Source organism: Streptomyces sp. NPDC051020 (assembly GCF_040683105.1).
In the GTDB taxonomy this organism is placed as follows: Bacteria; Actinomycetota; Actinomycetes; order Streptomycetales; family Streptomycetaceae; genus Streptomyces.
The window spans coordinates 1-108,945 of sequence record NZ_JBFBCG010000016.1 but is presented as its reverse complement, the minus strand read 5'-3'; the positions used below and the strand labels follow the sequence as shown (position 1 = coordinate 108,945).

Annotated in this window: 77 protein-coding genes, 10 tRNA genes, 1 other RNA gene, 2 pseudogenes and 2 riboswitches; of the genes and pseudogenes, 35 read left to right on the top strand and 55 right to left on the bottom strand. The window is 70.5% G+C overall.

The annotated features are described in order from the left end of the window. Nucleotides 1–398: 398 nt before the first annotated feature. Nucleotides 399–956, bottom strand: a complete 558-nt coding sequence (locus AB0N06_RS11880) for a MarR family transcriptional regulator (RefSeq protein WP_366134521.1) — start codon at nt 954–956, stop codon at nt 399–401. Nucleotides 957–1,095: 139 nt separating this feature from the next. Here AB0N06_RS11880 and AB0N06_RS11875 point away from each other — a divergent pair, with 139 nt between their 5' ends. Continuing rightward, nucleotides 1,096–2,439, top strand: coding sequence for an MFS transporter (locus AB0N06_RS11875; RefSeq protein ID WP_366134529.1), 1,344 nt, complete (start codon nt 1,096–1,098; stop codon nt 2,437–2,439). On the opposite strand, the gene AB0N06_RS11870 is transcribed toward AB0N06_RS11875, so the two are convergent. Continuing rightward, nucleotides 2,433–4,142, bottom strand: coding sequence for a SpoIIE family protein phosphatase (locus AB0N06_RS11870; RefSeq protein ID WP_366134520.1), 1,710 nt, complete (start codon nt 4,140–4,142; stop codon nt 2,433–2,435). The two genes, AB0N06_RS11875 and AB0N06_RS11870, sit on opposite strands and share 7 nt — an antisense overlap. A gap of 238 nt (nt 4,143–4,380) precedes the next feature. After that, complete coding sequence (locus AB0N06_RS11865; protein ID WP_366134519.1) at nt 4,381–5,787, bottom strand: NAD(P)/FAD-dependent oxidoreductase; 1,407 nt, start codon at nt 5,785–5,787, stop codon at nt 4,381–4,383. A gap of 338 nt (nt 5,788–6,125) precedes the next feature. Between AB0N06_RS11865 and AB0N06_RS11860 the strand changes: the two genes are divergently transcribed. Together AB0N06_RS11860 and AB0N06_RS11855 are read left to right on the top strand one after the other, a co-directional pair. Then, nucleotides 6,126–7,001 carry a helix-turn-helix domain-containing protein gene (locus AB0N06_RS11860; RefSeq protein ID WP_366134518.1) on the top strand — a complete coding sequence of 292 codons (876 nt, stop codon included), beginning with the start codon at nt 6,126–6,128 and terminating at the stop codon, nt 6,999–7,001. A 260-nt stretch (nt 7,002–7,261) separates the two neighbouring features. Further along, the gene (locus AB0N06_RS11855; RefSeq protein ID WP_366134517.1) at nt 7,262–9,256 is read left to right on the top strand and encodes a sigma-70 family RNA polymerase sigma factor; all 1,995 of its coding nucleotides are present in this window, start codon (nt 7,262–7,264) and stop codon (nt 9,254–9,256) included. Here the strand turns inward: AB0N06_RS11855 and AB0N06_RS11850 are convergent. Both AB0N06_RS11850 and AB0N06_RS11845 read right to left on the bottom strand, forming a co-directional pair. Next, entirely contained in the window at nt 9,243–12,632 is a 3,390-nt protein-coding gene (locus AB0N06_RS11850; RefSeq protein WP_366134516.1) for a BTAD domain-containing putative transcriptional regulator, read from the bottom strand. The genes AB0N06_RS11855 and AB0N06_RS11850 overlap by 14 nt on opposite strands. Nucleotides 12,633–12,712: 80 nt before the next feature. Continuing rightward, nucleotides 12,713–14,824: an asparagine synthase-related protein gene (locus AB0N06_RS11845; RefSeq protein ID WP_366134515.1), complete on the bottom strand. Its 2,112-nt coding sequence runs from the start codon at nt 14,822–14,824 to the stop codon at nt 12,713–12,715. A gap of 1,056 nt (nt 14,825–15,880) precedes the next feature. Here AB0N06_RS11845 and AB0N06_RS11840 point away from each other — a divergent pair. Both AB0N06_RS11840 and AB0N06_RS11835 read left to right on the top strand, forming a co-directional pair. Further along, nucleotides 15,881–17,407 (top strand): sporulation protein, encoded by a 1,527-nt coding sequence (locus AB0N06_RS11840; RefSeq protein ID WP_366134514.1) that lies wholly within the window; start codon nt 15,881–15,883, stop codon nt 17,405–17,407. A gap of 372 nt (nt 17,408–17,779) precedes the next feature. Next, entirely contained in the window at nt 17,780–18,652 is an 873-nt protein-coding gene (locus AB0N06_RS11835; RefSeq protein WP_366134513.1) for a recombinase family protein, read from the top strand. A gap of 262 nt (nt 18,653–18,914) precedes the next feature. On the opposite strand, the gene AB0N06_RS11830 is transcribed toward AB0N06_RS11835, so the two are convergent. The 6 genes from AB0N06_RS11830 to AB0N06_RS11805 form a co-directional block, all read right to left on the bottom strand. After that, nucleotides 18,915–19,115, bottom strand: coding sequence for a hypothetical protein (locus AB0N06_RS11830; RefSeq protein WP_366134512.1), 201 nt, complete (start codon nt 19,113–19,115; stop codon nt 18,915–18,917). An 83-nt stretch (nt 19,116–19,198) separates the two neighbouring features. Continuing rightward, entirely contained in the window at nt 19,199–19,600 is a 402-nt protein-coding gene (locus tag AB0N06_RS11825) for a hypothetical protein (protein WP_366134511.1), read from the bottom strand. Between the two features lie 10 nt (nt 19,601–19,610). Further along, nucleotides 19,611–19,919: a hypothetical protein gene (locus tag AB0N06_RS11820; RefSeq protein WP_366134510.1), complete on the bottom strand. Its 309-nt coding sequence runs from the start codon at nt 19,917–19,919 to the stop codon at nt 19,611–19,613. 47 nt (nt 19,920–19,966) lie between these two features. After that, entirely contained in the window at nt 19,967–20,248 is a 282-nt protein-coding gene (locus AB0N06_RS11815) for a hypothetical protein (protein WP_366134509.1), read from the bottom strand. A 1-nt stretch (nt 20,249) separates the two neighbouring features. Beyond that, on the bottom strand, nt 20,250–24,779 hold the full coding sequence (locus tag AB0N06_RS11810; protein WP_366134508.1) for an RHS repeat-associated core domain-containing protein: 4,530 nt from the start codon (nt 24,777–24,779) through the stop codon (nt 20,250–20,252). A gap of 57 nt (nt 24,780–24,836) precedes the next feature. Further along, nucleotides 24,837–26,402, bottom strand: coding sequence for a DNRLRE domain-containing protein (locus AB0N06_RS11805; protein WP_366134507.1), 1,566 nt, complete (start codon nt 26,400–26,402; stop codon nt 24,837–24,839). A 293-nt stretch (nt 26,403–26,695) separates the two neighbouring features. Between AB0N06_RS11805 and AB0N06_RS11800 the strand changes: the two genes are divergently transcribed. After that, entirely contained in the window at nt 26,696–27,001 is a 306-nt protein-coding gene (locus AB0N06_RS11800; protein WP_366134506.1) for a hypothetical protein, read from the top strand. A 31-nt stretch (nt 27,002–27,032) separates the two neighbouring features. Here the strand turns inward: AB0N06_RS11800 and AB0N06_RS11795 are convergent, their stop codons facing one another. After that, a complete protein-coding gene (locus AB0N06_RS11795; protein WP_366134528.1) occupies nt 27,033–27,569 on the bottom strand; it encodes a Tn3 family transposase in 537 nt (178 codons plus the stop codon). A 151-nt stretch (nt 27,570–27,720) separates the two neighbouring features. Between AB0N06_RS11795 and AB0N06_RS11790 the strand changes: the two genes are divergently transcribed. Next, complete coding sequence (locus AB0N06_RS11790) at nt 27,721–30,717, top strand: Tn3 family transposase (RefSeq protein WP_366134505.1); 2,997 nt, start codon at nt 27,721–27,723, stop codon at nt 30,715–30,717. 590 nt (nt 30,718–31,307) lie between these two features. Here the strand turns inward: AB0N06_RS11790 and AB0N06_RS11785 are convergent. The 4 genes from AB0N06_RS11785 to AB0N06_RS11770 all read right to left on the bottom strand — a co-directional run bounded on the left by AB0N06_RS11785 (nt 31,308) and on the right by AB0N06_RS11770 (nt 35,648). After that, entirely contained in the window at nt 31,308–32,075 is a 768-nt protein-coding gene (locus tag AB0N06_RS11785) for a hypothetical protein (RefSeq protein WP_366134504.1), read from the bottom strand. 134 nt (nt 32,076–32,209) lie between these two features. Then, nucleotides 32,210–32,854, bottom strand: a complete 645-nt coding sequence (locus AB0N06_RS11780) for a response regulator transcription factor (protein WP_366134527.1) — start codon at nt 32,852–32,854, stop codon at nt 32,210–32,212. Then, the gene (locus AB0N06_RS11775) at nt 32,851–34,125 is read right to left on the bottom strand and encodes a sensor domain-containing protein (RefSeq protein WP_366134503.1); all 1,275 of its coding nucleotides are present in this window, start codon (nt 34,123–34,125) and stop codon (nt 32,851–32,853) included. The genes AB0N06_RS11780 and AB0N06_RS11775 overlap by 4 nt, the downstream gene beginning before the upstream one ends. Nucleotides 34,126–34,355: 230 nt before the next feature. Then, entirely contained in the window at nt 34,356–35,648 is a 1,293-nt protein-coding gene (locus AB0N06_RS11770) for a DUF4158 domain-containing protein (RefSeq protein ID WP_366134502.1), read from the bottom strand. Between the two features lie 328 nt (nt 35,649–35,976). On the opposite strand from AB0N06_RS11770, the gene lhgO reads away from it, so the two are divergent. The 3 genes from lhgO (at nt 35,977) to AB0N06_RS11755 (ending at nt 39,715) form a co-directional block, all read left to right on the top strand. After that, on the top strand, nt 35,977–37,233 hold the full coding sequence (lhgO, locus tag AB0N06_RS11765) for an L-2-hydroxyglutarate oxidase (RefSeq protein ID WP_366134501.1): 1,257 nt from the start codon (nt 35,977–35,979) through the stop codon (nt 37,231–37,233). Beyond that, nucleotides 37,226–38,035, top strand: coding sequence for a tRNA (guanosine(46)-N7)-methyltransferase TrmB (trmB, locus tag AB0N06_RS11760; RefSeq protein WP_366134500.1), 810 nt, complete (start codon nt 37,226–37,228; stop codon nt 38,033–38,035). The genes lhgO and trmB overlap by 8 nt, the downstream gene beginning before the upstream one ends. 117 nt (nt 38,036–38,152) lie before the next feature. After that, entirely contained in the window at nt 38,153–39,715 is a 1,563-nt protein-coding gene (locus AB0N06_RS11755) for a PrsW family glutamic-type intramembrane protease (RefSeq protein WP_366134499.1), read from the top strand. Between the two features lie 241 nt (nt 39,716–39,956). Here AB0N06_RS11755 and AB0N06_RS11750 read toward each other — a convergent pair whose 3' ends face one another. The 5 genes from AB0N06_RS11750 to AB0N06_RS11730 all read right to left on the bottom strand — a co-directional run bounded on the left by AB0N06_RS11750 (nt 39,957) and on the right by AB0N06_RS11730 (nt 44,630). Further along, nucleotides 39,957–41,081 (bottom strand): M23 family metallopeptidase, encoded by a 1,125-nt coding sequence (locus AB0N06_RS11750; protein ID WP_366134498.1) that lies wholly within the window; start codon nt 41,079–41,081, stop codon nt 39,957–39,959. An 11-nt stretch (nt 41,082–41,092) separates the two neighbouring features. Further along, nucleotides 41,093–41,245, bottom strand: a riboswitch (cyclic di-AMP (ydaO/yuaA leader). A gap of 260 nt (nt 41,246–41,505) precedes the next feature. After that, nucleotides 41,506–42,660, bottom strand: a complete 1,155-nt coding sequence (locus tag AB0N06_RS11745; RefSeq protein ID WP_366134497.1) for a PP2C family protein-serine/threonine phosphatase — start codon at nt 42,658–42,660, stop codon at nt 41,506–41,508. Nucleotides 42,661–42,921: 261 nt separating this feature from the next. Next, nucleotides 42,922–42,995, bottom strand: a tRNA-Met gene (locus tag AB0N06_RS11740). Between the two features lie 117 nt (nt 42,996–43,112). Beyond that, nucleotides 43,113–44,309, bottom strand: a complete 1,197-nt coding sequence (locus AB0N06_RS11735; RefSeq protein WP_366134496.1) for an SPFH domain-containing protein — start codon at nt 44,307–44,309, stop codon at nt 43,113–43,115. A gap of 99 nt (nt 44,310–44,408) precedes the next feature. Further along, on the bottom strand, nt 44,409–44,630 hold the full coding sequence (locus AB0N06_RS11730) for a hypothetical protein (RefSeq protein ID WP_358858281.1): 222 nt from the start codon (nt 44,628–44,630) through the stop codon (nt 44,409–44,411). A 229-nt stretch (nt 44,631–44,859) separates the two neighbouring features. Between AB0N06_RS11730 and AB0N06_RS11725 the strand changes: the two genes are divergently transcribed. Next, on the top strand, nt 44,860–45,240 hold the full coding sequence (locus AB0N06_RS11725) for an SHOCT domain-containing protein (protein WP_366134526.1): 381 nt from the start codon (nt 44,860–44,862) through the stop codon (nt 45,238–45,240). Nucleotides 45,241–45,264: 24 nt separating this feature from the next. On the opposite strand, the gene AB0N06_RS11720 is transcribed toward AB0N06_RS11725, so the two are convergent. Continuing rightward, the gene (locus AB0N06_RS11720; protein ID WP_366134495.1) at nt 45,265–46,389 is read right to left on the bottom strand and encodes a sulfite oxidase; all 1,125 of its coding nucleotides are present in this window, start codon (nt 46,387–46,389) and stop codon (nt 45,265–45,267) included. A 330-nt stretch (nt 46,390–46,719) separates the two neighbouring features. Between AB0N06_RS11720 and AB0N06_RS11715 the strand changes: the two genes are divergently transcribed. The 4 genes from AB0N06_RS11715 (at nt 46,720) to cobM (ending at nt 50,947) form a co-directional block, all read left to right on the top strand. Further along, a complete protein-coding gene (locus AB0N06_RS11715; RefSeq protein WP_366134494.1) occupies nt 46,720–48,102 on the top strand; it encodes an FAD-binding oxidoreductase in 1,383 nt (460 codons plus the stop codon). 177 nt (nt 48,103–48,279) lie between these two features. Further along, on the top strand, nt 48,280–48,687 hold the full coding sequence (locus AB0N06_RS11710; RefSeq protein ID WP_366134493.1) for an SSI family serine proteinase inhibitor: 408 nt from the start codon (nt 48,280–48,282) through the stop codon (nt 48,685–48,687). A 233-nt stretch (nt 48,688–48,920) separates the two neighbouring features. Continuing rightward, nucleotides 48,921–50,201 (top strand): precorrin-6y C5,15-methyltransferase (decarboxylating) subunit CbiE, encoded by a 1,281-nt coding sequence (gene cbiE / locus AB0N06_RS11705; protein ID WP_366134492.1) that lies wholly within the window; start codon nt 48,921–48,923, stop codon nt 50,199–50,201. Further along, complete coding sequence (gene cobM / locus AB0N06_RS11700; protein WP_366134491.1) at nt 50,198–50,947, top strand: precorrin-4 C(11)-methyltransferase; 750 nt, start codon at nt 50,198–50,200, stop codon at nt 50,945–50,947. The genes cbiE and cobM overlap by 4 nt, the downstream gene beginning before the upstream one ends. An 18-nt stretch (nt 50,948–50,965) precedes the next feature. On the opposite strand, the gene AB0N06_RS11695 is transcribed toward cobM, so the two are convergent. After that, the gene (locus AB0N06_RS11695; protein ID WP_366134490.1) at nt 50,966–52,081 is read right to left on the bottom strand and encodes a cobalt-precorrin-5B (C(1))-methyltransferase; all 1,116 of its coding nucleotides are present in this window, start codon (nt 52,079–52,081) and stop codon (nt 50,966–50,968) included. Between the two features lie 15 nt (nt 52,082–52,096). On the opposite strand from AB0N06_RS11695, the gene AB0N06_RS11690 reads away from it, so the two are divergent. Beyond that, complete coding sequence (locus AB0N06_RS11690) at nt 52,097–52,843, top strand: cobalt-precorrin-6A reductase (protein ID WP_366134489.1); 747 nt, start codon at nt 52,097–52,099, stop codon at nt 52,841–52,843. 32 nt (nt 52,844–52,875) lie between these two features. Here the strand turns inward: AB0N06_RS11690 and AB0N06_RS11685 are convergent, their stop codons facing one another. The 3 genes from AB0N06_RS11685 to AB0N06_RS11675 are packed head-to-tail and all read right to left on the bottom strand — an operon-like array spanning nt 52,876 to nt 56,368. Then, nucleotides 52,876–54,390, bottom strand: coding sequence for a precorrin-2 C(20)-methyltransferase (locus AB0N06_RS11685; RefSeq protein ID WP_366134487.1), 1,515 nt, complete (start codon nt 54,388–54,390; stop codon nt 52,876–52,878). Between the two features lie 2 nt (nt 54,391–54,392). After that, on the bottom strand, nt 54,393–55,019 hold the full coding sequence (locus tag AB0N06_RS11680) for a precorrin-8X methylmutase (protein WP_366134486.1): 627 nt from the start codon (nt 55,017–55,019) through the stop codon (nt 54,393–54,395). A gap of 56 nt (nt 55,020–55,075) precedes the next feature. Next, nucleotides 55,076–56,368: a cobalamin biosynthesis protein CobG gene (locus tag AB0N06_RS11675; protein ID WP_366134525.1), complete on the bottom strand. Its 1,293-nt coding sequence runs from the start codon at nt 56,366–56,368 to the stop codon at nt 55,076–55,078. A 278-nt stretch (nt 56,369–56,646) separates the two neighbouring features. Next, nucleotides 56,647–56,743, top strand: a riboswitch (cobalamin riboswitch). 92 nt (nt 56,744–56,835) lie between these two features. Here AB0N06_RS11675 and cobN point away from each other — a divergent pair. The 3 genes from cobN (at nt 56,836) to AB0N06_RS11660 (ending at nt 62,882) form a co-directional block, all read left to right on the top strand. Further along, a complete protein-coding gene (cobN, locus tag AB0N06_RS11670; RefSeq protein WP_366134524.1) occupies nt 56,836–60,435 on the top strand; it encodes a cobaltochelatase subunit CobN in 3,600 nt (1,199 codons plus the stop codon). Nucleotides 60,436–60,768: 333 nt separating this feature from the next. Beyond that, nucleotides 60,769–62,391 (top strand): adenosine deaminase, encoded by a 1,623-nt coding sequence (locus AB0N06_RS11665; RefSeq protein ID WP_366134523.1) that lies wholly within the window; start codon nt 60,769–60,771, stop codon nt 62,389–62,391. Between the two features lie 287 nt (nt 62,392–62,678). After that, the gene (locus tag AB0N06_RS11660) at nt 62,679–62,882 is read left to right on the top strand and encodes a hypothetical protein (RefSeq protein WP_366134485.1); all 204 of its coding nucleotides are present in this window, start codon (nt 62,679–62,681) and stop codon (nt 62,880–62,882) included. A gap of 157 nt (nt 62,883–63,039) precedes the next feature. On the opposite strand, the gene AB0N06_RS11655 is transcribed toward AB0N06_RS11660, so the two are convergent. The 6 genes from AB0N06_RS11655 to AB0N06_RS11630 all read right to left on the bottom strand — a co-directional run bounded on the left by AB0N06_RS11655 (nt 63,040) and on the right by AB0N06_RS11630 (nt 71,817). Beyond that, a tRNA-Lys gene (locus AB0N06_RS11655) sits at nt 63,040–63,112 on the bottom strand. Nucleotides 63,113–63,202: 90 nt separating this feature from the next. Then, nucleotides 63,203–64,723: an amino acid permease gene (locus tag AB0N06_RS11650; protein WP_366134484.1), complete on the bottom strand. Its 1,521-nt coding sequence runs from the start codon at nt 64,721–64,723 to the stop codon at nt 63,203–63,205. 141 nt (nt 64,724–64,864) lie between these two features. Continuing rightward, nucleotides 64,865–68,014 (bottom strand): FG-GAP-like repeat-containing protein, encoded by a 3,150-nt coding sequence (locus AB0N06_RS11645; RefSeq protein ID WP_366134483.1) that lies wholly within the window; start codon nt 68,012–68,014, stop codon nt 64,865–64,867. A 301-nt stretch (nt 68,015–68,315) separates the two neighbouring features. Then, nucleotides 68,316–70,526 carry a DEAD/DEAH box helicase gene (locus tag AB0N06_RS11640; RefSeq protein WP_366134482.1) on the bottom strand — a complete coding sequence of 737 codons (2,211 nt, stop codon included), beginning with the start codon at nt 70,524–70,526 and terminating at the stop codon, nt 68,316–68,318. Nucleotides 70,527–70,735: 209 nt separating this feature from the next. Continuing rightward, complete coding sequence (locus AB0N06_RS11635) at nt 70,736–71,245, bottom strand: hypothetical protein (protein WP_366134481.1); 510 nt, start codon at nt 71,243–71,245, stop codon at nt 70,736–70,738. 221 nt (nt 71,246–71,466) lie between these two features. Next, nucleotides 71,467–71,817, bottom strand: coding sequence for a metallopeptidase family protein (locus tag AB0N06_RS11630; protein ID WP_366134480.1), 351 nt, complete (start codon nt 71,815–71,817; stop codon nt 71,467–71,469). A 166-nt stretch (nt 71,818–71,983) separates the two neighbouring features. Between AB0N06_RS11630 and AB0N06_RS11625 the strand changes: the two are divergent. The 4 genes and pseudogenes from AB0N06_RS11625 to AB0N06_RS11610 all read left to right on the top strand — a co-directional run. Then, a pseudogene (locus tag AB0N06_RS11625) lies at nt 71,984–72,188 on the top strand (hypothetical protein); the annotation flags it as partial. A gap of 181 nt (nt 72,189–72,369) precedes the next feature. Beyond that, nucleotides 72,370–72,442, top strand: a tRNA-Glu gene (locus AB0N06_RS11620). 38 nt (nt 72,443–72,480) lie between these two features. After that, nucleotides 72,481–72,555: transfer RNA gene (locus AB0N06_RS11615), tRNA-Asp, on the top strand. 22 nt (nt 72,556–72,577) lie between these two features. Then, nucleotides 72,578–72,654: transfer RNA gene (locus AB0N06_RS11610), tRNA-Phe, on the top strand. A gap of 38 nt (nt 72,655–72,692) precedes the next feature. On the opposite strand, the gene AB0N06_RS11605 is transcribed toward AB0N06_RS11610, so the two are convergent. From AB0N06_RS11605 to AB0N06_RS11595, 3 genes are all read right to left on the bottom strand, one after another. Continuing rightward, entirely contained in the window at nt 72,693–73,541 is an 849-nt protein-coding gene (locus AB0N06_RS11605) for a cytochrome c biogenesis CcdA family protein (protein ID WP_366134479.1), read from the bottom strand. Next, entirely contained in the window at nt 73,538–74,323 is a 786-nt protein-coding gene (locus tag AB0N06_RS11600; protein ID WP_366134478.1) for a DsbA family protein, read from the bottom strand. The genes AB0N06_RS11605 and AB0N06_RS11600 overlap by 4 nt, the downstream gene beginning before the upstream one ends. Nucleotides 74,324–74,426: 103 nt before the next feature. Beyond that, a complete protein-coding gene (locus AB0N06_RS11595) occupies nt 74,427–74,789 on the bottom strand; it encodes a hypothetical protein (RefSeq protein WP_366134477.1) in 363 nt (120 codons plus the stop codon). Between the two features lie 153 nt (nt 74,790–74,942). Between AB0N06_RS11595 and hrpA the strand changes: the two genes are divergently transcribed. The 3 genes from hrpA to AB0N06_RS11580 all read left to right on the top strand — a co-directional run bounded on the left by hrpA (nt 74,943) and on the right by AB0N06_RS11580 (nt 79,546). Continuing rightward, nucleotides 74,943–78,890 carry an ATP-dependent RNA helicase HrpA gene (gene hrpA / locus AB0N06_RS11590; protein ID WP_366134475.1) on the top strand — a complete coding sequence of 1,316 codons (3,948 nt, stop codon included), beginning with the start codon at nt 74,943–74,945 and terminating at the stop codon, nt 78,888–78,890. 149 nt (nt 78,891–79,039) lie between these two features. Next, a tRNA-Asp gene (locus AB0N06_RS11585) sits at nt 79,040–79,114 on the top strand. A gap of 138 nt (nt 79,115–79,252) precedes the next feature. Beyond that, on the top strand, nt 79,253–79,546 hold the full coding sequence (locus AB0N06_RS11580) for a DUF6274 family protein (protein WP_366134474.1): 294 nt from the start codon (nt 79,253–79,255) through the stop codon (nt 79,544–79,546). A gap of 466 nt (nt 79,547–80,012) precedes the next feature. Here the strand turns inward: AB0N06_RS11580 and bldC are convergent, their stop codons facing one another. Both bldC and AB0N06_RS11570 read right to left on the bottom strand, forming a co-directional pair. Next, complete coding sequence (gene bldC / locus AB0N06_RS11575) at nt 80,013–80,219, bottom strand: developmental transcriptional regulator BldC (RefSeq protein WP_003949541.1); 207 nt, start codon at nt 80,217–80,219, stop codon at nt 80,013–80,015. Nucleotides 80,220–80,765: 546 nt separating this feature from the next. Then, nucleotides 80,766–81,611, bottom strand: a complete 846-nt coding sequence (locus AB0N06_RS11570) for a hypothetical protein (protein WP_366134473.1) — start codon at nt 81,609–81,611, stop codon at nt 80,766–80,768. 176 nt (nt 81,612–81,787) lie between these two features. Between AB0N06_RS11570 and AB0N06_RS11565 the strand changes: the two genes are divergently transcribed. Together AB0N06_RS11565 and AB0N06_RS11560 are read left to right on the top strand one after the other, a co-directional pair. Continuing rightward, a complete protein-coding gene (locus AB0N06_RS11565) occupies nt 81,788–82,870 on the top strand; it encodes a Glu/Leu/Phe/Val dehydrogenase dimerization domain-containing protein (RefSeq protein ID WP_366134472.1) in 1,083 nt (360 codons plus the stop codon). A gap of 327 nt (nt 82,871–83,197) precedes the next feature. Further along, nucleotides 83,198–83,455: a DUF3073 domain-containing protein gene (locus AB0N06_RS11560; RefSeq protein ID WP_366134471.1), complete on the top strand. Its 258-nt coding sequence runs from the start codon at nt 83,198–83,200 to the stop codon at nt 83,453–83,455. 355 nt (nt 83,456–83,810) lie between these two features. Here AB0N06_RS11560 and purM read toward each other — a convergent pair whose 3' ends face one another. The 6 genes from purM to purS form a co-directional block, all read right to left on the bottom strand. Further along, on the bottom strand, nt 83,811–84,884 hold the full coding sequence (gene purM / locus AB0N06_RS11555; protein WP_366134470.1) for a phosphoribosylformylglycinamidine cyclo-ligase: 1,074 nt from the start codon (nt 84,882–84,884) through the stop codon (nt 83,811–83,813). A 60-nt stretch (nt 84,885–84,944) separates the two neighbouring features. After that, a complete protein-coding gene (gene purF, locus AB0N06_RS11550) occupies nt 84,945–86,471 on the bottom strand; it encodes an amidophosphoribosyltransferase (protein WP_366134468.1) in 1,527 nt (508 codons plus the stop codon). 441 nt (nt 86,472–86,912) lie between these two features. Next, the gene (locus AB0N06_RS11545; protein WP_366134467.1) at nt 86,913–87,713 is read right to left on the bottom strand and encodes a sterol carrier family protein; all 801 of its coding nucleotides are present in this window, start codon (nt 87,711–87,713) and stop codon (nt 86,913–86,915) included. 94 nt (nt 87,714–87,807) lie between these two features. Then, the gene (purL, locus tag AB0N06_RS11540; RefSeq protein ID WP_366134466.1) at nt 87,808–90,057 is read right to left on the bottom strand and encodes a phosphoribosylformylglycinamidine synthase subunit PurL; all 2,250 of its coding nucleotides are present in this window, start codon (nt 90,055–90,057) and stop codon (nt 87,808–87,810) included. Beyond that, nucleotides 90,054–90,734 (bottom strand): phosphoribosylformylglycinamidine synthase subunit PurQ, encoded by a 681-nt coding sequence (gene purQ, locus AB0N06_RS11535; RefSeq protein ID WP_366134465.1) that lies wholly within the window; start codon nt 90,732–90,734, stop codon nt 90,054–90,056. The genes purL and purQ overlap by 4 nt, the downstream gene beginning before the upstream one ends. Then, complete coding sequence (purS, locus tag AB0N06_RS11530) at nt 90,731–90,991, bottom strand: phosphoribosylformylglycinamidine synthase subunit PurS (protein ID WP_037695153.1); 261 nt, start codon at nt 90,989–90,991, stop codon at nt 90,731–90,733. Before purS ends, purQ begins: the two co-directional genes overlap by 4 nt. Nucleotides 90,992–91,374: 383 nt before the next feature. On the opposite strand from purS, the gene AB0N06_RS11525 reads away from it, so the two are divergent. The 5 genes from AB0N06_RS11525 to AB0N06_RS11505 all read left to right on the top strand — a co-directional run bounded on the left by AB0N06_RS11525 (nt 91,375) and on the right by AB0N06_RS11505 (nt 93,095). After that, a complete protein-coding gene (locus tag AB0N06_RS11525) occupies nt 91,375–91,710 on the top strand; it encodes an Lsr2 family protein (RefSeq protein WP_366134463.1) in 336 nt (111 codons plus the stop codon). A 125-nt stretch (nt 91,711–91,835) separates the two neighbouring features. After that, a tRNA-Gly gene (locus tag AB0N06_RS11520) sits at nt 91,836–91,907 on the top strand. An 81-nt stretch (nt 91,908–91,988) separates the two neighbouring features. Next, nucleotides 91,989–92,061, top strand: a tRNA-Gly gene (locus AB0N06_RS11515). Nucleotides 92,062–92,376: 315 nt separating this feature from the next. Next, nucleotides 92,377–92,997: a response regulator transcription factor gene (locus tag AB0N06_RS11510; RefSeq protein WP_366134522.1), complete on the top strand. Its 621-nt coding sequence runs from the start codon at nt 92,377–92,379 to the stop codon at nt 92,995–92,997. A 22-nt stretch (nt 92,998–93,019) separates the two neighbouring features. Then, a tRNA-Gly gene (locus tag AB0N06_RS11505) sits at nt 93,020–93,095 on the top strand. 43 nt (nt 93,096–93,138) lie between these two features. Here the strand turns inward: AB0N06_RS11505 and AB0N06_RS11500 are convergent. From AB0N06_RS11500 to ffs, 11 genes are all read right to left on the bottom strand, one after another. After that, entirely contained in the window at nt 93,139–94,038 is a 900-nt protein-coding gene (locus AB0N06_RS11500) for a phosphoribosylaminoimidazolesuccinocarboxamide synthase (protein WP_366134462.1), read from the bottom strand. Between the two features lie 144 nt (nt 94,039–94,182). Then, on the bottom strand, nt 94,183–95,406 hold the full coding sequence (locus AB0N06_RS11495) for an ABC transporter permease (protein ID WP_366134461.1): 1,224 nt from the start codon (nt 95,404–95,406) through the stop codon (nt 94,183–94,185). A gap of 56 nt (nt 95,407–95,462) precedes the next feature. Next, a complete protein-coding gene (locus AB0N06_RS11490) occupies nt 95,463–96,170 on the bottom strand; it encodes an ABC transporter ATP-binding protein (protein ID WP_359109507.1) in 708 nt (235 codons plus the stop codon). After that, on the bottom strand, nt 96,167–97,444 hold the full coding sequence (locus AB0N06_RS11485) for a peptidoglycan-binding protein (RefSeq protein ID WP_366134460.1): 1,278 nt from the start codon (nt 97,442–97,444) through the stop codon (nt 96,167–96,169). The genes AB0N06_RS11490 and AB0N06_RS11485 overlap by 4 nt, the downstream gene beginning before the upstream one ends. A gap of 130 nt (nt 97,445–97,574) precedes the next feature. After that, the gene (locus tag AB0N06_RS11480) at nt 97,575–98,537 is read right to left on the bottom strand and encodes a hypothetical protein (protein ID WP_366134459.1); all 963 of its coding nucleotides are present in this window, start codon (nt 98,535–98,537) and stop codon (nt 97,575–97,577) included. Between the two features lie 5 nt (nt 98,538–98,542). After that, entirely contained in the window at nt 98,543–98,899 is a 357-nt protein-coding gene (locus tag AB0N06_RS11475; protein WP_366134458.1) for a hypothetical protein, read from the bottom strand. A gap of 263 nt (nt 98,900–99,162) precedes the next feature. Continuing rightward, nucleotides 99,163–100,626 (bottom strand): N,N-dimethylformamidase beta subunit family domain-containing protein, encoded by a 1,464-nt coding sequence (locus AB0N06_RS11470; RefSeq protein WP_366134457.1) that lies wholly within the window; start codon nt 100,624–100,626, stop codon nt 99,163–99,165. Between the two features lie 182 nt (nt 100,627–100,808). Beyond that, nucleotides 100,809–102,569, bottom strand: a complete 1,761-nt coding sequence (locus AB0N06_RS11465) for a hypothetical protein (protein ID WP_366134456.1) — start codon at nt 102,567–102,569, stop codon at nt 100,809–100,811. 280 nt (nt 102,570–102,849) lie between these two features. Next, nucleotides 102,850–104,100 carry a phosphoribosylamine--glycine ligase gene (gene purD / locus AB0N06_RS11460; protein ID WP_366134455.1) on the bottom strand — a complete coding sequence of 417 codons (1,251 nt, stop codon included), beginning with the start codon at nt 104,098–104,100 and terminating at the stop codon, nt 102,850–102,852. Nucleotides 104,101–104,181: 81 nt separating this feature from the next. Beyond that, a complete protein-coding gene (locus AB0N06_RS11455) occupies nt 104,182–106,353 on the bottom strand; it encodes a DNA polymerase III subunit gamma and tau (protein ID WP_366134454.1) in 2,172 nt (723 codons plus the stop codon). A gap of 115 nt (nt 106,354–106,468) precedes the next feature. Further along, nucleotides 106,469–106,565: signal recognition particle sRNA small type (gene ffs / locus AB0N06_RS11450), an RNA gene on the bottom strand. Between the two features lie 109 nt (nt 106,566–106,674). Between ffs and AB0N06_RS11445 the strand changes: the two genes are divergently transcribed. Then, nucleotides 106,675–106,762, top strand: a tRNA-Ser gene (locus tag AB0N06_RS11445). 64 nt (nt 106,763–106,826) lie between these two features. On the opposite strand, the pseudogene AB0N06_RS11440 reads toward AB0N06_RS11445, so the two are convergent. Continuing rightward, nucleotides 106,827–107,081: pseudogene (locus tag AB0N06_RS11440) on the bottom strand (site-specific integrase); the annotation flags it as partial. A 653-nt stretch (nt 107,082–107,734) separates the two neighbouring features. On the opposite strand from AB0N06_RS11440, the gene AB0N06_RS11435 reads away from it, so the two are divergent. Further along, nucleotides 107,735–108,499 (top strand): hypothetical protein, encoded by a 765-nt coding sequence (locus tag AB0N06_RS11435; protein WP_366134453.1) that lies wholly within the window; start codon nt 107,735–107,737, stop codon nt 108,497–108,499. Nucleotides 108,500–108,945: the final 446 nt, after the last annotated feature.

The window sequence follows — 108,945 nt, the reverse complement described above, 5'->3', positions numbered from 1 at the left end:
CGAAGCAGAAGATTTGTTACTGCGCTTTCCAGTTCTTCGCTTTCGCGTTTCCCTTTCCGGCGAGTCCGACTCTATCAGATCCTTTCGGGCCTGATCCCCAGTCAGCGGGGTTTGTCTTTCCGGCTGTTGGGCCGTTCCGACGTCCAAACTCTAGCGGATTTTCCCGGCGGCTCATAATCGAGCCTTCGAAATGAATTCAGGCATGCCGAAATCGTCCCGAATGGGAGATCGTGCTGAGTTTGAGTTGCCGCATTCGCGGCGGGATCGGTTGCCGCAGAACCGTTCCGGCTCCGTGGCAACTCGAAGAACCTTACGGATCGGGTAGGGGCGTGTCAACTCCGCCAGGTCAAGCCGTTTTCCGGCGTGCCCCCCGCCCTGCGTGTCCCCGTCGAGTGCGGTCAGTCCAGGTCCGTGAGGCGGCCGCCGGCGTCCGGTTGGGTGTGCTCGACCCTGCGCAGGAGGCGGATCAGCATCTCTCCGAGGGCTCCGCGCTCCTCGCCCGAGAGGTCCTGGAGCAGGTCCCCCTCGAAGGCGGATGCCATGCGCATCGCCTCCAGCCACTTCGCACGCCCCTCATCGGTCAGCTCGACGATGACGCGTACGCGGTTGCTCTCGTCCCTGTCCCGCGTGACCAGACCCTCGTTCGCCATGCGGTCGATGCGGTGGGTCATCGCCGCCGGCGTGAGACCGAGGCGCTTGGCCAGCTCCCCCGGGCCCAGCCGGTAGGGGGAGCCCGCCACGACGAGGGTCTTGAGGACCTCCCATTCGGCGTTGCTGATGCCGAGGTCGGCCAGCTGGCGTCCGTACCCGACGTTCATCCGGCGGTTCAGTCGGCCGAGGGCCGAGACGACCTGCTCGACCTGGGGATCCAGGTCGCGGAACTCGCGCTGATAGGCGGCGATCTGTTCGTCGAGGCTCGGCTCCTGGAGGCCGGACGGCTCGGTGGTGTCAGACATGGCGGGCAGTATGGCACGCCTTTCATTGGCGTCGAAGTCCTTCACCCTGTACTGTTCAGGTTCGAACTTTACTGTTGAAGTCTTTGGACGTGAGTCCTTCATGAGCTTGAGGTAGAGGTAGGTGAGTGTGACCAGGGAAATGGGCGCGGCGCTGCGGCGGATCCAGCTGGGGAGCGCGCTGAGCGCGTTCGGTGTGGGGTTCACCGTTCCGTATCTGTACGTCTATGTGGCACAGGTGCGGGATCTGGGCGCCGGTACGGCGGGTGTCGTGCTGGCCGTCTTCGCCATGGCAGCGCTGGCAGTCCTGCCGTTCACCGGGCGGGCCATCGACCGGCGCGGTCCGATGCCGGTACTGATCGTCGCCGCCGTGGTGGCGTCCGTGGGCGCCGCGGCCCTCGGACTTTCGTCGAACGTGTCGACGGCCGTGCTGTCGGCCGCCGTCCTCGGTGCGGGCACGGCCGTCATGGCGCCGGCGCTCTCCACGATGCTCGTCCAGTGCTCCGGCGCCGCCACCCGTACGCGGGCCTTCGCGATGCAGTTCTTCCTGCAGAACCTGGGGCTCGGCATCGGTGGTCTGGTCGGCGGGCAGATCGTCGACACGAGCCGGCCGGAGACCTTCACGCTGCTGTTCCTGATCGAGGCGGCGATGTTCATCGTGCTCGGCGTCGTCGCGGTGACGGTGCGGATGCCTCGTTCCCCCTCGTTCGCGGACGCCAGGCCCACCGACGGGTCAGCCGCGAAGGGCGGGTTGCGGATGCTGCTCTCGCACCGGGCGATGGTGCAGCTGTGTGTGCTGGGCTTCGTGCTGTTCTTCGCCTGCTACGGACAGTTCGAGTCCGGTCTTGCGGCGTACGGCACCGAGGCTGCCGGGATCGAGCCGTCGACGCTGGGCATCGCGCTGGCCGCCAACACCGCGGTCATCGTCGCGGCGCAATTCGTCGTGCTGCGGCTGGTGGAGCGCCGCAAGCGCAGCCGGGTCATCGCCGCGGTCGGGCTGATCTGGGCGTTCGCCTGGATCGTGGCGGGGTACGCGGGGCTCGGGCACGGCAGCCAGACCATGGCGACGGCCGCACTGATCTCCACGTACGCCCTGTTCGGACTCGGTGAGTCGATGCTCTCCCCGACGGTCGCGCCGCTGGTCGCCGATCTGGCGCCGGAGTCGATGGTCGGTCAGTACAACTCGGCCTTCGCCCTGGTCAAGCAGCTCGCGCTGGCGGTCGGTCCGGCCGTGGGCGGGCCGATGGGGGCCTCGCTGCACGGTCCGTACATCGTGACGTTCGTGCTGTTCTCGCTGGGCATCACGGTGCTCGCACTGCGGCTGGGGCGCCGGCTCACCCCCGTACAGGATCAGCCTTCGCTCGCGGTGGTGCCGTCGCGGGTGGTGGCCGCGTCGGTGCGGGACGCCGAAGCGACGGCCGAGCCGGCGACCGCCCCCGTTGCGGCCCCTGCGGTTTCAGCCGCGGCTTCTGCTGCCACTCACTGAGGCAGCGCGAACTCGCACCAGACCGCTTTGCCGCCGCCGGGTGTGCGGCGGCTGCCCCAGGACGAGGCGATCGTCGCGACGATGGAAATGCCGCGGCCCGCTTCGTCCACCGGCTCGGCGCGGCGGCGGCGCGGCAGGTGGTCGTCGCCGTCGGTCACCTCGATGATCAGTCGGCGGTCGGTGCGGCGCAGGCCCAGGCGCATCGGCGGGGTGCCGTGCTGGAGGGAGTTCGCCACCAGTTCGCCGGCGGCGAGGACGCCCAGGTCGCACAGTTCCACCGGGAACCGCCACGACGTCAGGACGCCGGTGGCGAAGGCGCGGGCGCGCGGCGCCGCTTCGATGCCGCCGAGGAGATCGAGCGAGGCGTTGTGGAACAGCTCCGCGTTCGCCCCGGTGCGGGCCGGGTGCTGGACCACCAGCACCGCCACGTCGTCGTCATGTTCGGCGGTGACCCCGAGGGTGCGGATGAGACGGTCGCAGACCACCTGCGGTGATCCCTTGGCGCCGGAGAGGGCGCGCTCCAGGGCCGCGACCCCCTCGTCGATGTCCTCGCTGCGGCGTTCCACGAGACCGTCCGTGTAGAGGACGGCGGTGGAGCCGGGCGGCAGATCGATCGTGCCCGACGTGTGGATCCAGCCCCCGGTGCCGAGCGGAGGTCCGGTCGGGTCCTCGGCGCGGCGCACCGAACCGTCCTCGTCGCGTACGAGAATCGGGAGATGGCCGGCGGAGGCGTAGACGAGCCGGCCCTCGTTCGGATCGTGGACCGCGTAGGCGCAGGTGGCGATCTGGCTGGCGTCGATCTCGGCGGCGAGACCGTCGAGCAGCTGCAGCACCTCGTGCGGCGGGAGGTCGAGGCGGGCGTAGGCGCGGACGGCGGTGCGGAGCTGGCCCATCACCGCGGCGGCACGCACCCCGCGGCCCATCACGTCCCCGATGACGAGCGCGGTGCGGCCCGCGCCGAGGGTGATGACGTCGTACCAGTCGCCGCCGACCGCGGCGTCCGTGCCGCCCGGCTGATATGTGGCGGCGATCCGCAGGTCGTCGGGGTGCTCCAGCTCCTGCGGGAGCAGGGAGCGCTGGAGGGTGACGGCTGTCTCGCGGTGGCGGCGCTCGCTGGTGCGGAGGCGCTCGGCCGCTTCGGCGTGGTCGGTGACGTCGGCCGCGTAGACGAGAACACCGCCCTCGCTCCCCTTGCCGCTTCCGCTGCCGTCCTTCGTGCCCTGGGCGGCGGGCGTGGCGACCGGGGTGCAGGTCACGGTGTACGAGCTGCCGTTGCGGACCTTGCGGGACTTGACCGTACGGGGCGTGCCGCTGCGCAGGACCTGGTCCATGAGGGGCAGCAGGCTGAGCTCGTCGAGCTCCGGCATCGCGTCGGCCGCCGTGGCGCCGGTGGGGCGGGGGCCGAAGGCTGTGGCGTAGGCGTCGTTGACGTACGCGATGCGGTGGTCGGGGCCGTACACCAGGGCGACCGGGGCGGGCAGCCGGCCGAGGAGCTCACGGGCGGAGAGATCCTCCAGCGCGGGTCCGGGGGCCGGTTCGGAGAGCTCTCCGAAGGCCTTGGGGGTGTTTCCGTCCGGTGCGGCGGACCCTGGCCCGGCCCCGGCGTGCTCGCCGCGGGCCGCGGGCACCGCATTGCGGTCGTCCCGGGCGGCGGCGCGACGCTGCGTCCCTGGTAGGCAAACGCTCCAACGCGTGAAGTTCACGGAAATTCTGGCCTCGTGTGTCGGTCTGGTCCGCTCGGGCGGGCCGCTTCCTCTGCCGGTTCTGCTACCGGCTCGCTTCCGCCGGGGTCGGGGGCACCGGGGGCCGGACCCCCGGTGAGGTGAGGCGCAGCCGGGCCTCGTCGTACTGGTCACTGCTGGTCACGGTCGGCCGGGTCAGTCTGTACAGGTGTGGACCAACCTATGGTCACACGTCCAGTGTGACGGACCGTACGGACAGTCAGCCATCCTGCGTGGGCGGACCGTCGTCCCCGGTGCGTCTGCCCCCGGCGGCGAGTTCGAATTCGGCGCGCGGGTGTTCCAGCGAGCCGAGGGAGACGATCTCGCGTGTGAAGAGTCCGGCAAGGGTCCATTCGGCAAGGACGCGGGCCTTCCGGTTGAAGGTCGGGACCCTGCTCAGGTGGTACGTACGGTGCATCAGCCAGGCCGGACGGCCCTTGAGCTTGCGTCCGTAGACATGGGCGACGCCCTTGTGGAGGCCGAGCGAGGCGACGGAGCCCGCGTAGCTGTGGCGGTACTCCTTGAGCGGTTCGCCGCTGATCGCCGCGAGGATGTTCTCGGCGAGGACTTTGGCTTGGCGCACCGCATGCTGGGCGTTGGGCGCGGTCTCCTTGCCCGTTTCACCGGCCGTCAGATCGGGAACGGCCGCGGCGTCCCCGGCGGCCCAGGCGTGTGCGGCGCCCTCGATGGCGAGCTGCGCGGTGCAGCGCAGCCTGCCGCGTTCGGTGAGGGGCAGATCGGTGGCGGCGAGGATCGGGGCGGGCTTGACTCCTGCGGTCCACACGAGCGTGCGGGTCGGGAAGCGCGAGCCGTCGCTGAGGACGGCGACCCGGTCCTCGCAGGAGTCCAGCCGGGTGCCGAGGCGTACGTCGATATTGCGGCCGCGCAGCTCCCGTACGGCGTACTTGCCCATCACGTCCCCGACCTCCGGCAGGATCCGGTCGGACGCCTCGACGAGGATCCATTTCAGGTCCTCTGGCTTGATGTTGTGGTAGTACCGCGAGGTGTAGCGGGCCATGTCCTCGAGTTCGGCGAGCGCCTCCACGCCCGCGTAGCCGCCGCCGACGAAGACGAAGGTGAGGGCGGCGTCGCGGACGGCCGGGTCGCGGGTGGCGGAGGCGATGTCCATCTGCTCGATGACGTGGTTGCGCAGGCCGATGGCCTCCTCGATGGTCTTGAAGCCGATGCCGTGGTCGGCCAGGCCGGGGATCGGGAGGGTGCGCGAGACGGAGCCGGGTGCGATGACAATCTCGTCGTACGGGATCTCCAGGGCGCCGGTGCCGTCCTCGCCGGTGGCGAGCGTGGTGACGGTCGCGGTGCGCTTGGCGTGGTCGATGCGCTGCGCCTCGCCGATGACCATCGTGCACTGCGCCAGCACGCGGCGGAGCGGTACGACGACATGGCGCGGCGAGATCGAGCCTGCGGCCGCCTCGGGCAGGAACGGTTGATACGTCATGTAGGGCTCGGGCGTGACGACGACGATCTCGGCCTCGCCGGACTTGAGTTTCTGCTTCAGCTTCCGCTGGAGACGCAGCGCTGTGTACATCCCGACGTAGCCGCCGCCGATGACGAGGATGCGCACACCCGGCGGCGGGCCGGGGGGTGTCCCCCGGGAATCTGAAGCCATCACCTCCCCATGACGCAACGTGCTCAGGTATTTGTCCACAGCCCCGGCAAACTGTGTGACCGGAGGTTCTGGATGGGCTGCTGGGGACGGCCACCGGGGCAATACGGAAGCTGCGCAGGTCAGACGTTGCCGTGGGGGTGGCGGAGAGGGGCGGAATCAGGAATCAACCGGTCCTTGCTCCGATCGGGGGGCCTACCGTGCGGAACTGCCCTCTTCTGAATTGACCCGGGCTCAACTATGTTCGTATGTCGTCGGGGTGTCGGGCTGGGATGATGATCCACTCCCCGACCGACACGGCGGGAAGTCTCCGGGGGGAGACGTCATAACCGGGGGAAGTTATGCACATTCAGGATTCGCATGGGCAGACTGCTGCTGTCTCGTCCGACGGAATCGGGCACATCGGCACAGTCGGTACGGTGAGCACGGTGGGGGCGACTGCCGGCTCCAGCTCCAGCTCCAGCTCCAGCTCCACCGCAAACCGCTCGGCGCCGCTGCGTGTCGACGCGCAGCGGAATCTGGAGCATGTACTGCGGGCCGCACGCGAGGTGTTCGGCGAGCTGGGGTACGGGGCTCCGATGGAGGACGTGGCACGCCGCGCCCGGGTCGGGGTCGGCACGGTGTACCGGCGTTTCCCGAGCAAGGACGTGCTGGTGCGCCGGATAGCCACGGAGGAGACCTCCCGGCTGACCGACCAGGCGCGGACCGCGCTGGGGCAGGAGGACGAGCCGTGGTCGGCGCTCTCGCGCTTCCTGCGGACCTCCGTGGCCTCGGGCGCGGGGCGGCTGCTGCCGCCGCAGGTGCTGCGGGTCGAGGTCGATGCCGACGACTCGACGGTGGTCGGGGACACAGGAGTTGCGCAGGAGGTGGGCGCGGCCTCGGCTGCGGCCTCCGGCGATGTCCTGGGTGAGGCGCGGGTTCCTCATCAGCGGCAGGGGGCCGGGCCGGCCGACCTCCGGGTCGTCGGCCGGCAACCGGCCGACGCCGACGGGCTCTCGGACGGGGGCGCGGGCACGGCCGAGCTGCTGGAGGTCGTGGGCCGGCTGGTCGACCGTGCGCGGGCGGCGGGTGAGCTGCGGCGTGATGTGACAGTGGCGGACGTGCTGCTGGTCATCGCGACGGCGGCGCCCGTCCTGCCGGATGCGGCTCAGCAGGCTGCCGCTTCGGCCCGACTGCTGGACATCCTGCTGGAGGGGCTGCGCTCGCGCCCTGCGTGACCGGGACCGCATGAGCGGCACCGTAGGAGAGCGTCGTCCGGTGCGTGCGATCGCAAGGCGGTCGGTCTTGTGGCCCACGCGTCGAGCGGGCGTGCCGGGGCGACGCGACGGGGCAGAGCTTGCCGGGAGGGGCGCTGGTGACCACATTCCGGAAAACACCCCGGACGAGTGGTTGCCGGGATTGAACATTCGCCGTGATTGCGCCGTGTGGCACTCTGGCCCGGTGTTCGGGTCCGAAAGCGCATACGGGGGCTTCCGCGATGAGCGGTGACGGGCAGCAGGAAGAACCGCCCGACGGCGTCTCGGTCGTGGGTGAGGGCGCGGAGGCCGGTGAGCCGGCCTCCCGGCGGGTCCCGAGCCAGGCCGGCCCCGGGCGGTCGGGCGGTGACACCGAGGGCGGAACCGTGCTGCCCGGACCTTGGCCGTCCGCGCCGGCGGGCCGCGATGCCGACGTCGGCGCCGATTCCGCGGTCGGGGCCGAGGTCGCCGTACCGATGCAGCGGGACGGCGGAAGCAGTGCCGGATCCGCCGGACTCGCGCTCTCCGACGCCCAGTTGATCCAGCGCATGCGCTCCGGGGACGATCTCGCATACGGGGAGTTGTTCCGGCGGCACTCGGGCAGTGTGCGGCGCTATGCCCGGAGCTGCTGCCGGGACACCCACACCGCCGACGACCTGACGGCCGAGGTCTTCGCCCGCACTCTGCAGGCGTTACGCGGTGGCAAGGGACCCGAGGAGGCTGTGCGGGCGTACCTCATGACGGCCGTACGGCATGTCGCCGCCGCCTGGACGAAAACGGCGAAGCGGGAACACCTGGTCGATGACTTCGCGGTGTTCGCCGTGCAGGCGTCCCGCTCCTCCGGGGTGCCGGACGCGGACACGCTGGACCTGGGTGCGGACGTCACGGCGATGCACGAGGCCGAGCAGTCGATGGCCATGCGGGCGTTCCGCAGCCTGCCGGAGCGCTGGCAGGCGGTGCTGTGGCACACCACCGTCGAGGAGGAGTCGCCGAGCGAGATCGCGCCGCTGTTCGGGCTGACCGCCAACGCCACGGCGGCGCTGGCCGGCCGGGCCCGTGAGGGGCTCAAGCAGGCGTATCTGCAAGCGCATGTGAGCCAGTCGCTCACCTCGGGCGGCGACTGTGCGCGCCATGCCGACCGGCTCGGCGCCTACGCCCGGGGCGGCCTGCGGATGCGGGCCGAACGCGGGCTCCGCAAGCATCTGGACGAGTGCGCGAAGTGCCGGGTCGCCGCGGGCGAGCTGGCGCATGTCAACGCCGGGATTCCGGCGCTCCTCCCGGTCGCGGTCGTCGGCTGGTTCGCCGCGGGGTACGCGCTCAAGGCCGCCGGGATCGTGGCGGGCGGTGCGGCGGGGGCGGGTGCCGCCGCGGCGACGGGCGGGAGTTCGTCCGGTGGTGCGTCCGGTGGCGCCGTGGCCTCGGAGGGGCTGGGCGCTCCGGTCAAGGCCGGTATCGCGGCGACGGTGGCCGTCGCTGCCGCAGCCGGTCTGGTCTGGGCGCTGGTCGGTGACGAGCAGCCGAAGCCGGAGGCCGAGCCGGTGGCCAGACCGCCGGTGGTGGCGCCCGCGGTGCCGTCGCCACCGCCCCCGAGGCCGGCGTCGGAGCCCGAACCTCCGAGCGCGCCCGCACCGCCCTCACCACCCGCGCCCGCACCGTCCGCGCCCACACCGCCGCCGCCACAGGCAAAACCGACACCCACACCTACGCCCACACCTACGCCCACGCCCACGCCTCCGGTCCCTGCGCCGCCGAAGCCCACGTCGACACCGACGCCCGCACCTTCGTCACCCGCGCCGCCGACCGTCGTCTACCAGGTCAGCGAGTTGCGCTACTCCCTCCTCGGCGACCACACGGAGCCGGAGGTGTCGATGGGTGAGAGCAGCTGGGTCTGGCGGCGCTCAGGCCTGTCGATCGGCGGCACGCGATACGCGCACGGGGTGACCGTGCACGGCCGTTCGTCGGTCACCATCCAGCTGAACCGGGCATGCACCCGCTACGAGGCGATGGTCGGGGTCGACGATCTGACGGCGGGGCTCGGCTCGGTGCGCTTCTCCGTGTTCACCGGTGCCGGGGTGCAGCTGTGGCAGTCCCCGTTGATGAACGGCACCGATCCGGCCGTACCCATGGGAGTCAGCATCACGGGGCAGCAGCGGATCCGGCTCGTCGTGGAACCGGCGGCCCCGTTCGGCGGGGTGGCACTGGCCGACTGGGCGGAGTCGCGGATCAGCTGCCGCTGATCCGCGGACCAGGGTTGTTCCCGTCGGAACCGATGCGGCGATCCGGGCCGCTCCCCTCGGTGCCGGGGAGCTCCGCGGTGATGCGGGTCAGGAGTTCGAGGACGTCGTCGACAGTCATCGGGGTGCCCGCGGCGCGCTCGGACTCGTACAGCTGCCGGCCCAGTTCCTCGCGCGCCTGGCGTCCGAGCTCCTCCGCTTCCGCCCGTTCCCTCCCGGTCAGGGAGCCGGGGAGCCGCCACGTCCCGGCGGCAGCCAGGACGCGTACGCCGGCGGCAGTGAAGCCGACAGCCGGGAGCAGGAGCGCCGCGCTCTGCGCCAGGAACCCGGTGACGGCCTCGGCGCACTGGGCGTCCCACGCCATGCGAAGGGCGCCGGTCAGTCCGCGTACGCCGGCGGCCGGGCCTCCGCCCCTGGACTCCGGCTCGCGTGCGGCGATCCGGGCGGACAGTCCGTCGATCATCGCCAGGAAGTGCACGGGCGGGCTGCCGTGGCCGGCCGTGCGCTGCGCCTCGGTGATCTGCCGGCGAGCCTCCGGGATCTCGCCGCGGTCCAGGGCGATGACGGCGCGCAGGCACTGGACGTAGGCACGGGCGTCGTGCGCCTGGTAGCGCTCCGCCTCCACCGCGGACTCGTCCAGGCCGCGTTCGGCGGCTGCCGTGTCACCGGTCCGGTAGGCGAGATCGGCGAGGCGGGCCAGCAGGAACGGTGCCTCGGCGTGGGCCCCGACCTCGCGGGCGAGCAGCAGCGCCTCCTTGTAGGCCGCGCGCGCCTCCTCGTACCGTCCGCGCATCATGCCCGCCTCCGCGGCGGCGCCGGCGGACTGGGCGCGCATCCAGCGGTCGCCGTTGCTGCGGGCCAGCCCGCGTAGTTCGGCGAGGGCGTCGTCGACTCCGGGCATACCGCCGGGCATGTCGACGATCATGTGGGTGCGGAACATCAGCGTGACGCCGTACTCCCAGGCGCCCCCATACAGCCGGGTGTTGGCGAGCGCCGCATCGAACATGCCCAGGGTGTCGTCCGGTTCACGGCTCAGATACGAGGTCATGGGCCAGAGCAGCCCGGGAAAGCGCGCGGAATGCGGCCCCGGCGTGCTGAACGCGTCCCGCACCGTGCGGACAAGCTCCTGGATGCGGTCGTCGTCACGGACATCGTCGGACGCCCGGCTCTCCACGGCGAGGAAGAACTGCAGCATGCGCAGCTCCATCCGGGGCCAGTAGCGGGGATCGGTGGAATCGGTGGGGTCGTTGCCGAGTGAGAGGGTCCGTTCGGTCCAGGCGAGTCCCTCGCCGCGGAGATTGCGCAGCCACCAGAACCAGCCCATGCCGAGCACGAGACGTGTCGCGTCCGCTTCAAAGACGTGGGAGACGGTGGTGCGGGTGAGGGCGGCGCGGATGTTGTCGAGGTCCGTCTCCAGGCGCTGGATCCAGGGGAGCTGTTCGCCGGAGCGCAGCCGGGGTTCGGCCTCCTCGACGAGCGCGGTGACGTATGCCGTGTGCGCGCTCTCGGCGGCGGCCAGGGTCTCGGGAGTCTCGGCGGCGCGCTCGGTGGCGTACTCGTGGATGGTCTCCAGGAGGCGGTAGCGCATCTCGCCGGTGGGGGTCGGGGCGGCGACGACGAGGGACTTGTCGACGAGGGCGCCGATGAGGTCGGCGGCGGTGGCCCCGGGGCTCGCGGTGATGACGGCTTCGGCCGCGGTCAGGTCCCAGCCGCCGGCGAAGACGGAGACCTGACGCAGAGCGGTTCGTTCTGCGTCGTCGAGGAGGTCCCAGGACCAGTCGACGACCGCGCGGAGGGTCTGCTGGCGGGGCAGCACGGTGCGGCTGCCGCCCGTCAGCAGGCGGAAACGGTCGTCGAGGCGGTCCGCGATCTGACGCGGGCCGAGCATCCGGAGTCGGGCCGCGGCGAGTTCGATGGCCAGCGGCAGTCCGTCGAGGCGGCGGCAGATCTCGGCGACGGCGTCCCGTTGGCTGCCGGGCTCGGGGTCGAAGTCGGGGCGTACGGCGCGGGCGCGCTCGGCGAAAAGGCGGTGGGCACGGTCCGCCGGGAGCGGGCCGACGGGGCGCACCGATTCGCCGGGGACGCCCAGGGGTTCGCGGCTGGTGGCGAGGATGCGCAGGCGCGGGCAGCGGGTGAGCAGGGTCTCGGCGAGGGCGGCGGCCGCGTCGATGACGTGCTCGCAGTTGTCGAGGATGAGCAGGTACGGGCGGGAGCCGGGGCGGGTCCGGTGCGCGAGGTGCTCGACGAGGAGCTCGGTCGGGTCGGAGCGCAGGGGCTGGCTGTCGCGGCCACTGTCCAGGAGGAGGTTCGTCTCACGGAGGCCGAGAGCGGTGAGTACGGCTCCGGGGACGGCGGCGGGGTCCTCGACGGGGGCGAGCTCGGCGATCCAGGCGTCGGGGACGGGCACGGTGGCGCGAACAGTGTGGGCGGACTCCTCCGCCAGGCGGGTCTTGCCCGAACCACCGGGGCCGGTGAGGGTCACCAGCCGGGAGCCGTCCAGATCGGCCCGGATGGCCCGGAGTTCGGGTTCGCGGCCGACGAACGAGGTGAGGCGGGGGCGGAGGTTGCCGCGCAGGGGCGCGGGCTCCGGAGGCTGGGGGTGGCCGGTGGCGGGGGCGCCCACGGCACCTCGAACCGCGGTCGCCGTCGGCCCAGTTGCTGCCAGCAGCTCCTGGTGGAGTGCCCGCAGCTCGCTCCCCGGGTCCGCGCCCAGGCCGTCCGCCAGCGCCCGGCGTGCCTCCTCGTACGCGGTCAGCGCGTCCGCCTGACGGCCCTCCGCGCGAAGGGCCCGGATCAGTTGCGCGCGGAAGCGTTCGTCGTACGGATGGGCGGTGGTGAGCTCCGTGAGTTCCGGCACGAGGGCGACGGGGGTGAGGGCTCCCCCACGCCGCAGGTCGGCCTCGATGCGGCGTTCGAGGGTGGTCAGGCGGTGGGCCTCCGGGCGTCTGCCGTGGTCGCGTTCGGGCAGGTCGGCCAGGGCAGGTCCGCGCCAGAGGGCGAGTGCCGTACGGAGCGTCGCGGCGGCCGCCTCGGGGTCCCCGGACTCCAGTTCGGCCGCGCCCCGCTGGGACAGCTGCTCGAACACATGCAGGTCGATGTCGTCGGGGTCGGCTGCCAGGCGGTAGCCGCCGGGAGTGCTGGTGACGGCGCCCCGGTCCAGTGCGCGGCGCAGCCGGCCGACCAGCGCCTGGAGTGCGGCGGAGGCGTCGTACGGAGGATCGCCCGCCCATACGTCGTCGACCAGATCGGCGACCGGGACCGGGCGGCCCTTGCGCAGGGCGAGCGCGGCAAGGAGGGCGCGCAGCCGCGTGCCCCCGACGGGCAGCGTGCCGCCGTGCTCGTCTCGCGCCTCGGTGACGCCCAGGATCAGGTACCGCACCGGGTCATTGTGGCCTGCGGCACCGGCCGCGTGCGCCGGGATCCCGGCGGCCGGGAGCGGCGTCGGGTATCGGGTGGCGGTCAGCGTTGCAGGGTGCGGCGGGCCGGGACCACTCCGCCCGCCACCGCGCGCCGGCGGGGCGCCGCCGTGCCCGTCCAGCAGGTGCCGCGGCGGGAGACGAGACGGCGGAGCCAGAGCTCCGTGGCGGCCAGGTCGGCGAGGCCGTCCAGGGGCACCGGTTCGCCCTCGGAGGCGGCGCGCAGGGCCTTTCGCACGACCCGGGCCTCGATCAGGCCCGCGTCGGCGAGCAGCGGTGCGTCGAAGAGTGCGATCAGGTCGGGGAGCGCGGTGCGCAGACCGATGCGGCTGACCGCGGTCGAGGTCGCCTGGGAGGGGGTGCCCCAGCCCGGCGGCAGTTCGTGGATGCCCGCGCCCGCGAGAACGCGGCGCAGGACGGCGGCGCGGGCGCCCGGCTGGACGCGGAGCGATTCGGGCAGGGCGCGGGCGGCGCGTACCACCTGGTTGTCGAGGAACGGGGCGTGCAGCCGCTGGCTGCGGATCTCGGCGGCCTGTTCCAGGATCCGGTGGTCGGCGGCGTGCCGGGCGAGCGCGGCGCGGGCCCGGGCCTCGCCGGGACGCTGGACCGAAGTGGGGCGGATCGCCGCCTCCTGGAGGCGCACCGACACTTCCGCGAGCGCCTCCCCGGTCAGCCAGCGGGCGGCGGGCCCCGGCCGCGACCAGGTGAGCGCGGCGAGCGAGGCGTCGGCGGGGGTGTCGAGGTCGGGCGTGCGGCGGTTGGCGTCCGGGAGCCGGTCGGCTGCCGCTTCGAGACCCGTCCGGTAGGACGTACGGGCCAGGCGGCGGGCCGCGCGGTAGACAGTCAGCGGTACGAACAGCGAGTGCGCGGACGGTCCTTCGGCTCTGGCGAGGGCGGCGACCGGGCGCAGCAGGTGCCGTCGGCGGCGGTCCATCAGGAGGTCGGCGAGGCGGGCCGGGTGGGCGTCGAGGACCTGCCGGGCGCCGTCGCCGACGAAGTGGTCGGCGCTGCCCGCGACGAGGCGTCTGCGGTGGCGTTCGGCGACGACGAGGGACGGGGCCGGTTCGTCGGTGAGCGGGCCGTTGCCCAGGTCGGCGTAGGGTAGCGCCTCCTCGCCCGCGGCGACGACGACGTGATGCAGCCGCGGGTTGGCGGCGATGACCGCGGCGCGTTCGAGTTCGTCCTCGTGGTCGCGGGTGGTGAGGTCGTTGAAGGTGACGGCGAGCAGCCGCTCGCCCGCGCCCGTGCCGTGGCCGAGAAGGGTGCCGGGCAGTCCGGGCAGGCCCGCGGCGAGCAGGGCAAGGGTTCCGGAAGCGCTGCCTCCGGAGAGGTCGGCGCCGATGCCGGGGACGGGCGCGCCGCGGGCGGCACGGCGTTCGGCGGGCCCCATGCCGGGGACCGGTCCGGGGTCGGGCGGCAGGGTCTCGGGCGCGTGGCGGGGGGCCATGAGCCTGGCGCGTACCGCTTCGAGCAGCGCGTCGCGCACCCCGTCCACTGCGCTCACCGGGTCGAGCTGGGGGGCGGCGACGGCGAGGGAGGCGACCGGCTCGTACCCGGTGATCTCGCGGGAGCCCTCGCGGAGGATGAGCGCGTGCCCCGGCGGGATGCGCTTCACACCCACGTACGGAGTGCCGTCGCGCAGCGCCTCCGGCGTCTCGGGGCAGGCGAGCAGTGCGGCCAGGTGGCCGATGTCCAGCTGCGCCTCGATGAGGTCGGCGAGCGGGAGTGCGGCGGTCGCGTACGCCGTACCGCTCGCCCAGGGCGTGTAGAAGACCGGGCGGGCTCCGGCGAGGTCCCCGACGACGGTGATCCTCCGGCCGATCCGGACGACGGCCGTGTAGCTGCCCGGCCAAGCGGTGAGATGGCGCAGGGCGCCGCCGCGGGCGGCGAGGAGGCCGCGCCGGAGCTGCTCGTCGGTGGCGCTGCAGCAGCCGAGGACCGCGAGGCGGGCGGTGGGTGCGCCTTCGGCGGTCTCGATCGAGGCGATCCGGATCTCGTCGGGGCGCCAGTCGCCGACCGCCCAGAGCGGATCGGGATCGCCCCAAAGGAGTTGGGAGCCCACAGGGTGCACCGTGCGTCCCTCGTCGGCTGCGCCGACCGCGCCGACCGTGCCGAAGCTCGCGGCGATACTGCTCCACCCCACCAACCAACGCATCGCCGCCTCCACAGGCTGTGGACAAAACGGCGCACCGGGTTCGTACCGGGAGAACTGCGAGAACATGCAGCGCCGTTGCGGGACATGCTGCCACGACAACGGCGCGCAGGAGTGGCTACGGAGGGCGCACGTCGCACGCGCATGCGCCCCTGGCAAAAGCCGGAGGGCGGGCCGGGGGCGCCCGATCCCCGCGCACTGCGGGGCGCCCCAACGGACGTGCACCGACCGGCACATGGGGGGCGACGTCACCCCGGGTCACACCGGCCGAAATCCGGCCACCTCCCGAACGGCCCGTCAACCGCGGGCCGGCAGTCCGGCGGTGTCCGCGAATCGACCGGCCCAACCACCGCGGACCGACGTCATTCGGCCATTCTCGAAGAGCACGGCACGCGCCGGAACCGACTTCCTGTGCGCATGTTTTCCTATTTCGTCCCGCTTTGCCACGAGGTCGCCCGACCGACTCCGTGATGACGCCCTGCCGCTCCCCGCACCGACCCCCTCACGCCGGCGGTCCGCTCCGGCGGCCCGCCGAACGCACAGTCCGGGAGACGTGGTTCGCCTCCCGGACCGGTCCGCCGCCTGCGGGGAATGAGGCGGCAGTGTCCCCCAGCCCACTGAGTCCAGTGCAGTGGGCCGACCCACGCAGCACCCATGCAAGCGCTCCCCCCGCCGGCCGGGCCAGAGCGCACGGCCGGGCGCACGGCCACACGACAGGAGCACGTGGAGGGCTCGCCCGGCAGGGTCCGGGCGGCGTCGGGGCGGGGGCCGACCGGGCGCCCGGATCGCCGCGGCGGGACCGCCCCCCCGTACGCCGATCGTCCGCCCACCGTCCGTACGGACAACAATCCCGCCATACGGACGTCTGCCCCTTAACGGTAGGGATGCGACGAACTACGCTGGGTTTACTGAGGTTCTCGGCAGGAGGCATATTCCTCGGGGCTCGGCCACATGCGTGTGCGGCCGGAGTGCCGGGGCCCGTCCCTGGGGAGAACACGGTACGAATGCCGCGCGCCTCCTCGGTGACGCGGCTGCCGTCTGTGTGTCGAGGGGTGGCGCATGTCCAGGGAGCAACGCGGGCCGAACGAGAAGCTCGGAACCGTTCTCGCCCTCGCGGGAATCAGCAACGCCGGGCTCGCCCGGCGGGTCAACGACCTCGGGGCGCAGCGCGGGCTGACCCTTCGCTACGACAAGACCTCGGTGGCGAGATGGGTCTCGAAGGGCATGGTGCCGCAGGGTTCCGCGCCGCATCTCATCGCCGCGGCGATCGGCGCCAAGCTCGGCCGGCCGGTCCCGCTGCACGAGATCGGGCTCGCGGACGCGGATCCGGCGCCCGAGGTGGGTCTGGCCTTCCCGCGCGACGTGGGCGAGGCGGTGCGTTCGGCGACCGAGCTCTACCGGCTGGATCTGGCCGGGCGTCGGGCGGGCAGCGGCGGGATCTGGCAGTCACTGGCGGGCTCGTTCTCGGTGAGCGCTTACGCGACGCCCGCGTCGCGCTGGCTGATAACCCCCGCCGACCCGTCGGTGGCACGCGACTCGTCGGCGGCCGAGGCGGCGATCCTCGGCGCGCAGGGCGCGCACGGTGCACAGCCGTCGCCGGGTGCGCCGGGCGGCGCGCCCGGCGTTCCCGTACAGCCGGGACCGGACTCCGTGAGCGACATCTCGCCGCTGCGCGTCGGTCACAGCGATGTGACCAAACTCCGCGAGGCGGCCCAGGACGCGCGCCGCTGGGACTCCAAGTACGGCGGCGGCGACTGGCGCTCCTCCATGGTCCCGGAGTGTTTACGGGTGGACGCGGCACCGCTTCTCCTCGGCTCGTACAGCGACGAGGTGGGCCGGGCGCTCTTCGGCGCCGCCTCCGAGCTGACCAGACTCGCCGGGTGGATGGCGTTCGACACCGGGCAGCAGGAGGCCGCCCAGCGCTACTACATCCAGGCGCTGCGGCTCGCGCGGGCGGCGGCCGACGTGCCGCTCGGCGGCTATGTCCTCGCGTCGATGTCGCTTCAGGCGACCTACCGCGGCTTCGCCGACGAGGGGGTCGACCTCGCGCAGGCGGCCGTCGAACGCAACCGTGGGCTCGCCACCGCCCGCACCATGAGTTTCTTCCGGCTGGTGGAGGCGCGGGCCCATGCGAAGGCGGGCGACGCCGCGGCTGCGGGGGCCGCGCTGAAGGCCGCCGAGAGCTGGCTGGAGCGTTCCCGGGACGGCGACGCGGACCCGTCATGGCTGGGCTTCTACTCGTACGACAGGTTCGCCGCCGACGCCGCGGAGTGCTACCGCGATCTGAAGGCCCCGCGGCAGGTGCGGCGCTTCACCGAGCAGGCGCTGTCCCGGCCGACCGAGGAGTTCGTGCGCTCGCACGGGCTGCGGCTGGTGGTCTCGGCCGTCGCCGAGCTGGAGTCCGGCAATCTGGACGCGGCCTGCGCGGCGGGCACCCGGGCGGTCGAGGTGGCCGGCCGCATCTCGTCGGCGCGGACCACGGAGTACGTACGGGACCTGCTGCACCGCCTCGAACCGTACGGGGACGAGCCACGCGTCGCCGAGCTGCGCGAGCGGGCACGGCCGCTGCTGGTGGCGCCGGTCTAGGAGTTTGCTGAAGATCTTGCTTCGACTGCCTGACTTGCCCCGCTTCGCCAGTAAATGTCGATCGGGGCAATCTGGTGCAAGTCGGGCGCGATTCCAAGATCGTCAGCGCACTCCTAGGGGTGGGACCGGAATACGAGCGAAACGTGCCACACGCCAGCGGCCAGGTAGGTCACGGGCGCGAATCGATGTCGTAGGCGGTGGCGAGGACGTCCGCCGACTCGAAGAGACGACAACGCGGACACTGAGGTTGTTTCATAGGTGTCCGCTCATGAAACACGCGGCCGTCCGGTGGTCCACCTGCGGCGATCATGTTTCATGAGTTGTTGCAAATAACTAGGCGTCTGAAACACCCTCATGAAACGATCCGGAGTCGTGAGCGACGACTTCAAGGGCGTGGAATCCCGCGACTGCCCGATGTCCACCTGCGCCGCCCCCGCGGGCTCCCCGTGCCGGACCGGTAAGGGCAAGGTGGCGATCCAGTACCACACCGCGCGCTTCCGCCTCGTGCCCCAACTCGCCAAGGCGCTCAGCGTGCCGACCCCCGCCGTACGCAAGCCGGGGTCGGTGTGGACCGAGCTGCCCCGGCCGGTGAGCGCCGACGCCAAACCGGTCGGGCACACCCGCCTGGGGTACGCACGCGCCTCGACCGCCCGGCAGTCACTCGACGCACAGCTCGACTCCCTCGCCGAAGCCGGGGTCACCCGCGTCTTCTGGGAGAAGATCTCCACCCGCGCCACCAGGCGCCCCGAGCTGGAGGCCGCCGTGAAGCTCGCCGGGGAGATCCGCTCCTCCGGCGTCGCCGTCACCCTTGTCGTCCACGAGCACAAACGCCTCGGCCGCGGCATCGAACTCGCCATGCTCGCCGAAGAGCTGAAGGCCAGCGACGTCGGCCTGGAGTTCCTCACCGGGGAGCTCAAGGGCTCACACGACCCGTCCGGCATCGTCTTCACCGTGCTGGCCGCCATGTCCGGCATGGAGCGCGAGTACATCCGCGACCGCACCCTCGAAGGCCACGAGTCCGCCCGCAAGCGCGGCAAGACCATCGGCGGCGCGGGCGTCACCGACGACGGCATGCTGTCCATGGCCCTCCACCTACGCGAACAGGAGATGAGCCTGCGCGACATCGCCAAACGGCTCGTCATCACCACGGGCGCGAAGAAGGGACAGCACCCCTCGCCCGCCACCGTCATGCGGATGCTGCGCGAACACGACGAACAGGTCGCCACGGCAGCGAACCCGCAATGAGTCGTGAGCCGCGAAAGCTACTGGCGGGTTACTTGTTCCCTGGTGTCCGGGCTAGGACTTCGGGGCCCACTCGCCACGGCACATCGAAGCCGAACAGCCTCCGGACACTCGCCGAGCCTGGCGACAGCGCCGGGCGAGCACCTGGTTCCAGCTCGCACGACCCGACGCGCTGAATCACTACGCAGCCCTGCGCAAACTTCTCCGCCAGCACGGGGACACCCTCATCGAGAAGATCTATTCCGGCACCAGCATGCCCTCCTGTTTACTGCTCCAATGAGCTCTTTCCGGGGATTTTCCGCTTACCCCTGGCGAAGCTCGGGGCATCACTGGCACGTTCCTTTCCGCTTTTCTTTGATGCCTTAGCCCAGAGGATTCTGACCTTGTTGATGGCCCGGGCTGTCCCGTACCACCAGATCAGGCCGATGATCGCTACGACCGCGGCCACGCCGATGATGGAGAGCACCGTTTTCGTGCTGACCTCGATCCGTCAGCGTAGGCCGGTGGCTGATCGAGGTCAGTGCCCCCTATGCCATTGGCAGAAGGAAATCACTTAATGTCAGTGGCCTTCAGATTCCCGTCCCTGAAGGTCCATACTCTTCTGTGATGTGTTGCCTGCCATCCTTCCTTGGCAACTAGAGGCCCCTTCATCCATGCCAACATGCCGGGTACCCCTTCTTCGAGGAGCGCTCTCCTCGCCGCCTGCTTGCGTTCGATGCGAACGGGATACACCGAGACCTGGAACCCCACGCGTCCCGGATGCACGCCGCCTCCGTATGTCCTTGACTGGGCCGCAGTCCATAGGGCAACCATGATCTCGGATGTGTCTCCAGTGGTCCACGGATCGAACGTGAGGTCCACGATCTTGGCCGACGCAGGTTCGATCGCATCCCGCATTTCACTGTGCGTCACAGGCCACGCATATCCTCGCGGCAGTTTCTTTCGGGTCACTCCAGCTTCCTTACTTGCGATACTTGCGATTGAGGTGCTTTTCGATCTGCTTCCACTCGCCCGACCTGCGCTCCTTCGCGGTGGGCAGCCGGCGGTATTGATCCTTGAATATCCGGTCTACGGCCTTCTTTGTCGTTTCCGTTCCCCTCTTCCCCTTGCCACGTGCCCATGACGGAATGTCGCGCGCAGTCTCTTTGCCGGACTTCTTTGACGCCTTGGACCAGAGGATTCTCACCTTGTTGATGGCCCAGGCTTTCCCATACCACCAGATGAGGCCGATGATCGCTACGACTGCGGCCACGCCGATGATGGAGAGCACCGTTCCCGCGTTGATGCGGTCTCATCGATCCATGCAAGCGGGGTGCTCTACTCCGTCACGAATCCTTCGCCCCATTCGTCGTGATCCACGGTGTAGGAGTCGATGTGAAAGCAGTTGGGCTCTTCGGAGAAGCCTGGGAGTTTCCGGGCTTCTCCGATTCGCTCCTGCGCTTTTTTGCGACTGGAGTAGACGCCGAGGAGCTTGACATCGTCACCCTCTTCTTCGTCCGCCCAGAAATCCTCCTCCGATTCGAAGTGGCGGATGCCGCCACCGTCATCGGCACTATGGTGGACGTGCCATAGGAGGTAGCGGGTCTCTTCCGGAATCAATCTATGCCCTTCCCCTGCTTGAGAGATGCTTCCGTACCTTGCTGTAGACGCTCCCTGAGCCTTTCTTGTAAGGCAGCCTGTAGCCTCCCTTCTTCATGACTCGATCGGTTGCTTTGTCGAGGCTCTCGCCCTTTCCTCTGCGTTCTCCCTTGGCGAAGTCAGGCACATCGTTCTTCTTTGCCTTGTCCGACTTCCTTGACTCCCGCCAGAGGGTTCTGACCTTGTTGATGGCCCAGGCTTTCCCATACCACCAGATGAGGCCGATGATCGCTACGACTGCGGCCACGCCGATGATGGAGAGCACCGTTCCCGCGCTGATGCCAGTGACAGCCAGACCGACCAGCGCAATGGCAGCCATGCGTCCGTCGAGGTCGACGAGATTGATGGGGTCGCCGCAGGTGTAGTCGTAGGCGTTGCAGCTTCCGCCGCGGATGGGGTCGGTGCTGAGGAAGCGGCCGGTGTTGGGGTTGTAGAGGCGGACTCCCATGAGGGTGAGTCCGGTGAGGGTTTCGCTGCTGCGTTGATGGGCGCCGAGCCAGTTGTAGCGGGGGGCTGTCTCGGTGCGGGGGTTGCCGAATTCGTCGGTGTCGGAGGTGGTGGGGGCCTGGTTGGTGTCGAGGGGGAGGTAGAGGGCGATGTCGCCGTGGAGGGTGGTCAGGGTGAGGATTGCCGGGCCGCTGGTGGAGCTGGTGGCGGCGAGGGTTCCGTCGGTTCCGGGAATGTAGCGGGTGATGTCGCCGGCAGTGGCGGATTCGCTGATCCAGCGGGGTGTGTCGCTGTCGTCGGCGTAGTGGTTGGTCTTGCCGGCGGTGGTGGTCCAGGTGGTGCCGTCGCTGGTCTCTACGGTCCAGCTCTGGTGGCGGAAGGCGGCGTCGAGGGTCCAGGTCTGGCGGGTGGTGCCGTTGGTCTGGCGGCGGACGAGGTCGTTGGCGTAGTAGTCGATGCTGCCGTGACCGGGGGCGGTCAGGGTGCGGCCGAGGTCGTCGTAGGTGTAGCCGGTGTCGGTGATGCGGTCGGCGGTGTCGTAGGTGTGGGTGGTGCTGGGTTGTGGTGCGGTGGAGCAGGTCGCGCCGCCGGCTGCGGTGCCGGTGGTCTGGGCGGTTCGGTTGGAGCGTTGGTCGAGGGTGTAGGTGCTGCGGGTGCATTCGGTCTGTGCGGTGTCGTCGGTGCGGGTGAGCCGGCCGACGGCGTCGTACGTGAACTCCTGTGTGGTCCAGCCGGTGTGGCGGGTGACCTGGCTGTGCGCGGAGTAGGTGGCAGTGTCGGAGTAGACCGTGGTGCCGTCGCTGTCACGGGTGTAGAGGCGTGCGAGGGCGGCGCCCGTGGTGTCGTACTGGGTGCGCGCCGTATAGCCGCCGGGGAGGGTCTGCTGGGTGGTGCGGCCGTCGGGGTCGTAGGTGGCGGTGAAGGCGCCGGCGACGGAGTCGGTGATGGTGGTGGGCAGGCCGCGGGGTTCAGTGGTGTGGTTGTAGGTGTAGGTGGTGGTGGAGGGGACCCCGTCGGTGATGGTGACGGTCCGGTCGAGGTTGTCGTAGGTGGTGATCGTGGTGGAGCCGGAGGCGTCGGTGTAGTTGGTGGGGCGGCCCAGGGCGTCGTAGTCGCGGTAGATCGCGCCGGCCGAGGCGGTGTTCCACGAGGACGTCTCGTCCACCAGGCCGGTGGCGGTGTCGTAGTAGGTGTCCTGTTCGGGGACGGTGGCTCCCAGGCCGTCGGTCATCGAGTAGTTGATGATTCGTCCGGCGGCGTCGTAGGTGTAGAAGGTCAGGCGCTCGGTGTCGTCGGAGGTCTCCGCGGTCTGGGCGACGCTGCCGTAGTAGTCGTACTCGGTGGTGGTGTCGACCCGGTGGGTCGGGTTGCTGCCGCCGCCGGTGATGGCTCCGGCCGGGCCGGTCCAGCAGGGCAGGTCGGCCCATTCGGGCCGTCCCTGGCACCATCCGGTACCCGTCGCGGTCCAGTACTCCGTGATGGTGGTGGCGGCGTCGCTTCCGGTACTGCCGGGGAGACTGGCCGCGATGACGCGGCCCTGGGCGTCATAGTCGGCGGAGGTGTTGATGTTCAGCCCGCCGGTATCCGCGATCGTGAGGTTGGGCAGGCCCAGCCCCCAGTCGTACTGGATCTCGGTGAGGCGCTTGTCGGCCATGAGGGAGTCGTAGCCACGGACGCGGGCGCCGACGATGGCCAGGGTGAGGGCATCCCTGATGACGGCGGTGCCGTTGGTGGGCCGCCCGGTGTCGTACTCGTTGACCGTCCAGGACTGGGCGGGCACGGACGTTCCGGCCGGGATCAGCACCGTGGTGCCGTCCTTGAGGTCGGCGGTGAGGTCGACGCGATGGAGCGGGCCGAACGCTTCCAGCAGGCGTGTCCCGGTGGGGTCGAAGTAGTTGTTCGTGGCGAGGAGGTCGGCGCGGTCGGCGGTGTCGAGGGATTCGATGCCGAGGTCGGCCAGGACGGTCTGCTGGTCGGTGGTCGTCCCCAGGCTGAGGGCCCGGTTGGCCGGGGTGAGCTCGCGGACCGTGTTGCCGAACCGGTCGTAGCCTACGGCGTTCATGTGCCCTCCGGGCTCGGCGGTGTTCAGGGTGCGTCCGGAGGCGTCGAGGTAGGTGATGGTGGCCCGGCTGTAGCTGCCGGAGGTCAGGGACGTACCGACGTGCGAGGCGGGCGTGGCGTCGGTGGGGAAGAGGGCGGTGGCGTCGGTGGGTGCGGTGCGCTGGCCCCAGTCGGAGACGTCTCCGGCGTCCATGGAGCGGGGTGCTGAGCTGCCGGTGAGGGGTACGTCGTAGACGACGCTGGTGGTGGCGGTACCGGAGATGGTGGAGGAGGTGCCGGCCTGGAGGGTGGGTCGGGAAGCGGTGAGGAGCATGCCGGGGCCGGCGGCGGTGCTGGTGCCGGCGGTGCCGTAGGTGAAGGTCCACGGCAGGAGGCCGGGCGGGGTCAGGGTCAGGACGCGGCCGTCGGTGTCGTAGGTGTAGGCGGTCTTGAGCGCCGGGGTGATCTGGGGGTTCCAGGTCTCGCACAGGCGGCCGGAGGTGTCGTAGGAGTAGGCGGCGACGGTGCGGCTGGTGGCGGTGGCGGCACCGGGGGCGGTGGCCCACAGGCGCAGTTCCTTGACCTGGCCGGTGTAGTCGCCCAGGGCGCTGGAGGTGGCGGTGGTGGAGGTGGCGTAGACGAACTCCAGGGTGCGGCAGCCCTTGGTGGAGGGGGTGGCCGCGCAGGTGGCGGCGGTGGCGGCGGCGGTGGGGGCGATGAGCCGCTTGGGCCGCGCCAGGGTGGACGGCCCCGAGACGACGGTCTCCGTCTGGACGGTGGCGGTGGAGTTCGTCAGGCCGTCCAGGAGGGTGGTGGCCAGTTGCCAGGTGGTGGCGGAGGTCGGCTTGACGTAGGTGCTGACCGTGCCGTCGGTGTCAGCCAGCGTGAAGGAGGTGGCCACTGAGCCGGTCAGGGTCAGGTACTCGTAGCCGGGTTCGGGGATCCATCCGGTGGCGGCGGCGTTGGCGGTGAAGTGGATGCTGGAGCCGTCGGAGTCGACGAGGTCTACGGCGGTGTCGGTGACGCGCCGGATGTGGGTGTCGCTGGCACCGGTGGTCTCGGCGGCGATGCCGGTGGTCCATTCCTTGCCGAAGATCGGAGCCTGGCCCTGGGTACGGGCGTCGGGGTGCCGGGAGGCCGCCGAGCGGGTCACGGTCAGGCCGAAGGCCGAGGTGTCGGTGGCGGCGAGGCTGAACTCGCCGGTCAGCAGGTTCACCTGGCCCGGTCCGACGGAGGTCGTCGCTGCTCCCGATGCGGCGCGGTCGACGACGGCGGTCTGGGCGGGGGTGGACTGGGTGGGGTAGCCGGTCCCGGTGAAGTCGGCTTTGATCTCGATGGCGCCGTCGGGGTTGACGGTGTCGCTGGCGTTCCACACCAGCGGGGCGTTCTTCCCCGAAGGCGCCGCCACCGGCCACGTGGTCAGCGGGGTGCCGCCGGAGGTGACGTCACCGGGCGGGATCGCCACCCAGCCGTCGGCAGCCGATCGGCGCCAGGAGAAGGACACGGAGGTGTACTTGGTGGCGTCCGCCTCGGCTTGGAGCAGAAGGCGGCGGGGGGTGCGGGTGCCGGGGTCGGGGCTGATGATGCCGCCGGCGCCGGCGTGGAAGGTGTACTCGACTTCCCCGGAGCGGTTGTCGGCCTTGTCGACGCTGCGCACGGCCAGGACGTGGGTGCCGTTGGTCGCCGGTGTGACACTGAACGTCTTGGCCGTGGACGCGCCGCCGGTGGCGATCTTCGTCCAGGTGGCGCCGTCGAGGGACCATTCGATCCAGTTGTGGTCGGTGCCGGCCGGCGGGGTGACGGTGAAGGAGCCGGCCTGGTCGGCGCCCTTGACCCAACTGCTGCTCGGGTAGTCGGTGGAGGTGACCGACGCCGGTACGGAGGGGGCGGTGGTGTCGACGGTGAAGGATTTCCAGGCCGACCAGGTGCTGCCGGTCAGGGCGCCGTCACCGGCGATGGTGCGGAACGTGTAGGTGGTGCCGTTGGTCAGGAGCCCGGAGGGCACCTTCACCGATGCCGCCGACCCGGAGGCGACCGCGGTCGAGACGATGTTGGAGCCGATCTACGTGGTGCCGGCGGAGTTGTAGACCTGGAAGGTGCCGGTGACCTTGTCGCCGTTGGGGTCCACGAACGTGTCCCGCAGTGTCGGCGTCGTGGTGGAGACGGTGTAGGCGCCGGAGTAGGAGAAGAACGGCGGTCCGGCCTCCTGCTTGGTGCCGGCCCGGGGGCGCTGGTTGTACGTCACCGTAAGCTTCGGCGGATTCGACGCCGCCTGCGCGGAGTTCACCCGCTTCCACTGCGCCACCACGGTCTCACTGGACGCCCGCAGCCCGAGCGTGGAGGTGTCCGCAGCGGCCGTCGCCCACGACTGGGCCAGGGACGTGACGTCCGCGTTGATCCAGCCGTCCGCCGTGCACGCCGCGTTGCCCTTGGTCTCGGTGGACGTCGCGTACTTCGTCGACCAGGTCGGCTGCGCCGTCCACCGGCTTGAGGTGGAGGCGGTCGTGGTGGACCACACCTCCCACGGGTAGGCCAGGCAGTCGGTGTTCGCGGAGTGGAAGTTGAACAGCGACAGCTTCGCCGAGGAGACCACCGCGTCCGCCAGCGGTGCGGTCTTCCATGTCACGAAGGACCGCGCGGTGCGGGGTGTCCCGTCGGCGTTCGTCGTCCCCGGGTTGCCCCAGTCCAGCTCGACGTCCCCGGACAGGTCGGTGGTCTCGCCCTGCTGGACGTAGGTGTCGAACAAACCGGCCAGGGCCGTCGTCGACGGGTCGATCGTGACCGGGTACTGCGTGGCGGAGGCCGCGAGGTAGTCGGCGTCCGGTGTGAGGACCAGGTCCGCGCCGCCCTTGCGGGCGACGACCTTCATCGCCACCCGGGCCCGGTTCACCCGGTCCCCCGAGCGGGCGTCGACCTGCTCGTCCCACATCACCGGCGCCGGCATCACCGCCCGCACCACACCGCGGGCATCAGTGAACTCCACCGACCCGCCAGCTGCCTGACGGACCTTCAACCCGGGCGACGACAACGGCAGCGTGTAGCTGAAGCCCGCCTCCGGCCGCTCCCGGAGCACCACGTACTGCTCGAAGCCCGTACGCGTCGCGGAGACCACCAGATCCGCGCCGGGGAAGGCATCCCGGTACGTCGCCGTCCGCCCCTCCAGCGTCGGAGTCGGCAGGACACCCTTCCACTGCAGCGACACCCGATCGCCGCCGCTGCCCAGCGTCACCAGGTCACGGCCGGCGCTCTTCTGCGCCGCGGCCAGGGACGGCTCGCCCTGCAGCCCGCCCCGCGCCAGCGTCAGGCCGCGGGGGTGCCCCTGCGGGCGCACACCCGAGGCGTCGGCCACGAGGTCCAAGTCGACCGGCAGCCACGTGCCGTCCTTCTGGAACCGGGTCGGCCCTGCCGTGATCTCCGTCGTCAGCGATCCGTCGGGATTCACCCACGTCGTCGCGGTCTCCGACCGCTCTGCGGCAGCCTCGACACGATGACCGCTCAACCGGGCCGCCACCCGCGCCGCGAGTAGATCGTCGGCAACCGTCACACCTGCTTGAGCGCCGCCGTCCGCAGCGGCCGGTGTGGCGACAACCGCGCCGGTCAGCCCGACGGCCACTGCCAGAACGGTCACGCCGGATATCCAGCGGGCTCCGAGAAGAGGAATTCTAAACTCCGCAAGACGAACCCAGCGACGCGCCACACTTCCCCCTCGGCAAGCACCACACGGCGAGAGGCACAAAGTAATGCCGCGTCACTGAAATCACTAGGGATCCCTCAAATATATAAATGGAACACGATAATCCGGAATGTCCAATTCACCCATGATCGTGAAAAAGTGTCGTGATCGAAATTCTCCGGCGGAACCAACAGCGGTCACACCCGGTTCGCGCAGACGCCGGGGTGGAGGCCGCCGGCCTTCGGGCGATGGCAGCCATCGCGGCGAAGGAGCGCGGGCCGGACGGGGAGCCCGTCATCATCGACATCGAGGGACTGATGTACACCGACATTGAAGTGGAGCACTGCTGGATGCGGATGCGCTTCGGCCCGCACGACGAGGCGCTCCGTAACCCAGACCTCGACCCGCGGCGCGTCAAGTACTACCAGTACGTCATGCACCTGGACCTGGTCGGCGGCCCGCTTCGCATCGCCGAGGGCGACTTCCCGAACCGGGAGTGGATGCTCGACGTCGCGGACTTCCATCTACAAAGGGCGCTCGCCTACGAGGCATGAGTCGACCGTGGGTCTGTGGCCGATCGTGGCGTCACACCGGCGCGGTGGGAAACAGCGCTCCGGGGGCCAGGTCCAACCTGGTGACGACGACGTCCTCGGGCGGGGTGAGGTCCAAGTGCCAGTCGCCGAAGCGGCGTATCGTGCGCGTGATCAGCGGGCTGACGGTGGCCAGGTCGTCGGGGTCCACGAGATGGCCCTCGGAGGCGAGGGCGTTGGCGGCATCGGTAATGTCCAGCGCGGTGGAGTAGATCGCGCAGTTGGCGATCAGCTCGTTGAATTTGACGACTCGCTCCTGGTAGTCCGGGTCGTTGTGGCCGATCAGCCGTCCGCCGATCTTCAGATGCGCAGCGAAGCCGTGGAACGCCTCCGTGCGGTTGGTGATCGCGGTGATCTGGTCACGCAGCTCGGGCTCGGACAGGTATCGAAGGAGCGTCACGGTCCTGACGACCCTGCCCAATTCGCGCAGCGCCTTGTAGATCCGGTTGCGCTTCGAGTGGTTGCCCAGGCGGCGCAGCAGTGTCACCGAGGACAGTCGGCCCTCCCGGATCGAGATCCCGGTGCGCAGCAGATCCTTCCAGGCCCCGGAGTCCTAGCCCAGACACCAGCCGCAAGGTAACCGGCGAGTAGCTTTCACGCCGTCAGACGGCCCGTTTCCCGACCCCCGGGCACCTCGTTGGGCCGATCGAGTGATTTGAGATCGGCAAGGGGAGGGGCGGGGCGTGCACCAAGAATGGTCGCCGGAAGAGCTGTTGGCGAGCTGGACGCCGGTAGACGACGACTGGAAGTTGGTGGCCAACAAGACCGGGGTGACGCGGCTTGGCTTCTGCCTGCTGCTGAAGTTCTTCGAACTTGAGAGCCGATTCCCGGATCTGATGGAGGAGATCCCGCAGGCTGCGGTGGAGTACGTGGCCGGGCTGGTGAAGGTGCCGGCCGCCGACTTCGCGAAGTACTCCCTGTCGGGCCGGACCGCTGAGTACCACCGTGCGCAGGTCCGGGAGGCGCTGGGGTTCCGGCCGGCGACGCTGGAGGACGAGGGGGAGCTGACGGCGTGGCTGGCCGTGGAGGTGTGCCCGGTCGAGCTGGTGGAGGACCGGCAGCGTGAGGCCCTGCTGGTCGAGTGCCGGGAGAGGAAGATCGAGCCGCCGGGCCGGACCCGGATCGAGAAGGTCCTGGTCGCCGCGCGGGGCCAGTGGGAGAAAGTGTTCTGCACCCGGATCATCGAGCGCCTGGGCCACGCGGGCACGGCCCGGCTGCTGGCGCTGGTCGGGGAGGACAACGAGGACGGCACCGCGCTGCTGGCCGCGCTCAAGCGCGACCCGGGCGCGGTCGGGCTTGATTCCCTGCTGACCGAGATCACCAAGCTGAACGACGTACGCAAACTCGGCCTGCCCGACGGGCTGTTCGCGGACTGCTCGGAGAAGCTGCTGGCCGCCTGGCGGGCGCGGGCGATCAAGATGTATCCCTCGGACTTCCGCGACACCGCCGAGGACGTACGGATCACGCTGCTCGCGGCGCTGTGCTCCTCCCGGCAGACGGAGATCACCGACGCCCTGGTGGAACTGCTCATCGCCCTCGTGCAGAAGATCAACGCCCGTGCCGAACGCCGGGTGGAGAGGCAGCTGACGGCAGAGCTGAAGAAGGTCCGCGGCAAGGAGGGCATCCTCTTCAGGCTCGCCGACGCCGCGATCGGCAAGCCGGACGAGATCGTGCGCACGGCCCTGTACCCGGTCGTCGGGGAGAAGACGCTGCGCGACCTGGTCGCCGAGGCGAAGGCGAACGAGAAGGTCTTCAAGGCCAAGGTCCGCACCACACTGCGCTCCTCGTACAGCTCGTACTACCGGCAGACGCTGCCGCCGCTGCTGAACACGCTGGGCTTCAAGTGCAACAACACCGCCTACCGGCCGGTGATGGACGCGATGAAGCTGCTGGCCAAGTACGCCGACGTCGACGGAAAGACCCGCTTCTATGACGCCGCCGACGAGGTGCCGATGGACGGCGTCGTACGCAAGGACTGGCGCGAGGCCGTCGTCGACGACAAGGGCAAGGTCGAGCGCATCCCGTACGAGCTGTGTGTCCTGGTCGCGCTGCGGGACGCGATCCGCCGCCGTGAGATCTACATCGAGGGCGGGAGGCGGTGGTGCAACCCGGAGGACGACCTGCCCGGCGACTTCGAGGCCACCCGCACCGTGCACTACGCCGCGATCCGTCAGCCGATGGACCCGCAGGCGTTCATCACGGACCTGAAGCGGCGCATGACCGACGGCCTGGACCGGCTGTCGGCCGCGCTGGCGGACGGTTCGTCGGACGGGGTGAAGGTCACCACCCGGCACGGCGAGCCGTGGATCACCGTGCCGAAGCTGGAGAAACTGGACGAGCCCACCGGCCTTCAGGCGCTCAAGGACGAGGTCGTACGACGCTGGGGCGTGCTCGACCTCCTGGACGTGCTGAAGAACGCCGACTTCGACACCGGCTTCACCGAGGAGTTCTCCTCGGTCGCCGCGTACGAGCGCATCGACCGTGCCACCCTCCAGCGCCGCCTGTTGCTCGCGCTGTTCGCGCTGGGCACCAACATGGGCATCCGCGCCATCGTGGCGACCGGCGAGCACGGCGAGACCGAGGCAGCGCTGCGGCACGTGCGCCGGCACTTCATCACGGTCGACAACCTGCGGGCCGCCGTGACGAAGCTGGTGAACACCACCTTCGCGGCCCGCGACACCGCATGGTGGGGTCAGGGCACCTCGTGCGCGTCGGACTCGAAGAAGTTCGGCTCCTGGTCCTCGAACTTCATGACCGAGTACCACGCCCGCTACGGCGGCAACGGCGTGATGATCTACTGGCACGTGGAGCGGAAGAACGTCTGCATCTACTCCCAGCTCAAGAGCTGTTCCTCCTCCGAGGTCGCGGCAATGATCGAGGGCCTGCTGCGGCACTGCACAGACGCCGAGATCGAGTCCAACTACGTGGACACGCACGGCGCAAGCGTGGTCGGGTTCGCGTTCACCGAGCTGCTCAACTTCCGGCTGCTGCCCCGGCTGAAGAACATCGGCAGCATCCGCCTGTACCGGCCCGACGACGACCCGCCCGGCTGGCCGGCGCTCGGCGGCTCACTGACCCGGGAGATCCGCTGGGACCTGATCGCCCAGCAGTACGACCAGATGGTCAAGTACGCCACCGCCCTGCGGCTGGGCACCGCGGAGGCCGAACAGGTGCTGCGGCGCTTCACCCGCGGCGGCCCCAAGCACCCCACCTACCAGGCCCTCGAAGAACTCGGCCGCGCGGTGCGCACGATCTTCGCGTGCGACTACCTCGCCAGCCCGGACCTGCGCCGCGAGATCCACGGTGGCCTTCAGGTCGTGGAGAACTGGAACTCGGCGAACACCGTGCTGCACTACGGCAAGGACGGCGCGCTGACCGGACCGGACAAGGAGCACGCCGAGACCAGCATGCTCGCGCTGCATCTCCTCCAGTCGAGCCTCGTCCACATCAACACCCTGCTGCTTCAGCGCGTTCTTGCCGAACCGGCATGGGCGAAGAAGCTCTCGGACGAGGACCGGCGCGGGCTGACCGCGCTCTTCTGGTCGAACATCAACCCGTATGGCACGTTCCGGCTGGAGAAGGACAAGCGGCTCGACTTCGCCCTGCCCACCGTGCCCCATCCCCGGACACCGGCCAGCGCCGCCGGCCAACCAGCAACGGAGTCCCGCTATGCCCGCTGAACAGTGCGGACGCTGGATCAGCGCCGCGGGCACCGGTGCCTTCGTCAGGGACGGCTCTCAGCTGCGGCGCTTGTCCTCGCGTTCGCCCTGCACGCGATCAACGAGGTCTCCAACGGGTATGACCCAGGTAAACCCAAAAGGGGCCATGGGAATCTTGATCCGTTGAAGCCCTGGTCAGGGCAGTCGGAGTACGTCGGAGCGGTGCCACTGAGTCCGCGGCGATCAGAACGGGTGGGTCTCGGCGGGAGCCGCTACCGGCGCCGGCTTGGTACTCTGCGCGAGGGGTGCCGTCTCCCTGCGCGGCGAGGACTTCTCCTACCTGACCTGCTCCGGACCGTCCTGATCCACGCAGACTGGACCACCACGGACACCGACACCGTACTGGCCTGCGCCGGCTACATCCTGATCTTCAGCGTTCTGGGCATCCGCTACTGCCGCTGGAACATACACTGACACCCCCGTAAGGCGGTCCGGGCGCTGTAGAGGCCGGGATCTCGTGCAACAGGGTATCCAGACGGTTGCGGATACACATCGGCGTCGCTGGCCCGGGCGACCCGCACGGTCAGCGGCGCTCTCTCGGCTCCTGGGCGTCACCAACTGCCCTGGAGGAGCGGCAGGAAACCCGGGTTGGGGTTGGCTACGGTGGTCACGTTGGCCACCACGACGACCAGCGCTGCCGCTGCGAGTAGTGCCGTGAGCAGGCTGTACCACCGGTGCCGGCGGCGCCACACCGCCACTGACAGGCCGAGGAGGTTGGCCGCCAGGAGACAGCAGAGCACGGCCTTGACTACGTGAAATCGGACGTACTCGTCGAGCATCACGTGCAGGGCGGGCGACTTCGGGCCGTGGGCGAGTTGGTCGCGGACCTGGGCCACCAGGGCAGCCCGGTCGGGCTTGGCGAGGCCGGATGCCAGCTGCGGCAGCAGCGTGCCGAAGGGCGACACGACCCCCTGGACGTTCTCGATCAGCAGCGCCGCCGCGACGAGCGCGAGCACCCCGAACAGCAGCCGGAACCGGCGGAGCCGGACGGCCAGCGCGACCAGCGCCGCGAGCAGCGGCACGGCGATCAACACCCGTACCAGGTGGTAACGGAACTGCTGGTCGACGAGGTGCTGGAGGCCGGGTGGGAAGTCCGGGCGGCCGGAGGACCAGTAGGCGAGGAAGGCATGCGGGAAGCCGCCGAAGCCGCCGGGGACCAGCAGCGGGGGGGCGAGGAAGAACGCGGCGGCCAGGAGAACGGCCGCGGTCAGGAGCCCGGCGTCACGCCGCCGCAGCCCCCCGGCGCCCGTGCCCGTCTGAGGTGCCCGGGTCCGCTCTCGCCCGCCCGGGAACTGAGATGGTTGTGCTCGTGTCGTCATGCCGACCACTGTGTCGCGGGGCAACCGCCAGGTCACCGGAGTGCGCCGGACAGTTGGGGTGTGGCTAGCCTCATGAGGTCAGCCGGACCCCACCGTCCGAAGAGGGCGCGGTCCGCGGCGCAGCAGCACCGCCGTCAGGCCCTGAGGTAGGCGAGGACGGCGAGCACCCGACGGTGCTGGGTGTCATCGGGTGGCAGGCCGAGTTTGGCGAAGATGCTGCCGATGTGCTTTTCCACCGCGCTGGCCGACAGCACCAGCCGCCTGGCGATGGCTGTGTTGGAGTGTCCCTCGGCCATCAGGGCGAGCAGCTCCCGTTCTCGCGCGGTCAGCGCCCCCAGGGCGCCGTCCCGGCGGTGACCGGCCAGCATCTGGGCGACGACCTGCGGGTCCAGCACCGTACCGCCGCCGGCGACCCTCGCCAGGGCGTCCAGGAACTCCTCGACCCGCGCGACCCTGTCCTTCAGCAGGTAGCCGACCGCCCCGGAGCCGTCTGCGACCAGCTCGGCGGCGTAACTGGCTTCCACATACTGGCTGAGCACCAGCATCGGGGCACCGGGCAGCTGCGCGCGGGTGGCGATCGCGGCGCGCAAGCCCTCGTCGGTGTGGGTCGGCGGCATCCGTACGTCGACGACCGATACGTCCGGGCGGTGCCTGAGCACCGCCTCGACCAGGGACGGGCCGTCACCGACCGCGGCCAGCACTTGGTGGCCTTCCTCGGCGAGCAGGCGGACCAAGCCCTCACGCAGCAGCACGGCGTCGTCGGCCACCACCACCCTCAACGGCACGGGATCTCCCCGGTGATCGTCGTCGGGCCGCCGCTCGGACTGGTTATGTGCAGCTGGCCGCCGACGGCGTGCAGCCGGTCGTCCAGTCCCTGCAAGCCGTGCCCTTTGGTCAGCGCCGCGCCGCCCACCCCGTCGTCGCGGACCCGGACGCGCAAGGCTCCCGGCTCGTGGCGCAGCCCGATCGCGCACCGGCTGGCGCCGCTGTGCTTGGCCACGTTGGTCAGTGCCTCGGCGACCATGAAATACGCAGCCGTCTCGACGGCGGGATCCAGCCGACGGTCCAGGTCTAGGGAGCCGGCTTCGAGTTCGGTCGGGATGGCGGAACGCGCGGCCATAGCGGCGAGCGCCTCGCGCAGGCCGCGGTCGACGAGGATCGGCGGGGCGATGCCGCGGGACAGGGCCCGCAGCTCATCCAGCGCCTCCTGGGTCTGGGCGATGGCGTCGGCGAGCGCCTCCCGGACGGCCTCCGGCCTCCGGTCGAGGTTGCGCTGGGCGCGGCCCAGTTCCATCGCCAGGCGAACCAGCCGCTGCTGCGGCCCGTCGTGGATGTCGCGTTCGAGCCGGCGCAGCGCGGCGGTCTCGGCGGTCACCGCGGCGACGGCCTGGGCCCGGGCGGTGTCTCGCTCCTGCTGTAGCCCCCTGATCCTGCGGAGCAGCGCGGACGCATCCCACAGCAGCACCTGCCCCAGCCCGGCCTGGGCTGCGACACACACCCGGGTCACCAGCGGCAAGGCCAGCAGCGCCAGCAGGCCGAGCATGATTCCGAAAGCGACATGCAAGCCCGGCGATCCGAGCTGGATGCTCATGCTGGTGTGGGGGCCCGCGACCAGGGTCATGGGCTGCTGCGGACCGGGGTCGGGCTGGGTGCGCAGCGGGAACGTGAGGCTGGCCACACCGACGAACCACCACAGCGCCGTCACGACCGAAGTGATCAGGACGACCGGTAGCACGGCCACGGCGTGCCCCACATCAAGCCACAGCCCCGGGGCGGACGGGGTGAGCGGGGCGGACAAGGCTGCGGCGTTTCCTGGTCGCGGGGTCTCGGTGTCGGCGGTCAAGGTGCGCAGCTTGGCGATGCGCCACCGTTCCAGGCCGGCGGACCACCGCGCCTTGCCGAGGAGCACCAGCAGCACGCCGACCAGGGCAGTCACCGGCGCGGTCAGCAGGTACAGCGACTCCACGAGCGTGCGACGCCCCGTGCGTACGAGGAGCCCGGCACCGGGTCGCCACCAGCCCCGGGCCACAGAGGGGGGAGACTCGATCACAGCCCCAAGAGTAATCGCAGCCCCGCCCCGCACGGGGACAGCGAACAGCTCGTTCGGCTGACACGGCAGCTGTAGATCGTGATGTTCAGGGCTGTGGTCGCTGAGCGGTGTTTGCGTAGGCGTGCCAGCGTTGGTGGCAGGCGCGTGCGCGGTGTTGGTGGCGGCGGCGCCAGGCGGACCAGTGCAGGACGTGCTCGGCATCTCGGCGGGGCACGGGCAGGATGAACAGCCTAAGCAGGCGTACGCCACCCCCTGAAGCTGTACTGCTCGCACAGCGGCAGGTAGTTGTTGCCATGGTGCGCGGCCACCGCCTCGTGCGACGCGCTCAGCGCCGCGATGCCTCCGCCGGCCGTCAGCGCCGCCAAGACCATCTCCCCAGTCCGCGCCGCTGCGGACCTCCCGTCTTCGGCTGCGGGTTCAACCGCGCCGTCGACGGTGCCGCTGCCGGTCGCATCGATCGTCGCGGTGCCGGTGTCCTTCTCGGCGTCGGGCGCGTTCGCCGTGTCGGCCGGTTCGGCAGCCTCGCGCACCGCGGCCAGAACATCGCCGAACACCTCCAGCAGCCGCTCGGACTCGGCGCGGTGCTCCTCACGCAGCGCCTCCAGCCGGGCCCGGCCCTTCTTGTGGATGACCGCCATGCGCTTGCAGAACATCTCGGTCACCTCGTCCCGAGCCGAGGTGCGCAACACGTGGATGAAGCTGGCCAGCAGCGTGAACCGCTTCTCGTCGCCGATCTTGACGAAGTCCGCGACGTCGGTGACCCGCGCCTCGCCAGCGAAGTGCGAGATCTTGCCCGGCGGGACCCCTTGCAGCCATGCGTCGGTCGGCCCGAGCGCGTCCAGGTCGGCAAGGTGCGCCAGGCGGACCTTGAACTTGCCGATCGTCGCGGCCTTCGCCGGGTCCTTCAGCCGGTCGAACCGGCTGCGCCGACTGGACGGGTCCACCACCAGCAGCTCGGTCAGCCTCGCACGCTGCCCCGGAGTGATCCGGCCGGCGACAGTGGCGAACACGTCCCGGTTCACCTCGGCGCGGATCTTGGCCACCATCCGGTCCAGCGTGGTGTATCCGGGCAACTCCCGACCAGATTCCAGCAACTCCTCCAACGCCACGTTGATCAGGTCGGCCGGGTTGTCCTTCGTGGCCGCTGCCGCTCGGATCGCCGTCTCGGCGATGCCGCGCACATCCGCCGCGTCGTATTCCACCCCCAGGCGCTCGCGCACGTAGTCGCGATACCGCGCAGCTGACCGCACCGCTTCCACCCCGACCGCCACACTGTCCGGCAGTCCCAGCGCGGTGCGTATGTGACCGGCCACCGCGTCGGGAACCTCGTCCAGGCCGGGGAAATAGCGCATCCGCTGGTAGCACTTCAGCCGTATCACCAGCACGAGGAAGGTCTGGTCAGCGGTCGTCTTCCCTCGCGCCCAGCCGACCTCGTCCGCTGTGGGTGTGAACGACTCGACCAGCTCCCGCGCCGTGACGGTCCCGCGGAACCTGGGGTAGGCGGTGCGGTCGATCGATGCCAACACACACCTCGAAGATCACGGGCCAGGATGACGGAATCCTAACGATCCCTATCAAGGCAACCCGCGCTGGCCTCTACCAGCGGTGAAACAAGGACGTGGCACGTTTCGCTCGTATTCCGGCCCCACCCCTCCTAGGGCGTGTTTCGAAAGCCCCGCCTGCCAGGCGACGCCTGGCTCCGGGGGCGCCCGCATCTCTCGGATGCCCGCGCGGAGTCCTCCGGGCGACGCGCAGGAGGCCGGAGGTGGAATTCCGGGCGCCACGCTGGCCTCCGCTGGTTTGAGTGCGATGTCAGTGGGTCAGTGCACTATCGGGGTGGGAGGTGGCGCGATGATGACTCACGCGGCGTACGACTGCGATGTGCTGGTGATCGGCGGCGGGATCGTCGGCCTGTCGACGGCGTATGCCCTCACGCGGACCGCTCCGGGCACGCGGGTGACCGTGCTGGAGAAGGAGTGGGGCCCGGCGCGCCACCAGACGGGGCGCAACAGCGGGGTGATCCACAGTGGCATCTACTACCGCCCCGGTTCGCTCAAGGCCCGCTATGCGGTGCGCGGCGCCGCCGAAATGGTCGACTTCTGCGCGGAGCACGGCATTCCGCACACGGTGACCGGCAAGCTGATCGTCGCGACCGGGCGGTCCGAGCTGCCCCGGCTGCACGCCCTGGTGCAGCGCGGCCGGCAGCACGGGCTGCCGGTGCGGGAGCTGGGGCCCGCCGGGATCGCGGAGTACGAGCCGCAGGTGCGCGGGCTCGCGGCGATCCGGGTCGGGACGACCGGTGTGTGCGACTTCAAGGCGGTTGCCGAGCGGTTCGCGGCCGAGGTGCGCGGCGCGGGCGGGCTGATCAGGTTCGGGGCGGAGGTCACGGCGATCGACCGCCGCCCGTGGGGTGTGGCGGTGCGGACGGCGGACGGCCGCGTGGTGCGGGCCCGGGTCCTGGTCAACTGCGCGGGGCTGCACTGCGACCGGGTGGCCCGGCTCGCGGGCGACGAGCCGGGCATGCGGATCGTGCCCTTCCGCGGGGAGTACTACGAGCTGGCCAGGCCCGAGCTGGTGCGCGGGCTGGTCTACCCGGTGCCGGATCCGGCATTCCCGTTCCTCGGGGTGCACCTGACCCGGGGCCATGACGGCGGCGTCCACGTCGGGCCGAACGCGGTGCCGGCGCTGGCCCGCGAGGGATACGGCTGGCCGGTCGTACGCCCGCGTGAGCTCGCGGACACGCTGGCCTGGCCGGGCTCCTGGCAGATCGCGCGCAGACACTGGCGGTACGGGGCGGGCGAGGTGCACCGTTCGCTGTCGAGGAGCGCATTCACGGCGGCCGTCCGGCGGCTGCTGCCCGAGGTCACGGAGGACGACCTGCGCCCCGCCCCGTCCGGTGTCAGGGCCCAGGCGGTATTGCGCGACGGCACGCTGGTGGACGACTTCCTGATCCGCGAGGCCCCGCACACGGTGCACGTGCTGAACGCCCCGTCACCCGCCGCGACGGCCTCGCTGCCCATCGGGCGGGAGGTGGCACGCAGGGCGCTGCTCCGGGCACAGGGAACGGGGTGGAAGCCGCCCGCCGTAGAATCGGGGCACTGTGTCTGAGTCCTTGAACCCCGCCCCCGAGTCCGACGAGGCCCACGATCTGCGCGCCGCAGCCTTCGAGCGGCAGCGCAGGCTGCGTCAGGAACCGCGCTTCCCCGGCGGACCCGCCGCCGACCCGGCCGGGTCGCACCACGAGCGCCGGATCCGCAGCTTCCAGCCGCGCCGCAGCCGTGTCACGCCCGGCCAGGAGGACGCGCTGCAGCGCCTCTGGCCGAAGTGGGGCCTGGACATCGACGGGCAGGCGGTCCTCGACCTGCCCGAGCTGTTCGACGGGCTTCCGGTCGTGCTGGAGATCGGCTTCGGGATGGGCGAGGCCACCGCGCAGATGGCGGCCGACGACCCCGACACCGGCATACTCGCCGTCGATGTGCACACCCCCGGCCAGGGCAACCTGCTCGGTCTCGCGGACCGGAACGGACTGTCCAACATCCGGGTGGCCAACGGTGACGCGATCATCCTGCTGCGCGAGATGCTGCCGCCGGCCGCACTCGACGGGCTGCGGGTGTACTTCCCCGACCCGTGGCCCAAGAAGCGCCACCACAAGCGGCGGCTGATCCAGCCGGAGTTCCTCGACCTGGCGGCGCAGCGGCTGAAGCCGGGCGCCGTGCTCCACTGCGCGACCGACTGGGAGCCGTACGCCGAGCAGATGCTCGAGGTGCTCACCGCGCACCCCCTGTTCGAGAACACGGCGGCGGACGGCGGCTACGCACCGCGGCCCGCGTTCCGTCCGCTGACCCGGTTCGAGGGGCAGGGCCTGGACAAGGGCCATGTCGTGCACGACCTGCTCTTCGCCCGCAGCTGACCTTTCCACCGCGACTGGCTCCTCACCCCTGGCTGAGCCGCAGATTCCCTGACGGGGCGGTACGCGCACCGCATTGCCCCATGGTCAGCTGTCAGTCTCCCTCGCTAGGGTCGTGGGGTGTCCGACGGGTCTGTCCAGCAGCAACAGTCGCAGCCGGCCGTCCCGCTCCTCGAGGAGCAGCGGGTCGGCGAGATCCTGGCGGCCGTGCCGGAGCGGGGCCAGTGGCGCTACCGTCCGCGCCGCGTCGGCATGGTCTGGCGAAGCAAGACGTTCCGTATCGCCGCTGTCTTCACCGTGCTCGCGCTGTGCGGGCTGGTGATCCTGGCTCTGGTCCGCGCCCAGACCGGCACCGAAGGGTTCCTGGTCGGGCTGGGTCTGGCCGTGCTGCCCGTCCCGCTCCTGATGACGGCGTTCCGCTGGCTGGACCGGGTCGAACCCGAACCCTGGCGGAATCTGCTGTTCGCCTTCGCCTGGGGTGCATGCGCCGCCGCCCTGATCGCGATCATCGCCAATTCGTTCGCGACCCGCTGGATCGCGACGGCCACCGCGGACCCGGCGAGCGCGGACACCCTCGGGGCCACGGTCATCGCGCCCGTCGTCGAGGAGAGCGCGAAGGCGGCGGCCGTCCTGCTGATCTTCCTGTTCCGGCGACGGGACTTCGGCGGTGTCGTCGCCGGCGTCGTCGTCGCCGGCTTCACCGCGACGGGCTTCGCCTTCACCGAGAACATCCTCTACCTGGGCAACGCGTTCGGCGAGGACCAGCAGATCGGCAACTCGGGCCTGGCGTCGGTGACGGCCGCGACCTTCTTCGTACGAGGGGTGATGACGCCGTTCGCGCACCCCCTCTTCACCGTGCTGACCGGCCTGGGCTTCGGCTTCGCGGCGCTCAGCGCACCCCGCCACCGCATCCGCCGCATCGCGCTGCCGCTGCTCGGACTGATCCTCGCCATGGGCATGCACGCCCTGTGGAACGGTTCGGGGACGTTCGGCCCGTACGGCTTCTATGTCGTGTACGGGGTGTTCATGGTCCCGGTCTTCGGACTGGTCACCTGGCTGGCGATCTGGTCGCGCCAGCGGGAGCTGCGCACCCTGGCGACCGAGCTGCCCGCGTACGCGGCCGCCGGCTGGCTGACCCCGGCCGAGCCGCTCGCGCTCTCCTCGATGCGGGCCCGCGGCCTGGCCCGGGACCTGGCGCGCCAGCGGCACGCGCAAGCGGGGTACGGAGCCCTGGGTTACGGGTACGCCCCTGCCTACGGCCCCGCCCACGGCACTCACGGCCGAATCGCGGCTCAGGTACGGAGCCACGCCAAGGCGCAGGCCAAGGCGCGCGGCCAGGCGGCGGCGCGGGCGGTCGCCGAGTACGAGTCGTTCGCCACGTCCCTGGCGTTCCTGCGCCGCCGGGCCGGCCGCGGGGCGGTGGAACCGGACTTCACCGCCCGTGAGCTGGAACTGCTGCACCACCTCTGGCAGCGCCGGGACGTGGCCGCCCCCGCCCTGGCGTACGCGGCACAGGCGACGGGCCGTCTGCGCCCGCACTCCATGGCCCCGGCGCCGGTTCCGCAGCAGTACCAGCCGTACGGCGGCCACAACCCGTACCTGTCGCCCCCTGGGCAGCCGTATCACCAGCCGCCCCACGGACAGCAGCGCTACGGGAACCGACCGCCCCAGCATCCCTGGTGACGGGTCAGGCGGACGCCTCGGTGAGTTCCGCCAGCTCCAGGGACGGCGGCGAGCCCGGCGCGGGCGGCGGAGTCCTGGAGCTCGCCCTGCGGATCAACGGATTCCAGCAGTGCTGCTCTTCCATGCATGGTGCACGCGAAAGCCGTGGCCAAACGGACCGGCAGCCCTGACGTCGGGGGGTGAGCGTCAGGACTGCCGGGGATCGGTGGCGGGCCGGTGGGGCCGGCCCGCGTTCATCGGGTCAGGGGGTGAGGCCCTTGTCGCGCAGCCAGGTCATCGGGTCGATGCCCGTGCCGCTCGAGGTGTGGACCTCCAGGTGGAGGTGGGGACCCGTCACATTTCCGGTGGCGCCGACGCGGCCGATGGTCTCACCGGTGGTGACCTTCTGGCCGACGCTGACGTTGATCGACGACTGGTGACAGAACCACAGCTCCGTGCCGTCCTCGAGCTCCAGGACCGTGCGGTAGCCGTAGGAGCCGGACCAGCCCGCCGACTTGATGGTGCCGGTATGGACGGCCTTGATCGGGGTGCCGGTCGGCGCCGCGAAGTCGAGACCGGTGTGGTAGCCGGAGGACCACATCGAACCGGCTTGGCCGAAGGTCGACGTGATCGTGTACGAGGAGGTGGGGATGGCGTAGCTGGCGGCCAGTTTGGCGAGCCGCTCGGCCTCGGCCTTGGCCTTCGCCTCTTCCTCCGCCTTCTTCTTCGCGGCCTCGGCCTTGGCCTCGGCCTTGGCCTCGGCGACGTCCTGCTTCTGCTTCGCCTCGGCTGCCGCCTTCTCCGCGGCGGCCTTCTCCTCGGCAGCCTTGGCCTCCGCGTCGGCGGCGCTCTGCTGCTGCTCGGCCTGCTGGAGGATGCGGGCGCGGAGCGCTTCGCCGGCGTCGGTGGCGCCCTGCTCGGCCTCGGCGGTGGTGATGCCCGCGCTGGTCAGCGGTGCGGCGGCGGTCTGGGCCTGGTCGGCGGCGGACTCCTCGGAGAACAGTGCGCCCACGCCGGGGAGGGAGTTGGCGTCGGGGAGCTTGTCCGCGAGGGAATCGGGAAGGGAGATGGAGACCGGCGGCTTGCTCTGCGCGGTGGCCATGCCGCCCGCGCCGACGGCCGCGATGACGCCGACGCCGAGAACCGTGGAGCTACGGGCGAGCCCGTTGCGCTGCTTGGCGACGCGGTGCCTGCCGCGTACGGGGCGGACGGACTCCTCGGTGGGGTTCCATTCCTCCCAGGACCGGTCGGTTCCTCCGAGGCCTTCGGTCCCGAACTCGGCGGTGAGCGCAGTGCCGGACTCGGTGTCCGTCCCGGAGGCGTACTCAGTGGTGAAGTCGGAGCCGAACCGGGAAGGGGCTTCGGGGGCAGGCTTGTTGGACGCCACGGGGGCGCACTCCTTTCCTTCCTTCTCGCCTACCGGGTTAGCTGACGGGTTCGGAGCAGGAAGGTCTCCTACGGATTCCTCTGCCTCTCACGAGACACAGATGTCCGATTCACCCCATGGAGGTGGTTCCCCGGTTCCCTTGCGGAATTCGGCGCTCGCGCACGGTGCCGCCACTGACGACGGCTGGGACGACCGCGCTGCGTTATCGAACGTTAATAGACGCACAGGCCTGATTCCAAGCTGTTCCCACTGATCGTTCACGGTTTTGGCCTGGACTTTACTGGACACAACCGGTCGGAATCGGGCGAGTTGACCCGGACTCAGTCGCTACCGTTTTTCTGACGCTGCGTCAAACATTATGCAGAGCGGCACTCTTCGATTACGCACCGTGGCATAGGCCTCGTGTGCTCACCGCAGCCGCGCCTCAGTCCTGCCCGCGCCTCACGATCTTCACGGTCCTGCGCCGCTCCGGCTGCCCCTCCGCGGGCCGTACGACCGCGACCAGCGCCATGTCGTCGGTGGACTTGCCGCCCGTGTGCAGCCGTACGTCATCGGTCAGCGCGGACAGCAGCTCTTCGGGCCCGGGGAAGATCCGCCCACTCAGTCGGGCCGCCGGGTCGTAGAACACCCCATGTTTGTCGCGCGCCTCGGAGAGACCGTCGGTGTAGACGAGCAGCGCCGTCCCGGCGGCCAGCCCCCAGGCGTCAGCCAGGTCCGGCCACACCCCCAGCCCCATGCCGAGCGGCAGCGCGGGCACGCTCGGTACCAGCAGCTCCACCCTTCCGTCGGGGTGGAGCAGCAGCGGCTCGGGGTGGCCGCGGTTGACGATCCGCACCTCGGCACCACCGTGCGGGATCTCGGCGAGTACGGCGGTGACAAAGCCCTCGACCGGATCGATCCCGCCGCGTCGCTCCCCCTCCCGTGCCAGCGCCCACTCCAGCCGCTGCGCCACGTCCTCCAGCGAAGCCTCGTGCTCGGCGACCTCCCGGAACGCGCCGATGATCACCGCCACCGCCTCGACCGCGTCGAGCCCCTTGCCCCGCACATCCCCGACCACCAGCCGCACGCCGTGCGGGGTGTCCACCACGGCGAACAGGTCGCCGCCTACGAACTCGTCCGCCTGCGCCGCCTCGTACCGCGCGGCAACCTGCAGCCCGCCGATCCAGTCGTTCGGCTCCGGCAGCACGGCCCGCATGGCGGTCTCCGCGATGACCCGCGCCGAAGCCAGCTGCTCATTGCCGCGCGTGACGACTCCGTTGATGAAGAGGGAGAGGATCGAGGCGGTGAGCACGGTGATGACCTCGAGGGACGGCACAACCTGCAGCACCGTGCCGCTCTGGATCCGCAGGACGAGGATCGAGAGCAGCGAGGCGACGCCGATACGGACGGTGCTCGTCCGTGAGAAGAACGGTGCGGCGACCAGCGGGGCCGCCACGAACAGCGGCACGGCGGTGAACGGCGGCGGGGTGAGGATGTCGAACACGAGCCCGGCGACGATCAGAAACGTCGGCAGCGCGCCGACGATCTGCCGGGACGGGCTGTCGCCCCCGCCCCGCACCCCGCGCAGCTTCTCCGCCATCCCCACCTGTGCTCTCCTGCCCGGTACGCGCAGCGGCTCCTGCGGTCTCCTGCCCGGTACGCGCAGCGGCTCCTGCGGTCTCCTGCCCGATACGCCCCACGGTCTCCTGCCCGGTACGTGCCTGGCTGCGGACGGTGCCGCACCTCACTGACCAGGCTTGCCGGAGCGGCGTCGCGCGGCGACTCCGCATCGGCCGAAGGGGGGACGGAAAACACGAATCAGGCCCGGCACGCTCTCTGCGTGCCGGGCCTGATTTTTCAGTAGCGGGGACAGGATTTGAACCTGCGACCTCTGGGTTATGAGCCCAGCGAGCTACCGAGCTGCTCCACCCCGCGTCGGTGAACACAACTCTACGCCATCCGGGACGCCCGGTTGACCATGTACTGATCCGCCTGCACCCCGTCCGCCCCCACCACTGCCCCGCGACGCCGCCTCCCATGTGCCGGTCGGTCTCAGTTCGAGTCGGTGATGTGCGGGGCCCGCTTCGCGTGGACCACCGGCTTCGCCGTGTTCGCACCGCGCTGGATTGCGTGGAGGATCGCCAGCCCCTGACTGACCACGCCCGCCGCCATCTCGTTGACACCGTTGGTGCCGTTGAGCACGGTGAGGTCGGCCCCCGACATCCCGCGGGCGGCCGCGTCGGCCAGGGCCGGCAGGTTCTCCACGATCCGGTTGGCCGCGATCAGCTCCTGATTGCCGTCCCGGAGCGAGGCGGCGCGCGCGGTGTTGGCGTCGGCCTGCGCCTGGGCGACGGTCCGTTCGGCGTACGCACTGCCGTCGGCCTGGAACTTCGCCTGGTCCCGGGCGGCCTCGGCGAGTGTGCGCTGCCGGTACGCCTCGGCGTCCGCCGGACGCCTGACCTCCGCCTCCAGCCGTTGCGCGGCCAGCGCCGCCTGCCGCTCGGCCAGTGCGGTCTGCTCCTCGATGACCTCGTGCGAGGCCCTGGCCTGGGCGAGCGGTCCGGCCTGGGCGGCGCGGGCGTTGTACTGCTCGGTCTCGGCGAGGAAGCCGGCCCGCTTGATCGCGGTGTCCCGTTCGTACTCGGCCTTGAGCGCCGCGGCCTGCTGCTCCCGCTCGGACGCCTCCTGGTCGGCCCTCGCCTCGGCGATCCGGGCCTGGCTGGCGACGGCGGCCGCGTGCGGGGCGGCGAGGTTGTTGATGTAGCCGGTGGAGTCCTCGATCTCCTGGATCTGGAGGGCGTCCACGACGATGCCGAGCTTCTCCATCTCGCCGTGGCTGCCCGCGATGACCTCCTGGGAGACCCGGTTCCGCTCCCGGATGATCTGCTCGACGGTCAGCCCGCCGACGATGGAGCGCAGGTGTCCGGCGAAGATCCGGCCGGCGAGCTCCTCCATCTGGTCCTGTTCGGACAGGAAGCGGCGGGCGGCGTTCGCGATGGAGACGGCGTCGTCACCGACCTTGAAGACGGCGACGGCGCGGACGTTGAGCCGGATGCCCTGCTGGGTGACGCAGTCCTCGGTGATCTCCGCCTCGCGCAGCGCCAGGGAGAGCATGCGCACCTTCTGCTTCACCGGTACGACGAAGCTGCCGTGACCGGTGACGATCCGGAACTGGGTGTCGTGCGTCTGCCGTTTCGATCCGGAGATGAGCATCGCCTCGTTGGGGGCGGGAACGTGCCAGAACAACATGAGCGGACTCCTGCCGTACGCCTCTTCTCGACGTGATGTCCCGGTGCGGCGCCGCTCGTCACCGTTCCCCGGCGTCGATCCCCGGCGTCGGTTCGCGGTTCAGGACGGCAGGCGTTCGACGATCACGCCGCGTGCCGAGACCGAGTCGACGACAACGACGCGTACGTCCCTGTCGATCGACGTCGCCGACCATGCGGTGTAGGCCTCCGACCCACCCCGTACGGCCACCAGTACTTCGCCGGGGCCGTTCGGCGGGATCGGCACGGTGACGCGGCCGATCGCCCCGATCGGGCTCCAGGCGGACCCATCTGCGGCGCTCATACGCCACACGCCTCCCTCGGTCATTCCACGGTACTCCGCGCCACCTCCTCGGGAACGGCCCCCTGAGGAACGGTCCGTACGACAGTGAGCGGTGGGTGGAATCTGATGATATGACTGATATGTGATTCAGCCGTTCAGGGCTGTCTCGCCGAGACGAACGGACGAATCGAACGACGCGACGACCAGGGAGCGGAACGTGGACTACCCCCTGCTCAACCTCTTCTGGACCATGCTCTGGTTCTTCCTCTGGATCATGTGGCTCTTCCTCCTCTTCAAGGTCATCACGGACATCTTCCGCAGCGACGACCTCGGCGGCTGGGGCAAGGCGGGCTGGCTGATCCTGTCCCTGGTCGTGCCGTACCTCGGCGTCCTGATCTACGTGATCGTGCGCGGCAAATCCATGGGGAAGCGTGACGTCGAGGAAGCCAGGCAGCGGGAAGCCGCCTTCAAGGCGTACGTACGGGAAGCCGCCGCCACCGGTGGCACGGCCGGCCCGGCGAAACCCAGCGGCGGCAGCGTCGAGGAGCTGGCGAAACTCGCCGAGCTGAAGGACCGTGGCGCGATCACGGACGAGGAGTTCCAGCGGGCGAAGACAAAACTCCTCATCTGAGACCGACCATGTGCCGGTCGGAGCTCACCCCAGTCCGCAGTGGACGGCGATCCGCTGGACCAGGTTGTTGCCGAAGCCGCCGCGGTTCCACGGCTGGGTGAGGGGCTGGACCCGGCCCCCGGCATCGGTGGCACGGGCGCTGAGGACGTAGGTGCCGGGCACCGCCTTCCACGGCGCCTGCCACCGTTGCCAGGCCCAGGTGTGCCTGCCGTCCCCGTCCGGCGGGGCGAGTTCGGCGTCGTACCAGGAGCGGCCGTCGTCCGTGCTCACCTCGACCCGGGTGACCGGCGGCTCCCCAGACCACGCGCGGCCCCGGAGCAGTACCCGCCCGGGGCGTACGAAACGGGTCCGGGACATGAAGTCCGGGAACCCGGGCGGGATCATCAGCGCCCGGGGAGCGATCCGGGTGACGGGTTCACCCGGATCGTCAGGATCCTGCCGGTAGCGGTAGGCGGTCGTCTGCTGGAAGCCGGTGAACGGGGTCTCGGTGAGCCGGATCTCCCGAAGCCATTTCACCTGTGCCATGCCGTACCAGCCGGGCACCACCAGCCGCAGCGGATGGCCGTGCTGCGGCGGCAGCGGACCACCGTTCATCGCGTACGCCACCAGCACTTCCGGTGTGTCGCCGGTGGCCACGTCCACCGGCAGGCTCCGCCGGTAGTCCTGCTCGACGCCCCGCTCGATACCGTGGTCGGCCCCGCAGAACACCGCCTCGACGGCGTCCGGTTCCACCCCGGCCTCGGCGAGCAGCAGCCGCAGCGGCACCCCGGTCCACTCCGCCGTACCGACCGCCTCGACCAGCCACGGCTGGCTCACCGGCCGCGGTACGAGCCGGGCCCGGCCGTTGCCCGCGCATTCCATTGTGACGCGCAGTGTGACGGCCGGGAACGACCGCAGCGCCGCCAGGTCCAGTGCCAGCGGCGTCCGGACCCTGCCGTGCACGGTGAGCTGCGCGGAGCCGTCCGGGATCTCGGGGATGTCGTAGTGGACCAGTACGTAGTGCAGTCCGGGCGGGGTGATGTCGTAGCGCAGCGCCTCCAGCGGCAGGCCGTGGTTGCGGGCGGCGAGCGCGAGTTCCTCAGGGCTGATGCCCTCGCCGGGCTCGGCAAGGCGCCCTGGCGGGCTCACATCACCAAGGGGTCGGTCCATGGATTCATGGTGCGCCCGTCCGGGCGACCCGCCCACTGCTCCTCACCTGCCGGACACCGCATCCCGCTCTTTGCGCAGCGCCCGCAGATTGCACGGCCCTCCGACCGGGCGGAGCGTGGAAGACAGCGGTCCGCACCCGCGTCCGGGGAGGCCGTAAGGGCTGTCCCGTGATGCCTGACGGGCGCACGACGACAGCTACGGCACCTCGCGACGTCGCCGGGACGTCCGAATACATCCCGGATGCGAACGCCCCTCCGCCGTGCGGCGCACCGCATTCGACGCCCCGCGCCGCTGCGCCAGGGATCACGGAACAACCCTGAGGAGACGGCCATGGATTCCACCACGCTCAAAGCAATGAGGGCCGCGTTGCGCGGCCCGGTCATCGGCCCGCAGGACCCGGAGTACCGAGAGGCCCGCACGATCTACAACGCCATGATCGACCGGCGCCCGGCGGCCGTGGTGCGGTGCGCCGACGCGGGGGACGTCATGGCCGCGGTGGACTTCGTCCGCGGCAGAGGTCTCGAACTCGCCGTGCGGGGCGGCGGACACAGCGGACCCGGACTGTGCCTGGTGGACGACGGCATCACTCTCGATCTGTCACCGATGCGCTGGGCGCACATCGATCCCGCCGCCCGGACCGCCCGGGTCGGCGGCGGCACCCTGCTCGGCGATCTGGACCACGCCGCCCACGCGTTCGGCCTGGCCACGCCCTCCGGAATCCTGTCGACGACGGGAGTCGTCGGCCTCGCCCTCGGCGGCGGGCACGGCTATCTCACCCGCAGGTACGGCCTGACCGTGGACAACCTCCTCACGGCGGACGTCGTCCTGGCCGACGGCAGCCACGTCACGGCGAACGAGACCGAGAACGCCGACCTCTTCTGGGCGCTGCGCGGCGGCGGCGGGAACTTCGGCATCGTCACCTCGTTCGACCTCCAGCTGCACCCGGTGGACACCGTGGGGGTCGCGATCACCGTGTGGCCGGTCGACCGGATCCGCGAAGTCCTGGAGTGGTACCGGGACTTCCTGCCGCAGGCCCCCGAGGACCTGAACGGCTTCTTCGCGGCGCTCACCGTGCCGCCCGGTCCGGTGTTCCCGGAGAAGATCCACGGCCAGAAGATGTGCGGCGTCGTCTGGTGCTGCACGGGCGCCCCCGAGCTCCTTGAAGCCGCCCTGAAGGCCGCGGACGAACCGGGCCCGCTTTCCTTCCACTTCGCCTCGCCGATGCCCTATCCGGCGCTCCAGACCATGTTCGACACACTGCTCCCGAGCGGACTGCAGTGGTACTGGCGGGGCAACTTCTTCGACCGGATCACGGACGACGCCATCGCCGTTCACGCCAAGTACGCCGAGAACCTCCCCACGGACCTGTCGACGACGCACCTGTACCCGGTCGACGGGGCCGCCCACCGGACCGGCCCGGACGACACGGCCTGGGCGTACCGGAACGCCGTCTGGTCCGGCGTCATCGCGGGCATCGACCCCGACCCGGACAACGCCGGGACGATCCGGCAGTGGTGCGTGGACTACTGGGAGGAGCTTCATCCGCAGTCGATGGGCGGGACGTACGTGAACTTCATGGGCGCGGACGAGTCCCAGGACCGGGTACGGGCCACCTACGGCGACCACTACGACCGGCTCGCGGCCGTCAAACAGGCGTACGACCCCGACAATTTCTTCCACACCAACCAGAACATCAAGCCGGCCGGCCGGTGATGAGGTCCCGCGTACAGCAGTGAGGTCACTGAGAGGCCGCGCACATAGGTGGGGTGGAGGAAGGAGCGGGGCGAGGCGCCGCCCATCGGCACGCGACGCCGCCCCGCCTATGTGCGCGGCCTCTTGCCCGGGGCACGCCCCTCGTGTCCTCGTGACCGGCTCTTCGTTACCCAGACCATGATCACCTCTTCCGCCGCCCGGTGTCTGGCCGCGGCCTCGCTGGCCGCCGCCGCCCTGACCACACCCCTGCTCCTGGCTCCCGCCGCGCACGCCGACGCCCAGGAGAGCAGCCTCTTCCTGACCGTCTCCGGCAGCGAGAACACCTGGATCCGCGGCATCGTCCTCCAGTGTCCGCCCACCTCCCCGAGTCACCACCCGAAGGCGGCGGAAGCCTGCGCCGCCCTGAACGAGGCCGGGGGCGACCTCGACGAGCTGCCCGGCAACCCGCACCCGTGCCCGCTGATCCACGACCCGGTCACGGTCACCGCGCAGGGGACGTACAACGGCGCCACGGTGGACTGGCGGCGCACCTACCCGAACGCCTGCGTCATGGAGGCGAGCGCGGGGCCGGTCTTCGACTTCTGACCCGGCGCCGGCCCTGAACACACCCTGCTCGGTGCGGACCGGGCAGGGTGTTCCGCGGTCAGCGGGCCGCCGCGGCCATCCGCTCCGCCATGCGAACCGCCGGTTCCGAGGGCCGCTCCGAGGCGTTCCGACGTACGTATGGCGATGCTCACCCGCCCGGAACGATCTCAGCGGTCAGCGCGAACAGTAGAGTTTCGGCTGCGTCAAGCCCCCCGAACACCGAGGTACCGGCCGTGATCCCCGCAGAGCCCGCAATACCCCTGCCCCCTGCGCCCACCGTCGTCGGGATCGGTGCCGACGGGTGGGAGGGACTGCCCGGGACATCACGCACGGCACTGCTCCGCGCCGAGGTGCTGATCGGCGGTGCACGGCAGTTGGACCTGCTGCCGCCGCAGTGCGCGGGGCAGCGGGTGCCCTGGCCATCGCCGCTGAGGCCCGCCGTACCCGGGCTGCTGGCCGCGCACCAGGGGCTCCGCATCGCCGTACTGGCCAGTGGCGACCCCATGTTCTACGGCATCGGGCGCGCCCTCTGCGAGGAGTTGGGCGCCGGAAACCTCCGCGTCCTGCCGCATCCGTCCTCCGTCTCCTACGCCTGCGCCCGGCTCGGCTGGCCGCTGGAGGACACCGAGGTCGTCACGCTGGTGGGCAGGCCCGCCGCCCGCCTGGCCGCCGCCCTGCACGAGGGCCGGCGCCTGCTGGTGCTGAGCGCGGGCGCCGGAACCCCCGCCGACGTGGCCGCGCTGCTGCGCGAACGCGGCTTCGGGCCCAGCCCGATGCGGGTGCTGGAACAGCTCGGCGGCGAGGCCGAGGACTGCGTCACGGGTACGGCCGACGGGTGGGCGCATCCGGCGGGCGATCCGCTCAACGTCATCGCGGTCGAGTGCCGTCGTGCCCCGGACGCGCTGCGGCTCGGCGCCGTCCCCGGGCTGCCGGACGACGCGTACGAGCACGACGGTCAGCTCACCAAGCGACATGTCCGTGCCGCCACGCTCGGGGCACTGGCCCCGGCGCCCGGCGAGCTGCTGTGGGACATCGGCGGCGGGTCCGGGTCGATCGCCGTCGAGTGGATGCGCACCCACCCGTCCTGCCGTGCCGTCACCGTCGAACGCGACCCGGTGCGGGCCGGACGCATCACCCGTAACGCGGACCGGCTCGGCGTCCCCGCGCTGCGCGTGGTCACCGGCCGGGCACCGGAAGCACTGGCCGGACTGCCGGTGCCGGACGCCGTGTTCATCGGCGGCGGGCTGACCGTGCCGGGGCTGCTCGACGCCTGCTGGGACGCGCTGCCCCCCGGCGGACGGCTGGTCGCCAACACCGTCACGCTGGAGTCCGAGGCGCTGCTCGCCGAGCGGTACCGGCGCCACGGCGGCGAGCTGGTGCGGCTCGCGGTGGCGCACGCCGTACCGGTCGGCGGCTTCACCGGCTGGCGCCAGGCCATGCCGGTCACTCAGTGGTCCGTGCGCAAGCCCGCCGGCACCCCCTCGATACCGTCCTCGTCAGGAGAGAACAGATGACCGTGTACTTCATCGGCGCCGGCCCCGGCGCCGCCGACCTGATCACGGTCCGCGGCGCCCGGACGCTCGCCGCCTGCCAGGTCTGTCTGTACGCGGGCAGCCTGGTCCCCCGCGAACTCCTCGCCGAATGCCCGCCGGACGCCCGCCTCGTCGACACCGCGCAGCTCAACCTCGACGAGATCACCGACGAGTTGGTGCGCGCCCACGAGAACGGGCAGGACGTGGCCCGGCTGCACTCCGGTGACCCGTCCGTCTTCAGCGCGGTCGCCGAGCAGATGCGGCGGCTCGACGCGGCAGGTGTGCCGTACGAAGTGGTGCCCGGTGTACCGGCGTTCGCGGCCGCTGCCGCGGCCCTCAAGCGGGAGCTGACCGTGCCGACCGTCGGCCAGACCGTCATCCTCACCAGGATCGCCCACCGCGCCACCGCCATGCCGGACGGCGAGGACCTGGCCACGCTCGGCCGCAGCGGTGCGCTGATCGTGCTGCACCTGGCCGCCCGGTACGTCGACCGGGTCGTCGAGGAGCTGCTGCCGCACTACGGGGCCGACTGCCCGGCCGCCGTGGTGGCCATGGCGTCCCGCCCGGACGAGCTGATCCTGCGCGGTTCGCTGAGTGACATCGCCGGGCAGGTGAAGGCCGCGGGGGTGATCCGTACCGCCGTCATCATGGTCGGTCGCACGCTGGGCGCCGAGCAGTTCCGCGACAGCCACCTGTACTCGGCCGAGCGCGACCGGCACGTCTGCTGACGGGCGGCGCCGCCCGCGTCAGCGCACGTCGCTGCGGCCGACGACCGTGCCCGCCCGGTCGATGCAGATGACGTCCACGGCCACCGGCGCCCCGCGCAGCACCGACAGCGCCTGGTCCCGGGCGGCCACCGCGACCAGGTCGCCCAGCGGGACCCCGGCCGCCGCGCACAGCTGAAGGGCGGCCAGACCCGTGTTGGCGTCCGCCACCTCGGCAGTCAGCGACGCGTCCGCGCCGCCCTGCCGGGCGAGTTCGGCGAGGAATCCCTTGTCGACCTGGGAGCGGGCGGAGTGCAGATCCAGATGGCCTGCCGCGAGCTTCGACAGCTTCGCGAAGCCGCCGCAGACCGTCAGCCGGTCCACCGGATGCCTGCGTACGTACTTGAGCACCGCCCCCGCGAAGTCGCCCATGTCGAGCAGGGCGATCTCCGGCAGACCGTACTCGGCGACGACGGTCTTCTCCGAGGTCGACCCCGTGCACCCTGCCACATGCGTGTGCCCGGCGGCGCGGGCCACGTCCACGCCCCGGCGGATCGAGTCGATCCACGCCGAGCAGGAGTAGGGGACGACGATCCCGGTCGTGCCGAGGATCGACAGGCCGCCCAGGATGCCGAGGCGCGGATTCCACGTGGAACGGGCGATCTCCTCGCCGTGATCGACGGACACGGTGATCTCGACGTCACCCGTGTCCCCGTGGTCCGCCGCCACGCGCGCGATGTGGTCGCGCATCATCTGCCGCGGCATCGGGTTGATCGCGGGCTCGCCGACGTCGAGCGGCAGACCGGGGCGGGTCACGGTGCCCACGCCCGGACCGGCCCGGAACACCACACCCGACCCCGCCGGCAGCCGGCGCACCGTGGCCCGTACCAGCGCGCCGTGCGTCACGTCCGGGTCGTCTCCCGCGTCCTTGACCACGCCGGCCGTCGCCCGGTCCCCGGCGAGTTCCTCCACCGCCAGCGCGAACGCCGGGCTCTGGCCCTTGGGCAGCACGATGGTCACCGGGTCGGGGAAGTCGCCGGTCAGCAGGGCGGTGTACGCGGCGGTCGTGGCCGCGGTCGCACAGGCACCCGTCGTCCAGCCCGACCGCAGACCGGTGTGTTTGAGTTGGGCGCTGCGCCCGCCCTTCGCCTCACTCATGTCTGGACCGATCCCATGCACGTACTCGTCCTCGGTGGCACCACGGAGGCACGCCGTCTCGCCGAGCTCCTGGCCGGGGCGCTCCCGGCCGGGGCCCGGGTCACCAGTTCGCTGGCCGGCCGGGTGGCCAGTCCGAAGCTGCCGCCCGGCGAGGTGCGGGTGGGCGGGTTCGGCGGAGCCGACGGGCTCGCCGCGTGGCTGCGGACGCACCGGGTCGACGCGCTCATCGATGCCACCCATCCTTTCGCCGGGACGATCAGCTTCCATGCGGCGTCGGCCGCCGCCGCCGCCCATGTTCCCCTGCTCGCTCTGCGCCGCCCCGGCTGGGTGCCCACGGACGGCGACCGCTGGCACCCGGTCGGCTCCCTGGCCGAGGCGGCAAAGGCGCTGCCTGGGCTCGGGCAGCGGGTCTTCCTGACCACGGGCCGGATGGGGCTCGCCGCCTTCGCCGGTCTCGACTCGCAGTGGTTCCTGATGCGGTCGGTGGACGCCCCCGACGGACCGCACCCGGCGCGGATGGAGGTCCTGCTGGACCGGGGGCCGTTCACCCTCGACGGGGAGCGCGAACTGATCCGCCGTCACCGCATCGCTGTCCTCGTCACCAAGGACAGCGGGGGTGACGCCACCGCCCCGAAACTGACCGCGGCCCGGGAGGCCGGTGTTCCGGTGGTGGTGGTCCGCCGGCCGCCGGTCCCGGACGGCGTCCCCGTGGCCCCCACACCGGAACTCGCCGTGGACTGGCTGTCCGGCCTGCTCGGCTGACCGGAGGCCACTCCCTACCGGCGGGGAGGCCGTCAGGCCTCCGGGTAACGCCGCGGCGTCCACACGATCTGCTGACCGTCGCCCCGCCGCACCGACCGCGTCTGGGAGGAACCGACCAGCAGGATCGTCCGCATGTCGACCTCGGCCGGTTCCAGCTCCGCCAGGGTGACGATGCGTACGCTCTCCGAGGGGCCGCCCACATCCCGGCCCACCACCACCGGCGTATCCGGCGAACGGTGCTCCAGCAGCAGGTCACGGGCCTTGCCGACCTGCTCGGTGCGGGTGCGCGAACCCGGGTTGTACAGCGCCAGCACCAGGTCCGCCGCCGCGGCCGCGCGCAGCCGAGTGGCGATCACCTCCCACGGCTTGAGCCGGTCGGAGAGCGAGACCGTGGCGTAGTCGTGGCCGAGCGGCGCGCCCGCACGGGCGGCGGCCGCGTTGGCCGCGGTCACCCCGGGCAGCACCCGCACGGGAACCTTCGCGTACGCGTCCTGCGAGGCGACCTCCAGCACGGCGGTCGCCATGGCGAAGATCCCCGGGTCGCCGCCCGAGACCACGGCCACACGGCGTCCGCGCCGGGCCAGGTCGAGGGCGAACTCGGCACGCTCCGACTCCACCTTGTTGTCGGAGCCGTGGCGCGCCTGTCCCGGGCGGACCGGGACGCGGTCCACGTACGTGGTGTAGCCGACGAGATCGTCGGCGGCGGCCAGCGCCCCGCGGGACTCCGGGGTCAGCCACAGCGGCCCGGCGGGACCGGTCCCGACGACCACGACCTCGCCCACGCGCTCCGCGTCCTCGGCGGCCTCCGGCCGCGGTGTGTCGATCCGGCTGGGCAGCACCGCGACGGCGAAGTACGGAACGGAGTCCGGGTCGGTGTCCGCGAGATCGCCGGTGCGCTCCCCGGCCATCGTGGCGCGCTCCACGTAGTGCGCCTCGTCCAGCCGCCCGGAGGCCTCGAAGGCGCGCCGCACGGCGGGGAACGTGCGCCCCAGCTTCATCACCACGGCGGCGTCGGTGGCGGCCAGGCGGGCCGTCAGCTCCTCCTCCGGCAACGTGCCGGGCAGGATCGTCAGCACCTCCTCGCCCTCGGCCAGCGGGGTGCCGAGCCGGGCGGCGGCGGCGCTGACCGACGTGACCCCGGGGATCACCTCGGTGGGATACCGGTCGGCGAGCCGCTTGTGCATGTGCATGTACGAGCCGTAGAACATCGGGTCGCCCTCGGCGAGCACCGCCACCGTCCGCCCGGCGTCCAGGTGCACGGCCAGCCTGGCCGCGGCCTCGCCGTAGAACTCCTCCATCGCACCCCGGTAGCCGCCCGGGTGATCGGTGGTCTCCGTCGTGACCGGATAGACCAGCTTCTCCTCGATGTGGTCCGCGCGGATGTGCTCGGCGGCGATGGAGCGCGCGATGGACCGTCCGTGACGGGCGCTGTGATAGGCGATGACATCGGCCTCGGCGATGATCTGCACGGCGCGTACGGTCATCAGTGCCGGATCGCCGGGACCGAGCCCCACCCCGTACAGCCGGCCCGTGTTCTGCTCGCTCACTCTTACTCTTCCTCGCTGGCGATCGCGTTGAGCGCGGCCGCGGCTATGGCGCTGCCGCCGCGACGGCCCCGTACGACCAGGTGTTCCAGACCGGACGGATGGTCGGCCAGGGCGTCCTTGGACTCGGCGGCCCCGACGAAGCCGACGGGCACACCGATGACGGCGGCCGGGCGCGGAGCACCTTCCTCGATCATCTCAAGCAGCCGGAACAGGGCGGTCGGTGCGTTGCCCACGGCCACCACCGCCCCTTCCATGCGGTCCCGCCACAGCTCCATCGCGGCGGCGCTGCGCGTCGTGCCGAGCTTCCTGGCGAGATCGGGGACCGTGGGATCCGACAGGGTGCAGATGACCTCGTTGTCGGCGGGCAGCCGCTTGCGGGTGACCCCGCTGGCGACCATGGCCACGTCGCACAGGATCGGCGCACCGGAGCGCAGCGCCGCGCGGGCACCGGCCACGACCCCCGGGGTGAAGTCGATGTCGCGTACGAGGTCGACCATGCCGCAGGCGTGGATCATGCGGACCGCGACCTGGCTGATGTCGGCGGGAAGCCCCGCGAGATCCGCCTCGGCGCGGATGGTGGCGAAGGACTGGCGGTAGATCGCCGGTCCGTCCTTCTCGTACTGGAACACGGTGGTTTCGCTCTCTCCGGTCGGTGGTCGGGCTGCAGCGCCCTCGGGTCGGTGGTTCAGATACGGGTGCGGCGGGCGGCGTTCACCGCGGCGGCCAGGTCGGACGGGCTGCCGTGGACCGTCACGGGGGCGCCCCGTTCGCCGCCGCGGACCTGGGCCACCTGGTGCCCGCCCGGAACGGCGACGACGTCGGCCCAGGCGCCCTTGGGGTGACCGCAGCGGCGTTCGCAGCCGGACCAGTGGACGGGGAGCTGCCCGGCCACGGGCTCTCCGGCGGCCCGTACGAAGGCCTCCGCGTCACCCCGCACATCTGCCAGGGACTTCGCACAGCCGGGCCGGCCGATGCACGCACCGACCCCCGTCCACCCGGAGCCGGGCCCGATGATCAGTCCGGCCGCATCCCACTCGAGCAGCCGCGCCGCCGCTTCGCCGGGCGTCACGCCCGTCACGACGACGCTCCGCCACGGGGTCAGCCGCAGCTCGCGGCCCACGCGGGACAGGCTCGCCCACTGCGCACCGGTGAGCCGCCCGAGCGGCACCCCCACACAGGCCGCGGTGCCGACGACGCCATGGGCGGGCTCCTGCGCCGCCGTCGCCTGCGGTACGCGCTCCGCGGCACCGGCCACCCCCAGCGCCACCCGCACCGGCTCCAGCAACTCTTCGGCCGCGAACGGAAGTTCGCTCACCCGCCAGGCACCCGTCTCCCGCGCCGCCGCCAGAAACGTCTCGGCGGCGATGAGCGCCGCGCGCGGCGCATCGCCCCCGGAGACCCTCAGCACTGCCTCCGCGGCCCCGATCCGCAGGAGCGCGCTCCCGTCGCTCTGCCCCAGCAACGTCACATCCGCGCCCAGGGCATCGACGTCACCACGGCCGTCGTCCAGCGCGAAGAGAAAGCGGCCGGACAGCCCGGCCGCTTTGTCACTTCCGCACAACAGCGCGTCCAGCGCGGTCAGCCACGGCCGGACATCCCGGTGGCCCCGGCCGTCGAGCCCGGAGAGCGGGGAGGCCACGACGTTGCGTATCCGCTCATGGCTCCGGGACGGCAGCAGCCCTGCCCCGCCCAGGAGTTCGGCGAGCCGTCCGCCGCACTCCGGGTCGAGACCGCGCAACTGGACATTGCCCCGAGAAGTGAGATGCAGCTCACCGTCGCCCAACTCCCGCGCGGCGGCGTGGAGCGCGTCCGCCTGCCGGGCAGTCAGCACGCCACCGGGGACCCGGACCCGCGCCAGCGCCCCGTCGTCCGCCCGGTGGAGCCGCAGCGACCCCGGGCAGGCATCGCCGCGGTCACGGGAGACAGGCTCCCCAGGGGCCGATGGCGGGGTGTCGGAAGTGGACATGGCGGCGAGCATACCGACCATCATTCTGAGCTGTATGAATCCCATCCGATGTAAGACCGGCCGGCAATGGGGGTGGGGGAAGGAGCGGGGCTGGGGTGCGTGCATCGCAAGGCGGAGGACTGAGCCGGATGGGGTCTCCCCTGCTCGAGCGAAGCCGAGAGCTTGGGGAAGGAGCCATGGTGAGGGACGACAACGCCGCGAGGTGCGTGCCCCAGCCCCGTGACGCCGCCCCCCAAGTGCTGGCCGGTCCAGGCCCTTACTATGCCTAGCAACGGGCCACCCGGCCCGGCATCGCCGGAGACGGCGATGAGGGAGGAAGCCCGGTGCGAATCCGGCGCGGTCCCGCCACTGTGAGTCCGGCCTGGGCGCCGGGCGAGTCAGGAACTCCCTTCCCCAAGCTCTCGACGCCGCTCGAGCAGGGGAGACCCCATTCCGACACCGCCCGGGGCGTGGACACCCCGAGGAAGGCCCGACGCCGCATGATCCTGCTCCTGTCGACGTCCGACACCGACCTGCTCAGCGCCCGCGCCGCGGACGGCCCGGTGACCTACCGCTACGCCAACCCCTCGCGCCTGCCCCTCGACGACCTCCCCGCTCTCCTCGACGGCACCGACCTCGTCGTCGTACGCCTCCTCGGCGGTGTCCGCGCCTGGCAGGAAGGGCTCGACCAGGTCCTCGCCACCGGCAGGCCGGTCGTCGTCCTCACTGGCGAACAGGCCCCCGACGCCCAGCTGATGGCCGCCTCCACCGTCCCGATCGGGATCGCCGCCGAGGCCCACGCCTACCTGGCGCACGGCGGCCCGGCCAACCTGGACCAGCTGGCCCGGTTCCTGTCCGACACCGTGCTGCTGACCGGCCACGGCTTCGAGCCCCCGGCGCCCGCACCGTCCTGGGGACCCCTGGAGCGCACCGCGCGCGCCTGTGACGGCCCGACCGTCGCGGTGCTCTACTACCGCGCCCACCACATGAGCGGGAACACCGCGTTCGTCGACACGCTCTGCCGGTCGATCGAGGACGCGGGCGCTCGCGCCCTCCCCCTGTACGTCGCCTCGCTGCGTACCCCGGAACCCGCACTCATCGACGAACTGCGCGCCGCCGACGCCATCGTCACCACCGTCCTCGCCGCGGGCGGCACCCGGCCCGCCGAGGCATCGGCGGGCGGCGACGACGAGTCCTGGGACGCGGGTGCGCTCACCGGACTCGACGTACCGATCCTGCAGGCTCTCTGCCTGACCAGCTCGCGCAGCGACTGGGAGGACAACGACGAGGGTGTCTCCCCGCTCGACGCGGCCAGCCAGATCGCGGTCCCCGAGTTCGACGGCCGACTGATCACCGTCCCGTTCTCCTTCAAGGAGATCGACGAGGACGGACTCCCCGCGTACGTCGCCGACACCGAACGCGCCGCACGCGTCGCCGGAATCGCCGTACGCCACGCACGGCTTCGCCACATCCCGGCCGCGGACAAGCGCCTGGCACTCGTCCTCTCCGCCTACCCGACCAAGCACTCCCGTATCGGCAATGCCGTCGGGCTCGACACCCCCGCCAGCGCCGTCGCCCTGCTGCGGCGACTGCGCGCCGAGGGCTACGACTTCGGGCCCGAGGACGAACTCCCCGGCCTGGTCTCCGGCGACGGCGACGAGCTGATCTACGCCCTGATCGAGGCCGGCGGCCACGACCAGGACTGGCTGACCGAGGAGCAGCTGGCCCGCAACCCGGTCCGTATCCCGGCCGCCGACTACCGGCGCTGGTACGCCACGCTCCCGGACGGACTCCGCGACGCCGTCGAGCAGCACTGGGGTCCGCCGCCCGGCGAGATGTTCGTGGACCGCTCCCGCAACCCGGAGGGCGACATCGTGCTCGCCGCCCTGCGCCGCGGGAACCTCCTCATTCTCATCCAGCCGCCGCGCGGCTTCGGCGAGAACCCGATCGCGATCTACCACGACCCCGATCTGCCGCCCTCGCACCACTACTTGGCCGCGTACCGCTGGATCGCTGCGGCGCGGGACGACGGCGGTTTCGGGGCCGACGCGATGATCCACCTCGGCAAGCACGGCAACCTGGAGTGGCTGCCCGGCAAGAACGCGGGCCTGTCCGCGGACTGCGGCCCGGACGCGGCACTGGGCGATCTCCCGCTCGTCTACCCGTTCCTGGTGAACGACCCGGGCGAGGGCACGCAGGCCAAGCGCCGCGTCCACGCCACGCTGATCGACCACCTCGTGCCGCCGATGGCCCGCGCGGACAGCTACGGCGACATCGCGCGCCTGGAGCAACTCCTCGACGAACACGCCCAGATCGCCGCGATGGACCCGGCGAAACTGCCCGCGATCCGCGCCCAGATCTGGACCCTGATCCAGGCCGCCAAGCTCGACCACGACCTCGGGCTCGACGACCGCCCGGACGACGAGGGTTTCGACGAGTTCATCATGCATCTGGACGGCTGGCTCTGTGAGATCAAGGACGCCCAGATCCGCGACGGCCTGCACGTCCTGGGCGGTGCCCCGGCCGGTGCGGACCGGGTCAACCTGGTCCTGGCGATCCTGCGCGCCCGCCAGATCTGGGGCGGTACGGCGTCGCTGCCCGGCCTGCGCGAGGCACTCGGGCTGGACGAGTCCGCGGCCACCCGCACCACCGCCGACGAGGCCGAGGAGCAGGCACGCGCCCTGGTCCAGGCGATGGAGGACGCGGACTGGGACCCGGCGGCGGTCGCGACCGTCACGGCATCGCATCCCCGACCGGTCGCGGACATCCTCGACTTCGCCGCCAGCGAGGTGGTCCCCCGGCTGTCCGCCACCACCGCCGAACTCGACCACACCGTCCATGCCCTGAACGGCGGCTTCGTCCCGGCGGGCCCCTCCGGATCCCCGCTGCGCGGCCTGGTCAACGTCCTGCCGACCGGCCGCAACTTCTACTCCGTCGACCCGAAGGCGGTCCCGTCCCGCCTCGCCTGGGAGACCGGCCAGGCTCTGGCCGACTCGCTCCTGGAGCGCTACCGCACCGACAACGGCGAGTGGCCCACCTCGGTCGGCCTCTCCCTGTGGGGCACCAGCGCGATGCGCACCTCCGGCGACGACGTCGCCGAGGCACTGGCGCTGCTCGGCATCCGCCCGGTCTGGGACGACGCCTCGCGCCGCGTCACCGGCCTGGAACCGATCGGCCTCGCCGAGCTGGGCCGCCCGCGCATCGATGTGACGCTCCGCATCTCCGGCTTCTTCCGGGACGCGTTCCCGCACACCATCGGCCTGCTCGACGACGCGGTACGTCTCGCCGCTTCCCTCGACGAACCGGCCGAGCAGAACCACATCCGGGCGCACGCCCAGGCCGACCTCGCCGAACACGGCGACGAACGCCGGGCCACCACCCGCATCTTCGGCTCCCGCCCCGGTACCTACGGAGCGGGTCTCCTCCAGCTCATCGACAGCCGCGACTGGCGCACCGACGCCGACCTCGCCGAGGTCTACACCGTCTGGGGCGGTTACGCCTACGGCCGCGAACTCGACGGGCGCCCGGCCCGCGACGAAATGGAGACGGCGTACAAGCGCATCGCCGTGGCCGCCAAGAACACGGACACCCGCGAGCACGACATCGCGGACTCGGACGACTACTTCCAGTACCACGGCGGCATGGTGGCCACGGTCCGCGCCCTGCGCGGCACCGCCCCGGAGGCGTACATCGGCGACTCCACCCGCCCGGAGACGGTCCGCACCCGCACCCTCGTCGAGGAGACGTCCCGCGTCTTCCGCGCCCGCGTGGTCAACCCCAAGTGGATCGAGGCGATGCGCCGCCACGGCTACAAGGGCGCCTTCGAACTCGCCGCGACGGTCGACTACCTCTTCGGCTACGACGCGACGACGGGCGTGGTCGCCGACTGGATGTACGACAAGCTCACCGAGACGTACGTCCTGGACCCGACCAACCGCGAATTCCTGCAGCAGGCCAACCCCTGGGCCCTGCACGGCATCGCGGAACGGCTCCTGGAGGCCGAGTCCCGCGGCATGTGGGCCGAGCCCGACCCTGCGGTACTGGAGGCGCTGCGCCAGGCGTTCCTGGAGACGGAGGGGGACCTGGAGGGCGAGGACTGAGGGCCGACAGGCGTACGTGGGTGTGGCGCTCCGTTCCGCACGGGGCGCCACACCCACCCGCGCCGCCCTCTCGTCGGCTCCCCGCGCCCGGTCCGACCGCACCGCCGCCGGTCACGCGTGAGCCGCCCGGCCGGCCGTGAGGGAACAGGCCGTACCGGACCCGCGCCCGCCGAAGAGAAGGCGGCCGACGAACAGGTGCGCGCGCCAAACGCTCGTGGACCGCCGGGAAGAATCGGCAGGACGTCTGGCGTGATCACTCGGCCGGGTGGTCCCTGCCGGGTGACCGCCCGTCGCGCGTTCAGCGTCGGCGGAACTCGGGATCATGCGCAGGTGATCTCCGTGAACCACCGCTCCGTGCGCCGCCCGCGTGGCCTGCTGGCCCCGATCGGTCTCGGCGCCCTCGCCGTCCTGTCCCTGCTGCCGGGCTCGCTGCCCGCCGCCGCGCAGCCGGTGGCCGCCACTCGGTCCCCCGCTGCCGCACCCCTGCCCACCCGCGGGGAGTCCCTGGCCTCCGCGCGACTCGCCGCGATCCGGCACGATCCGGCCGCGCTGAAGGCCTTCTTCACGGCACTGCCGAAGGGAGGGGACCTGCACAACCACCTGTCCGGCGCCGTCTCGACCGAGTATCTGATCTCGCTCGCCGCGGACGACGGTCTGTGCATCGACGAGGCGACGCTGACCGCGGTGGTGCCGCCGTGCGGTCCGGGCCGGCGCCCGGCGTCCGACGCCCTGACCGATGCCGCTTTCCGCCGCGCGGTACTGGAGGCGTGGTCGATGCAGGACTTCCCGCCCGGGCAGTCCGGGCACGACCATTTCTTCGACACGTTCGGGAAGTTCGGCGAGGTCACCTGGCGCCACCGGGGCAAGCTGCTCGCCGAAGTGGCCGACACCGTCGCGAGGCAGAACCAGTTCTATCTGGAAACCATGGTGACCCCGGCGTCGGACGACGCCAAGAAACTGGCCGACGAGGTCGGCTGGGACCCGGACCTGGCAAAGCTGCACGGCAAACTGCTGGCCGGCGGCAGGCTGGACCAGCTGGTCGCCGAGGCGAGCCGGGAGACGGACGAGTCCGACGCGGAGTTCCGCACGGCAGCACAGTGCGGCAGGCCCCGCGCGGAGGCCGGCTGCCGGCTGCCGGTGCGGTGGATCTCCCAGGTGTCGCGCGGCAGTTCGCCCGTGCGGGTCTTCACGCAGATGGCCCTGGGACTGCGCCTCGCCGAACGGGACAAGCGGTTCGTCGCCGTGAACCTGGTGCAGCCGGAGGACTGGGACAGCTCCCTGCAGAACTACAGCCTCCAGATGCGGATGCTCGACTACCTGCACCGCGTGTACCCCAAGGCGCACATCACCCTGCACGCGGGCGAGTTGGTGCCCGGCCTGGTCAAGCCCGAGGATCTGACCTTCCACATCAACGAGGCCGTGAACGTCGCCCACGCCGAGCGCATCGGCCACGGTGTCGACCTGGTCCACGAGGACAACTGGCGGCAGCTCGCCCGCACCATGGCCGCCCGGCAGATCGCGGTCGAGGTCCCGTTCAGCAGCAACGCGCAGATCCTCGGGGTCAAGGGCGCCGACCACCCCTTCACCACCTACCGCTCCTACGGCGTGCCCGTCGTACTGGCCACCGACGATCCCGGCGTCTCCCGGATCGACATCAGCCACGAGTACCAGTACGCCGCCACGACGTACCACCTCGGCTACCGCGACCTGAAGGACCTCGCGCGGGCCTCCCTGGAGTACGCCTTCCTACCGGGCACCAGCCTCTGGCAGGGCAACCCGACCCGGGACGGCTACCGTCTCGCCGGCCCCTGCCGCCACGACATCCCCGGTGCGCACAACCCCCGGCAGCAGTGCCGGCGCCTCCTGGACGCCAGCACCAAGGCGCGGGTCCAGTGGCGCCAGGAAGCCGCGTTCGCGGCCTTCGAACGGCGGATCGCCACCACCACGGCAGGCTGACGGACACGACGCACCCGCTCCGAACGCCACGGGCGCCCTCCGGCACACGCATGTGCCGGAGGGCGCCCTTGCACGTAGCGGGTACCCGTCAACGAGGGAGCGCCCCGCCCGGTCGGAACCGGACGGGGCGCTCCCTTGCGGGCCAGAGGCCGAAACCCCTCCCCACCTCACGTAGGCCGTGTGGAGCATGGGTCCTCCGCGCCGTCGGCGGTACAGCCTCGGGCGCTGACGGCACCGAGCATCACGTCACCCGGTGGGAAAGCGTCGCCCGGGGGTACGTTCCCACCATGACCCGGCGCCCCGAAGCTCAGTCCACGGCCGTCACCGCGACGCGCAACGAGATCACTCGCACGGATTGCAGGCAATGCGGCACCGAAGTGCACGGCATCGACGGGCGCTATGCGTGCGCACTGTGCGGCTGGGTGAACCACTGGTCCGAAGGGCACGGCGCACTGCCGTCCGAGTCCGACGACCGGCACTGGGACCGGTAACACCGGCTGTTGAGCCCCGGCCGCACTCGCGGTCGGGGCTCTGCCATGTCGTGATCGTGTGCACTTCGGGCGAGCATCGGTGGAGCAACTGCCCGACATGAACGCGAACAAGAGTCGGCCCCAGGCCAGAAACCCTCTCTGACCTGGGGCTGAGCGGTAGGCCGTGTGGGACTCGAACCCACAACCAACGGATTAAAAGTCCGCTGCTCTGCCAATTGAGCTAACGGCCCTCGGCGCATCACCCCTGAGCATAGCCCGCCGGAGCCCGGCCGCCGATCGGGTATCGGCTGCCGGGCCTGTCGAGCCGCTTCCGGGGGTCGTCATTCGGCGGTGATGTCCGCGCTCGTGCGCTTGTGATCCGGTTTGAGGAACCAGTGGCGGGCCGACACGACCCACCACGTCGCCGCGAAACCCAGGACGGCCAGGACGGCGATCGGGGCGTAGTTGAACGTCTCCCAGGTGACGGGGGACAGCTGCGGCAGCATGAAGAGGACCGTGATGACCCCCACCCACGCCACCGCGACGATCCCGATGGGCCGGGACCAGCGGCCGAGGTGCCAGGGACCCGGGGTGAATTCGTCGCCGCGCACGAGGCGGAGCAGGGTGGGGATGACGTACGCGATGTAGAGGCCGATCACCGCGATCGAGGTCACTGCGGCGTACGCGGTGACGTTGATCAGGTACGGGAGGCCGAGGGCGAGCGCGCCGAGGGCGGCGAGCCAGACCGCGGCGACAGGGGTGCGGGTGCGGGGGCTGACCGTGTGCCAGACGTGGGAGAACGGGAGTGCGCCGTCCCGGGAGAACGCGTAGATCATGCGGCTGTTCGCGGTCACCGACGCCATTCCGCAGAACAGCTGCGCGCCGATCACGACCAGCAGCAGGAGCTTGCCTGCGGTGGCGCCGAGGGCGTCCAGGAGGATCTGGGCGGGCGGGGCGCCGGTCGGGGAGTTCAGGGCTCCGTCGTACGACTGGATGGCGAAGGTGAAGCCGAGCAGGAGGACGAAGCCGGCGATCCAGGAGGTCCAGATCGACTGGACGATGCCGCGCGGGCCCGCCGTCGCCGCGTCGTGGGTCTCCTCCGTCATATGGGCGGAGGCGTCGTAGCCGGTGAAGGTGTACTGGGCCATCAGCAGGCCGATCATCACGACGTAGAAGCCGCTGCCCCAGCCGGTGTTGTTGACGAACTCGGTGAAGACGAACGACACCGACTGGTGCGAGTCCGGTGCGAAGGTGAGGGCGCCGACGATGACGGCGACCCCGAGGACGTGCCACCACACGCTCACGCTGTTCAGGATCGCGACGATGCGGACCCCGAACGTGTTCAGGAGCCCGTGCAGCAGCAGGATCGCGGCGAACAGCAGGATCGTCCGGCCGGGCGTGACCTCGAAGTCGAACTGGAGGTTCAGGTAGGCCCCGAGGAACGACGCCGCCCCGAAGTCGATCCCCGCGGTCACGGCGACCTGACCGAGGACGTTGAACCAGCCCGTGAACCAGGCCCAGGCCGCCGCCGAGCGCGGCGGGGCCAGCCGGTGCGCCCAGAAGTAGAGCCCCGCGGAGGTCGGGTACGCCGAGCAGATCTCCGCCATCGCCAGGCCGACGAACAGCGTCATCAGGCCGACACCGACCCAGCCCCAGGTGATGACGGCGGGGCCGCCGGTGTTCATGCCGAACAGATACAGCGTCAGGCAGCCGGAGAGCACCGAGATGATCGTGAACGAGACGGCGTAGTTGGCAAACGCCGACATCCGCCGGGCCAGTGTCTGCGTGTAGCCGAGCTGCGCGAGACGCTCCTCGTCGGAGACGCCCGGCGGTGGCTTGCTTTCGACCTCGTCTGTTGTCATGACCCCAGCGATGCCCTCGCCCCGAAGTACGCATGCCGCCCTCGTGGTTACGACTGGGAAAACATGGCGCAGCACGAGCAAGGGCGCGGCCCGCAGGCCGCGCCCTTGCACTGAGGAGTCGCCTCCGAGGAGGTAGGGAGGTCAGGCGAGCCTGGAGTACATCTGCCAGCCCGTTCCGACCTTCACCCGTGTGGCGAAGAGGCCCTTGCCGTCACCCCGGTAGGCCCACAGCACCCCGGCCGTGTCGCGAGCAAGGAGATCGGCCTTGCCGTCACCACTCGCATCGCCGACTCCGACCACGGAGTTGTACATGTGCCAGCTCCCGCCGACCTTCACCCGGGGCGCCAGCTTGCCCTGCCCCGTCCCGGCATAGCGCCACAGCACCCCGGCCTTGTCCCGCGCCAGCAGATCCCCCTTGCCGTCACCGTTCAGATCACCGGCACCGGCGAGGAGGTAGCCCTTCCACCCCGTACCGATCTTCACGCGGGCGTTGAGGGCACCCGTGCCCTTGCTCGTGTACAGGTACAGATAACCGGTCGACGTCTCACGGGCCAGCAGATCAGCCCGGCCGTCCCCGTTGAGGTCACCGGGCGACGTCAGGACGTCGTACACATTCCAGCCCGTACCGACCTTCGTGTACGCCGTAGTCGACTTCAGCGCACCACCGCACGAAGGCTTGTACGCCCGCAGCTCACCGCTCTTCACCCGCACCAGCACGTCATTGCACCGGTCACCGCTCACATCATCGAACGGCACCGCCGCCGTCACCGTGTTCGCACCGGTCCAACCGGACCCCGACACCTTCGAACTGACCGCGCCGGTCCCGTTGCCCTTACCACCGCGGAAGTCCGCGACACCGGCGGACGTGAACCCCAGCAGATCACCGAACCCGTCGTTCCCGACAAAGTCACGCGCAGTCGCCGCGCCTCCGGAGAGCTTCACGGTCCCCGATACAGTGAGATCCGCACCCTGACCGTCGGCCGGCTTCGCCGTCATCGTCCAGGTGTACGCACCGTTGGCGACGAACCCCCCTGCCGAGTCCTTCCCGTCCCACGCGGCACTGACCGTGCCGCGGGCCTCGCCGCCGGCGACCGTGCGCACGACCCGGCCCGACGCCTTGTTCTTCACCGTGACCTTCCACGAAGCAGCCGGCTTGGACAGCCACCAGGTGCCCGCCCAGTTCGCAGTGGTCGACCGCAGATCGAGCGAGGTTCCGGGCGCCTTCGTGTCGATCACCGAGAGCTGCGAGGTCGGGACACCCGCGGGGACGATGCGAACCCGCCGGTCGTCCCCGGTGTACGCGACATGACCGCCGAAGCGGTCGACGGTCCAGCCGGAGCGACGCACTGTGCCCTTGCCCAGGTCCGCCGCGCTCACCAGCGGCCGCTCGGGCAGATCAGCGTAGGCGCCGCTGGTAGGCAGGCCGCCGTGCAGATCGAAGAGGGTGAGTCCGGCTTTCTGCGTGTAGGCGACGAAGTAGCCGTCGCCGAGAAGGATCTCGGCGTCCGGCGCCGTCATGGAACGCCCGGTCTGCCGGTCGTAGACACCCGCGCCCTTGAACCAGTTCGTGTTGTCCCGGCACCCCCAGTACACCCAGCGGCCCACGGCCTGCAGCTCGCTGGGAACACACTTGTTGCGTGTGGTGAAGGTGGTGCCCGCCGTGCCCGCCGGCAGGGTCTTCGAGGACACCGTGGACGAGTCCGGGAGGCTGCTCCACAGGGTGTTGCCCCACAGCGCCGCGGCGCCCTGAGGCCGCTTCTCCAGGACGGTGCCGGAATTGGCGCCCTGGAACTCGGTGATCATCTGATTGCCGCCCGACGCCTCGTTCACGACACCGTAACGGCCGGAGAGGTCGACGAGCTGCGGAGACATCATGCCGGTGGTGAGCGTCGGCCCCCAGGCCGCCGTGCCGTTCCGGAAGAGCATGGTCTTGCCCTGCTCGGTCCCCTCCTTGCGTCCGTGGAATCCGTCACCGCTCGCGAGCATGGTGATGCAGTAGGAGCCGTCCGTCCACCCGCAGTCCGCGTCCCGCCCGCTGGTGAGGCCGTCCACCGTCGTCCGGATCTCCTCGGGACGGCCGGAGGTCTTGAGCCACGTACTGCGGTAGCTGCCGATGTACGTGTGCGGCATGAAGAGGTTCGAGTCGTCGGCCGTGGTGAGGATGCCGCTGCCCAGGGAGATGCCCGCGGGCTGTGCGGGCATGTCCTCGATGTCCGAGACACGCTTGCGCGTCACGGTGCCGTCGGCGGCGGCCGTGAACCGGTAATAGCCCCAGTCGAGGGCGCCGCGGTCGGTCCGGGTCTCGGCTCCGGCGACCAGGACGGAACCGTCCGGCGCCCAGGAGAGGTCGGTGTGGGCGACCGTCAGCAGTTCCTCTGCGCGCCCGCCGTCGTCGGAGATCCGGAACAGCTGCTCGCCGCGGTACTCGTTGTTACCCGAGTTGAGGGCACCGACCCCGATGAGCGAGTTCCCGAGCATCTGGAACGTCGTGTCGTACGAGAAGTTCCCAAGGTCCAGCTTCCGGGGCGCGGCACTCAAGTCGTTCCGGTCGAACACCTCGGCGGCATACGAGCCCACCTGGAGGAGGGTGTCCTTGCCGAGGGTGACTGCGGAGGCGTTCGCGTCCAGCGCCTCGACCTGCCCGCTCTCGAGGTCGACGAGCCACCAGCCGTTCTTCATGGTGGTGCCTTCCCAGAGGATCCCTCTGACGACGACCGAACGGGCATCACCGTCGCCGACCGTCAGATTCCACCCTTCGGGAAGGCCCTGCAGCTGCTGGTCCTTGACTCCGTCGGCCTCCGCCCGCAGCAGATGGAGACTCGTCGTGGCCTGCTGGGTGCCGGTACGGGTGATGACGGTCGTGCCGTACGTCTCGACGTACGACTGTCCTTCCGGGATCGGGACAATGGTGGTCGACCCGCCGCCAGCGCGCTGTTGCAGCGTGACGTGCGGGCTCGGGCTCTCCGAATAGACCGCCACGGTGTCGGACCCATGGCCGAAGCCGATGGGCCAGTTGCCGAGGGGGCGGCCTGCCTCGACGTCGTACTCGAGCGGCTTCGGAAGCCGGTCGGCCAGAACGGTGGCCGCTCCGGTGGCGTAGTCGATCCAGCGCAGGCGGTCATCGCCTTCCTGCGCCGTCAGGAAGCCGGTCTCACCGGCGTTGAGCACACGCGTGGCGCGGGGCACGAAGCGTGCTCCCGGGTTCACCACGACGGTCTCGCCGGACGTGTCGGCGACGGCCGTCCCCGTGGCCGTCGCACCGACCCCGGTGGTGATCGCCAGGGTGACCAAGAGGGCGATACGGCCGGACGCGCGCCGGCTTCTCCATCCGCTGGATGAGCGAGTCAATGTGAAAGTCCCTCCCCGGGAAACATGGCACGAGGGGAGGTCCTCAGTGGACGCACTGTGGTCCTTCGTGGTGCGGCTGCTGCCGCTCGCACCACCCCCCCCCGAGCGGATGAGGCGACTCTAACAGCGGTCTCGGACACCCTGACAGGGAATTTCGAACTCGTTCAAAACAACACAGGGCCCGTACGACACCGACGTGTCGTACGGGCCCTGATCAGCAGTCAGACGACCGGATCAGCCGTGATCAGCCGTTGCGCTTCCAGCGCGGCTTGTCGTCGCGGCGGCCGAAGGAACCGGTGTTGGTGCCGGTGCCACCGCGGTGGTCGTCGCGGCGGCCGGTCGGCCGGTCGCTGCCACCGGAGCGGAAGCCGCCCGAGGGGCGGTCGTCACGACGGTCGCGGTTGAACGGACGGTCGCTGCCACCGGAGCGGAAGCCACCGGACGGGCGGTCGTCACGACGGTCGCGGTTGAACGACGGGCGGTCGTTGTCGCGGTTGAACGACGGGCGGTCGTTGTCGCGGCGGAAACCGCCCGACGGACGGTCGTCACGGCGCTGGAAACCACCACGGTCGCCACCGCGGTCGTCACGACGGTCACGGTTGAACGACGGACGGTCGTTGTCGCGGCGGAAACCGCCCGACGGACGGTCGTCACGGCGCTGGAAACCACCACGGTCGCCACCGCGGTCGCCACCGCGGTCACGGTTGAACGACGGACGGTCGTTGTCCCGGCGGAAACCGCCCGACGAACGGTCGTCACGGCGCTGGAAACCACCACGGTCGCCACCGCGGTACCCACCGCGGTCGCCGCCCCGGTCGTCCCGGCGGTCGAAGTTGCCGCGGTTGTCCCGGCGGTCGAAGTTACCGCGGTCGTCGCGACGGTCGTCGCGCGCCGTGGGCTGCTCCGGTACGGAGACGGCGGCCTCGATCGCGGCCTCAGCCTCGGCGGCGACCTCGGCGACTGCTGCCTCGGGGTCCTCGCCCCGCTCACGCGCGGCACGGGCGACCAGGCGGTCGGCCTCCTCGCGGAGCTCACCGGCGCGGCGCTGGACGCGCTCCAGCTGCTTGGTCAGGTCGGCGACCTCGCGCTCCGCCTGCTTGGCGGCGTTGTTCGCGGAGTCGGCCTGGACCTCGGTCAGCGAACGGGCACCGGTGATCTCGGCGACCTCCGGGTCGAAGGCGCCCGCACCGCCGACGATGTGGCGCGAGGCGTCGACACCCGCGTCCTCCATCAGGCGGAAGATCTGGCGACGCTGGTGCGGCAGCGCCAGGGAGACGACGACACCGGACTTGCCGGCACGGGCGGTACGGCCCGAGCGGTGCAGGTAGTCCTTGTGGTCACCGGCGGGGTCCACGTTCAGCACCAGGTCGATGCCGTCGACGTGGATACCGCGGGCGGCGACGTCGGTCGCGACGAGCGCGTTGACGTAACCGTCCTTGAAGTCGGCGAGCACGCGGGTGCGGGCACCCTGCGTCATGCCGCCGTGCAGCGCGTCCGCCTTCACGCCCGCCTCGACAAGCTGCTCGGCGATGCGGTCGGCGCCCAGCTGGGTGCGGACGAAGATGATCGTGCGGCCCTTGCGGGCAGCGATGGCGGAGGTGACCGGCGCCTTGTCCTTCGGCTTCACGACGAGGACGTGGTGCGTCATGGTCGTGACGTTGCCCTGGGCGCTGTCGACCTCGTGGCTCACCGGGTTGCTCAGGTAGCGCTTGACCAGCGTGCCGATCTCGTTCTCCATGGTGGCGGAGAAGAGCATGCGCTGACCGCCGACCGGAACCTGGTCGAGCAGCTCGGTGACCTCGGGCAGGAAGCCCAGGTCGGACATCTGGTCGGCCTCGTCGAGGACAGCGACCTGGACGTTCTCCAGGGAGCAGGCGCCCCGGTTGATGATGTCGCGCAGTCGGCCCGGGGTGGCGACGAGGATGTCGACACCGCGCTCCAGCGCGTAGATCTGGTTGCCCATCGACGTACCGCCGCAGACGACCTTCATCTTGAGGCCGAGCACGTCGCCGTAGGGCTGCAGCGCGTCCGCGACCTGCATCGCGAGCTCACGGGTCGGGGTGAGGATGACCGCGCGGGGCTTCTTCTTCTCGGTGTGACCGCCGGCCAGCGTGGCCAGGGTCGGCAGACCGAAGGAGAGCGTCTTGCCGGATCCGGTACGGCCGCGGCCCAGGATGTCCTTGCCGGCCAGCGCGTCCGGAATGGTCGCGGCCTGGATCGGGAAGGGCGCGGTCACACCGTTCTGCGCGAGCTTGCGGACGATGCCCTCGGGCAGGCCCAGGTCGGCGAAGGTGACGGTCGGCTCGGCGTCGGTGGTGGCCTCGGTGGAACCGGCGAAGTCGACGGTCTCGACCGGCTCGGACACCTCGGCGGCCTCGGCCACTACGGCCTCGGCTTCGGTGACAATCTCGTCGTTCTCGGGCACGACGGTGTTGTCAGAGCTGAAATTGGACATGCGAAATGCGAAACCTTCCGGAGTCTCGGCACGCGCCCATAACTCCGTGATTCGCAATTTCGACCGCCTCAATGCGGTCCAGCCACGGCAAGGGAGAGTACGCGCCACACGGCGCTCTTCTGTGTCGGCGCCGGGCAATGGGATCAAACGATCTACTACCATACGCACTCTCACCCGCATCGCGCAAACCGCACACTCCGGACCACCCGCTACACCGGCCCCACCTGCGGCGATGCCTCGGGAGTCCGCAGCGCCTCCAGGTCGTCCGGCACGCTCATCGCGTCACTGCGGAACTGCGCGGCCGGAGACGCGGAGGGCCCGGGAGCCGGACTTGAAGGTTCCGGATCGGGTGAGCTCGACGGCTCCGGGGTCACCGGCGCGGACGGCCCGGAGGACACCGACGGCTCCGCGGACGGCACCGGCTGCTGCGACCCCCCGCCCCCCGGCGGGGACGGCACCGGCGGATGTCCGCCCCGGGTCGGCAACGGATCACCGGACCCCACGCCCGCATGCGCGCCACCGGGTACGACCGAGGCGCGCGCCGACGCGCTCGGGCTCGGCGATTCGGCGGCCTCCCGGTCGGAGTGCGCCTCCGCGCCCCCTCGGGTACGGGCGCGTCCCGTACCCGCCACCGTGGAGCCGTCCGGTTCACCCGACGAGCCCTTCCGCTCGGCCGACCGGGACGGGGCCGGCTTCCCGGCGTCGTCGCTGATGCTCATGCAGCCGGTGGACGCGGCAATCGTCACTGCGGTGACGGCTGCCCATCGGACAGGGGATGGCAACTGACGCACGGCGGGCACCTCCGGGAGGCGGGGAGCGAAGCAGGGCGGGAACGTACAGGTGCGCTCTGCCCAACTCCCGTTCCCCCGCATGGGACACGCCCCACGCACCACCGGCCGTTTCGCCGTCGGCCCCTCCGCCGCCGCTCTCCCAGGTGTACTCAGCCGTAACCGAGCGCGTGCAGCCGCTCGTCGTCGATGCCGAAGTGGTGGGCGATCTCATGGACGACCGTGATTTCCGTCTCCGCCACGACGTCCTCACGCGACGCGCACATCCGCAGCGTCGGCCCGCGGTAGATCGTGATCCGGTCCGGCAGCACCCCGGCGTACCACTCGCCTCGCTCGGTCAGCGGCGTGCCCTCGTACAGCCCGAGCAGCTCCGGATCGCCGGGGTCCGGTTCGTCCTCGACAAACACCGCGACGTTGTCCATCAGCCGCGTCAGCTCCGGCGGAATCCGGTCCAGGGCCTCGGCAACCAGTTCCTCGAACTCTTCGCGCGTCATCTCCAGCACCCCGCCATTGTCACGTACCCCTGCCGGACCGGCCCCGGACCGCCACTCCCTGCCCTGTCCCGCAATCCCGCGCCCCCGCATGGCCGCCCCCGAACCCGGGCATACGCGCCCCATGGCCCGCGCCTTCTTCCGCGCCGCAGTCGCCCGCATCCGCCACCATTGCGCGGGCGGCGGCGGGCTGCGCGCCGTACAGAGCAGGAAGCCGGAGAAGGTGCGCGTCTCGGTGTTCTACGGACCGCGCGACTCGCCGTCTGCAGGCCTGGGACAAGATCACGCTCGGCGGGCTCGGCCTGACAACGACCGAGGTCAGCCGCCATCTGCCGAGGGGGAACCACCCCGGAGCGACCCCTTCGCCTATTCGGTTTGGCTGACACCGAAACGCCGTAGTACAGTCTCCGACGTGCCCAAGGGCGCCGGTCAGGGCTTGACCGTTCCGAAACCCCAGAGGTTGAAGAAGAAGCGGAACCTCTCGAGGGGAAGCGGAGTCACGTGCTTCTGACGTCCCTCTCTTCGGGGGGCGATAGACGCAGAAGTAGCGACACCAGCAGTTCTGCCCTCATCGTCTAGTGGCCCAGGACGCCGCCCTTTCAAGGCGGTAGCACGGGTTCGAATCCCGTTGGGGGCACGCACCACCTTGTGCGACACTTAGTCGCACAACAGCTTGGTCCTGTGGAGCAGTTTGGAGTGCTCGCCACCCTGTCAAGGTGGAGGCCGCGGGTTCAAATCCCGTCAGGACCGCTGCAGCTCGTCAGCGCTGCGTGGCTGGGTAGCTCAGTTGGTACGAGCGATCGCCTGAAAAGCGATAGGTCGCCGGTTCGATCCCGGCCCCAGCCACCACCCGAAAGCCCCGTCCATCGGACGGGGCTTTCGTCGTGTCAGGCCTCTTCCCGCTCCGCAGACTTCGCATCCCGGCGGCGCCACGCCCGCACCCCGAGAACCAGCAGCGCCACCGCCACCGCCGCCACCAGCGCGGCCGCGTCCGGCACCTGCTCGCCGATCCGCTGCGCCCACTGCTCGACGGCGAACGAATCGTCCACGTCCAGCAGCCCGGGCAGTGCGGTCGTCCCGTCGTACGCGAGGAACAGTGCGCCCAGCCCGATGAAGAACAGCCCCGAGAGCGCAGTGGTGGTGTGCAGTTCGAAGCGGCCGAGCCGGAAGGCGCGGCCGCGCAGCCAGGCGCGGCGCCCGAGGTCGAAGCGCTCCCAGACCAGCGCCAGCAGGAACAGCGGAACCGCCATGCCCAGGGCGTAGACGGCGAGCAGCAGTCCGCCGTAGACCGGGCTGGCGCTGACCGCCGCCACCGTCAGGACGCTGCCGAGGATCGGTCCGGCGCAGAACCCGGCCAGCCCGTAGACGGCGCCGAGGGCATAGACCGACACGGCGGTCGTCGGCCGGATCCGCCCGCTGAGGGCCGCGATCCGGCGTGAGGTGAAGCCGAGGCCCACGATCTGGGCCACGCCGAGCCCGATGATCAGCCAGCCGGCCCCGAGGACCAGCTGGTCGCGGTGACTGTAGAAGAGCCGTCCGGCGTACGAGCCGGCGGCGCCGAGCGGCACGAGGGTGGTGGCCAGACCGGCGTAGAAGATGCCGGTACGGGCCAGTAGCCGCGAGGCCGAGTCGATGGAGTAGGCGAAGAAGGCGGGCAGCAACAGGGCGCTGCAGGGGCTGACCAGGGCCAGCAGCCCGCCGAGGAAAGCGGCGAAGTAGCCGATGTCCACCGTCACCTGTCGGCGCCCGCGGAGTCACCGGAGCCCTGGGAGCCGCCCTTGGCGTCCTTGGTGTTGGCGGCCTTGTCGGCCGCCGCCTGGATGGCCTGCTCGAAGACCTCCACCGGCTGCGCTCCGGCCAGCGGGCGGCCGTTGATCAGGAAGGACGGGGTGGAGCTCGCGCCGATCCCGTACCCCTCCTCCTGGTCCTTGCTCACCGCGGCGGAAGCAGCCGCGCCGTCCGCATCGCGTACGAACCGGTCGATGTCCCGCACTCCCGCCTCCTTGGCGAGCGCCTTCAGCCGGTCCTTGCCGAAACCCTTCTCCTTGGCCCCTTCGCTGTAGGCGGCTGCGTGGAACTGCCAGAAGCGTCCCTGCTGCCCGGCGGCCCAGGCGGCGCGCGCGACGGCCTCGGATTCGGCGCCGAAGATCGGGAAGTTGCGCCACTCGATGCGCAGGGTGCCGTTGTCGACGTACTTCTTCACCAGGGCGGGTTCGGTGTCCCGGGCGAACTTGCCGCAGTAGCCGCACTTGAAGTCGGCGTACTCGATGAGGACCACGGGCGCGTCGACCGGGCCCTGCGCGAGTTTGTCGGCAGGGTCGCGGCGGGCCAGCTTCGCCAGTTCCGGGAAGACACCGGCGTCCGGGTCGGCGGTGACATCGGCGACCGAATTCGAGGAGGAGCGGTCGGCGGGGGCGGTGGCGCGGTAGGAGACGAAGCCGAGCAGCGCGGCGGCGAGGACGACACCGGTGCCGTAGAGCAGCGGCTTCCTGGACAAGGAGGTTTTGGGCGTAGGCATGGCAAAACTCCGTGCTCGTGGTGCGGGAGGGGGGAAGGGGAAGGGGACGACCGGATGGCGGGCATCCCTCTAGGGCGTGTCCGGCGGATCCGCCGGACAGCTCCTAAACCCGCAGTACGGAGAGTTCTATTGGGGATGGCGCGGCAGGCTCCGGCCCGAGCGGCCTGACGCGTACGCGTGGCTCCGCGGGCCCCTGGCCGGGAGCGGCGCTCGGACCCCATTCGGCGAGACCGGGCGCCTGGTCGTGCGCGGCGCGGGCCCGGACGGGTACGCCGGGCTCGATGCCGCCGTGCGTCGTGCCCTTGCCGCAGCCGGGCACCCCCTGACCGCCGACGGCCGGGGCGGCCACCGCGGTGCCGGAATCCCCGGACGCGGTCGCCGCCGTCACCGCCGTCGCGGGCCCGCAGAACAGCCCGAGCACGACCGCGAGCACCGCCACCAGGCAGTACCACTGCGTACGGGACACGGACGAGGGCCTTTCCACTGCGGTACGAAGATCGGTTGCCCGAAATGGTACGTGCTGTGATCGGGAGCTCCCCCGCAGTCAGCGCGGCCGTGACGCAGACCGCGCGAAATAGGTTCGCCGTTCCTCGGGCCCGGGTGCGATCCTGGGGTCCGTATGTCTACTTCCTTTGCCGATCTCCAGTCCCAGCTCGGACACGTCTCGCTCCGCGACGCGCACCGGCTCGGCCGCCGCCTCGAAGGGGCGCGCCGGATCCGTAAGCCCGAGGCCCGGCAGGCCGTGCTGGACGAGATCGCCACCCAGGCCGGGAAGGCAGCCGAGCGGCTCGCGGGGCGCGCCGAACGGATGCCCGCACTCTCGTACCCGGAAGAACTTCCGGTCAGCCAGAAGAAGGACGAGATCCTGGAGGCGATACGCGACCACCAGGTCGTGATCGTCGCCGGTGAGACCGGCTCCGGCAAGACCACGCAGATCCCGAAGATCTGCATGGAGCTGGGGCGCGGCCTCCGGGGCATGATCGGGCACACCCAGCCGCGCCGGATCGCGGCCCGTACGGTCGCCGAGCGCGTCGCCGACGAGCTGAAGACCCCGCTCGGCGAGGCGGTCGGCTGGAAGGTCCGCTTCACCGACCAGGTGAACCCGGACGCGACCTATCTGAAGCTGATGACGGACGGCATCCTGCTGGCCGAGATCCAGACCGACCGCGAGCTGCTCGCGTACGACACGATCATCATCGACGAGGCCCACGAGCGGTCGCTGAACATCGACTTCCTGCTGGGCTATCTGGCCCGGCTGCTGCCCAAGCGCCCCGACCTGAAGGTCGTCATCACCTCGGCGACCATCGACCCGGAGCGCTTCGCCCGGCACTTCGGTAATGCGCCGATCGTCGAGGTCAGCGGGCGTACGTACCCGGTCGAGGTGCGCTACCGGCCCCTGCTGGAGGAGGACACGGACGACTCCGACCGCGACCAGATCACCGCGATCTGCGATGCCGTCGACGAGCTCCAGGCGGAGGGCCCCGGCGATGTCCTGGTCTTCCTCTCCGGCGAGCGCGAGATCCGCGACACCGCGGACGCCCTGAACAAGAAGAACCTCCGCCACACCGAGGTGCTTCCTCTCTACGCGCGCCTGTCGCACGCCGAGCAGCACCGGGTGTTCCAGCGCCACACCGGCCGCAGGATCGTGCTGGCGACGAACGTCGCCGAGACCTCGCTGACCGTTCCCGGCATCAAGTACGTGATCGACCCGGGCAACGCCCGCATCTCCCGCTACAGCCACCGCACCAAGGTCCAGCGGCTGCCGATCGAACGGATCTCGCAGGCCAGCGCCAACCAGCGCAAGGGGCGCTGCGGCCGTACCTCGGACGGCATCTGCATCCGGCTGTACTCCGAGGACGACTTCCTGACCCGCCCGGAGTTCACGGACGCGGAGATCCTCCGTACGAACCTGGCGTCCGTCATCCTCCAGATGACCGCGGCCGGGCTCGGCGACGTCGAGAAGTTCCCCTTCATCGACCCGCCGGACCACCGCAACATCCGCGACGGTGTGCAGCTGCTCCAGGAGCTCGGCGCACTCGACCTGGAGGAGAAGGCCCCCCAGGAGGGGAAGAAGGGGCAACGGCTGACGCAGCTGGGGCGGAAGCTCTCGCAGCTGCCCGTCGACCCTCGCCTCGCCCGCATGGTCATCGAGGCCGACCGCAACGGCTGCACGCGCGAGGTCATGGTGATCGCCGCCGCGCTCTCCATCCAGGACCCGCGCGAGCGGCCCTCGGACAAGCAGACGCAGGCCGATCAGCAGCATGCCCGCTTCAAGGACGAGACGTCGGACTTCCTGGCGTTCCTGAATCTGTGGCGGTACATCCGCGAGCAGCAGAAGGAGCGCGGCTCGTCCAGCTTCCGCCGGATGTGCAAGCAGGAGTATCTGAACTTCCTGCGCATCCGCGAATGGCAGGACATCTATGCGCAGCTGCGTACGGTCGCCAAGCAGATGGGGATCCACCTGAACGAGGAGGATGCGCCGGAGCAGGCGGTGCACACCTCGCTGCTGGCCGGGCTGCTGTCGCACATCGGACTGAAGGACACCGAGAAGAACGAGTACCTGGGCGCGCGCAGCGCCAAATTCGCGATCTTCCCCGGGTCGGCGCTCTTCAAGAAGCAGCCGCGGTTCGTGATGTCCGCCGAGCTGGTCGAGACGTCCCGGCTGTGGGCACGGGTCAACGCCAGGGTCGAGCCGGAGTGGATCGAACCGCTGGCCCAGCATCTGCTGAAGCGCACCTACAGCGAGCCGCACTGGGAGAAGGACCAGGCGGCGGTGATGGCGTACGAGCGAGTCACGCTGTACGGCGTACCGATCGTCGCCCAGCGCAAGATCAATTTCGGCCGGATCGACGCCGAGACGTCCCGCGATCTCTTCATCCGGAACGCACTGGTCGAGGGCGACTGGCGGACGCACCACCAGTTCTTCCATGACAACCGCAAACTTCTCGGCGAGGTCGAGGAGTTGGAGCACCGGGCGCGGCGCCGCGACATCCTCGTGGACGACGAGACGCTCTTCGACTTCTACGACCAGCGGATCCCGGAGCACGTCGTCTCCGGCGCGCACTTCGACTCCTGGTGGAAGCACAAGCGCCGCGACGAGCCGGACGCGCTCGACTTCGAGCGCTCGATGCTCATCAACGAGAAGGCCGGGGCCGTCACCAAGGACGACTACCCGGACTCCTGGCGGCAGGGGAAGCTCAAGTTCAAGGTGACGTACCAGTTCGAGCCCGGCGCGGACGCGGACGGTGTGACCGTCCACATCCCGCTCCAGGTGCTCAACCAGGTCACCGCCGAGGGCTTCGACTGGCAGATCCCCGGCCTGCGCGAGGACGTGGTCACCGAGCTGATCCGCTCCCTGCCCAAGCCGATCCGCCGGCACTACGTCCCCGCGCCGAACTACGCGGGCCGGTTCCTGGACCGGGCGGTGCCGCTGCAGGAGCCGCTGCCGGTCACCCTCGCGCGTGAGCTCCAGCAGATGGTCGGGGTCCCGGTCTCCGCCGACGACTTCGATCTCTCCCGGATCCCTGACCACCTCAAGATCACGTTCCGGATCGTCGACGAGCGGCGCCGCAGGGTGGCCGAGGAGAAGGACCTGGAGGCGCTGAAGCTCCAGCTGCGCCCCAAGGCCCGTCAGGCCCTCTCCAAGGCCGCTGCGGCCACCGCGGGGCCCTCGGGCGAGTCCATCGAGCGTTCGGGGCTCACGGACTGGACGATCGGCACGCTGAACCGGGTCTTCGAGACCCGGCGGGCCGGTCAGCCGGTCAAGGCCTACCCGGCGCTCGTGGAGCAGGAGGGGGCCGCGGCGGGCACCGTGGCCGTACGGCTCTTCGACACCGAGGCCGAGCAGCAGCAGGCGATGTGGCGCGGCACCCGGAAGCTGATCCTGCTGAACATCCCGGTGAACCCGGCGAAGTTCGTCTCGGACAAGCTGACGAACCAGCAGAAGCTCGCGCTGTCCCGCAATCCGCACGGCTCCGTCCAGGCGCTGTTCGAGGACTGCGCGACCGCTGCCGCGGATCGGCTGATCGGCGCCCACGGCGGGCCGGCCTGGGACGAGGAGTCGTTCCGCAAGCTGTACGACAAGGTCCGCGCCGATCTCGTCGCGCTGACCGAGCACACGGTCGCCCAGGTGCAGCAGGTGCTGGCTGCCTGGCAATCCTGCGAGCGACGCCTGAAGGCCACCAACAGCCTGGTCCTGGTCAACAACGTCACCGATGTACGGAACCAGCTCACCGCCCTCGTACCGCCTGGCTTCGTCACGAGGACCGGGCTGCGCAGGCTCCCCGACCTGATGCGCTACCTGGTCGCCGCGGACCGCCGGCTCCAGCAGATGCCGACGGCCGTCCAGCGCGACACCACGCGCATGGAGAAGGTCCACGAGATGCAGGACGAGTACGCCTGGCTGCTCGAACAGATGCCGCAGGGCAGGCCCGTTCCGCAGGAGGTCCTGGACATCCGCTGGATGATCGAGGAGCTCCGGGTGAGCTATTTCGCGCACGCCCTGGGTACCGCGTACCCCGTCTCGGACAAGCGGATCGTGAAGGCGATCGACGCCGCGGCTCCGTGATCGGGCGCCCCCTCGGGGGCGTAACTCCCCCACTCCCTGTCGCAAGGCAGGCCGTAAGGGAGTCACCACCAGGAGTGAAGTCGACTGGAGCCGCCAATCTCCTGTACAGTCTGGTTTCGCAGGCAGCCGCAAGGAAGCCGCGAAAACCTGGTCCTGTGGAGCAGTTTGGAGTGCTCGCCACCCTGTCAAGGTGGAGGCCGCGGGTTCAAATCCCGTCAGGACCGCAGTAACGAAAGCCCGGATCCTTCTGGATCCGGGCTTTCGCGTGTCTTGACTCCGGCAACTGCCACGGGTACTCAGTCAGCAGGGGCCGCCCCTGTTCCTGGGCGCGGGGCGGCGCGGTCCACCGGGAGGTGGCGCGGATGGCGGCGTCCACGGCGAGGCACGAGACCCGCGCGCTGCTGCGCGCCCATCTGGCGGCCGCTTCCGGCTACCGGCATCTCACCCGGCACTGCCCGATCTGCCACCTGCTCCTGAGGCTCGCCATGGAGCCCGTGGCGGCCTCCCGGCCCGTCCCGCCCCCGGAACCGCCCGCGTCATCCAGCAGGGCTCCAGCGGCCGTTCAGGAGTCCGCGGCGCTCGCCGCTCCCATGGCCGCCCCCGAAGAACAGAACCGCGCCGACCGGACCGAGGACGAAAGCCCTGCCGCCACGTGACCAAGGGCGAGGACGTCCGCTTCCCGGCAGTGGCAGGCTCGGCCTTGGCAAGACTCAGGCCATGTGACGGGTGTCACTGAATGAGTTTTGAGAAAGGGTGACTTTACACCCTTCCTACAACTGGCGAATTTAATATGTGCAATTGCACTCCCCGGAAGGGGCTTCCACGGGGAGGCCCAGGGGCGTCCCACGAGCCCCGGGCGTCCCCCGGCGGACCCGCGCGTCCGAGTCGGATGCGCCCGCACGGCACTGCACGCGAAGCCGGAGCCCCGGCCCGCCGGCCGCCCCGCGGGCACAAAAAAGATCGCGCTGGACCCGGCGGAGTCCAGCGCGATCGAACGACATACCCCGCATTGCACAGGTATGGCGCCCGTTGGGGCGGGCGCCCGTCGTGTGGAGCTATGGGTGGGCGGACGCGGGTTGGGGGACCCGGGCAGCCCGGTTGTGACGCGGCGACAGGGGTGTGTCAGGCCTCGCTGCGCTGCTGCGGGATACCCGCAAGCAGTGCGCGGACCTCTGCCTCGCGGTACCGGCGGTGTCCACCGAGCGTGCGGATGGACGTGAGCTTGCCTGCCTTGGCCCAACGGGTGACCGTCTTCGGGTCCACGCGGAACATCGTGGCAACCTCAGCCGGGGTCAGCAGCGGCTCGGCATCAGGGGTGCGAGCGGTCATGAGCGGCCTCCTCGGGAGAACCGAACCATCTCGGTTCTTTCCTCTAAATTCTGCACCTTGACCCGCGTTGCCCGAAATGGCGGACGCGGGCCGAGTCGGTTATAGGACGAACGGCTTGTCCTCGGCACTACAACTACACCATCCGTCCAGCCGCGTCGGCCAAACCGATGGAATTGCCCTCCCAGGTGTTCATCAGCGACGGAAGCCGATGGACCATGCCATAGCGGACAGTCACTCCACCGTGACGATCAGTCACAGAGCGATCAGGAGTCATCAGACCCCCCATAGCGCGCAATGCAGAGCAATCCGCCCTTAATTGGACGGATGGAGTCCTCCCCGGACTCCTTGTCCTATTTTGGCACGAGGAGTGGGGAAGGGCGCAAGGGCCCAGTTAGTGCTATCCGTCACCCTTGAGACAAAGGCCCGGTTCGGGACGTAGGTCCTAGCGCCGCAGGAGTACGCTCCCGCCACTTTGCCCTCACCACTCCCATGAGTCACACGGACGAGCCGTAGGGGAGACCGGTTCCCGACCCCGCACCGCCGGACTCAGCTGGCGAACTGACGGTCCCTCACGATCCGCCAGCGCTCCGCCAGCCGCCCGTACGCCGCACTCGCCCCTTCGGTGTCACCGGCCCGCAGCGCCGCGATGCCCTCGGCGACATCCGCAGCCGACCGGTCCCCGGCGAGCTGCTCGGCCGACAGCGCGTGCACCAGCCCGCCGTAGTCGAGCTCGACCAGCGCGCGCGGATGGAACTCCTCCAGCCACCGGCCGACGTCCACCAGGCCCTCGGTCAGCGCCCCCTCGTCGACGGTCTCCCTCAGCGTCCTCAGCGACCTGGCCAGCCGGCGGCGCGCCTGCACCATCGGGGTCCGGTAGCGCAACACCGGCGCTCCCCCGCCGCCGGCCGCCTCCGTGTGCTCCCGCTCCTCGTCCGAGAAGAGGACGAACCAACGCACCGGTACCTGCCACACCGCGGTCCGGATCCACGGCCGGGCGTCCGGATTGCGCTCCGCCCACTGCGCGTGGTCCGCGAGCGCCTGCCCGCGCACCACCGGCGGCAGCACCGCGTCGAGCACCGGGGCCGGGAACATCTCCGCCAGCTCCTCCAGCGCCAGCCAGCCGCGCAGCCGGGTCCGCCACGGACAGACGCACACCACGCCGTCCACCTCGGCGACGAACGCGTCCCTGCTCTCGTGCACCGGCACCCCGACCGGTGGGGTGGCCGCCAAGTCGGCCAGCGAACGCCGGAGTTCGTCCTGCGCCGTGGGGATGCGGTCGCGCCCCGCGTAGCGGGCCCAGTGGGTCCGCTCCGGCTCCGGAAAAGCGGCCAGCGGTTCGTACACCCGGAGGTAGGACGCGTAAGGGACGAGCACCGAAGACACCACCGACATGCCTCAGATCGTGTCACGCCGGTACTCCGCCGGGGGGTGATCCTTGGCACCGGAACAGATCTACGCCCGCGTAGGACTTACGCTCATGCCCAGTCGGACCGTCCGTGCCGGTCGGTCCGGGGCCCTCCCCACCTTCAGGAGGGTCTTCCGCCGCTTCGTACTTGGGAGTCACCACCGTGACCGATGTGACCGACGGCGTCCTGCACACCCTGTTCCACTCGGATCAGGGGGGACACGAGCAAGTCGTGCTCTGTCAGGACCGTGCCAGCGGCCTCAAGGCCGTCATCGCCATCCACTCCACCGCCCTGGGCCCGGCCCTCGGCGGAACCCGCTTCTACCCGTACGCCTCCGAGGAGGCGGCCGTCGCGGATGCGCTGAACCTGGCGCGCGGCATGTCGTACAAGAACGCCATGGCCGGTCTCGACCACGGCGGCGGCAAGGCCGTCATCATCGGCGACCCCGAGAAGATCAAGACCGAGGAACTGCTGCTGGCCTACGGCCGGGCCGTGGCCTCGCTCGGCGGGCGCTACGTGACCGCCTGCGACGTCGGCACGTACGTCTCCGACATGGACGTCGTCGCCCGCGAGTGCCGGTGGACCACCGGCCGCTCCCCGGAGAACGGCGGCGCCGGCGACTCCTCCGTCCTCACCGCGTTCGGTGTCTTCCAGGGCATGCGGGCCTCGGCCCAGCACCTCTGGGGCGACCCGACGCTGCGTGGCCGAAAAGTGGCGGTCGCGGGCGTCGGCAAGGTCGGCCACCACCTCGTCGAACATCTGCTGTCGGACGGCGCCGAGGTCGTGGTCACGGACGTCCGGGAGGAATCGGTACGCCGGATCACCGATCTCCACCCCGAGGTGGCCGTCGCCGCGGACACCGCCGCGCTGATCCGTACCGAAGGCCTCGACATCTACGCCCCGTGCGCGCTCGGCGGTGCGCTGAACGACGAGACCGTCCCGGTACTCACGGCCAAGGTGGTGTGCGGCGCGGCCAACAACCAGCTGGCACACCCGGGCGTCGAGAAGGACCTCGCGGACCGTTCGATCCTGTACGCCCCCGACTACGTGGTGAACGCGGGCGGCGTCATCCAGGTCGCCGACGAGCTGCACGGCTTCGACTTCGACCGGTGCAAGGCGAAGGCGTCGAAGATCTTCGATACCACGCTGGCGATATTCGCACGCGCGAAGGAAGACGGCATTCCGCCGGCCGCTGCGGCCGACCGGATCGCCGAGCAGCGGATGGCCGAGGCGCGGCGCCCCTGACCGCTCGTCACTGATGGCCGCGGAGCTCTCACCGGGCGTCGCGGCCACCCCTCGGACCGCTGACCCGCCGACCGGCGAGACAAGACTCACGCCGGTCGGCGGGTCGCATGCCGAGAAGAGGTTAAAATCGCAGTTGACCAGCGAGGACGGGGCTTCTCGTTGGTCCTGTTCCGGGGCGTGTGATGCGGGCGGCGTACCGTATGGCCACGGAAGCAGGTACCGTTAAAGCCCTACGGGCACGGTCTCTCTGCCGAGAGTCCGTCCTGAAACATGAACGCGTGTCAAGACTCTGGGGCCGTCGAGCCCCGTCACCGAGGGGGTCGAGCCATGGGGCGCGGCCGGGCAAAGGCCAAGCAGACAAAGGTCGCCCGCCAGCTGAAGTACAGCAGCGGCGGGACTGACCTGTCGCGTCTGGCCAATGAGCTGGGCGCATCGCCTTCGAGTCAGCCACCGAACGCAGAGCCGTTCGAGGACGACGACAAGGAAGATGACCCGTACGCACAGTACGCGGATCTGTACAACGATGACGACGATGAGGACGAGGACGACGAGTCCGGTCCGTCGTCACAGCGCCGCGGCGCTTGACCTCGCGCTGACACATCAACCCGGTCCGGGCCTGCCCGGACCGGGTTCTGTGTTGCGCTTTTCGGGTCCGATCGGCAGCTTGAACCTGTCCGGCGACCAAGAGCAGGACGGTCACCGGACGGTATCGGTGCGCCCTGCCCCCGCCGCGTGTCCCCGTACCCCTCCCGGCAGGCTCTGCCCCGTCGCACCGCCCGGCACGCCCGCTCGCCGCGTCGGTCACCAGCCCTGGTAGCTCCGTCCCCAAGCTCTCAGCCTCGTTCGAGCAGGAGAGACGCCACCCCAGGACGTCCGGCCGCCCTGCGATCGCACGCACCGGACGCCACTTGTCGTGGGGCACACACTGCCGGTCACGGCACTAGCGCGCGTAAGCGCCGACCAGCTCGGCACCCGAGCCGTGCGTACCGCGGTCCGTGATCTCGCCGGCCACCCAGGAGTCGACCCCGCGGTCGGCCAGCGTCGTCAGAGCGGCATCCACGGATTCCGCCGGGACGATCGCGATCATGCCGACGCCCATGTTGAGCGTCTTCTCCAGCTCCAGCTGCTCGACCTGACCGGCCTTGCCGACCAGGTCGAAGACCGCGCCGGGCGTCCACGTGGAGCGGTCGACGGTGGCGTGCAGGTCGTCCGGGATGACCCGGGCCAGGTTGTTGGCGAGACCGCCGCCGGTGACGTGGCTGAAGCCGTGCACCTCGGTCGTGCGGGTCAGCGCCAGGCAGTCCAGCGAGTAGATCCGGGTGGGCTCCAGGAGCTCCTCGCCGAGCGTGCGGCCGAACTCCTCGACGTCGCGGTCCAGCGCCCAGCCGGCCCGGTCGAAGAAGACGTGGCGGACGAGCGAGTACCCGTTGGAGTGAAGTCCGGACGACGCCATCGCGATGACCGCGTCACCCTTACGGATACGGTCCGGGCCGAGCAGCCGGTCGGCCTCGACCACGCCCGTACCGGCGCCCGCGACATCGAAGTCGTCGGGGCCGAGGAGGCCCGGGTGTTCGGCGGTCTCGCCGCCGACCAGGGCGCAGCCGGCCAGCACGCAGCCTTCGGCGATGCCCTTCACGATGGACGCGACACGCTCGGGGTGCACTTTGCCGACGCAGATGTAGTCGGTCATGAAGAGCGGCTCGGCGCCGCAGACGACCAGGTCGTCGACGACCATGCCGACGAGGTCGTGGCCGATGGTGTCGTACACGCCCATCTTGCGGGCGAGGTCGACCTTCGTGCCGACGCCGTCGGTGGCGGAGGCGAGCAGCGGACGCTCGTAGCGCTTGAGGGCCGAGGCGTCGAAGAGGCCGGCGAATCCGCCGAGGCCGCCAAGGCCCGCGACCTCTGGGCGCTGCGTCTTCTTCACCCACTCCTTCATCAGCTCGACGGCACGGTCGCCGGCCTCGATGTCGACGCCCGCTGCCGCGTAGGAAGCACCTGTTGTCTCAGACATTGCCTGGGATCTTTCGTGTGGAAATACGGGGCTGGTGGCAGGGCTGGTGTGCGTCGCCGGTCACGGACGACGCAGTGCGTCGGCCGCGGCGGTCGCCGCAGGGCCTGCCGCCAGCTCGGTCTCCAGCAGCTGCTTGCCGAGCAGCTCCGGGTCCGGGAGCTCCATCGGGTACTCACCGTCGAAGCAGGCGCGGCACAGGTTCGGCTTGGCGATCGTGGTCGCCTCGACCATCGCGTCGAGCGAGATGTACGCGAGCGAGTCAGCCCCCAAGGACGTGGAGATCTCGTCGACCGTCATGCCGTTGGCGATCAGCTCCGCGCGGGTCGCGAAGTCGATACCGAAGAAGCAGGGCCACTTCACCGGCGGGGACGAGATCCGGATGTGGATCTCGGCGGCACCGGCCTCGCGGAGCATCCGGACCAGTGCGCGCTGGGTGTTGCCGCGGACGATCGAGTCGTCGACGACCACCAGGCGCTTGCCCTTGATGACTTCCTTGAGCGGGTTCAGCTTGAGGCGGATGCCCAGCTGGCGAATGGTCTGGGAGGGCTGGATGAAGGTCCGGCCGACATACGCGTTCTTGACCAGACCGGCGCCGAACGGGATACCGCTTGCTTCCGCGTAGCCGATGGCGGCGGGCGTGCCGGACTCCGGAGTCGCTATGACCAGATCGGCCTCGACCGGGGCCTCGGCGGCCAGCCTGCGGCCCATCTCCACGCGGGAGAGGTACACGTTGCGCCCGGCGATGTCGGTGTCGGGGCGGGCCAGATAGACGTACTCGAAGACACAGCCCTTGGGCTTCGCTTCCGCGAAGCGCGAGGTGCGCAGGCCGTTCTCGTCGATGGCGACGAGCTCGCCCGGCTCGATCTCGCGGACGAAGCTGGCACCGCAGATGTCGAGGGCGGCGGACTCGGAGGCCACCACCCAGCCACGCTCCAGCCGGCCGAGGACCAGCGGGCGAATGCCCTGCGGGTCACGGGCTGCGTAGAGGGTGTGCTCATCCATGAAGACGAGTGAGAAGGCGCCCTTCACCTCGGGAAGCACCGCGGCAGCGGCCTCCTCGATGGTGAGCGGCTTGCCGTCGTCGTCGGTCTGGCCGGCGAGCAGAGCGGTCACCAGATCGGTGTCGTTCGTCGCGGCGACCTGGGTGGCGCGGCCGTCCTTGCGGGGAAGGTCGGCAACCATCTCGGCGAGCTGGGCCGTATTGACCAGATTGCCGTTGTGACCCAGAGCGATCGAGCCGTGCGCGGTCGCACGGAACGTCGGCTGCGCGTTCTCCCACACCGAGGCACCGGTGGTGGAGTAGCGGGCATGACCGACCGCGATATGGCCCTGGAGAGATCCCAGAGACGTTTCGTCGAAGACCTGCGAGACCAGTCCCATGTCCTTGAAGACCAGGATCTGGGACCCGTTGCTCACTGCGATGCCCGCGGACTCCTGTCCACGGTGCTGCAGGGCATACAGTCCGAAATAGGTGAGCTTGGCGACCTCTTCGCCCGGAGCCCAGACACCGAAGACGCCGCAAGCGTCCTGGGGGCCCTTTTCTCCGGGGAGCAGGTCGTGGTTGAGTCGTCCATCACCACGAGGCACACCACCGAGTGTAGGCGAGGTCGACCACTGGTCCGAATTGGGGATACCCCGTCGGAGCACCGGAGAAGAGGCCCGAAGCGCTGTTCCGGGGACCACGTGCGCGGTCACGGGCAGTGACGGAATTCGGCTGTCGGCGGGAGGCGGAGGCGGGGCAGGATCCGCTACAGGGCGGCTGACGCCCGGCCTACCGGCCGTTTACCGGCCAGTTCAAGCCAGGGGGTGCCCCCGGGGGTGCCGGGCCCGGTGGTGGCGCTCGGTGAGTCCGCCGGCGGGGCGCCGGGGGCGCCGGTCGAACGCTCGTTTCGTGGCGAGCCTCACACCGGGTGCGGGCCACCGAGGCCGTTATGCGGCTTCTCCGCACCGGCGGTGTCACCGGCGCTGACAGGCATACGGTGTCCGACCATGGCCATGTGACGGTACGAAGGGCCGATCCGGTTCCTGTCAGCCGAGCAGCGGCAGCAGGTCGCCGAGATCGGCCCGCTCGCCGCTGGCACTGACCTCTGCCGCATCGAGTGCCGCCCGCCACTGCGTACGCCCGGTCGCGAGCCGGATCCAGGTCAGCGGATCGGTCTCGACGACGTTGGGCGGCGTACCGCGCGTGTGCTTCGGGCCCGGGACGCACTGGACGACGGCGAACGGCGGAACGCGCACCTCCACCGAGCCGCCGGGCGCCTTCTCCGCGAGGGCGTCGGCGAGCAGCCGGGTACAGGCGGCGAGTGCCTGCCGGTCGTACGGGATATCGAGCCCGGTCGCCGCGCTCAGGTCGTCCGTGTGCACGACGAGTTCGACGGTGCGGGTGACGAGGAAGTCACCCAGCCGCATCACGCCGACCCGGGTCGGCAGCAGCCGGTCCTCGCCCACGCCCGGCACCACCGCGTCGAACCGGTCGGCGACCTCCGCGTACAACGCGTCGAGGTCGGGACGCTCCGCGGCGAGCGCCCTGGTGGCGTCGGCGATCCGGCCGGCCCGCCCCGCGGTCGAGAACGGCCACTCCAGCAGGAAAACCTGGGGCTTGTCCCCGGGCGGCTCGGGCAGCTCCAGGTTCCGGCAGACGTTCGAAACCGCCATGGCCAGATGGGCGGCCAGCTCCCGCACCGTCCATTCCCCGAGCCGGGTCGGCAGGGCGAGCTGATCGGGCGTCAGTGTGCCGACCGCTGACCGGACATGGGCGAACTGCGCCTGTACGGCGGTGCGGGTCCGGGCGAGGTCGTAGCGGCGGGCGCGCTTCTGGGACGGCGGCATGGGAGCGAGCCTACGGGGTGGCCCCACGACGAAGCCCCCGCCCGGCGTACCGGGCGGGGGCTCAGACGTCACGCAATCGAACAGCGCGTCCGGCTCAGGCGAGCAGACCGGGGATCGTCGCCTCGTGGGCTGTGCGGAGTTCGCTCAGCGGGATGCTGAACTCGCCCTGGACCTCGATCTCCTCGCCGTCCACGACACCGATCCGGGTGACGGGCAGACCCCGCGCCCCGCACATGTCGTTGAAGCGGAGCTCTTCGCTGCGCGGAATCGAGACAACCGCGCGGCCCGCAGACTCGGAGAAGAGGAACGTGAACGCGTCCAGACCGTCCGGCACGACCAGCCGGGCACCCTTCCCGCCACGGAGGCAGGACTCGGTGACCGCCTGGATCAGGCCGCCGTCGGAGAGGTCGTGCGCCGCGTCGACCATGCCGTCGCGGGACGCCGAGATCAGGATCTCGCCGAGCAGCTTCTCGCGGCCCAGGTCGACCTTGGGCGGCAGCCCGCCGAGGTGGTTGTGGACGACCTCGGACCAGGCCGAGCCGCCGAACTCCTCACGCGTGTCGCCGAGCAGGTAGAGGAGCTGGCCCTCGTCCTTGAAGGCGACCGGGGTACGCCGCGTCACGTCGTCGATCACGCCGAGCACGGCCACGACCGGCGTCGGGTGGATCGCCGTCTCACCGGTCTGGTTGTACAGCGACACATTGCCGCCGGTGACCGGGGTGCCCAGCTCCAGGCAGCCGTCCGCGAGACCGCGAGTGGCCTCGGCGAACTGCCACATGACATCCGGGTCCTCGGGCGAACCGAAGTTCAGGCAGTCCGAGATGGCGAGCGGCTTGGCGCCGGAGGTGGCGACATTGCGGTACGCCTCCGCCAGCGCGAGCTGCGCACCCGTGTACGGGTCGAGCTTCGCGTACCGGCCGTTGCCGTCGGTCGCCATGGCCACGCCCAGGTTCGACTTCTCGTCGATCCGGACCATGCCGGCGTCCTCGGGCATCGCGAGCACGGTGTTGCCCTGCACGAACCGGTCGTACTGGTCCGTGATCCACGCCTTCGAGGCCTGGTTCGGGGAGGCGACCAGCTTCAGCACCTGCTCGCGCAGCTCGGCGGCGTTCGCCGGGCGGGGCAGCTTGTTCGCGTCGTCGGCCTGCAGCGCGTCCTGCCAGGACGGGCGGGCGAACGGGCGGTGGTACGTCGGGCCCTCGTGGGCGACGGACCGCGGCGGCACGTCGACGATCTGCTCGCCGTGCCAGAAGATCTCCAGCTGCGAGCCCTCGGTCACCTCACCGATGACGGTGGCGATGACGTCCCACTTCTCGCAGATCTCCAAGAAGCGGTCCACGTGCTGCGGCTCGACGATCGCGCACATACGCTCCTGCGACTCGCTCATGAGGATTTCCTCGGGCGAGAGGGAGGAGTCGCGCAGCGGTACAGTGTCCAGCTCGACGCGCATGCCGCCGGAACCGGCGGAGGCCAGCTCCGAGGTGGCGCAGGAGAGACCCGCGCCGCCGAGGTCCTGGATGCCCGCGACGAGCTTCTCGCCGAAGATCTCCAGGGTGCACTCGATGAGGAGCTTCTCCTGGAACGGGTCGCCGACCTGGACGGCCGGGCGCTTCGCCGGACCGGTCGACTCGAAGGTCTCCGAGGCCAGGACCGAGACGCCGCCGATGCCGTCGCCGCCGGTGCGGGCGCCGTACAGGATCACCTTGTTGCCGGGGCCGGAGGCCTGGGCCAGGTGGATGTCCTCGTGCTTCATCACGCCGATGCAGCCGGCGTTGACGAGCGGGTTGCCCTGGTAGCAGGCGTCGAAGACGACCTCGCCGCCGATGTTGGGCAGCCCCAGGCAGTTGCCGTACCCGCCGATACCCGCGACGACACCCGGGAGGACCCGCTTGGTGTCGGGGTGGTCGGCCGCTCCGAACCGCAGCGGGTCGACGACCGCGACCGGACGGGCACCCATGGCGAGGATGTCGCGGACGATGCCACCGACGCCGGTGGCCGCGCCCTGGTAGGGCTCGATGTACGAGGGGTGGTTGTGCGACTCGACCTTGAAGGTGACCGCGTAACCCTGACCGACGTCGACCACACCGGCGTTCTCGCCGATGCCGACGAGCATCGCGTCGTTGACGGGGACCTTCTCGCCGAACTGCTTGAGGTGGACCTTGCTGCTCTTGTACGAGCAGTGCTCGGACCACATCACGGAGTACATGGCGAGCTCGGCGCCGGTGGGACGGCGGCCCAGGATCTCGCGGATCCGGGCGTACTCGTCCTCCTTGAGGCCGAGCTCCTTCCAGGGCTGCTCGACGTCCGGGGTCTCGGCCGCGTGCTTGACCGTATCCAGGCTCATGCGTTGACCAGCTTCTTGATGATCGAGGTGAAGAAACCGAGACCGTCGGTGCGACCGGTTCCGATCAGCGGCTCGACGGCGTGCTCCGGGTGCGGCATCAGACCGACGACATTGCCCGCGGCGTTGGTGATGCCGGCGATGTCGCGGAGCGAGCCGTTGGGGTTCACGTCCAGGTAGCGGAAGGCGACGCGGCCCTCCGCCTCCAGCTCGTCGAGGACGCGCTCATCGGCGACGTAACGCCCGTCCATGTTCTTGAGCGGTACGGAGATCTCCTGGCCCGCGGAGTAGTCCGAGGTCCAGGCGGTCTCCGCGTTCTCGACGCGGAGCTTCTGGTCGCGGCAGATGAAGTGCAGGTGGTTGTTGCGCAGCATCGCGCCGGGCAGCAGGTGTGCCTCGGTCAGGACCTGGAAGCCGTTGCAGATGCCGAGGACCGGCATCCCCGCCCTGGCCTGCTCGATGACGGTCTCCATGACCGGCGAGAACCGGGAGATGGCCCCGGCCCGCAGATAGTCGCCGTAGGAGAAGCCGCCCGCCAGGATGACCGCGTCGACCTGGTGCAGGTCCTTGTCGCGGTGCCACAGCGATACGGGTTCGGCGCCCGCGACCCGTACGGCCCTCAGGCTGTCCTGGTCGTCGAGCGTGCCCGGAAAGGTGACGACTCCGATACGAGCAGTCACTTCGACTCCTCGGCCTTCTCCACCTTCACGGTGAAGTCCTCGATGACGGTGTTGGCGAGGAACGTCTCGGCCATCTCGTGAATGCGACCGAGGGCGGCATCGTCGACCGGCCCCTCGACCTCCAGCTCGAAACGCTTTCCCTGACGTACGTCCGCGATTCCCTCGAAACCGAGACGGGGCAGTGCACGCTGCACCGCCTGTCCCTGCGGGTCGAGGATCTCCGGCTTGAGCATGACGTCGACTACGACGCGTGCCACTGGCACTCCCGGTGGTGGTGTGGTGCGGCTGTTTCTCCGGGGGGCTCCCCAGACCCCCGCAGGTCCCCTCAGCCTACCTGCCCAGAAATTCTACGCGGGTAGATATCAAGCAGGCCCGATCACGTGGAGATATCGGCCGTGACAACGGGCGGGAAAAGTCCCGCGAAGAGAAATCCTCACGGCGCATACATAGAAGGCGGACACGCGGAGGCAATTGGCTGGGCTTCACAATGCGGCGCCTGTCGCTGTACAAATGATTACCGGGGAAAGCAGGATTGCCCCTAAACAGTCGACACCGGTCGACCCGCATCCGCCTAGCAGCCGGAAGGCCGGTCATCAGCGCATGCCAGACGCGCCGATGCCGTAGGAAAGGACCGATATCCGTGGCTCAGCGCGTAGTGGTCACCCTCTCCGACGACATCGACGGGGGAGCAGCGGCGGAAACGGTCACCTTCGCCCTGGACGGGAAGTCGTACGAGATCGACCTGAATCCGTCGAATGCAAAGAAACTGCGCAAGGCCCTCGCGCCGTACATGGCGGCCGGCCGCAAGCAGACAAATGTCGGCAAGCGCGGCAAGACTGCCGCCTCGTACCGGCACACCTCACTGGAACCCGACCCGGCGGCCGTGCGCGCCTGGGCCCGCTCGCACCGGATGGAGGTGCCGGCCCGCGGCCGGATCCCCAAGAAGGTCTACGAGGCGTTCCGCGAGGCCAGTTGAACGACACCCGGCACAGCCCCCGCGGCGACACCCCGCGGCACCGACTTGCGCGACACCCCATCAGTTCGGCTAGAGTCTGGAGCACGCCGAGGGGCAAGGCCGAAAAGCCGGACCTCACGCAGCGTGCGGGTGTAGTTCAGTAGCAGAACATCCCCCTTCCAGGGGGAAGGCGCAGTGTGCAATTCCTGTCACCCGCTCTGCATCGCTCTTAACAACCACTCCGGTGGATCGGGTAGAGTGGTGTTCGCACCGCCCAGTGAAAGCTGAGCGGCAGCAATGCGGACGTGGCTCAGTTGGTAGAGCATCACCTTGCCAAGGTGAGGGTCGCGAGTTCGAATCTCGTCGTCCGCTCTTGATCGAAGGCCCTGGTCGATACCGACCAGGGCCTTCGTCGTATTCCGGCACCCGCCACCCCCGGTCCCGCATGACGTTTGTCCTGGGCAGTTGTGACAGCTCGCACTGCTCGCCGCCGCGATCCGGCCGAAGTCTGAGGGCATGACCAGCGATGAATGCGTGATCGAGGCGGACGGGGTGCGGCGCCGCTATGCCGGCGGCTTCGAGGCTGTGAGCGGGATCTCCTTCTCCGTGGCGCGCGGCGAGATTCTTCCGGCTGACGGCGACCATCCCGGTACCGCGGCCGCGCACGGCCCCCTTGCAGGAGGAACGATGACGACCGCGCAGACCGTACGGGTGCTGCTCGCCGACGACGAGCATCTGATCCGGGGCGCGCTGGCCGCGCTGCTCGCGCTGGAGGACGACCTCGTCGTGGTCGCGGAGGCGGCGAGCAGTCCGGAGGCGCTCGCCATGGCGCGCGCCCACCGCCCCGATGTGGCGGTCCTCGATCTGGAGATGCCGGGTGCGGACGGTGTGAGTGTGGCCACATCACTACGGGCTGAACTGCCCGGCTGCCGGACCATGACCGTGACGAGTCACGGCCGCCCCGGACATCTGAAACGGGCGCTCGCGGTGGGCGTGCGGGCGTTCGCCCCGAAGACGGTCAGTGCCCGGCAGCTGGCCGGCATCATTCGTACCGTCCACGCCGGACACCGTTATGTGGACCCGGAGTTGGCGGCCGACGCGATCTCCGCCGGGGACTCGCCGCTGACCGTGCGCGAGGCCGAGGTGCTGGAACTGGCGGCGGACGGGGCGCCGGTCGCGAAGAGTGCGGAGCGGGCGTCGCTGTCGCAGGGAACCGTACGGAATTACCTCTCCGCGGCCGCTTCGAAGCTCGGCGCGGAGAACCGTCATGCGGCGGCGCGTCTCACACGGGAGCGCGGGTGGGTATAGTAGGCATCGCGCTTCGGCGCATGCGAACGTAGCTCAGCTGGTAGAGCGCAACCTTGCCAAGGTTGAGGTCGCGAGTTCGAACCTCGTCGTTCGCTCCACGCAAGAAGGCCCCGGTCCTGTGACCGGGGCCTTCTTCATGTCCTACTGCCAGGTGTGGCCGGTGAGCAGCTCGTACGCCTCCAGGTACTTCGCCCGGGTCGCGTCGACGATCTCCTGCGGCAGCGCCGGGGGCGGCTGCTCGCTCTTCCGGTCCCAGCCGGAGGCCGGTGAGGTCAGCCAGTCGCGCACGAACTGCTTGTCGTACGAGGGCTGCGCCTTGCCCGGCTCCCAGGCGGCGGCCGGCCAGAAGCGGGACGAGTCCGGGGTCAGGACCTCGTCCGCGATGATCAGGTCCTCGCCGTCGAAGCCGAACTCGAACTTGGTGTCGGCGAGGATGATGCCGCGCTCGCGGGCGATGCCGCGGGCCCGGGTGTAGACGTCGAGGGTGGTGCGGCGCAGCAGGGCCGCGGTCTCCGCGCCGACCTCGCGGGCCACTGCCTCGTACGACACGTTCTCGTCATGGTCACCGACGGCCGCCTTGGTGGCGGGGGTGAAGATCGGCGCCGGGAGTTCGGAACCGTCGACGAGCCCCTCGGGAAGAGCGAGTCCGCAGACCGTACGGGACTCGTTGTACTCGACGAGGCCGGAGCCGGTGAGATAGCCGCGGGCGACGCACTCGACGGGGACCATCCGCAGCGACTTGCAGATCAGCGTCCGCCCGGCCCAGTCGGCGGGGGCTCCGGCGGGGAGCTCCGTGGACAGGACGTGGTTCGGGACAAGGTCGGAGAGCTGGTCGAACCACCACAGCGAGAGCTGGGTGAGGACGCGGCCCTTGTCGGGGATCTCGGTGGGCAGGACCCAGTCGTACGCGGACATCCGGTCGCTGGCGACCATGACGAGGTCGCCCGCCTCGTTCCGGTACAGGTCGCGCACCTTGCCGGTGTGGAGGTGGGTGAGTCCGGGGACCACCACCGGCTCGGGCTTTTCTACAAATCCGGACACGCTGCCTCCGCGTAGGTTGATCCAGGAGTCGTTCCGATTCTCCCGTATCCGGGTGAAGTGCGGTGGAGCGGGGCCGCCCACACTCCTCGATCGGCCCCCTCCGATACGCCGGGCCCTGCCAGGACAGCAGTCCGAAGGACGCCGTCAACGCCGCAGCGCCTCGGCGGGCTCGATCCTGCTGGCCCGCCAGGACGGGTACGCCCCCGCCAGGAGACCGGTCACCAAGCCGATCACGGGTGCCATGAGCAAGGTGGCGGGGTGCATGACCGGTGTCCACTGCCGGGCCACCGCGACGCCCACCACCGTCACGGCACCGAGTGCCGTGCCGACCAGTCCGCCCAGGGCACCCAGTGCGGCGGACTCGGCGAGGAACTGGCTGGTGATGTGGCGTCCACGAGCCCCCAGCGTGCGGCGCAGACCGATCTCTCCTGTGCGCTCCAGGACCGCGACGAGGGTGGTGTTGGCGATCCCCACCGCACCGATGATCAGGCACACCACGGCCAGCAGCAGGAAGAGCTGGTTCATGTCCGAACCGACCGTGGTGCGCAGCGCCTTGGGGTTCGGGGGCGGAATGGACTTGAAGTGAGCCGGATGCGCCGGGTCCAAGGCCAGTGGCGCCTCCTCGGCGATCTGAGCCGCCGCGCCGAGCTTCGTGGAGATCAGCATCTTGGCGGGCGTCTCGGCCCCCGGCTCCCCCCACGTCGCCTTCGCGACACTGCCGGGGACCACGACGGACAGGAGCAGGTCGGTCTTGCGCTGGACGTCGGCCATGATTCCGATCACGGTGAAGGGCTTGTCACCGATGAACACCGCCGGCCGGCTCTCCAGCGTGGTGATGCCCAGCCGGCCGGCCATGCCGGAACCGATGACGGCCACCGGCACCGCTTGGTCCTCGTGGTACTCGTCGAAGAGCCTGCCCATCCGCATGGTGGGTTTCGCGGCCCTCAGCACCCCCGGGGTTGCGGCCTGGACCTGCGTCTCCTCCTCGGTGACCGAAGCGCCGACCGGGGACGAGCGGACGCTCTCACCGTCCGCGAGGCTCACCGGCCAGTAGACGCCTGCATCGGTGGCTCCGTTGAGCCGCTCGATCCTTTCGGGCGCGTCCTCGGGAAAAGACATGCCGCTGAACGATCCGTCGGCGGCGCCGACATCCTCGACGGTGACCTCGGTTGCGGTCAGCGCGTTGAAGCGGCCGTCGATCTGAGACGAGGTCGTCGCTGTCAGGCCGAGGACGGCCACAAAGGCCCCGATGCCGAGCACGGTGCCGAGCGTGGTCAGGGCGGACCGGGCCGGCCGCTGGAGCATGCCGGCCACGGCCTCCGTCAGCAGGTCGCGCGGGGAGAACCGGGACAGGTCGGCCCTGTTCACCCGCTCGCGTCGGCGCCGTCCGGTTCCGCGCCGTCCTCGGAACGCCGGACGGGCCGTCACGACACGGCCCGGTCGGCCGGAAGGTGGGGCGCTCCGTCGAGCCGACCGTCCCGGATGGCCAGGGTACGACCGCCCCTGGCTGCCACCGAGGGGTCATGGGTGATGACGACGATGGTCATTCCGTCCTTGTGCAGATCGTCGAGGAGACCGAGTACCGAGTCCGCGGTCGCCGTGTCGAGGTTGCCCGTCGGCTCGTCGCACAGGAGCAGCGAGGGGCGGGCGACCAGAGCGCGCGCGATCGCCACGCGCTGCCGCTCACCGCCGGACAGCCTGGTCGGCAGCGCGGCCATCCGGTGCCCGAGGCCGACCCGCTGCAGGGCATCCCGGGCCCGTCCCGGCCGTTCTCTGCGCGGCACGCCGTTGTAAACCATGGCCAGTACGACGTTGTCGAGTGCGCTTCGGTGCGGCAACAGATGGAACGACTGGAAGACGAAGCCGATACGGCGGCCCCGCAGCCCCGCACGCTCGGTGTCGGAAAGACCGCTCGTATCGATGCCGTCGAGCAGGTAGCGCCCGCTGGTGGGGGCGTCGATGAGTCCGGCGATATTGAGGAACGTCGATTTCCCCGACCCCGACGGCCCCGTGACCGTGACGTACTCACCGCGCTCGATGACCAGTTCGGCGGGGCGCAGAGCGGGGACGGGCGGAGGGCCCGGGTACGTGAGTCCGACGCCACGGAAGTCAATGACCGCTGCCGGACTCACCGGGTGTCGTCCTGGCCCGGCTGCTGTGCGGATGCGGTACCCACGACGACTCGGTCGCCCTCGGCCAGCGCGTCCTGTGGGACCGGGGTCACCTGCACGCTGCCGTCGCCCTCCAGGCCCGGACGTACCCGTACCCGTCGGCGTTCTCCCTGCTCGGTGAGGACGGTGACCACGGTGCTGCCGTCGGCGGCAGCCGAGACAGCGGAGAACGGTACAAGGAGCACCTTGCCCTGAGAGCTCTTGATCTCGATGGTCAGCCGGACCTCCTGACCGACGAGCGACGCGTCGATCTTCTGGTCCGGTGTGACGTTCAGGATGGAGAGGGCGTCTGCTGTGCCGCCGTCCTCGGCCGCGTCGCTCCCTCCCGCTTCCTCACCCCCACCGGAGGACGAGCCTGCATCGCCCTCGGTGACCGCAGCCGCTGTTCCGTCGAACTCGTCGCCGGTCGCCTCGGCGAGGATCCGTACCTTCTGGCCCGCCCGGACGATCTTCCGCTGACTCGGCGTGAGGGATCCCCGTACGCCGAGCGTGCCGGAGGAGATCGTCATGACGGTCTCGGGAGCCCGGTCCCCCACGCGGGCCGCAACGGACTCGACCCGAGCGGGGAATCGGTCCAGAAAGACGATCTCTGCGGCGGGGAGCATGGCTCCGGCCTGAAGACGTGCGGCGGCCAGCGCCTTCTCCGCACGGGCGAGATCCTCCTCGGCCCGTGCCGTGTCGGTCGCACCGTGCTTGCCCGCACGGACGTCCTGGAGCGCCCGGGTGGCGTCGGTGACAGCCGTTGCTGCGCTCTCGACCTGGGCGGTTCCGTCCTCGGAGACCGGTCGGGGGTCGTATCCGAGGGAGCGGTAGTACGCCGCCAGGGCGGCCTGGGTACCGGCGCCGAACTCCCCTGCGGGGTCAGTGGCCGAGCCGAAACCGCGCTGCCCCAGCGCCTTCCGGAGTTGAGTCACGTCCTCCCCGCGGGCTCCGGGCTTCAGGTCCCGGTACGCAGGCAGCGCACCCGACAGAGCGAAAACGGGGCGCCCTGAAATCTCGACCAGAACACCTCCCGCCTTCACCGTGTCACCCGCTCGCAGCGGTGCCTTGGTGACCAGGGGTTTTGCACCGTCCGCCGCGCTCACCGCGGCGGAGACCGCTACCGTACGCTCGGCGGCCACCTGGCCACGTACCACGAGTGAAGCGTGCAGCACCCGGTGCTCGACCGCTGCCGTGAGGACATCGCGCTCCGGCGTCCCTGCCTCGGCCGCGGCCTGGGCAGGTGACTTGATCACCGTCGAAAGGGTGAACCCGGCGCCTGCCAGAGTCAGCGCTCCCACCACCACGACGGCCAGCAGCCTCCGGCGGCGGGACAGTGCCGAAGCCGCTGAAACGTCCTCCGGTATTCCGGCAGGTGCACCGCGGTCAGCGTGCTTCGATCGCTCTGTTCGCATTCTCGATCCACCTGGCGGTCTTGTCCTTGGCATCCTTGAGAATCTCGGCGCTCTCCTCGATCACCTGTTTCTCGTAGAGCGTCTCCACAGCGATTCCTATGCCGAGGTAATTGGTCTTCTTCTTGCATCCCATGTCGGCGACCGCGACGGCGATCTCCTTGTCGCCGGCTCTGGCTGCATGCGACCAGCTCTTGTCATTCCACGCGCTGCTCGGGCTGTCGTAGTCGTAACCCTGCTTCTTCATGCAGTCCGACCACCGCGCGGCGGCGTCCCGGAAACGGCTGTCGTCCCGGGTCTTGGTCATAGCCTTTCCACCGACGGACGACACCACCATTTCCGCGTATCCCTCGCCGAATCCGCCTCTTCCGGCGCCTGCCACGGACCCGTCCGGGAACTTCACTTCCTGGGCGGTCGCCGCTCCGGCTGTGATGGTTCGCAGGGCCTCGCCCTCACAGCCGTCCTTCGGGACCTTGTGACCGTTGTACGTGGCAACCTTGCCGGACAGCAGCTTCCCCTGGGTCACCGTGGCGTTCTCTGAGTACCGCGCCTCAGTGGCCGAACCCGTGCCCTTCGGGTCAGGTGGCTGCTTGTATCCGTAGCGTTCCGCCTGGGCAACCGGCACGACGAGGAATTCGTTGTGCTCCAGGTATGCCTTGCCAGTGAACCGCCCCAGGGGCTGCGGATTCTGCGCGTAACCCAGCTCACGCATGCATGCGTTGACCAGCAGCACTCGCGCCTTCTTCAGCGTGTAGTTTTCCTCGGGCGTCGGGAGATACGCGTCCAGCGGGGTGGTGATCTGCGCCGGGTCGAGATGTCCGGGGGTGGGCACGGAGCCGAGCGCCGGCTCCGTGCCTCCACCCACCGAGGTCGAGCAGGCACACAACGCGAGGGCCAGCAACGCTGTCAGCCCGGCGATGCGTGAAAATTTCCTCACTTCCTTCAGCACCCGGTCTTCCGGAACGAGGAGAACTCGTTGTTGTTTTCGTAGAAGGTGAGGTAATTGAAGTTTCTGCTGGCGAAGTAGCTCCTGCCGCCGTATCCGGTGTCCCAGTAAAAGGTGAATCCGGCACAGGAGGTCATCGTGTTGGCGTCGTTCGAGGCCGCACCTATGGAGTCACCGAGATAGGAAGGGTCGATCTTGTAGTACATGCCATGAAAGTCGGGGTGGGGATCGTTCAGGTCGTAATAGCCGTAGGTGTAGCTGGTGGGCTGCTGGTAGTCGAATACGCAGATGTTTCCGGCATCCGTGCAGTCACCGTCCCCGTCCGCCTCAGCGGTCGCGGTCGCGGTTGCCACCAGCGCTACCGACAGCGCTACCACTGTGGTGGCACGGGTGAAGGCGGATCGCTTGAGCCCCATTGTTTTGCACTCCTTGCTGAACAGCCTGGCGACAGGCTCGATTTCAGGAACGAAACAGGCAAAAACACCAGGGAACTCCCCCCCTGGGCGGCCACAGGCCCGTGCATACGTCGCAACAGGCCCCAGCCGTCAGGAAGTTACACGCGCGCTGCACACCCGACAAGATCAGATGAAGGATATGTGGAGGTCTACGAACTAAATCAGCCGCGTTTGCAGATGCGGTCGAGGAGATTGGCGGTGGCGCGCTGGATACGGGTGTCCACATGGCCGGGGCGGTCCAGAGCCGGGGACCAGGCGAAGGTGCCGGAGGCGAAGACGAGGGCGCCGGACGGGGCGCGGTAGAGGGACGTCTCCTGGTGGCGCGTCGCGCCTTCGCTGTCCTGGTACGGGGAGTGGGCGAGCAGAATGCGGCTGTCGTGCTCCGGGAGGGCGGTACGCGGGAAGTAGCGGTCGGCCTCGCCGGCGACCAGTCCATCGATCTCGTCGCCCTCGTCCGCCCCGGTCGCGGCCCAGAGCCAGTGCTCCGCGTTCCGTACGACCAGGGGGTGGGGGTCGGGAACCCGGCCCGCGTACTGGATGCCGAGGACCTGCTGCTCGGCCCGGTCGACCTCGCGCCAGAGTGCGGGCCTGCCCGGGCCGCGGCGCTTGCGGCAGGTGAGCAGCCGGTCCGGGACACCGGACGGCGACGGGGAGAGGCTGACCTGCCAGTACATGGTGTTGGCGGAGAGGAAGACGAGCGAGGTGCCGCCGTCGCGCGCCGCTTCCACGGTGCGACGCATCGGGACCGACCAGTACTCGTCGTGGCCCGGGAAGATCAGGCCCCGGTACCGGCCGGGGTCGATCCGGCCGGCGTGCAGATCGCGGGTGTCGGCGTACCCGATGTCGTAGCCGTACCGCTCGGCCCAGCGGATGAAGTCGTAGGCATGACCGACGTGGAGGGGCAGCCCGGCGCCCGCGTACGGGCGGTCGAAGGAGACGGTGACCGCCGCGTCCTCCTCGCCGAGCAGCCGGCCCTGTTCGTCCCAGGCGTGGTAGAGGCTGGCGCCGGTGCGGCCGTCCTCGGGGTAGAGGTTGTACGCCTGCCAGGTGATGTCCGGCAGGACGAGCAGCAGATCGGCCGGGTGGTCGTCGCGGACGGTGAACGGGATGTGGGAGCGGTAGCCGTCGACCGTGGTGAGCACGGCGACGTAGGCGCCGATCGACCAGTAGGTGGGGATCTGCAGCCGCCAGGACTGCCACCAGTGGTGGCAGGAGACGGTGCGGTCGGCGGTGAGCGGGGCGGGCTGGACGATGCCGGAGAGCCGCGGGCTCGTGGTGATCTTGGCGGCGCCGTCGCCCCCGTAATGACCGATCCGGTAGATGTCCACGGTGAACTGCTGCGGCGGGTCCACGGTGATGTGGAAGTCGATCGCCTCACCGGGGGCCGCGGCGCCGGTCGAGGCGAAACCCTTGATCTGGCGGTGGACGTCGTCGGCGGTACGGGTGCCTCCGCCGGTGGAGCCGCGGGCCAAGGTGGGATCGGCGTACCAGGGGACGACCTGGCCGGTGTCGTCGAAGTAGTTCTCGCTGCCGCGGAGCCAGGGCAGGGGGCCCTGGCCGAACGGATCGGATACGGCATGCGCGAGGGCACCCGATTCCCATCGGCGAATCTGCTCCGCCCCCATGGCGCTCCCCTCCCTCGAGTACCCCGGGACAACAGTGGTGCGTTGACCGTCGACGTCGATCCCCAGCACATCACATAACGCATGCACCTCGTCACCGTTCGTCGTGAATTGACGTGAACGGAACGCTTTTCTCCGGATCGTGGAGCCGACGAGCCCATGACCCACGGAAGCGCGCCCGTGGGTCAGACAAGCCGGACGGGTTTGTCGGTGCGGACGCCCACCGAGGCGAGCCACGAACGCAGCGGTCCGGCGTCACCGTCCTCGACCAGGCTGAGGACCGGGCTGCCCAGATCGGCCCGACGCTCGCCGTCGACCAGCAGCGCGGGTCCGTCGAGCCAGTCCAGGCCGGGCGCCGCACCCGCCGTGTCCACGGCGGCGCAGCAGACCATCGCCGCGACATGGTCGGCGAGCAGCTCCGCACCCGTACGGGGCGGCTGGAGCGGGAAGAGCGGCAGCGGGTCGGGTCCCCAGAAGTCCAGGACATCGCCGCCGGAGGCGGAGCAGGCGCCGGAGACACCGGCTGCCGGGGGGCCCGGCGGGGCCGGTGCCTCCTCACGGGCCACCGCGGCACTGATCCCGGCGGCGAGCTCCTCGCTGCGGCCGCTCCGGCCGGCCAGATGCTCGACGACCCGGGCCAGTGTGGGCACGGCGACATCCACGGGATCGGCGCCGCGCGATCCGTGCGGCGCGTGGGCCCCGTCCTCCTCCGCGGCCGTCGGCGCATGCCGTACGCCCAGCGCGTCCAGGACGCGGTGCAGACGGGCCGCTTCGGTGCGCCACTTCCGGTCGACGACTTCTTCCGGGTACTGCTGCCAGTCGACCGGGGACCAGTCGGGACCGGTCTCCGCCGGGCCGCCGTGGAAGAGCCGGGCGGCCAGCAGCGAAGCGGCTTCGTCGGCCGCTCCGGGCTCCTCCAGGAGGTCGCAGGCCGGGCGCTCACCGAGCCGGGAGGCGAAGCCCTCCGCGAGCCGGTCGCGCCGGGAGAGCTCAGTGAGGGCGGAGACGACGCCGGCGTCGAGCCGGGACGGCCAGCGGCCCATCCGCCAGGCGGGCAGCGCGACCCGGGTGAGCAGCCGGTCCCAGCCGGCGTAGGCAAGTCCGACCTGCTCCTGGGCGACGATCCGCAGCCCGTAGTCCACAGCCTGTGCACGCTCGGACGCGGCGGCGGCGACAGCCCGCTCCATCGCTGCCGCATGACCACGACAGGTGCGGAGCAGCAGCCGTGCGATCCAGCCGACGAAGCGGCGCGGCACTCTGCGCAGTGTCGCGAGCGGTCCGGGCACCGGGGTGTCCGCGTCGGCGACCGCGCCGTCCAGTCCCCGTACGAAACGGCGGGCGGCGGCTATGTCGGGATGGGCGGAGGGGCCCGTGCCCGCGACGACCGGGGCGAGCACCGCCCGTAGCTCCGCGACCCGCATCCACCACAGGAACGGCGAACCGATGACGAGCACGGGCGCCGTCTGCACGCCATGACGGCGGCCGCCGGAGACGGCGGGCCGGCCCGCGGAGCCCCCGGCGGGCTGCGCTGCGGGGTGGCTGCGGTCCTCCAGCCAGCTGTCACAGTCGGGCGTGAGGGCTATGGCCGAGGGCGCGGGGACGCCGAGCCGGTCGGCGAGGTCACGGACCAGCCGGTAGAGATCGGGGGCGGCCTGCTCGCTGAGCGGGACCGTAGGGCTGACCGCAGGTCTCGCCCGCACGATCGCGACCGAGACCGCGACGGCGCCCAGCAGCACGAGCACGGCGCAGGCCGTCACCGCCCAGCGCACGGCGTAGAAGGCGCCACCGCCGATACGGCCCTGCGCACCCGCGACGAGCAGCACGACGGCGACCGCCGCCGGCAGCAGGGCCGCAGCCATTGCCCTGCTGCGAATGCGCAGCAGGGCGAGAGCTCGGGTGCGCGCAGCCTGCGCGCCCAGCCCCTCACCAGCACCGGTACCGGACACGGCCGGACGTCACCCCCTTTGCCCCCGCGGCGGTATTGCTCACTCCCCCACTGTGGCACCCGTCACAGACATCGCAATGCCGGTGGGCCAAGTGCCGGAACGCCTGCGCCGCACCCTAGTTGGGGCCTCGGCGGACGTCATCCGGATAGCCCAGTCGTCACTCGATGGAATGGCTTTGGGTAAAGGTGCTGACGTGCCGGTACCCATAGGGCAGGGGCATGACGTCGCCCCCTCGGGCCCGAGGCGCGAGGGGGCGAAATGGAGGTACCGGACCGGCCGATCAGGCTTCGGCGGCCTTTCGGGCGATGTCCGTACGGAACTGCGAGCCGTCGAGCCGGATCCGGGCGGCCGCCGTGTAGGCCCGCTCCCGGGCGGTGGCGAGGTCCTCGCCCGTCGCGGTCACGGACAGCACCCGGCCGCCCGCGCTGACGATCGTGTCGCCGTCCCGCCTGGTCCCGGCGTGCAGGACGTACGCGTGCGGAGCGTCCTGCGCCGCAACGTCGTCGAGGCCGCCGATCGGGTCACCCGTCCTCGGCGTGTCCGGGTAGTTGTGCGAGGCGATGACCACGGTGACCGCGGCGTCGTCGCGCCACCTGAGCGGGGGCAGCTCGTCCAGGGTGCCGTCGGCGGAGGCCAGCAGAACACCGGCCAGCGGGGTCTTCAGCCGGGCCAGGACCACCTGGGTCTCCGGGTCGCCGAAGCGCGCGTTGAACTCGATGACCCGGACGCCCCGCGAGGTGATCGCGAGACCCGCGTACAGCAACCCGGAGAACGGGGTGCCACGGCGGCGGAGCTCGTCGACGGTCGGCTGCAGGACCGACTCCATGACCTCGTCGACCAGCTTGGGGTCGGCCCACGGCAGCGGGGAGTAGGCGCCCATACCGCCGGTGTTCGGGCCCTCGTCGTTGTCGAGGGCCCGCTTGAAGTCCTGGGCGGGCTGGAGCGGCAGCACGGTGGTGCCGTCCGTGATCGCGAAGAGGCTCACCTCGGGGCCGTCGAGGAACTCCTCGATGATCACGCGGTCGCAGCCCAGCGCGTGGGCGCGGGCCGCCTCGACATCGTCCGTGACGACGACGCCCTTGCCCGCGGCGAGCCCGTCGTCCTTGACGACGTACGGGGCGCCGAAGGCATCGAGGGCCTCGTCGATCTCGGAGGGGGTGGTGCAGACATAGCTGCGGGCAGTGGGGACGCCGGCCTCGGCCATCACGTCCTTGGCGAACGCCTTGGAGCCCTCCAGCTGGGCCGCCTCACCGGACGGACCGAAGCAGGGGATGCCTGCGGCGCGGACGGCGTCGGCGACCCCGGCGACAAGCGGCGCCTCCGGGCCGACGACCACCAGCTCGGCGCCCAGTTCGGTGGCGAGGCGCGCGACGGCGGCGCCGTCGAGTGCGTCGACCGGGTGCAGTTCGGCCACCTCTGCGATGCCGGCGTTGCCGGGAGCGCAGTACAGATCGGTGACGTCGGGGTCGAGGGAGAGAGAGCGGCACAGGGCGTGTTCGCGGGCGCCGCCGCCGATGACGAGGACCTTCACGGGGTGCAGCCTAGCCGCCGGGGCACGGCCGTCTTGACGGGCGCCGCTCCGTGGACACCCCGTGGAGCGGCTTCCGGACCGCTACTCGTTGGTGAACTCCTCGACGACCGTGGCGCCCAGCTCCCGGACGATCAGGTCATGGCCGGAGAGAGCGGAGTCGACCAGGTCCGGGTCGTCCGCCTCGGGGGTGTCGTCCTCCGGCGCGACCGAACGCGGCGGCTCGGGGGCATGGTGCGGCTGGGGTGCGGGCGCCGCGGCGGGTGCGGGACCGGCGCCCGGCTGCTGGTGCGGGGCCGGCGCGGGCGCGGGCCGGGACTCGTACTGCTGCGGGGCGGGGGCGGCCGGACGCTGCGGTGCGGCTGCGGCGGAGGGCCGGCCGCCGCCGGTCTGCGGAGGCTGCCCCGCGCCGCCCGACGGGTCGACGATCGCCTCGACCTTCCACTGCGCGTTGAACTGCTCGGCGAGTGCCTGCTTCAGCACGTCCTCGCTGCCGCTGCTCGCGAAGTTGTCGCGGGCGCCCGCGTTGAGGAAGCCGATCTGCAAGGTGGTGCCGTCGAACCCGGTGACCTGCGCGTTCTGGCTGAGCAGGATCCAGGTGAACCGGCGCCGGTTCTTCACGGCCTCCAGGATGTCGGGCCACATGTTCCGCACCTGTGCGGCGCCCTGAGCCATCCCCGGACTCGGCTCGGCCGCACCGGGAGCGGGTGCGGCGGCGGGCGCGGGAGCGGGAGCGGGGGCCGCCGGCATGGCGGGGGCGGGTGCCTGACCGGGGGCGGAGGCGGTCGGCCAGCCACCGGGACGGCGCTCCTGCTCCGGCGCGGCCGCGGCGGGCCAGGCCCCGGGACGCTGACTGCCGGAGGGAGCCTCGGCGGGCGGCTGCGGTGCGGGGGCGGCGGGCGCCGCGTACTGCGCAGGCGCGACCGGTGCCGCGGGCGCGGCCGGCACGGGCGCGGCCTCGGGTACGTCCCCCCGTACCGCGGCCCGCGCCGCAGCGACGCCGCCGCCCGGCGGAACCATGGCCACGGGCGCATGCGCCTCCGCCTCCCGGCCCGGTACGTACCCCAGGGCGGGCCCGGCTCCGGCGGTCGCGAACGAAGCACCGCGCTCCAGCCGGTCCAGCCGGGCCTGCAGCGAACGCTCGTCGTCGAAGGCGGCGGGCAGCAGCACCCGGGCACAGATCAGCTCGACCTGGAGACGCGGCGAGGTGGCCCCGCGCATCTCCGTAAGCCCTTCGTTGACGAGGTCGGCGGCGCGGCTCAGCTCTGCGGCGCCGAAGACGGACGCCTGGGCCTGCATCCGCTCGACCACGTCGGCGGGCGCGTCGATCAGCCCCTTCTCCCCTGCGTCCGGAACGGCGGCCAGGATCACCAGGTCGCGCAGCCGCTCCAGGAGGTCGGCGACGAAGCGCCGCGGGTCGTTGCCGCCCTCGATCACCCGGTCCACGGCCTCGAAGGCCGCGGCCCCGTCGCCCGCCGCGAACGCGTCCACGATGGAGTCGAGCAGCGAGCCGTCCGTATAACCGAGCAGCGAGGTCGCCATGGCATAGGTCACACCGTCGTCGCCCGCGCCGGCCAGCAGCTGGTCCATGACGGACATCGAGTCACGCACGGAACCGGCGCCGGCCCGCACGACCAGCGGCAGGACGCCGTCCTCGACGAGGCTGTTCTCCTTGCCGCAGACCTCGGCCAGATATTCGCGCAGCGTCCCGGGCGGTACGAGGCGGAACGGGTAGTGGTGCGTACGCGACCGGATCGTGCCGATGACCTTCTCGGGCTCGGTGGTCGCGAAGATGAACTTGAGATGCTCCGGCGGCTCCTCGACCACCTTCAGCAGGGCGTTGAACCCCGCCGATGTGACCATGTGCGCCTCGTCGATGATGTAGATCTTGTAACGACTCGACGCGGGCCCGAAGAACGCCTTCTCCCGCAGATCACGGGCGTCGTCCACGCCACCGTGCGACGCGGCGTCGATCTCGATGACATCGATCGATCCCGGCCCGTTGCGCGCGAGGTCCCGGCAGGACTGGCACTCCCCGCACGGCGTCGGCGTGGGGCCCTGCTCACAGTTCAGACAGCGGGCGAGGATCCGCGCGCTGGTCGTCTTCCCGCAACCGCGCGGACCGCTGAACAGATACGCGTGATTGACCCGGTTGTTCCGCAGGGCCTGCTGCAGCGGGTCAGTGACATGCTCCTGCCCAATGACCTCGGCGAACGACTCGGGGCGGTAGCGGCGGTACAGCGCAAGGGACGACACACATACGAGGTTATCGGGGCGGACTGACAACCGGCCCCGGACCGGGGACACCACCGGGGATGGAGCGGCCGCGGAGGCGCGGAAGCCGCAGGAATCGACGCCACGGGCCCGAACACGCAAGGGCCCCCCACGCACCCGCCAGAGCCAACCTACCCTTGCTGCCTTCCGGCCCTGGGGGAGTTCAGTCAGATAGCGCCACGTGAGGGGCTGATACCCACCTTAGCCGATCCCCACCCGGTCAAGTCCACCCGCCCGCCCTCCCGACCCCGCTCCGGGGAACGGGTTCGCGAGCACACCTCAACGTCTTGTATTGTTTGCGGCGGAGGATTCGCCTAGTGGCCTAGGGCGCACGCTTGGAAAGCGTGTTGGGGGCAACCCCTCACGAGTTCGAATCTCGTATCCTCCGCCATTGCTCTCACCGGGCAATACGTCGAAGGGCCCCGCAGCTTGCTGCGGGGCCCTTCGACGTTGTCTCAGCCCTCGTTGTCCTGGTCTTTGTCCACAAGGGCTGTTTCCGGGGCACCCCAGATCGCGGCGCCGATCTTTCGGGCCACCTCCTTCAACAGGTGGTCGGGGACGTGGAGGTACCGCGCCCGCATGCGAGCGGCCCCGCCCGGCTCCCACCCCATGATCTGGTCAATGACCCGGTCCGGTACGCCCAGCAGCATGAGGACCGTTCCGGCGGTGTGCCGGGCATCGTGCAGCCGACCGTCCCGGACCGCCGCGTCATTCCGCCCCAACGCTTGGGTGACCGGACTATCTCTGGGACGTCGAAGGCCGGTCGGCAGCGACTGACATCAACACCTGACATCAACGTCGGTGCACGCAGGGATATACCGGCGTACAGGTGCATCATGGTCAACGGGTCCAGTTAGCCGTGACAGACCTTCTGATCCGTGTGCGCACCCGCCTACGGATCAGATGGCGCGCACTGCTGCAAGAGCCGTCCCGATTGGCCAAGACAGGCGCCTACGCCCCGAGCCCCTCGGGGCCGTTCCAACCCCGCCCCCTGCCGCAATCGGCCTTCTCCGCCGCCAACGCGCGTTGTCCTGGTCGTTGTCCAGTTCAGCGACGGACGGCGTTGTTCGCCTCCGTACGCACTCCCCGCCTGACCTGCCTCGTGAACCCCTGCGGACGCGACCGGACGGTCACTCGCACAGTTGGAGCACGCCGGCGGTGGTGTGGCAGCCGTGCACTCTGCGCTGATCTCCAGCCCCGGATCGTTGGCCGCTGAGGTGCACCCACCTGGGGTGGAGCGGCGGGGATTGTCTGATGCCCCATTGTGATGCGCGGGTGTACAACCCCGTGTGGATGCTGGCTGTCTGTAAGGCGCTGGAGGGATGAGCCTTTGGTGCCTTTCCGTACGGAGATTGGGGATCAGGTGGGGAAGCAGGTCTGGAGAGTCGTCGTGGCCGGTGGTGCGGCGGCGGTGTTCACGGCCGTGTCCGCGGTGCCAGCCGGGGCGGCCGAGGGTGGGGTCTCGTTCACCCGTGTCCAGGTGAACGGCGGCAAGCCGATTGTGATCGGGGTGTCGAAGGAGGTGGCGGTGCCCGCCTCCTTCCGGATGGCGACCACTCACAAGTGGAAGTGGCCGGCGGTGTTCCTGTACCGCAGTGGTGCGGGTGATCGGCTGTGGCACGCCATCGAGACGAGCGACTGCATCAAGGTGAGCTCGGGCGTCTGCGACATCAACGAGACGATGTACTTCGACCCGAGCATATGGGCCATGCGCAACAGCGAGGCCGGGGCCTGGAAGGTCGGGGCCGAGGTGTACTTCGAGGGCGGCGGTGGTGACACCGACGACGAGGGTCTGACGGTCCACGTCAAGCGCAACTCCCGCCTGACCGTCAACGCCTCGCCCGAACCGGTGTCCAAGGACAGGACCATCACCGTGACCGGAAAGGTCACGCGGGCCAACTGGGAGACGAGGAAGTACGCCTCCTACGGAGGCCGCCTGGTGAGCCTGCAGTTCAAGCCTGCCGGCGCCGCCTCCTACACCACGGTGAAGAAGGTGTACGCGAACGGCTCGGGTGATCTCAGGACGACCGTGAAGGCCTCCAAGACGGGTACGTGGCGCTGGGTGTACTACGGCAACACCACCACCGGGTCGTCGACGTCGTCCGGGGACAACGTCGTGGTGAAGTGATGTCCGCGGTGCTGGCGGGCCTGGTATCAGCGCCTGACATCAACGGCCGTGTACATCGACACCCACGCACGTACTGGTGTCCGCTCACGGGCAAGACTTCTCCCGCGAGAGGCTGGCCAGCCTCAACGGCGCACCCGCCTACGAATCAGAAGGCCGCAGAGCACCACACTGACAGCGAGTTTGGGCCAGCACCCACAGGACAAGGCCTCCTTCACCGCCGCTCGTTGTCCTGTTCCTTGTCCAGTTCGTTCACACCCGCCTTAGTTCGCCGACGTACGCCAGCCCTCTCTGATCTGCCGAGTGGCCGTCCATGAACGCTCACGGACGGCCACTCGCACAGTTGGAAAGCGGGTTGGGGGCAACCCCTCACGAGTTCGAATCTCGTATCCTCCGCCAGTGCCTCACCGGGCACGTTGTCGAAGGGCCCCACCGCTCGCGGTGGGGCC

What these genes read in the sequence shown, in the direction of transcription:
- AB0N06_RS11865 (WP_366134519.1), bottom strand. Translation starts at nt 5,787, where the DNA reads ATGGCTTCAGATTCCCGGGGGACACCCCCCGGCCCGCCGCCGGGTGTG.
- AB0N06_RS11570 (WP_366134473.1), bottom strand. Translation starts at nt 81,611, where the DNA reads ATGTCGGTGGTGTCTTCGGTGCTCGTCCCTTACGCGTCCTACCTCCGG.
- AB0N06_RS11855 (WP_366134517.1), top strand. Translation starts at nt 7,262, where the DNA reads ATGAGCGGTGACGGGCAGCAGGAAGAACCGCCCGACGGCGTCTCGGTC.
- AB0N06_RS11690 (WP_366134489.1), top strand. Translation starts at nt 52,097, where the DNA reads ATGCACGTACTCGTCCTCGGTGGCACCACGGAGGCACGCCGTCTCGCC.
- AB0N06_RS11730 (WP_358858281.1), bottom strand. Translation starts at nt 44,630, where the DNA reads ATGAGCGCCGCAGATGGGTCCGCCTGGAGCCCGATCGGGGCGATCGGC.
- AB0N06_RS11840 (WP_366134514.1), top strand. Translation starts at nt 15,881, where the DNA reads ATGTCCAGGGAGCAACGCGGGCCGAACGAGAAGCTCGGAACCGTTCTC.
- AB0N06_RS11860 (WP_366134518.1), top strand. Translation starts at nt 6,126, where the DNA reads ATGCACATTCAGGATTCGCATGGGCAGACTGCTGCTGTCTCGTCCGAC.
- AB0N06_RS11785 (WP_366134504.1), bottom strand. Translation starts at nt 32,075, where the DNA reads ATGACGACACGAGCACAACCATCTCAGTTCCCGGGCGGGCGAGAGCGG.
- AB0N06_RS11735 (WP_366134496.1), bottom strand. Translation starts at nt 44,309, where the DNA reads ATGTTGTTCTGGCACGTTCCCGCCCCCAACGAGGCGATGCTCATCTCC.
- AB0N06_RS11635 (WP_366134481.1), bottom strand. Translation starts at nt 71,245, where the DNA reads ATGAGCATCAGCGACGACGCCGGGAAGCCGGCCCCGTCCCGGTCGGCC.
- AB0N06_RS11710 (WP_366134493.1), top strand. Translation starts at nt 48,280, where the DNA reads ATGATCACCTCTTCCGCCGCCCGGTGTCTGGCCGCGGCCTCGCTGGCC.
- AB0N06_RS11510 (WP_366134522.1), top strand. Translation starts at nt 92,377, where the DNA reads ATGACGACCGCGCAGACCGTACGGGTGCTGCTCGCCGACGACGAGCAT.
- AB0N06_RS11660 (WP_366134485.1), top strand. Translation starts at nt 62,679, where the DNA reads ATGACCCGGCGCCCCGAAGCTCAGTCCACGGCCGTCACCGCGACGCGC.
- AB0N06_RS11545 (WP_366134467.1), bottom strand. Translation starts at nt 87,713, where the DNA reads ATGCCGCCGTCCCAGAAGCGCGCCCGCCGCTACGACCTCGCCCGGACC.
- purL (WP_366134466.1), bottom strand. Translation starts at nt 90,057, where the DNA reads ATGAGCCTGGATACGGTCAAGCACGCGGCCGAGACCCCGGACGTCGAG.
- AB0N06_RS11720 (WP_366134495.1), bottom strand. Translation starts at nt 46,389, where the DNA reads ATGGACCGACCCCTTGGTGATGTGAGCCCGCCAGGGCGCCTTGCCGAG.
- AB0N06_RS11715 (WP_366134494.1), top strand. Translation starts at nt 46,720, where the DNA reads ATGGATTCCACCACGCTCAAAGCAATGAGGGCCGCGTTGCGCGGCCCG.
- AB0N06_RS11725 (WP_366134526.1), top strand. Translation starts at nt 44,860, where the DNA reads ATGCTCTGGTTCTTCCTCTGGATCATGTGGCTCTTCCTCCTCTTCAAG.
- AB0N06_RS11640 (WP_366134482.1), bottom strand. Translation starts at nt 70,526, where the DNA reads ATGTCCAATTTCAGCTCTGACAACACCGTCGTGCCCGAGAACGACGAG.
- AB0N06_RS11745 (WP_366134497.1), bottom strand. Translation starts at nt 42,660, where the DNA reads ATGGCGGAGAAGCTGCGCGGGGTGCGGGGCGGGGGCGACAGCCCGTCC.
- AB0N06_RS11600 (WP_366134478.1), bottom strand. Translation starts at nt 74,323, where the DNA reads ATGCCTACGCCCAAAACCTCCTTGTCCAGGAAGCCGCTGCTCTACGGC.
- AB0N06_RS11650 (WP_366134484.1), bottom strand. Translation starts at nt 64,723, where the DNA reads ATGACAACAGACGAGGTCGAAAGCAAGCCACCGCCGGGCGTCTCCGAC.
- lhgO (WP_366134501.1), top strand. Translation starts at nt 35,977, where the DNA reads ATGATGACTCACGCGGCGTACGACTGCGATGTGCTGGTGATCGGCGGC.
- hrpA (WP_366134475.1), top strand. Translation starts at nt 74,943, where the DNA reads ATGTCTACTTCCTTTGCCGATCTCCAGTCCCAGCTCGGACACGTCTCG.
- purM (WP_366134470.1), bottom strand. Translation starts at nt 84,884, where the DNA reads ATGTCTGAGACAACAGGTGCTTCCTACGCGGCAGCGGGCGTCGACATC.
- AB0N06_RS11845 (WP_366134515.1), bottom strand. Translation starts at nt 14,824, where the DNA reads ATGCGTTGGTTGGTGGGGTGGAGCAGTATCGCCGCGAGCTTCGGCACG.
- AB0N06_RS11580 (WP_366134474.1), top strand. Translation starts at nt 79,253, where the DNA reads ATGGCGGCGTCCACGGCGAGGCACGAGACCCGCGCGCTGCTGCGCGCC.
- AB0N06_RS11880 (WP_366134521.1), bottom strand. Translation starts at nt 956, where the DNA reads ATGTCTGACACCACCGAGCCGTCCGGCCTCCAGGAGCCGAGCCTCGAC.
- cobN (WP_366134524.1), top strand. Translation starts at nt 56,836, where the DNA reads ATGATCCTGCTCCTGTCGACGTCCGACACCGACCTGCTCAGCGCCCGC.
- AB0N06_RS11560 (WP_366134471.1), top strand. Translation starts at nt 83,198, where the DNA reads ATGGGGCGCGGCCGGGCAAAGGCCAAGCAGACAAAGGTCGCCCGCCAG.
- AB0N06_RS11800 (WP_366134506.1), top strand. Translation starts at nt 26,696, where the DNA reads ATGGCAGCCATCGCGGCGAAGGAGCGCGGGCCGGACGGGGAGCCCGTC.
- AB0N06_RS11875 (WP_366134529.1), top strand. Translation starts at nt 1,096, where the DNA reads ATGGGCGCGGCGCTGCGGCGGATCCAGCTGGGGAGCGCGCTGAGCGCG.
- AB0N06_RS11470 (WP_366134457.1), bottom strand. Translation starts at nt 100,626, where the DNA reads ATGGGGGCGGAGCAGATTCGCCGATGGGAATCGGGTGCCCTCGCGCAT.
- AB0N06_RS11675 (WP_366134525.1), bottom strand. Translation starts at nt 56,368, where the DNA reads ATGCTCGCCGCCATGTCCACTTCCGACACCCCGCCATCGGCCCCTGGG.
- cobM (WP_366134491.1), top strand. Translation starts at nt 50,198, where the DNA reads ATGACCGTGTACTTCATCGGCGCCGGCCCCGGCGCCGCCGACCTGATC.
- bldC (WP_003949541.1), bottom strand. Translation starts at nt 80,219, where the DNA reads ATGACCGCTCGCACCCCTGATGCCGAGCCGCTGCTGACCCCGGCTGAG.
- AB0N06_RS11695 (WP_366134490.1), bottom strand. Translation starts at nt 52,081, where the DNA reads ATGAGTGAGGCGAAGGGCGGGCGCAGCGCCCAACTCAAACACACCGGT.